Here is a 94435-nt window from a genome sequence, read left to right as displayed (position 1 = left end):
CAAGGCCGCTCCTACAGAGGTTATGCGATCCCTGTAGGAGCGGCCTTGTGCCGCGAAGGGGCGCGCAGCGGCCTCGATCTTTTACACACCGAATCTGTTCGTCACCCTGTTGATAAAATGTTCACGCTTCGCTGTAGGTCGCGCTGCTCCTAGCCTCCAGCGCTTTGATCAATAATTGAGCAGGCTCTACGCTTCACTTATCCCCTCACCCCTGAACGTTTCCCACAATCGCTGTTGGCGGCTCTGTGGATAATCTGTTTGGCCAATGGCGCAGCCCGCATAGTCAATGGGCTCCAGCCGTTTGTTCGATAATTGATCAAATCCTCTTGAACCGGCGCGTACCAGGGCATTAAGGGGGTCTATCCACAGCGCATGTGTCAATGACCCCAACCTTGCCCACAAAGTCTGTTGGCGGCTCTGTGGACAAGATGTTCGGTAGTCGCTGCAGGCCACGAAATCAAAGGGATACAGTGGATTGATCAAATAACGATCAAATCGTCAGGCTCGTCTACCCCAATAGCTTTCCACAAATAGTGTGTGCCAGGCTGTGGATAAAATGTTGGCTTGTGGTTGCAAGCCCCGGAGGGATAGGGCTGGGTGGCGTTGATCAAGAAATGATCAAGCGGCTGTTGCGGCCAATCGCGGGGCAAGCCCGCTCCTACAGAGGCCTGGACAAAAAAAGAGCAGCCCTGGGCTGCTCTTTTTTTGGGAGGGAGCGCCTTACTGCGCTTTCACTTCCTTCAGGTACGGTGCCGGCTCTGCGCCCAGATTGTTGAGCAGGCGCTGGCTGTACCAGTCGATGAAGTTGACCACGCCGAACTCGTAAGTCTTGGAGTATGGGCCAGGCTGGTAGGCGGTGGAGTTGATGCCGCGCTGGTTCTCTTCGGCCAGGCGACGGTCCTGGTCGTTGGTGGCATCCCAGACCTTGCGCATGTTCTCAGGGTCGTAGTCGACACCTTCGACTGCATCCTTGTGCACCAGCCACTTGGTGGTGACCATCGATTCCTGGGCGCTGATCGGCCACACGGTGAAGACGATCATATGGTCGCCCATGCAGTGGTTCCACGCATGCGGCAGGTGCAGGATGCGCATCGAGCCCAGGTCCGGATTCTTGATACGGCCCATCAGCTTCTTGCACGCCTGCTTGCCGTCCATGGTCATGGACACGGTGCCCTTGAGCAGTGGCATGCGCACGATACGGTTACGCAGGCCATGGCTCTTGTGCTCATGCGGGATGCCTTCGGCTTCCCAGGCGGCGGCGGAAGCGGCTACGTGGTCCTTGAACGCCTGGTCGGCACGTGGGTCGTTGGTGTCGTCCCACTCCAGCAGGGTCTTGAGCAACTCAGGGTGCGACCCGTTGCAGTGGTAGCACTCACGGTTGTTTTCCAGCACCAGCTTCCAGTTGGCCTTTTCCATCAAGGTGGTTTGCACCGCCACCTTGGTGTTCTCCATGTCGTACGGTTCCATGTAGTGGTCCAGGGTGGCCAGGAACTCGTCGATGGCAGGCGGGTTCTCCGCCAGGCTGATGAAGATGTAGCCGCCCGCGGTCTTCACGTTGACCGGCTTGAGGCCGTACTTCTTCATGTCGAAATCGTCGCCCATCTCGGTGCCGGCGAACAGCAGGCGGCCATCGATCTCATAGGTCCACTGGTGGTACGGGCAAACCAGTTTGGCGACCTTGCCTTTTTCGCTGGTGCACAGGCGCGAGCCGCGGTGACGGCAGACGTTGTGGAAGGCATGGACCTGGCCTTCGGCGCCGCGGATCACGATGATCGGGTTCTTGCCGATCTGCAGGGTCAGGAAGTTGCCCTTGGTCGGGATCTCGCAGGTCATGCCGGCGATCAACCATTCCTTGTGGAAGATCTCCTGCATGTCGATCTGGAACAGACGCTCGTCGGTGTAGAAAGGCTGGGGCAGCGAGTAGGTGCGCTCGCGGGTCTGCAGCATCTCGGCGGTTGCCTTGCGTGCAGCTTCCAGTGGATCGCCCAGGCTCAGGGTTGCGGTGACGTCCATCGTTTGGTCCTCAGGGCCGAATGCGGCCGGCGAAAGTGGCTAATCGTTGTTGTGGTTTGCCGCAAGGCTGCTTGCTAAAAACAGCGGGTTCTTTTGCCGTGGAGTGTGCGTTCGAAGGCGTCACGAACCATATCCATGGGCGACATGGCCGATTCGAATTCCGACGCGCCAGCCCTTGTAGTGCGGGGCTGGTCGCGATAAGCACGCCGATGTCGCTGATGGGAATGTACTTCGTCGCCGGCTTGCGCATTATCGGAGCCATCAAGGCCGGTAGTCGGCCGCTGGAGATGAACATGTCCGATACCTTCCTCAATCCGGTCACTACCCAGACCTGGGCCAATGGCCGCCACATCGTGCGCTGCGTCAAGGTCATCCAGGAGACCTGGGACGTGCGCACCTTCTGCTTCATGGCCGACCAGCCGATCATGTTCTTCTTCAAGCCTGGGCAGTTCGTCACCCTGGAGCTTGAGATCGATGGCAAGCAGGTGATGCGCTCCTACACCATCTCCAGCTCGCCCTCGGTACCCTACAGCTTCTCCATCACCGTCAAGCGCGTGCCGGGCGGGCAGGTTTCCAACTGGCTGCACGAAAACATGCACGAAGGCTTCGAGCTGGCGGTGCACGGGCCGGTGGGGTTGTTCAACGCCATCGACTTCCCTGCGCCAAAGGTGCTGTACCTCTCCGGTGGTGTCGGGATCACCCCGGTAATGTCCATGGCTCGCTGGTTCTATGACACCAACGGCAACGTCGACATGGTCTTCGTCCACAGCGCCCGCTCGCCGAAGGACATCATCTACCACCGCGAACTGGACCAGATGGCCTCGCGGATCCCCAATTTCAGCCTGCACATCATTTGCGAGAAGCACGGCCTGGGCGAGCCTTGGTCGGGCTACCGCGGCTACCTGAACCAGCGCCTGATGGAACTGATCGCGCCTGACTACATGGAGCGGGTGGTGTTCTGCTGCGGCCCGACCCCCTACATGAACGCGGTCAAGCGCATGCTCGAAGCGGTGGGCTTCGACATGCGCAACTATCATGAGGAGTCGTTCGGCGCGACCCCGCCGGAAGCCAAGGCCGACGCCGTGGAGCACGCCGAGCAGGCTGCCGAGGCCGCCGAGGAACTCGACGCCGCCGACCTCCACCTGGTGGAGTTCGTCGGCAGCGAGAAGAGCATTCGCATCGCCCCAGGCGAGACCGTGCATGCCGCTGCTGCCAAGGTCGGCCTGATGATTCCGAAGGCTTGCGGCATGGGCATCTGCGGTACCTGCAAGGTGCTCAAGCTCGGTGGCGAAGTGGAAATGGAGCACAACGGCGGCATTACCGAGGACGACGAGGCCGAAGGGTACATCCTGTCGTGCTGCAGTGTGCCGAAAGGGGATGTGCGGATCGATTACTGATCCCGGACACCTCAAGGGGCCGCTTAGCGGCCCCTTTGTTTTTGGGCGCGCTTTCAGACAGAAGGTTGACCCAGGTCGGAACAACCCTCCAGCACGCCTGTCAATCTAGGCCAAGTCATTGTTTTTCCATATTTAATGGCGAGGCCGTGCGCTTTTCTTTATCGTGTGCGCCCTTTGCAACAACCCCGAGATAGACGCATGTTGGAAGCTTCCCTGAATCAACTCGAGCAGCTGGTCAACGACCTGATGCAGAAGAACGCTGAACTCACCGAGCAGAACACCGCCCTCGGCCAGGAACTGGCCCAGGCCAAGGAAGAGAACGAGACCCTGCAGTTGTCGCTGATGGAACAGGAAGAGAAGCACGGCGCCACCGCCGCGCGTATCCAGGCCCTGGTTGAGCGCGCAAGCGCCGGTGTCGTCAACGCATGAGACTGCAAGCGCAGCCGATCAATGTCGTGTCGATCCTCGGCAACGACTATTCGATCAAGGCGCCCCAAGGCCAGGAAGAAACCCTGGCGCAGGCCGTGCGGATGCTCAACGCCTCCCTGGCCGAAACCAAGCGTCAATACCCGACCCTGATCGGTGACAAGCTGCTGGTGCTGGCAGCCCTGAACCTGTGTTCCAGGCAGATCGAACTGCAACGCGAGCACCAGCAGACCCTCGAGCGCACCCAGGCGCAAATCGACGCCACGGTCGATGCCATCGTGCGGACCATCGCCGAACAGTAAAGCCCTGGCTCGCCGCTGCCCCGCCCCCATTCAGGGGTGGGGCATTGTCCTGGATCACTGGAATAACTGGATACGTAAGTGTATACACTCTCCCCAAAACAATAATTAACGGGGAGCAGGGCATGCGTATCTGGCGGCGAAGTATCCAATGGCAATTGATCGCGAGCATGGGCGCAGCCCTGCTGGCGAGTATTCTCGTGGTGGTCGCGGTCTACACCGCGGCGGTCAACCGCTTGACCGAACGCTACCTGGTCGACACCGCGTTGCCGGCCAGTATCGAGGCCATCCGCAACGACATCGAGCGCATGCTCGGCCAGCCCCTGGTAGCGGCGGCGGATATCGCCGGCAACACGCTGCTGCGGGACTGGCTGGCAGCCGGCGAAGACCCCGCCCAGGCGCCGCGCTTCATCGAGTACCTCGAAGCTGCCCGCCAGCGCAACCAGGCGTTCACCGCATTGTTCGCGGCTACCGCGACCAACCACTACTACAACGAGAAAGGCCTGGACCGGACCCTCAGCCGCGATAACCCCAAGGATCAGTGGTTCTACGGCTATATCGACAGCGGCGCCGAGCGGCTGATCAACATCGACATCGACGGCTCCACCGGCGAGCTTGCCCTGTTCATCGACTATCGCGTGGAAAAGGACGGCCAACTGGTGGGCATCGCCGGCATGGGCCTGCGCATGACCGAGCTCTCCGAGCTCATCCACAACTTCAGCTTCGGCGAGCGCGGGCGGGTATTGCTGGTGCGCAATGACGGCTTGATCCAGGTTCATCCGCAAGCTGAATTCAGCGGCAAGCGACAGCTGGTCGAGCAGTTCGGCGATGCAGCGAGCCAGGCCGTACTAGGTGGCGGTGAAGGGCTGCGCAGCGTGCGCTTCAACCGCGACGGCGAGGACTACCTGGCGTTGGGGCTGCCCCTGCGTGACCTGAACTGGACCTTGGTGGCTGAGGTGCCGGAAGCAGAAATCTACGCACAGATGCACGAGGCCGTGTGGTTGACCAGCCTGATCGGTGGTGCGGTGGCGCTGGTTTCGTTGTTGCTCGTGGTGCTGTTGGCGCGTGGGTTGGTGCGGCCGATCCGCCAGGTGACCTCGGCGCTGGTGCAGATCGGAAGCGGGGCGGGTGACTTGAGCCACCGCCTGGACGACACGCGCGAAGACGAGCTCGGTGACCTGGCGCGTGGTTTCAATCGCTTCCTCGACAGCCAGCGTGCGTTGATAGGCGAGGTGCTGCGCACCACTGAACGCCTGCACCGTTCGGTGGAGCAGGTGACGCAGGTGGTGGACAACACCGCTGACCGCTCCGGCCGGCAGCAGGAAATGACCGAAATGGTCGCCACTGCCGTGCATGAAATGGGGCTGACCGTACAGGACATCGCCCACAACGCCGGCAATGCTGCCCAGGCATCGCAGTCGGCACGCGACGAGGCGCTGCAGGCGCGCGAGGTGGTGCATCGCTCTATCCACAACATCGAGGGCATGTCTGGCGAGATCGGGCGCGCGGCCCAGGCGGTGGGCCAGTTGGCCGACGAGGTCGCCTCCATCGACGAGGTACTGGCAGTGATCCGCAGCATTTCCGAGCAGACCAACCTGCTGGCGCTCAACGCGGCCATCGAGGCGGCCCGGGCCGGTGAGATGGGGCGCGGTTTCGCCGTGGTGGCCGATGAGGTGCGTACCCTGGCGCGGCGCACCCAAGTATCTACCGACGAGGTGCAGCAGATGATCCAGCGCCTCAAGCAGGGGGCCGGCAGTGCGGTGGCGTCGATGCAGGCCGGGCAGCAGGCGACGGGCAGCGGCGTGGAATCCAGTCAGCGCACTGGTGCTTCGTTGGGGGCGATCACCGACCAGGTGGAGCACATCAGCGACATGAACCATCAGGTGGCGACGGCGACCGAGGAGCAGTCGGCGGTGACCGAGGAGATCAACCGGACGGTACAGGGGATTTCCGACCTGGCCCGGGAGACGGCAGCCGAGGTGCAGGTGTGTCGCGAGCAGTGCCAGGCGTTGCGGGGGTTGGCTGATGACCTGGCGCGGCAGATGGGCGGGTTCAAGCTTTAGATGGGCGCTGGCTTCATCGCAGGACAAGCCCGCTCCCACAGGTTCCGAGCAGACCTCGATGTCGAGATTTGCAGGGCCTTGTGGGAGCGGGCTTGCCCCGCGATGCGCTTGGTCAGGCGCCGACGATGGCGCGGATGTCCGCCGCCAGCTCGCGTACTCGCGCTTCCTGGGTATCCCACGAGCACATGAACCGTGCGCCACCGCTGCCGATGAAGGTATAGAAGCGCCAGCCCTTGGCCCGCAGTGCCTCCAGTGCGGCTTCCGGCATTTGCAGGAACACGCCGTTGGCCTGCACCGGGAACATCAGTTCCACCCCCGGCAGGTCGCTGACCAGCGAGGCCAGCAGCTGTGCGCAGTGGTTGGCATGGCGGCCATAGCGCAGCCAGGCGCCATCTTCGAGCAGCCCGACCCAGGGTGCGGACAGGAAACGCATCTTCGACGCCAGCTGGCCCGCCTGCTTGCAGCGGTAGTCGAAGTCTTCGGCCAGGGCGCGGTTGAAGAACAGGATCGCTTCGCCCACCGCCATGCCGTTCTTGGTGCCGCCGAAACACAGCACGTCCACGCCCGCCTTCCAGGTCAGCTCCGCTGGCGTGCAGCCCAGGGAAGCGCAGGCATTGGAGAAGCGTGCGCCGTCCATGTGCAAGTTCAGGCCCAGCTCCTTGCAGGTGGCGCTGATCGCCTTGAGCTCGTCGGAGGTGTACACCGTGCCCACTTCGGTGGCTTGGGTGATGGTCACCACGCGCGGCTTGGGATAGTGGATGTCCTGGCGCTTGAGCGCCACTTCGCGGATCGATTCGGGCGTCAGCTTGCCGTCCACGCTTCGTGCGGTGAGCAATTTGGAGCCATTGGAGAAGAACTCTGGCGCGCCGCATTCGTCGGTCTCGACGTGGGCGGTCTCGGAACAGATGACGCTGTGGTAGCTCTGGCACAGGGAGGCCAGGGCCAGGGAGTTGGCGGCGGTGCCGTTGAAGGCGAAGAACACCTCGCAATCGGTTTCGAACAGCTCTCGGAAGTATTCGGCGGCGCGCTCGGTCCACTGGTCGTCGCCGTAGGCGCGTTCATGGCCCAGGTTGGCTTTTTCCATTGCGGCCCAGGCTTCGGGGCAGATGCCGGAATAGTTGTCGCTGGCGAATTGTTGGCTGTTGTCTGTCATGGCTCTGTCCTGTGAACGACGCAGAACAGCACTCTAAACCATCCTCTTGGGCGTTGCCTATGCAGCCATGGAGGCTTGCAGGCCTGATGGGTATCAGGCCTGCGGGACGCCTGGCGGGCAGGCGTCCCAATGGGAAATCGTCAGGCCGTCAGAGGCTGGGTAATTTCGATCGTAGGATATGACTGCTATCAGAACGCGCTGGCCGAACGGATCAACGGAATCCTCAAAACAGAGCTGTTGCTGAGCAATCCAGAAAATCTGGAGCAGGCGAGAAAGATGGTTGATGAGGCGGTGCAGATCTACAACACGGGGCGGCCTCACATGGCTCTGAAAAACAAAACGCCCGATGCGGTGCATCGGGCGTTTTGAGGCCTGTCGGCCTACCTGAACAGGTGTAAACCTATTTCAGGACTAGACAGAATTGGTATTCAGGGTGGCAAGGGTTTTCATATCGGAATTTGGCATGTTCAACACTCTTTATTTGATGACTTTAGTGTTCAGATGCGCGTCATTTCCAGAGTCCATTCGAAGACGGCGAGGCCGTCATCGAACAGGGAGGCATCGACACGGCGTGCGGTGACTCGGTAGGGCGTGCCTTCATAGAGGAACCTGTCGTCTCTCGCCGTCCGCATGGCGACTTCCGCTCGGTCCTTGTCAGTCAGGTATACGGGTCTGCCATCCATCTTAAGCGTCACGGAGCTGAGGGAGTTAGAGGGTTTCTCCTTCAGTGAGCGTGGTGCGGTTCGCTCCATCTGGCCGTTGACGATCCATTCGGCATCCGTGCCTTGGATGCTTGCGGTCACGGCAGTTACATCACCGGAGAAATAATCGCTTTCGGTGGCGGCGCTCAGTTGATCGCCAGGCTGCAGGCAGAGCAGGGCGCGTACGGCCGCTTCGTTCGCAGGCATGGATCGTTTGTCGATAGTGATTTTAATAGTCATGTATTCGCTCGTGTTTTCTGATTACGAATGAAAGTTGTCGTATTGGTCGGGCTGGTCACGCAACTTCGTAAAGGCGAATTCATGATGAATATCAGGGTGCCAGGTAACAACTATTAGAAGTAAGGGGGAACTTTCGTGCAGAAGCGGACGGGCATTGGCTTTTCCTTATTGCGTCGCCTTCTATATGCCTGTCGGATAAGCGGCGCGTGAGCGGTGCGGGCGTTCCCACCAGTCGGTTTCGGAACGCTCCATGATCGAATGTCGTAAACGCGCCATTGCAAGGCGTGCGCAGGCATCTGAGTCGACCGTGCCGGCCATACCATCGCCACAAAGGGCCACAGTGCCTCGAAGACAAGAAATGGCCGCTGCCAGGAGACAAACGATGTTCAGCAAGCAAGACCAGATCCAGGGTTACGACGACGCACTGCTGGCGGCGATGAATGCCGAAGAGAAGCGCCAGGAAGATCACATCGAGCTGATCGCCTCGGAGAACTACACCAGCAAGCGCGTCATGCAGGCCCAGGGCAGCGGCCTGACCAACAAGTACGCCGAAGGCTACCCGGGCAAGCGCTACTACGGTGGCTGCGAGCACGTCGACAAGGTCGAGGCCCTGGCCATCGAGCGCGCCAAGCAGCTGTTCGGCGCCGACTATGCCAACGTCCAGCCACACTCCGGCTCTTCGGCCAACAGCGCCGTCTACCTGGCCCTGCTGCAGCCGGGCGACACCATCCTGGGCATGAGCCTGGCTCACGGCGGCCACCTGACCCACGGTGCCAAGGTGTCGTCCTCGGGCAAGCTGTACAACGCTGTTCAGTACGGCATCGACACCAACACCGGCCTGATCGACTACGACGAAGTCGAGCGCCTGGCCGTCGAGCACAAGCCGAAGATGATCGTCGCCGGCTTCTCGGCCTACTCCAAGACCCTGGACTTCCCACGCTTCCGCGCCATCGCCGACAAAGTGGGCGCGCTGCTGTTCGTCGACATGGCCCACGTGGCTGGCCTGGTTGCCGCTGGCCTGTACCCGAACCCGATCCCGTTCGCCGACGTGGTCACCACCACCACCCACAAGACCCTGCGCGGTCCGCGTGGCGGCCTGATCCTGGCCAAGTCCAACGAAGAGATCGAGAAGAAGCTCAACGCTGCCGTGTTCCCGGGCGCCCAGGGCGGTCCGCTGATGCACGTCATCGCTGCCAAGGCCGTGTGCTTCAAGGAGGCGCTGGAGCCTGAGTTCAAGGCCTACCAGAAGCAGGTCATCGACAACGCCCAGGCCATGGCCAAGGTGTTCATCGATCGCGGCTATGATGTCGTGTCGGGCGGTACCGACAACCACCTGTTCCTGGTCAGCCTGATTCGCCAGGGCCTGACCGGCAAAGACGCCGACGCCGCCCTGGGCCGCGCCCATATCACCGTCAACAAGAACGCCGTGCCCAACGACCCGCAGTCGCCGTTCGTCACCTCGGGCCTGCGCATCGGCACCCCGGCCGTCACCACCCGTGGCTTCAAGGAAGCCCAGTGCGTGGCCCTGGCCGGCTGGATCTGCGATGTGCTGGACAACCTGGGTGACGCCGACGTCGAAGCCGACGTTGCCAAGAACGTCGCCGCCCTGTGCGCCGATTTCCCGGTCTACCGCTGAGTGGAGTAACCAACCATGCAACGCTATTCAGGCTTCGGCCTTTTCAAACACTCCCTCAGCCACCACGAGAACTGGCAGCGCATGTGGCGCACGCCGACGCCGAAGAAGGTGTACGACGTGGTCATCGTCGGCGGTGGCGGCCATGGCCTGGCCACGGCCTACTACCTGGCCAAGGAGCACGGCATCACCAACGTCGCGGTGATCGAGAAGGGTTACCTGGGCGGCGGCAACACCGCCCGTAACACCACCATCGTGCGTTCCAACTACCTGTGGGACGAGTCGGCCAAACTGTACGAACACGCCATGAAGCTGTGGGAAGGCCTGTCCCAGGACATCAACTACAACGTGATGTTCTCCCAGCGCGGCGTCTACAACCTGTGCCACACCCTGCAGGACATCCGTGATTCTGAGCGCCGCGTCAACGCCAACCGCCTCAACGGCGTGGACGGCGAACTGCTGAACACCGAGCAGGTGGCTGCCGAGATCCCGTATCTGGATTGCTCGAAGAACACCCGCTACCCGATCCTCGGCGCGACCGTCCAGCGCCGTGGCGGCGTGGCCCGTCACGATGCCGTGGCCTGGGGCTATGCACGTGCTGCCGACGCCCTCGGCGTGGACCTGATCCAGCAGACCGAAGTGATCGGCTTCCGCAAGGAAAACGGCGCAGTGATCGGCGTGGAAACCAACAAGGGCTTCATCGGCGCCAAGCGCGTCGGCGTGGTCACCGCCGGTAACTCCGGCCACATGGCCAAGCTGGCCGGCTTCCGCCTGCCGCTGGAATCGCACCCGCTGCAGGCCCTGGTATCGGAGCCGATCAAGCCGATCATCGACAGCGTGATCATGTCCAACGCCGTGCATGGCTATATCAGCCAGTCCGACAAAGGCGACCTGGTCATCGGCGCCGGTATCGACGGTTGGGTCGGCTACGGCCAGCGTGGTTCTTACCCGATCATCGAGCACACCATGCAGGCGATCGTCGAGATGTTCCCGATCCTCTCGCGCGTTCGCATGAACCGTCAGTGGGGCGGCATCGTCGATACCTGCCCGGACGCATGCCCGATCATCTCCAAGACCCCTGTCAAAAACCTGTTCTTCAACTGCGGCTGGGGTACCGGCGGCTTCAAGGCGACCCCGGGTTCGGGCAACGTCTTCGCCGCGAGCCTCGCCAAAGGCGAGATGCACCCGCTGGCCAAGCCTTTCTCGATCGATCGCTTCTACACCGGCGCGCTGATCGACGAACACGGCGCTGCGGCCGTCGCCCACTAATCGGAGACAATTCGTCATGTTGCATATTTTCTGTCCCCACTGCGGCGAGCTGCGCTCCGAAGAAGAGTTCCACTCCTCCGGCCAGGCTCATATCGCCCGCCCGCTGGACCCTAGCGCCTGCACCGACGAGGAATGGGGTACCTACATGTTCTTCCGCGACAACCTGCGCGGTATCCACCACGAACTGTGGGACCACGTCGCCGGCTGCCGCCAGTATTTCAACGTCACGCGTAACACCGAGACCTACGAGATCCTGGAAACCTACAAGATCGGCGAGAAGCCGCAGGTCACCGCGAACAAGCTGAACCCCGCGCAGTCGGCCGTCAAAGGCCAGGGAGAAAAAGTATGAGCCAGGTCTATCGCCTCGCCAGCGGCGGTCGCATCGACCGCAGCAAGGTCCTGAACTTCACCTTCAACGGCAAAACCTACCAGGGCTATGCCGGTGACAGCCTGGCCGCTGCGCTGTTGGCCAACGGCGTCGATATCGTCGGCCGCAGCTTCAAGTACTCGCGCCCACGCGGCATCATCGCGGCCGGCCCGGAAGAGCCGAACGCCATCCTGCAGCTGGGTTCGAGCGAAGCCACCCAGGTGCCGAACGTGCGTGCCACCCAGCAGGCCTTGTACTCGGGCCTGGTCGCCACCAGCACCAACGGCTGGCCGAACGTCAACAACGACGTCATGGGCATCCTGGGCAAGGTCGGCGGCAGCATGATGCCGCCCGGGTTCTACTACAAGACCTTCATGTATCCCAAGTCGTTCTGGATGACCTACGAGAAGTACATCCGTAAGGCAGCAGGCCTCGGTCGAGCACCGCTGCAGAACGACCCGGACAGCTACGACTACATGAACCAGCACTGCGACGTGCTGATCGTCGGTGCAGGCCCTGCCGGCCTGGCCGCAGCCCTGGCTGCCGGCCGTAGCGGCGCCCGCGTGATCGTCGCCGACGAACAGGAAGAGTTCGGTGGCAGCCTGCTCGATACCCGCGAAACCCTCGACGGCAAACCCGCCGCCGACTGGGTCGCCGCAGTCGTCGCCGAGCTGCAGTCGCTGCCGGAAGTGACCCTGCTGCCTCGCGCCACGGTCAACGGTTACCACGACCACAACTTCCTGACCATCCATGAGCGCCTGACCGACCACCTAGGTGACCGCGCCCCGATCGGTCAGGTTCGTCATCGCGTCCACCGCGTGCGTGCCAAGCGTGTCGTGCTGGCCACCGGTACCCACGAGCGTCCGCTGGTGTACGGCAACAACGACGTGCCGGGCAACATGCTCGCCGGCGCCATTTCGGTGTACGTGCGCCGCTACGGCGTGGCCCCGGGCCGCAAGCTGGTGCTGTCGACCAACAACGACCATGCCTACCGCACCGCGCTGGACTGGCACGACGCCGGCCTGCAAGTGGTGGCCATCGCTGATGCGCGCCACAACCCACGCGGTTCGCTGGTCGAGGAAGCGCGTGCCAAGGGCATCCGCATCCTGACCTCCAGCGCCGTGATCGAGGCCAAGGGTTCCAAGCACGTGACCGGCGCCCGCGTCGCTGCGATCGATGCCGTGGCGCATAAGGTCACCAGCCCAGGCGAATGGCTCGAGTGCGACCTGATCGGCAGCTCCGGTGGCTACAGCCCGGTGGTTCACCTGGCCTCGCACCTGGGCGGTCGTCCGATCTGGCGTGACGACATCCTCGGCTTCGTGCCGGGCGACGCTCCGCAAAAACGCGTCTGCGTCGGTGGCGTGAACGGTGTATATCCGCTGGGTGACGCAATTGCCGACGGTTTCGAAGGCGGCGTCCAGGCAGCGACCGAAGCGGGCTTCAAGGCCGTTACCGGCACCCTGCCGAAAGTCGTTGCACGCAAGGAAGAAGCGACCCTGGCCCTGTTCCAGGTGCCGCACGACAAGGGCACCGCCCGTGCGCCGAAGCAGTTCGTCGACCAGCAGAACGACGTCACCGCAGCGGCCATCGAGCTGGCCACCCGCGAAGGTTTCGAGTCGGTCGAGCACGTCAAGCGCTACACCGCGCTGGGCTTCGGTACCGACCAGGGCAAGCTGGGCAACATCAACGGCCTGGCTATCGCCGCCCGTTCGATGGGTATCACCATCCCGCAGATGGGTACCACCATGTTCCGCCCCAACTACACGCCGGTCACCTTCGGTGCCGTAGCGGGCCGCCACTGTGGTCACCTGTTCGAGCCCGTGCGCTTCACCGCGCTGCACGCCTGGCACCTGAAGAACGGCGCCGAGTTCGAAGATGTCGGCCAATGGAAGCGCCCTTGGTACTTCCCGAAAGCCGGTGAAGACATTCATGCCGCAGTGGAGCGTGAGTGCAAGGCAGTGCGCGACAGCGTCGGCCTGCTCGACGCCTCGACCCTGGGCAAGATCGACATCCAGGGCCCGGATGCCCGCGAATTCCTCAACCGCGTGTACACCAACGCCTGGACCAAGCTCGACGTGGGCAAGGCCCGTTACGGCCTGATGTGCAAGGAAGACGGCATGGTCTTCGACGACGGCGTGACCGCCTGCGTCGGCGACAACCACTTCATCATGACCACCACCACCGGCGGCGCGGCACGCGTACTGCAGTGGCTGGAGCTGTACCACCAGACCGAATGGCCGGACCTGAAGGTGTACTTCACCTCCGTGACCGACCACTGGGCCACCATGACCCTGTCCGGCCCGAACAGCCGCAAGCTGCTGGCCGAGCTGACCGACATCGATCTGGACAAGGAAGCCTTCCCGTTCATGAGCTGGAAGGAAGGTCTGGTCGGCGGTGTGCCGGCACGGGTGTTCCGTATTTCCTTCACCGGTGAGCTGTCGTACGAGATCAACGTCCAGGCCAACTACGCCATGGGCGTGCTGGAACAGATCGTCGAGGCGGGCAAGAAGTACAACCTGACCCCGTACGGCACCGAGACCATGCACGTGCTGCGTGCCGAGAAGGGCTTCATCATCGTCGGCCAGGATACCGACGGCTCGATGAACCCGGACGACCTCAACATGGGCTGGTGTGTCGGTCGTAACAAGCCGTTCTCCTGGATCGGCGCACGCGGCATGACCCGTTCGGATTGCCTGCGTGAAGATCGCAAGCAACTGGTGGGGCTCAAGCCTGTCGACCCGACCAAGTGGCTGCCTGAAGGCGCCCAGCTGGTGTTCGACCCGAACCAGCCGATCCCGATGGACATGGTCGGCCACGTCACCTCGAGCTATGCCTCCAACTCCCTGGGCTATTCGTTCGCCATGGGTGTGGTCAAGGGCGGCCTCAAGCGCATGGGCGAGCGTGTCTACTCGCCACAGGCTGACGGCAGCGTGATCGAGGCCGAGATCGTGTCTTCGGTGTTCTTCGATCCGAAGGGTGAGCGGCAGAACGTCTGACTCCGTCCTGTGGCGAGCCGGCTGGCCCTATCGCCGGCAAGCCGGCTCCCACAGGAACGATGCAGGTCTAAAGGCTGACGCTGTCCCTGTGGGAGCTGGCTTGCCAGCGATGAGGCCAGCAAGGCCACCACAGGCAATAGGTTCCCCAGAGGCTGTGTCGCTCTGACCAACAGAATTCAAGGCAGGTAAGAAATGAGCGTAATCAACGTCTTCCAGCAAAACCCCGGCTCCAACGCCCGGGCCGAGTCGCCGCTGCACCATGCCGACCTGGCCAGCCTGGTCGGCAAGGGCCGCAAGAACGCAGGCGTCACCCTGCGTGAACACAAGTTCCTGGGTCACCTGACCCTCCGTGGCGATGGCCATGACGCAGCGTTCGCCGCTGGCGTGAAGAAGGCCCTGGGGCTGGAGCTGCCGGTCGCCCTGACCGTCGTCGCCAACGCCGAGATGTCGCTGCAGTGGGTCGGCCCCGATGAATGGCTGCTGATCGTTCCAGGCGGCCAGGAGTTCGCCATCGAGCAGAAACTGCGCGCAGCCCTCGAAGGCCAGCACATCCAGGTGGTCAACATCAGCGGCGGGCAGACCCTGCTCGAACTGCGCGGCCCGAACGTACGCGACGTGCTGATGAAATCCACCAGCTATGATGTACACCCGAACAACTTCCCGGTCGGCAAGGCCGTCGGCACCGTGTTCGCCAAGTCGCAACTGGTGATCCGTCGCACCGCCGAGGACACCTGGGAGCTGGTGATCCGTCGCAGCTTCTCCGACTACTGGTGGCTGTGGCTGCAGGACGCGTCGGCTGAATACGGTCTGTCCATCGAAGCATAAGGAGAACACGCATGAGTCGGGCACCGGACACTTGGATTCTCACCGCCGACTGCCCGAGCATGCTCGGCACCGTCGATGTGGTCACGCGTTACCTCTATGAGCAGCGCTGCTACGTGACGGAGCATCACTCCTTCGATGATCGGCTGTCGGGGCGGTTCTTCATCCGCGTCGAGTTCCGCCAGCCGGACGATTTCGACGAAGCCGGCTTCCGTGCCGGCCTCGCCGAGCGCAGCGATGCGTTCGGCATGGCCTTCGAGCTGACCGCACCGAACCATCGCCCCAAAGTGGTGATCATGGTGTCCAAGGCCGACCACTGCCTGAACGACCTGCTGTATCGCCAGCGCATCGGCCAGCTGGCCATGGACGTGGTGGCGGTGGTATCCAACCACCCGGACCTCGAGCCCCTGGCCCAGTGGCACAAGATTCCGTACTACCACTTCCCCCTGGACCCGAAGGATAAACCAGCCCAGGAGCGCAAGGTGCTGCAGGTGATCGAGGAGACCGGCGCCGAGCTGGTGATCCTCGCCCGCTACATGCAGGTGCTGTCGCCCGAGCTGTGCCGTCGCCTGGATGGCTGGGCGATCAATATTCATCACTCCCTGCTACCGGGCTTCAAGGGTGCCAAGCCCTACCACCAGGCCTACAACAAGGGCGTGAAGATGGTCGGCGCCACGGCGCACTACATCAACAACGACCTCGACGAAGGGCCGATCATCACTCAGGGCGTGGAGGTGGTCGACCATAGCCACTACCCTGAAGACCTGATCGCCAAAGGGCGCGATATCGAGTGCCTGACCTTGGCGCGGGCGGTGGGGTATCACATCGAGCGACGGGTGTTCCTCAATGCGAACAGGACCGTGGTGCTCTGAGCGCGCCTAGCTTTTATCGCGGGCATGGGCTTTCAAGGTTTCACGGACGGCTGTAACGAACTTCTGGCGCAGGTCCGCACCCAGGTTCTTTCCTGCGATTGGATCGCCGCCGTGGGATAGCCAGCCTGCTTTGAACTCGTGAAGGTCCATGTTTTCGACTTCTTCGTCGAAGCCGTAGCTTGAATTATGGGCCGCGTAATAAAAGATCTTGTCGATGTCCAGAAAGTAGTATTCCTCTGTATTGCTGAACAATGCTGCTTCGATCTCTGGTTCGAAGCCCTGCTGCCTGGCAGCCTCGACCCAGTAGGGCCAGAAGGCGTCTTCAGGGCGTTCATTAACTGTCATGTTGGTTCTCCGGTTCGATAGACGGTGGGTTACTGCACCTCTATCGAAACACTCGGTCGCCGCGCTATTGCGGTAGATATTGATCGTCCTGGGCATGCGTGCGACCACCACCTGGCCAATTGCCGTTCAGAGGCATTTGCCTGTCGTTTCCAGTCAGTGCATCTGGCCTCATCAGGCCCACAATTCCCGGCATTCCAGTAACACATGTCGCCCACGAAGGGTGGCGCTTCCACCACCGCTGCAATAAAAGTACAAATCGAGCGAGGTAAGAGCATGTCTGGTAATCGTGGAGTGGTGTATCTCGGCGCTGGTAAGGTCGAGGTCCAGAAGATCGACTACCCCAAAATGCAGGACCCACGCGGCAATAAGATCGAGCACGGCGTGATCCTCAAGGTGGTCTCCACCAACATCTGCGGCTCCGACCAGCACATGGTCCGTGGCCGTACTACCGCCCAGGTCGGCTTGGTTCTGGGCCACGAAATCACCGGTGAAATCGTCGAGAAGGGCCGCGACGTCGAGCGCATGCAGATCGGCGACCTGGTGTCGGTACCGTTCAACGTCGCCTGCGGTCGCTGCCGCTCCTGCAAAGAAATGCACACCGGTGTCTGCCTCACCGTCAACCCGGCTCGCGCCGGCGGTGCCTACGGCTACGTCGATATGGGCGACTGGACCGGCGGCCAGGCCGAATACGTCCTGGTGCCATACGCTGATTTCAACCTGCTGAAACTGCCGGAGCGCGACAAGGCCATGGAGAAGATCCGTGACCTGACCTGCCTGTCCGACATCCTGCCGACTGGTTACCACGGTGCCGTGACTGCCGGTGTAGGCCCAGGCAGCACCGTCTATGTTGCCGGTGCTGGCCCGGTCGGCCTGGCAGCGGCTGCCTCGGCTCGCCTGCTGGGCGCCGCCTGCGTCATCGTCGGCGACCTCAACCCGGCCCGCCTGGCCCATGCCAAGGCCCAGGGCTTCGAAGTGGTCGACCTGTCCAAGGACACCCCGCTGCACGAGCAGATCGTCGATATCCTCGGCGAACCGGAAGTGGACTGCGCCATCGATGCCGTCGGCTTCGAAGCCCGCGGCCATGGCCACGAAGGTGCCAAGCACGAGGCACCGGCTACCGTGCTGAACTCGCTGATGCAAGTCACCCGCGTTGCCGGCAACATCGGTATTCCGGGCCTGTACGTGACCGAAGACCCGGGTGCGGTGGATGCCGCTGCCAAGATCGGCGCGCTGAGCATCCGCTTCGGCCTGGGCTGGGCGAAATCGCACAGCTTCCACACCGGCCAGACCCCGACCATGAAGTACAACCGCCAGCTGATGCAGGCGATCATGTGGGACCGTATCAACATCGCCGAGGTGGTTGGCGTGCAGGTGATCAACCTGGACCAGGCGCCGCAAGGCTACGGCGAGTTCGATGCAGGTGTGCCGAAGAAGTTCGTGATCGACCCGCACAAGATGTGGGGTGCGGCGTAACACGCTGATGAAAGAGCCCCTCGAATCGAGGGGCTTTTTTATGATGGACAGGTTTATGGCGGCCTCGATGGTCGGCCGGAACATTCCCCGTTTTGCCCAGTCAAATGCCTCGTTTCCCAGGCCATCCCGGCCGACGAGGTCCTCCCCCGATGAAAGCGCTTACCCTGGCAACCCTGATGACCCTGGCTGCAAGCCCGGTGTTCGCCTACAACCTGAGCGACGCGGCCAATGCCGTGTCGGCGATGCAGAACCAGAATTCGAGCCAGCAGGGCCAGGTGCAGGCCCCGGCCGCCCAGGCCAACTTGCTCAATACCTTGGGCAGCGAGCTGAAGATCACCCCTGAACAGGCCATCGGTGGTGCAGGTGCGATGCTGGGGCTGGCGCGCAACAACCTGAGTGAAACCGACTATGGCCAGCTGACCCAGGCGGTGCCCGGTCTGGACCTGCTCACCGGTGCCAATGCACTGGGTGGTTTGAGTGGCCTGGGCGCGTTGCTCGGGCAGAACAGCCAGGACGCCTCGCCCCTGGGCAATGCCCTGGGTAACGTCGAGAACCGCAGCGACCTGGACAACGCCTTCAAGCTGCTGGGGATGGACACTGGCATGATCGGCCAGTTCGCCCCGCTGATCCTCCAGTACCTGGGGCAGCAGGGCATCGCCGGCTCTCTGTTGCAGAACTTGGGCAGCCTGTGGGCGACCCCGGCTCCAGCGGCCGTGCCTTCGGTCTGACACGCTTGCATGTAGGAGCGGCCCCAACGATACCTGCGATAACGCTGAAACCCTGGGGCCGCTATGCGGCCCTTTCGCGGCGCAAGGCCGCTCCTACAGGGGGCTTTCGGAGAAGTCCACCAGGCGCACGGGCCGGCGGAAGCCGGCAGTGAGCACTGCCAGGTAGGCCAGGCCCACGGCGAACCAGCACAGGCCGATCACCAGGGTCAGCGCCGACAGGCTGGTCCACAGCCACAGAGTCAGGCCCAGGCCCACCAGCGGCACCAGCCCGTAGCACAGCAGGCCCTTGAGGTTGCGGTGAGCGCTCTGGCCCACCAAATGGGTACGCACCACTGCCAGGTTCACCGCCGAGAAAGCCACCAGCGCGCCGAAGCTGATCAGCGAGGCGAGGGTGGCGAGATCGATGACCAAGGCCAGCAACGAGAAAGCCGACACCAGCACGATGGCGAACACCGGGGTCCCGAAGCGTGGCGACAGCTTGCCGAAGGTGCGCTGTGGCAGCACTTTGTCGCGGCCCATGGTGTAGAGAATGCGCGACACCGCTGCCTGGGAGGCCAGGGCCGAGCCCAGGCTGCCGGCGACGAAGGCGGCGGTGAAGAAGTTGGCCAGGAACTGGCCGCCGGCCTTGAGCATCACTTCGTTGGCGGCGGCATCGGCGTTGGCGAACGTGCTGCCCGGCAGTACCAATTGGCTGATGTAGGCCAGCAGCGTGAACAGCAGGCCCGCGCCCAGAGTGGTGAGGATGATCGCCCGTGGCACGTCGCGGCGCGCATCACGGGTTTCTTCCGCCAGGGTGGAGACCGCGTCGAAGCCCAGGAACGATAGGCACAGCACCGCCGCACCGGCCATCAGGTGGCCGAAGCCCGGCTGGCTGCCATCGCCCAGCAGCGGCGAAAGCAGGTCGACCGGCTGACCAGCCAGGGACTGGTAGGACAGCGCCACGAACACCCCGATGAAGACGATCTGCGCGCCGACGATCAGGTTGCTGGCCTTCGCCACCGAATGGATACCGATCACGTTGAGCACGGTCACCAGGGCAATCGAAGCCAGGATGATGACCCAGGCCGGTATGGCAGGGAAGGCGATGTTGAGGAACAGGCCGATGAGCAGGTAGTTGATCATCGGGATGAACAGGTAGTCGAGCAGCAGTGACCAGCCGGCGAGGAAGCCGACGTTCGGGCCGAAGGCCATGTTGGTGTAGGAATACGCCGAGCCCGCGACCGGGAAGCGCTTGACCATGAAGCTATAGGACGTGGCGGTGAACAGCATCGCCAGCAGGGTCACGAGATAGGCGCCGGCCGTACGGCCACCGGTGATCTCGGTGACGATGCCGTAGGTGGTGAAGATGGTCAGCGGGACCATGTACACCAGGCCGAAGAACACCAGGGCGGGAAGCCCCAGGACACGGCGAAGTTGAGGAGCTGCCTCGGCAGCGTTGCAAGGTTGTTTGGCCATCGATCGATCCAGGCATTTTTGTAGTTGTGCGTTGATCGATTTTTATCCACCCAGGTGGGTGATGACAAACAAAGAGTTGCTAATGTCGATTATAAATCTGGATTTTAATCGGTTTGTTCCACCGTGTTTCTAGCCCGATCGCCGGCAAGCCGGCCCCCATAGGTATGGCGGTGCCTCTGAAAACAGCGCAGGACGGGTGGGAGCCGGCTTGCCGGCGATTGGGCAGATTAATTAATGCATCTCGGCGCGCAGTTGCGCGATCCGCTGGTCCTTGTCCAGCCACAACTGGTTCACCCAGGCCTGCACCCTCTGGCGAAAGTCAGGGTCGTTCTCGTAGTCACCCGCAGACAGCGCCGGGTCGAGCTCGCGCACACGGATATCGATGATCACCCGGCTGATGCTGCCATTGAGCAGGTCCCAGAACCCTGGCGCCTTGTCGCCGGGGTAGACGATGGTGACGTCCAGCAGGGCATCGAGCTGCTCGCCGAGCGCTGCGAGCACGAACGCGACACCGCCGGCCTTGGGTTTGAGCAGGTGCTGGTAGGGCGATTGCTGGGCCTGGCGCTTGGCCTCGCTGAAACGGGTGCCTTCCAGGTAGTTGACCACCGTGACCGGCTGGCGCTTGAACAGTTCGCAGGCTGCCTTGGTGATTTCCAGGTCCTTGCCCTTGAGCTCGGGGTGCTTGTCCAGGAAGGCTTTGCTGTAGCGCTTCATGAAAGGGTAGTCCAGCGCCCACCAGGCCAGGCCCAGCAGTGGTACCCAGATCAGCTCCTTCTTCAGGAAGAACTTGAAGAACGGTACGCGGCGGTTGAGGCTTTCGATCAAGGCGGGAATATCGACCCAGCTCTGGTGGTTGCTCACGCAGAGGTAGGAGGTGTCCTGGCGCAGCTTCTCGATGCCGCGGATGTCCCACTGGGTCGGGATGCACAGGGCGAAGATCGCCTTGTCGATCTCCGACCAGGTCTCGGCGATCCACATCACCGCCCAGGAGGCGTAGTCGCGTCCACGGCCCGGCAGCACCAGTTTGAGCAGAGCGAACACCATCAGCGGGCCGATCAGCACGAGGGTGTTGAGCAGCAGCAGGGCGGTGGTGAGGATGCCGGTCAGCAGGCGACGCATAAAAGGACTCTTGTTGTCAGATAAAAGCGGTTGGCAATGATAAGTGGGGCATGGCCCTACGCCAAATGTCCAATGCCCGAACCTGGGGACAAATGTTTCACATTGTGTTGGATAAGCTGTGACAACGAACCTATCGTGCTTGCGCAGTCTAAGTACTGCCCCACCTCAAGGAAGCGTATCCCGTGAAATCGATGCTTGCCCTGTTGTCATTGCTCAGCCTTCCCGTGATGGCTGCCGAACCGACCTTGTATGGCCGTTACGAATACATTGGCGTGCCGGAAATCGGTGAGACGTTCAAAGCCAAGATGGACACCGGCGCCCTGACCGCGTCGCTGTCGGCCAAGGACATCGAACGTTTCACCCGCGATGGCGAGGACTGGGTGCGCTTCCGTCTGGCCACCAAGGATGCCGGCGACAAGGTCTATGAGCACAAGGTGGCGCGCATCAGCAAGATCAAGAATCGCGCCGACGAAGAAGATGAAGGCGAGGAACCGGAGATCACCAAGCGCCCGGTGGTCGACCTGGAGCTGTGCCTGGGTGATGTGAAGCGCACCGTGGAGGTCAACCTGACCGACCGCAGCAGCTTCAACTACCCGCTGTTGATCGGCGCCAAGGCGCTGCGCGAATTCAAGGCTGCGGTGAACCCGGCGAAGAAGTTCACTGCCGGCAAGCCGGACTGCTGATCCAAGGCGGGCCCGCCCTCCTGTAGGAGCGGCCTTGTGCCGCGAAAGGGCCGCTAAGCGGCCCCCGGCTATTTTTTGGGCATCACCGATCCCCTGGGGCTGCTTTATAGCCCTTTCGCGGCACAAGGCCGCTCCTACAAGGGATTGCGTCGTCTGTGAAACTTGCCTATATGTCCAGCTTCGCTATTTGCAAGGCCGGACGCCATGCCCCACATCCTCATCGTCGAAGACGAGTCCGCCATCGCCGACACGCTGGTCTATGCCCTGCAGGCCGATGGCCATAGCACCGAATGGGTGACCCTCGGCAGCGCGGCTGTCGAGCAACAGCGCTTGCGCCCGGCCGATCTGGTGATTCTCGATATCGGCCTGCCGGACATCAGTGGCTTCGAGACCTGCCGCCAACTGCGCCGTTTCACTGAGGTCCCGGTGATGTTCCTCAGCGCGCGTGACGCCGAGATCGACCGGGTGGTGGGGTTGGAGATCGGCGCGGACGATTATGTGGTCAAACCGTTCAGCCCCCGGGAAGTCGCAGCGCGGGTGCGGGCGATCCTCAAGCGCATGGCCCCGCGCGTGGAGGCGTCTCCCCCGGCGGTGGCATTTCAGGTCGACACGCTGGGCATGCAGATCAGCTACCGGGCGCAGCCGCTGGCCCTGACACGCCATGAGTTTCGCCTATTGCACTGCCTGCTGGAGCAACCCCGGCGGGTGTTCAGCCGCGAGCAACTGCTCGATGCGGTGGGCGTTCCCTCCGACGCCGGCTACGAGCGGACCATCGACAGCCATATCAAGAGCCTGCGCGCCAAGCTGCGCCAGGTCGCCGCCGATGCCGAGCCGATCCAGACCCACCGGGGGCTGGGCTACAGCTACAGCCCGGACCACGCCTGATGCGCCTGGGGATCCGCATCTTCCTGGTGTATTTCCTTTTCGTCGGGTTGTCTGGCTACTTCTTGCTCAATACCGTGCGCGAACAGATCCGTCCGGTGGTGCGCCAGTCGTCTGAGGAAACCCTGGTGGATACCGCCAACCTGCTGGCGGAAATACTGCACGACGATGTGAAGGCCGGCACATTGAACCAGGGGCGCCTGCCACAGGTATTGGCGTCCTATGGCGAGCGCAGGCCGGGGGCTGAGATCTGGGGGTTGGCGAAGAACCAGGTCAGCCACCGTATCTACGTTACCGATGCCAAGGGTACCGTGTTGCTCGATTCAAGCGGCCAGGGCCTGGGCCAGGACTATTCGCGCTGGAACGACGTCTACCTGACCCTGCGTGGCCAGTATGGCGCCCGTTCCACCCGCAGCGACCCGGATGACGAAAGCACCTCGGTGATGCACGTCGCCGCGCCGATCCTCGATGACGGCAAGATCATCGGCGTGGTGACGGTGGCCAAGCCCAACAGTTCGTTGCAGCCCTACATCGACCGTGCCGAGCGCCGCCTGTTGAACCTGGGCCTGGGGCTGATAGGCCTGGGCTTGCTGGTAGGCGCTGCGCTTTCCTGGTGGCTGGCCCGCTCGCTACGTCGCTTGACCCGCTACGCCCAGGCGGTCAGCGAGGGCCAGCGCGCGGCGTTGCCGCACTACAAAGGCGGTGAGCTTGGGCAGTTGGCCGCGGCGGTGGAGCGCATGCGTACCCAGCTCGAAGGCAAGGCCTATGTCGAGCGCTATGTGCATACCCTGACCCATGAACTCAAGAGCCCCTTGGCGGCGATCCGCGGGGCGTCCGAGCTGCTGCAAGGCGATATGCCGGATGAACAAAGGGCGCGTTTCGCCGGCAATATCGAGCGTGAGAGCGGGCGCTTGCAACAGATGATCGAGCGCCTGCTCAACCTGGCCCGCGTCGAGCAGATGCAGGCGCTGGACGATGAGCAACAAGTGGCCCTGGCCGCATTGGTCGATGAACTGCTGCAGGCTCACACCGCACGCATCGAGGCCGCCGGTCTGCAAGTGCGTCAGCGGGTGCCGGCGGGCCTGCGGTTGTTGTGCGATCCCTTCTTGATGCGCCAGGCGCTGGCCAACCTGCTGGACAACGCGCTGGACTTCACCCCGCAGGGCGGGGCACTGCTGTTCGAGCTGGAGCGCGAAGGGGAACGGGTGGCCTTGAGCGTCTTTAACCAGGGGGAGGCGATTCCCGATTACGCCATCGGGCGCGTCAGCGAGCGGTTCTATTCGTTGCCAAGGCCGGGCAGCGGGCGCAAGAGCACGGGGTTGGGGCTGAACTTCGTGGCCGAGGTGATGCAACTGCATGGCGGGTCATTGGCCGTGGACAACGTCGAGGGCGGGGTGCGCGTGCGGTTATGGTTACCCGCGCGCAGAATCGGCTGACTTCAAAGGCCAATGCTCCTGTAGGCGCGGCCTTGTGTGCACAAAAGGGCTGCACAGCAGCCCCAACTACACCAATCTCCACCAAGTCTCCACACCACCTCCACACACCCGCTCCACACTGCGCCCATCGCAAACGGAGCGCCCACCCATGACCAGAACCCTGAGTTTCAAGCTCGCCACGATCGCCTTGCTGATGGTATTGCTGTTGATCCCCTTGCTGATGATCAGTGGCCTGATTGCCGAGCGTCAGGCCCTGCGCGACAGCGTGGTCCAGGACATTGCCGCAAGCTCGAGCTTCGGCCAACAGATCAGCGGCCCCCTGCTGGTGGTGCCGTATCGCAAGTACGAGCGTCGCTGGGTCGAAAAGGGCGGCCAACGTATGCAGGAAACCGGCACGGTCAGCGGCCAGCTGTATTTTCTGCCGGATACCTTCGACGCGGCTATCGAAGCCGACACCGAACTGCGTGCCCGAGGCATCTACCAGGCCCGCCTGTTCCACGCCCGAGGTCGGCTCGCGGGACGCTTCGAGCTTCCCGAACGCTGGGGCATCGAGAAGGACTTCGACGACTACCGTTTCGACACGCCATACCTGGTGGTGGGCATCAGCGATATCCGCGGCATCGAAAATGCCCCTGAGCTGAACCTGGACGACCAGCGCTTGCCGTTCGAGCCCGGTACTGGCCTGGACTGGCTGGGTGGCGGGGTGCACGTGCGGTTGCCGATGCTCGCCGCAGGCAAGGCGGGTGAATTCGGCTATGCCTTCGACCTTGCCTTGCAGGGCACCGGCCAGCTGCATGTGGTGCCGATGGGCCGCAGCAGCAGTGTGGACATCCGCGCCAACTGGCCGCACCCCAGCTTCATCGGCAACTACCTGCCCAGCCGCCGGGAGATCGATGGGCAAGGCTTCAAGGCCCACTGGCAGACCAGCTTCTTCGCCACCAATCTCGAAGACAGCGTGCGCCAATGTGCCAGCCAAGGACAGTGCGCAGGTTTTGGCGAGCGTGCCTTTGGCGTGAGCTTCGTCGACCCGGTGGACCAGTATCTCAAGGGCGAACGGGCGATCAAGTACGCGCTGTTGTTCATCGCCCTGACCTTCGCCGGCTTCTTCCTGTTCGAGGTGCGCAGGCACCTTGATGTGCACCCTGTCCAATACGCCCTGGTCGGTGTTGCGTTGGCCTTTTTCTACCTGTTGCTGTTGTCATTGTCCGAGCACCTGGGCTTTGGCTTGGCCTATGGTCTGTCGGCTGCGGCCTGTGTGCTGCTGATTGGCTTCTACCTGAGCCATGTGCTGGGCAGCCTATGGCGGGGCGTGGGGTTCGCGGCGGGGTTGGCGGTGCTGTACGGGATGCTCTATGGCCTGCTCAGCGCCGAGGATTACGCGCTGCTGATGGGCTCGCTGCTGTGCTTCGGCCTGCTAGGTGTGTTCATGGTGCTGACGCGCCGACTGGACTGGGCACGGGTGGGAAGGGAGGCATGAGGGAGGATCGGGAAATCGGACGTTGGCTGGCCCGCCAGCTTGGCACGCTGTTCCCGTTGGCGGTATGTGTAGGAGCGGCCTTGTGCCGCGAAAGGGCTGCAAAGCAGCCCCAGGGTTTCGGTGTCGCCATTGATCTTGCTGGGGCTGCGATACCGCCCTTTCGCGGCACGAGGCCGCTCCTACAGGCAGGGGTCAGGCTACCGGGTGCGTAGCGGCCATCGACGGGCGCTTGGCCACGTCGGCGTACCAGGCCGCCAGCCCGGGCTGCTGTTCCCGCCAGCCGAACTGCGGTTGGCGCAGGTCCAGGTAGCCCAGGGCACAGGCCACGCCAATAGCGGCGATGTCGAAGGTCGATGCCAGCTCCGCCAGGTGCTCTTGCTCCAGGTTGGCCAGGCTGCGGCGGATCTTCTCGCCTTGGGCCTGGACCCAGCCGTCCCAGCGTTTGTCTTCGGGGCGCAGGAAGGTCTCGTAACGGGTCGAGACTGCCGCATCCATGATCGCATCGGCCTGGGAGGCCAAGGTCAGGCGACGCCAGCGTGCCGAGCCTTCGCGAGGGATCAGCGGGTTGCCGACGTGCTGCAGGTCGAGGTACTCGCAGATCACCCGGCTATCGTGCAGCACGGTGCCATCTTCCAGGCGCAGGGCCGGGATCTTGCCGATCGGGTTGCCCTGGTTGAGCTGCTCGTCGCCGCTCACCGGGCTCACATTGACCGCCTGCAGGGCAACGCGGTCGAGCTGACCGGTCTCGTGCAGCACGATCATCACCTTGCTCACGAACGGCGAGAGGGGCGAGTGGAACAGGGTCATTGTCGCCATCGGCCGTTCCTCAATTACCTTGCAGGCTGGGCGGCAGGCATACGCCGGTACCGGCGATGCCGCAATAGCCGTCGGGGTTCTTGGCCAGGTACTGCTGGTGGTAGGCCTCGGCGAAATACACGGTCGGGGCCTGGTCGATCTCGGTGGTGATCTCACCGAAGCCGGCCTTGCTCAGCTCTGCCTGGAAGGCATCACGGCTGGCCTTGGCCTGCTCCAGCTGCTCGGGGCTGGTGCAGTAGATCGCCGAGCGGTACTGGGTGCCGATGTCGTTGCCCTGGCGCATGCCCTGGGTCGGGTTGTGCAACTCCCAGAACATCGCCAGCAGTTCGCGGTAGCTGACCTTGTCTTTGTCGAACACCACGAGCACCACTTCGGTGTGCCCGGTCAGGCCCGAACAGACTTCTTCATAGGTAGGGTTGGGGGTGAAGCCGCCTGCATAGCCGACCACCGTGCTGACCACACCTTCACGCTGCCAGAAGCGGCGCTCTGCGCCCCAGAAGCAGCCCAGGCCGAAGATCGCGAAGTCCACGTTCTGGAAGAACGGCCCCAGCAGTGGGGTGTCCTTGAATACGTAGTGGAATTCGGGCAGGGCCATTGGCGTTTCGCGGCCAGGCAAGGCCTGCTCCGCAGTGGGCATGACGTTTTTGTTCACCAGGATTTCCGAACGCAGGACCATGGCCGTTCCTCTGTGGATTTGAAGAGAGAGTGATGGCCCTATCGCGGGACAAGCCCGCCCCCACAGGAATTGTGCATGACCCTGTGGGAGCGGGCTTGTCCCGCGATAGGGCCCGAATGAGTTCTATAGTGCCCGAGACTTGCGCGTCTGTCAGGCCACCGGGCCACGCGGATAGCGCCGCAGCCTGGCGACCAGTTCGCGCCCGGGAATCGGCCGGTCGAACAGGTAGCCCTGGCCGACATCGCAGCGGTGCCGGCGCAGGAAGGCCAGCTGTTCGGCGGTCTCGATGCCCTCGGCGACCACCTTGAGCTTGAGGTTGTGGGCCATGGCCACCACCGCCGAGGTGATCTCCATGTCGTCCTGGTTGTCGGGGATCTCGTTGATGAAGCTGCGGTCGATCTTGATGATGTCGATCGGAAACTTCTTCAGGTAGCTCAGCGACGAATAGCCGGTGCCGAAATCATCCATCGCCAGCATAAGGCCCAGGGCCTTGAGCTCGTCGAGCTGGCGGTGGGTGTCTTCGGTGGCTTCCAGCAACAGGCCCTCGGTCAGTTCCAGTTCCAGCAGATGTGGGGGCAGCGCTTCTTCGCGTAGGATGGTGCCGATCGAGCTCACCAGGTCGGGGTCGGAGAACTGCTTGGGCGAGAGGTTGATCGCCACGTGCAGGCTGCCCACGCCGGCGCTGCGCAGCTGCTGGCTCATGCGGCAGGCTTGGCGTACCACCCATTTGCCGATGGGGATGATCAGGCCGGTTTCCTCGGCCACGCTGATGAACTGGTCCGGGCGGATCATGCCGCGTTCGGGGTGGTTCCAGCGCAACAGCGCCTCCAGACCCAGCAGGCGCCCACTGCGCAGGCACAGCTTGGGCTGGTAGAAGACCTCCAGCTCGTTCTGGGCCAGCGCCCGGCGCAGGTTGTTTTCGACGAACAGCTTGTAGCTGGCCTCGGCGTTCAGCACCTCAGTGAACACCTGCACCTGGTGCTTGCCGTTGGCCTTGGCCTTGTGCAGGGCCAGGCCCGCGTTCTTCATCAGGCTCTGCGGGTCGCTGCCGTGCAACGGTGCACAGGCCAGGCCGACGGAGGCGGTGACGTTGATCAGCTGGTTGTCGACGAACATGGGTTTGTCGAGGGTACGCAGCAGTTGCAGGGCGACCTGCTGGCCGGCTTCCAGGGTAGTGTCGTCGAGCAGCACGGCGAACTCGTTGCTGGCGAAGCGCGCCAGGACGTCGCCACCGCCCAGGCTGTTACGCAGGCGACGGGCCAGGCTGACCAGCAGCTTGTCGCCGGTCTGGTGGCCGAGGCTGTCGTTGATCCGCTTGAAGTTGTCGATGTCCACCAGCAGCAGGCAGATGGGAATCGCGCCTTCACGGGCGAAACGCTCGTCGAGGCTGCGGATGAACGATGGGCGATTGCCCAGGTTGGTCAGGTTGTCGGTGTAGGCCAGGCGCTCGATACGCTGCTGGGCCAGCTTGCTCTCGGTGATGTCTTCGTAGATGCCGATGTAGTGGGTCAGCTCGCGGTTGTCGCCGAACACCTTGGAAATCGACAGTTGCCCCCAATAGGGCTCCAGGCTCTTGCGTCGGCTCCTGAATTCGCCCTGCCAGCTGTTGCCCATGGCCAGGCTGGAGGGCGAGTCGAACAGCAGCTCGCTGAGGTTTTCCAGTGCCGGCAGCTCACCGAGGTGGCGGCCCTGCACTTCATCGGTGCTGTATTGGGTGATGGCGGTGAAGCTTGGGTTGACGTATTCCACCACGCCGTCGCGGTTGACCAGCAGAAAGGCGCTGGCGCTCTGTTCCACGGCCCGTTGGAACAGATTCAGGGCGCTGGTGGCGGTGCGTCGGTTGTGGTTGGTGATGACCTGGGCGACCTGGTCGGCCAGCTCGCCGGCAAAGGCGATCTCGTCGGACTGCCAGGCGCGAGCCGTGCCAGTCTGCTCCAGGCAGAGCACGCCGACCACCTGCCCGTCGACACGGATGCTGGCATCGAGCATGGCGTTGCTGGCGGTGGGATACAGGCTCTCGGCCATTTCCCGGGTACGTGGGTCCTGGCTGGCGTTGTGGGCGTCGATCGCACGGCTGGCGTGCAGGGCGTCGAGGTAGTCGGGGAAGCGGCTGGCGTCGATGGCGTCCGGCAGGTGGTGGCGCTGGTCATGGCTGCGCCAGGCACTGATCGGTTCGAGCCGCTGATCGTCGAGGTACCAGAGGCTGGCGCAGTCGACCTTGTAGATCTCGCAGGCGCTGCGGGTGATCAGTTCGGCGGCCTCCTGCAGTGAATTGTCGGCGCTGTAGCGCTGGCGGGCCAGGCGCAGGATCAGGTCCTGCTGGGCGCGCACGCGCTCTAGGTGCTCGAGCTGCTCCTGCTGGGCACGCTGGTTCAATTGCAGGGCCAACTGCAGGCGGCTGTTGCGTGACTCGAGGTCGTCGGCGACCGGCGCGGGGTGGTCGTCCTGCTGATCGTCCAGCACTGTGAGGTAGCCGCGCAGCAACTGGCGATTGTGCTGGCGGTAGCCTTCACCGACCTCCAGTACACGCAGGGCCGACCCGCTGGTGTGCAGGGTGTAGCGGACCCGGTAGTGGTTGCGCCGGGCCAATTGCAGTTGGATCTCGTCGTGCAGCGTGTAACGCGCTTCCGGCTCCATGAGGCTGGCGTAGGGCGTGCCGATCAAAGCGCAGAGCTCGGCGGCGGGGAGGCCGAACTGGCGTTCGCAGGCAGGATCCAGGTACAGCATCGCCCAGCTGGCTTCGTTGAGCCTTTCGAAACGCAGCATGCCGAGCCGCGAAGGCACGGGAAGCTGCGTGACGACCTCGGCCGCCGAACGGCTGGCGGCATCGGGTTGGCTTTTCATCGAAGACTCGCTTGAACTGGAGGCGCGGCTTGGGCGCGGCGTATCGGGCAAGGTTGCATGATGTCCCGAGGGCTGGCAAGCGGCCTGGGGGAACGCTGTAGAGAGATTGTCGGCCGGAGGATGGAAGTCTGAAGGCCACGAGTCTGTGGAAGCGGGTGGCATCGTTTGTTCGGGGCAAAAAAAGCCCCGCCAAACGACGGGGTTGAGGTACGAGCGTGGCAGCTCGAAACAGGCCTGCCCCACCCTTGCGAGGTGAGGCAGGGAGGCTGCATTACAGCAGCATGGTGCGGATATCCGCCAGCACGTCGCCCAGGCGCTTGGTGAAGCGCGCGGCAGCGGCGCCGTTGATCACACGGTGATCGTAGGACAGCGACAGCGGCAACATCAGCTTGGGCTGGAAGGCCTTGCCATCCCAGACAGGCTGCATGGTTGCCTTGGATACGCCGAGGATCGCCACCTCAGGTGCATTGACGATCGGCGTGAAGCCGGTGCCGCCAATGTGGCCGAGGCTGGAGATGGTGAAGCAGGCGCCCTGCATCTCGTCGGACGACAGCTTCTTGGTGCGGGCCTTCTCGGCCAGCGCCGCGGCTTCGGCTGCCAGTTGCAGCAGGCTCTTCTGGTCGACGTTCTTGATCACGGGGACCAGCAGGCCGTCCGGCGTGTCCACGGCGAAGCCGATGTGCACGTACTTCTTGCGGATGATCGCCTTGCCACTGGGGGCCAGCGAGCTGTTGAAGTCCGGCAGTTCCTTGAGCAGGAAGGCACAGGCCTTGAGCAGCAGCGGCAGCACGGTCAGCTTGACGCCAGCCTTCTCGGCCACGGCCTTCTGCGCAACGCGGAAGGCTTCCAGCTCGGTGATGTCGGCGGAGTCGAACTGGGTGACGTGCGGCACGTTCAGCCAGCTGCGGTGCAGGTTGGCGGCACCGACCTGCATCAGACGGGTCAGCGCGACTTCTTCCACTTCACCGAACTTGCTGAAGTCCACGGCCGGGATCGGCGGGATGCCGGCACCACCGGTCGCGCCGGCGGCAGGAGCGTCCTTGGCCTTCTGCATCATGGCCTTGACGAAGACCTGCACGTCTTCCTTCAGGATGCGGCCGTGCGGGCCGGTCGCGGCGACCGCGCCCAGGTCGACACCGAATTCACGGGCCAGCAAGCGCACGGCAGGGCCGGCGTGGACCTTGGCGTTGCTGCCGGCGGCCGGTGCGGTGGCGACCGGAGCTGGTGCTGCAGCCGGAGCCGGCGCTGCGGCAGGCGCTGCGGCTGGTGCCGCCTCGGCCTTGGCAGATGCCGGTGCGGCAGCGGCTGGAGCGGCGGCCGGGGCCGCGCCCGCGACTTCCAGCTTGAGGATCAGGTCACCGGTGCCGACTTCGTCGTCCAGCTTGGCGATCACTTCCTTCACCACGCCAGCGGCAGGCGACGGGATCTCCATGGAGGCCTTGTCGGACTCCAGGGTGATCAGCGACTGGTCGGCTTCGACGGTATCGCCGGCCTTGACCAGGACTTCGATGATCTTGGCCTTGCCCGACGAGCCGATGTCCGGCACGTGGATGTCCTGCACGCTGGCGGCAGCTGGAGCTGCGGCCGGGGCAGGGGCTGCAGCGGCAGCCGGTTTTTCTTCGGCGGCAGGTGCCGCTGCAGGGGCAGCCGCGGCCGGAGCCTCGGGCGCCGCAGCGGCGCCCTCGACTTCCAGGACCATCAGTTCGTCGCCTTCTTTCAGGCGATCGCCCAGCTTGACCTTCAGTTCCTTGATCACGCCGGCTTTCGGGGCCGGGATCTCCATGGAGGCCTTGTCGGACTCCAGGGTCAGCAGGCTCTGGTCGGCCTCGATACGATCACCGACCTTGACGAACAGCTCGATGATTTCACCTTCACCGCTGCCGATGTCAGGTACGCGAATGAGTTCGCTCACTTAAAAATACTCCTCAGCAGTCCAGTGGGTTGCGCTTGTCCGGATCGATGCCGAACTTGACGATGGCGTCCGCCACCACCTTCGGTTCGATCTCGCCACGGTCAGCCAAGGCTTCCAGGGCAGCCAGCACGACGAAGTGACGGTCGACTTCGAAGAAGTGACGCAGCTTCTTGCGGCTGTCGCTGCGACCGAAGCCATCGGTACCCAGGACCTTGTACTCCTTGCTCGGGACCCACTGGCGGATCTGTTCGGCGAAGAGCTTCATGTAGTCGGTGGACGCCACGACCGGGCCCTTGCGACCGGCCAGGCACTGCTCGACGTAGGTCTGCTGCGGCTTCTGGCCAGGCTTGAGGCGGTTGGCGCGTTCCACGGCCAGGCCGTCGCGACGCAGTTCGTTGAAGCTGGTGACGCTCCACACGTCGGCACCGACGTTGTATTCCTCGCGCAGGATCTTCGCCGCTTCGCGGACTTCGCGCAGGATGGTGCCCGAACCGAGCAGCTGCACGTGGTGCGCGGCTTCGCGGGTGTCTTCTTCGAGCAGGTACATGCCCTTGATGATGCCTTCCTCGGCGCCGGCCGGGATGGCTGGCTGGGTGTAGGCTTCGTTCATCACGGTGATGTAGTAGAAGACGTCCTGTTGCTCTTCGGTCATCTTCTTCATGCCGTCCTGGATGATCACCGCCAGCTCGTAGCCGTAGGTCGGATCATAGGTGCGGCAGTTCGGGATGGTGGCAGCCATCAGGTGGCTGTGACCGTCTTCGTGCTGCAGGCCTTCACCGTTGAGGGTGGTACGGCCGGCGGTACCGCCGATCAGGAAGCCACGGGTGCGGCTGTCGCCAGCGGCCCACGCCAGGTCACCGATACGCTGGAAGCCGAACATCGAGTAGAAGATGTAGAACGGCAGCATCGGCTGGTTGTGGTTGCTGTACGAGGTACCGGCGGCGATGAACGACGACATGGCGCCGGCTTCGTTGATGCCTTCCTCGAGGATCTGGCCCTTCTTGTCCTCGCGGTAGAACATCACCTGGTCCTTGTCGACCGGCTCGTAGAGCTGGCCCACGGACGAGTAGATGCCCAGCTGGCGGAACATGCCTTCCATACCGAAGGTACGAGCTTCGTCCGGGATGATCGGGACGATGCGCTGGCCGATTTCCTTGTCCTTGACCAACTGCGCCAGGATACGCACGAAGGCCATGGTGGTGGAGATCTCACGATCGCCCGAGCCGTCCAGGATCGCCTTCAGGGTTTCCAGCGGCGGGGTCGGGACGCTGAAGCTCTTGGCACGGCGCTGCGGTACGAAGCCACCCAGGGCTGCGCGACGCTCGGCCAGGTACTTGGCTTCGGCGCTGCCTTCTTCCGGACGGAAGAACGGCAGGTTTTCCAGGTCGGCATCCTTGACCGGGATGTCGAAGCGGTCACGGAAGTGACGCAGGCTGTCGACGTCGACCTTCTTGGTGTTGTGCGCGGTGTTCTTGGCTTCGCCGGCACCGGTACCGTAACCCTTGATGGTCTTGGCCAGGATGACGGTCGGCTGACCTTGATGGTTGACCGCCTGGTGGTAGGCCGCATAGACCTTGTACGGGTCGTGGCCGCCACGGTTGAGCTTCCAGATCTCGTCGTCGGACAGGTCTTCGACCATGGCCTTGAGTTCCGGGGTGTTGAAGAAGTGCTCACGGACGTACGCACCGTCCTTGGCCTTGTAGTTCTGGTATTCGCCGTCGATGACTTCGTCCATGCGACGCTGCAGGGCACCGTTGGTGTCCTTGGCGAACAGTGGGTCCCAGAAGCGGCCCCAGACGACCTTGTTGACGTTCCAGCCGCCGCCACGGAACACGCCTTCGAGTTCCTGGATGATCTTGCCGTTGCCGCGAACCGGGCCGTCGAGGCGCTGCAGGTTGCAGTTGATGACGAAGATCAGGTTGTCCAGCTTCTCGCGGCCGGCCAGGGCGATCGCGCCCAGGGATTCCGGCTCGTCGCACTCGCCGTCGCCCATGAAGCACCAGACCTTCTGCTTGCCGGCCGGGATGAAACCACGGGCTTCCAGGTACTTCATGAAGCGCGCCTGGTAGATCGCCTGGATCGGGCCCAGACCCATGGAAACGGTCGGGAACTGCCAGAAGTCAGGCATCAGCCATGGGTGCGGGTAGGAAGACAGGCCCTTGCCGTCCACTTCCTGGCGGAAGTTGTTCATCTGGTCTTCGCTGATGCGGCCTTCGAGGAAGGCGCGGGCGTAGATGCCTGGGGAGGCGTGGCCCTGGAAGAAGATCAGGTCGCCGCCATGCTCCTCGGTCGGAGCCTGGAAGAAGTAGTTGAAGCCGATGTCGTACAGGGTGGCGCTGGAGGCGAAGCTCGAAATGTGGCCGCCCAGGTCCGAGTCCCGCAGGTTGGTACGCATGACCATGGCCAGGGCGTTCCAACGTACCATCGAGCGGATGCGGCGTTCCATGAACAGGTCGCCAGGCATGCGTGCTTCGTGGGTAACGGGGATGGTGTTGCGGTATGGCGTGGTGATTGCGTACGGCAGCTGGGAGCCACTACGGGTGGCCAGCTCGCCCATACGGGTCATCAGGTAGTGAGCGCGGTCTTCGCCTTCTTTGTCGAGGACCGACTCCAAGGCATCCAGCCATTCCTGGGTTTCGACGGGATCGAGGTCTTGCATGGCTTGCTCCAGGGCGGAAAGGCCACCAGAATCGGGGGCCTGAGTTTGCGACTGGCCTTTTGGGCAGACGTCGTGAATTCTTGGATTAGCCGGACAGTCATCCGGCGCCGTGTAGTTTTACTACAAATGATTCGGCATTTCATGCTTTTGAAGAGCTGGGGTAGTAGTAAAACTACAGAAAAGCGGCATTTTGTCGCACTCTGGCTTGTGGGGAAAAACGTTCCCGTAGGTTGGGACTGGGCTCTGATCGGGTGAATCTTGATGTTTTTTACCAATGATTCGTTTATTTCAGCTATTTCCAACTTTTGTATGACAGTCCAACCGTGGTCCGGCACCCCCTTGGCCGCACCTACCCCTCTCTTTCACGCCGATCAAGGATAGACCATGCGCCTGCCTTTGCCGCTCGATCTGCCCGCTGCCCTGCAACCGCTGGTCGCACGTAATCAACAGTCCCTGCGCGAGGCGATCGTCGGTCTCGACGGGTTGGACCTGGACCGTTGGAGCCCGGCCCAGCGGCACGCGTTCGATCAGGTTGCCGCCGCCAGCGATTTCGTCCTGGAAGTGGCCCTGCGTGAGCCGGCCATGGTCTTCGACCTGCAGGCCAGTGGCGAACTGGATCGGCCCTTCGCCCCTGGCGAGCTGTGCGCGCGCATCGCTGCCGCCGCCCAGGCCGCCCAGAGCGAGGACGAGCTGGCGCGCAACCTGCGCCGTGAGCGCAATCGCCAGCAGGTGCGCATCATCTGGCGCGACATTACCCGCCAGGCGGTGCTGGGCGAGACCTGCCGCGACCTTTCCGACCTGGCCGACGCTTCCATCGACCAGGCCTATCAATGGTTGTACCCACGCCATTGCCAGCAGTTCGGTACACCCATCGGCAACCGCAGCGGCCAGCCGCAGCACATGGTGGTGCTGGGCATGGGCAAGCTGGGGGCGGTGGAGTTGAACCTGTCCTCGGACATCGACCTGATTTTTGCTTTCCCCGAAGGCGGCGAGACCGAGGGCGTCAAGCGCTCGCTGGACAACCAGGAGTTCTTCACCCGCCTGGGCCAGCGCCTGATCAAGGCACTGGACCCGGTGACCGTCGATGGCTTCGTGTTCCGCGTCGACATGCGCCTGCGCCCCTACGGCTCGGCCGGTGCCCTGGTGCTGTCGTTCAATGCGCTGGAGCAGTACTACCAGGACCAGGGCCGCGACTGGGAACGCTACGCCATGATCAAGGCCCGCGTCGTGGCTGGCGACCAGGTTGCCGGCGCCCAGTTGCAGGACATGCTGCGCCCGTTCGTCTATCGCCGTTACCTGGACTTCTCGGCGATCGAGGCGCTGCGCACCATGAAGCAGCTGATCCAGCAGGAAGTGCGACGCAAGGGCATGGCCGAGAACATCAAGCTTGGTGCCGGCGGTATCCGCGAGGTGGAGTTCATCGCCCAGGCGTTCCAGCTGATCCATGGCGGGCGCGACCTGAGCCTGCAGCAACGGCCGCTGCTCAAGGTGCTGGCCACCCTGGAAGGCCAGGGCTACCTGCCGCCTGCAGTGGTCGCCGAGCTGCGCGAGGGGTATGAGTTCCTGCGCTACACCGAGCATGCCATCCAGGCCATCGCCGACCGCCAGACGCAGATGCTGCCCGAGGACGACAAGGACCGCGCGCGCGTGGCCTATATCCTCGGCTTTGCCGACTGGCCGGCCTTCCACGCGCAGCTCATGCACTGGCGTGAGCGCATCGACTGGCATTTCCGCCAGGTGATCGCCGACCCGGATGATGAGGACGGCGAGGGCGAGCTGGTGGTCGGTGGCGAGTGGTCGCCGTTGTGGGAACAGGCCCAGGACGAGGAGGCGGCTTGCCGTCAGCTGGAAGAAGCCGGGTTCCGCCAGAGCGCCGAGGCTCTGCGCCGGCTGGCTGCCCTGCGGGCAAGCCCACAGCTGCGCTCGATGCAGCGCATCGGTCGCGAGCGCCTGGATGCCTTCATTCCGCGCCTGCTGGCCCAGGCCGTGGAACACGACGACCCGGACCTGGTGCTGGAGCGGGTGCTGCCGTTGGTCGAGGCCGTGGCGCGGCGCTCGGCCTACCTGGTGTTGCTCACCGAGAACCCGGGCGCTTTGCGCCGCCTGCTCACCCTGTGTGCGGCCAGCCCATGGATCGCCGAGCAGATCGCCCGCTTCCCGCTGCTGCTCGATGAGCTGCTCAACGAAGGCCGCCTCTTCAGCCCGCCATTGGCGCCGGAACTGGCGTCCGAGTTGCGCGAGCGCCTTACACGCATCCCCGAGGATGACCTGGAACAGCAGATGGAGGCCCTGCGCCACTTCAAGCTGGCCCACAGCCTGCGGGTGGCCGCGTCGGAAATCACCGGCAACCTGCCGCTGATGAAGGTCAGCGACTACCTGACCTGGCTGGCCGAGGCGATTCTCGACCAGGTGCTGGCCCTGGCCTGGCGCCAGACCGTGGCGCGCCATGGCCAGCCCCGGCGCAGCGACGGCAGCCTGTGCGATCCGGGCTTCATCATCGTCGGCTATGGCAAGGTCGGTGGCATCGAGCTGGGCCATGGTTCGGACCTTGACCTGGTATTCATCCATGATGGTGACCCCCAGGCCGAGACCGATGGCGCCAAGCCCATCGATGGCGCGCAGTTCTTCACCCGCCTGGGCCAGCGCATCATCCACATGCTGACCACCCAGACCAACTCCGGCCAGCTCTACGACGTCGACATGCGCCTGCGCCCTTCGGGGGCTGCGGGCCTGCTGGTGAGCTCACTGGGCGCCTTCGAGCGCTACCAGCAGAACGAAGCCTGGACCTGGGAGCACCAGGCCCTGGTGCGGGCGCGGGTGCTGGTGGGCTGCAAGCAGGTGGGGGCGGCCTTCGAGCAGGTGCGGGCGCAGGTGCTCGGCCAGCCGCGTGACCTGGCCAAGCTGCGGGCGGAGGTGAGCGAGATGCGCGCCAAGATGCGCGACAATCTCGGTACCAAGAGCACCGCCGCAGGCACTGCCGCCAATGCCTTCGAGGCCGGCGTGCCGTTCGATATCAAGCAGGATGCCGGCGGTATCGTGGATATCGAATTTATGGTGCAATACGCCGCTTTGGCCTGGTCCCACGACCATCCGGCCATGCTGCGCTGGACCGACAATATCCGCATCCTGGAAGAGCTCGAGCAGGCCGGCCTGATGCCTGCCCGCGATGCTGTGCTGCTGCGTGAGGTGTACAAGGCGTTCCGCTCGGCCTCCCACCGCCAAGCCCTGCAGAAGCAGGCGGGGGTGATCGATGCGGCGCAGTTTGCCGACGAACGCCGCGAAGTGCGCCGGATCTGGGGGGAGCTGGGGTTGACGTGAGGTTGCCGAGGCCGTCCTGCGGCCCTTTCGCGGCACAAGGCAGCCCCAAAAATCCATGCCTCACTACCGGTGGTACACTGTCCGCCACATAGCCTGAATATAAAGAGGGGAGGCCAGGCCAGCGCCGGGCCTCCCCGAACGTTTCTGGACCAAGCATGAGAATACTGATCATTGGCCCCAGCTGGGTCGGCGACATGGTGATGGCGCAGACCTTGTTCCAGTGCCTGAAGCAGCAGCACCCCGAATGCATGATCGATGTGCTGGCTCCCGAGTGGAGCCGGCCGATCCTCGAACGCATGCCCGAGGTGCGCCAAGCCTTGAGCTTCCCGCTCGGCCATGGCGCGCTGGAGCTGGCCACGCGCCGGCGTATCGGCAAATCGCTGGCGGGCCAGTATGACCAGGCGATCCTCCTGCCCAACTCGTTGAAATCCGCGTTGGTGCCGTTCTTCGCCGGCATACCCAAGCGCACCGGTTGGCGCGGCGAGATGCGTTTCGGCCTGCTCAACGACGTACGCAAGCTGGACAAGGCCCGTTACCCGCTGATGATCGAGCGCTTCATGGCGCTGGCCTACGCGCCCGGCGCCGAGTTGCCGCAGCCCTACCCGCGACCGAGCCTGCAGATCGAAGCGCAGAGCCGCGACGCTGCCCTGGCCAAGTTCGGCTTGGCACTGGATCGCCCGGTGCTGGCGCTGTGCCCGGGGGCCGAATTCGGCGAGGCCAAGCGCTGGCCGGCCGAGCACTACGCCGAAGTGGCCGACGCGATGATCCGCCAGGGCTGGCAGGTATGGCTGTTCGGCTCGAAGAACGACCACCCGGTGGGTGAGTCGATCCGTGACCGGCTGATCCCAGGGTTCCGTGAAGAATCCTATAACCTGGCGGGGGAAACTTCGCTGGCCGAGGCCATCGACCTGCTGTCGTGCGCCGATGCGGTGGTGTCCAACGACTCGGGCCTGATGCACGTGGCAGCCGCGTTGAACCGCCCGCTGGTGGCCGTCTACGGTTCTACGTCGCCGGGCTTCACGCCGCCGCTGGCCGAGCATGTGGAAATCGTGCGCCTGGGCATCGAGTGCAGCCCCTGTTTCGACCGGACCTGCCGCTTTGGCCACTACAACTGCCTGCGCCTGCTCGAGCCGGCGCAGGTGATCGCCGCGCTCACGCGCCTGGGCGGGCCGAACCTGATCGATGTCATGGCCGAGGTCGACTAAGTGCGGGTCCTGATCATCAAGACGTCCTCCCTGGGAGACGTGATCCACACCTTGCCGGCTATCACCGATGCTGCCCACGCCATTCCCGGCATCCGCTTCGACTGGGTGGTGGAAGAAGGCTTCGCGGAGATCCCCAGCTGGCATCCTGCCGTCGACCAAGTCATCCCGGTGGCTATTCGCCGCTGGCGCAAGAACCTCTGGCAGACGCTCAAGAGCGGCGAGTGGAAGGCGTTCAAGCAGCGCCTGCGCGAGCGCAAGTACGACCTGGTGATCGACGCCCAGGGCCTGGTCAAGTCGGCCTGGCTGACCCGCTACGTCAAGGCGCCGGTAGCCGGGCTGGACCGTTATTCGGCGCGCGAAGGCTGGGCCAGCCGCTTCTATGACCGGCGCCTGTCGGTCGCGGTCGGCCAGCATGCAGTGGAGCGGGTGCGCCAGTTGTTCGCCCTGGCCCTGGCCTACGACCTGCCCGAAGGCCTTGGCCGCTACGGCCTGGACCTCGACCGCCTGCAACTGCCACCTGCCGCGCCCTACGTGGTATTCCTGCATGGCACCACCTGGGCCACCAAGCACTGGCCCGAGGCCTACTGGCGCGAGCTGGCCGAGCGTTTGGGCCGGCGTAACCTGCAGGTGCGCCTGCCTTGGGGCAACCCTGCGGAGAAGGCACGCGCCGAGCGCATCGCCCAGGGCTTGAAGAACTGCGAAGTACTGCCCAAGTTGAACCTGGCGGGGGTCGCACGCGTGCTGGCGGCAGCCAAGGCCTGCGTGGCGGTGGATACCGGCCTTGGCCACCTGGCGGCGGCGCTGGATGTGCCGACCATTTCGCTGTTCGGCCCGACCAACCCGGGCCTTACCGGCGCCTACGGGCGCAGCCAGGTCCACCAGGCCAGCGATTGGCCGTGCGCGCCTTGCCTGCAGAAGAAGTGCACCTATAAACCGAGCGCCGAAGACCTGCGCCGGTTCGATCTCAAACGCGAGTGGCCGTTGTGCTTCACTCGCCTGAATCCCGAGCATGTGGCGAGCCGCTTGAGCGCGTTGCTGCTGGCTGAGGATGTTCGTTGATGCAACTGGCTTTCGTGCTCTACAAATATTTCCCCTTCGGCGGGCTGCAGCGCGACTTCATGCGCATCGCCCTGGAGTGCCAGAAGCGGGGGCACCAGATCCGTGTCTACACGTTGATCTGGGAAGGTGACATTCCACCGGGTTTCGAGGTGCTGGTGGCGCCGGTCAAGGCGCTGTTCAACCATCGGCGCAACGAGAAGCTCAGCGCCTGGATGGCCGCCGACCTTGCCAAGCGCCCGGTCGACCGCCTGATCGGCTTCAACAAGATGCCCGGCCTGGATGTGTACTACGCCGCCGACGGCTGCTTCGAAGACAAGGCCCAGACCCTGCGTGGCGGCCTGTACCGTCGCTGGGGCCGCTACCGCCACTTCGCCGAATACGAGCGGGCGGTGTTCGCCAAGGATGCCCACACCGAGGTGCTGATGATCTCCGAAGTGCAGCAGCCGCTGTTCATCAAGCACTACGGCACGCCGGTGGAGCGTTTCCACCTTTTGCCACCGGGTATTTCCCAGGACCGCCGCCGCCCTGCCGACGCCGATGCGATCCGCGCCGATTTTCGTAAGGAATTCGGCCTGGGCGATGATGACCTGCTGTTGGTGCAGATCGGCTCGGGCTTCAAGACCAAGGGCGTCGACCGCAGCCTCAAGGCCCTGGCCGCGCTACCTTCGGCCCTGCGCAAGCGTACCCGGCTGATGGTGATCGGCCAGGACGACCCCAAGGTATTCCAGTTGCAGAGCGCCACGCTCGGCCTGGGCGAGCAGGTGCAGTTCCTCAAGGGGCGCAGCGACATCCCGCGCTTCCTGCTTGGGGCTGACCTGTTGATCCACCCGGCCTACAACGAGAACACCGGCACCGTGCTGCTCGAGGCGCTGGTCGCCGGCCTGCCGGTGCTGGTGTCCCAGGTGTGCGGCTACGCCCACTACATCGCCGAGGCCGACAGCGGCCTGGTGCTGGACGAGCCGTTCGAGCAGGACCAGCTCAACCGCTACCTGCAGCGCATGCTCGAAGATGCCCAGGCTCGCGCCGACTGGTCGCGCAACGGGCTGGCCTTCGCCGACACCGCCGACTTGTACAGCATGCCGCAGCATGCTGCCGACGTGATCCTCGGGCAGGAGGCCGCATGAAGCTGATACTGGCCGAACCCTTCAAGCGCTTGTGGGCCGGACGCGATCCCTTCGAGGCCGTGGAAGGCTTGCAGGGCGAAGTGTTCCGTGAACTCGAAGGCCGGCGCACCTTGCGCACCGAGGTGGACGGTGAGGGCTACTTCGTCAAGATCCACCGTGGCATCGGCTGGGGCGAGATCTTCAAGAACCTGTTCAGCGCCAAGCTGCCGGTGCTCGGTGCCGGCCAGGAGTGGCGGGCGATCCAGCGCCTGCATGAAGTCGGCGTGCCGACCATGACCGCGGTGGCCTATGGCGAGCGCGGCAGCAACCCGGCCACGCAGCATTCGTTCATCGTCACCGAAGAGCTTGCGCCGACCATCAGCCTGGAAGACTTCAGCCTCGACTGGGTCAGGCAGCCGCCGCAACCACGCCTGAAGTGGGCGCTGATCGCCGAGGTGGCGAAGATGACCGGTGGCATGCACCGTGCCGGGGTCAACCACCGCGACTGCTATATCTGCCATTTCCTGTTGCACACCGACCGACCGGTGACGCCCGAGGGCCTGAAACTGTCGGTGATCGATCTGCACCGTGCCCAGACCCGTGCCAGCATCACCCGCCGCTGGCGTGACAAAGACTTGGCCGCCCTGTATTTCTCGGCCCTGGACATCGGCCTGACCCGCCGCGACAAGCTGCGCTTTTTGCGTGGCTACTTCCAGCGCCCGTTGCGCCAGGTGCTGGCCGACGAGGCCGCGCTGCTCGCCTGGCTCGAACGCAAGGCGCAGAAACTCTACGATCGCAAGCAACGCTATGGGGATGCGCTCTGATGGCGGGTTGGACACTGGCACCAGGCTACGAAGGCCTGGCGGCGGATTTCGGCAGTCTGGATGCGGTGTTCGCCCTTCAGGGCGAACGCCTGACCCGCGACCCGCTCAGCGAAGTGGTGCGCATCGAGCGCGACGGGATCAACTACTACGTCAAGCGCTACACCGGCGCTGGCAAGGCCTTGCGCCGCTATGTTGGCCGCCCGCGAATCAAGGCCGAGTGGCAGAACCTCAAGCAGTTCGCCAAATGGGATATTCCCACCGCCGAAGTGGTGGCCTACGGCCTCGAGCGCAACGGCCTGGCCTTCGGCCGCGGTGCCATGATCACCCGCGAGCTGCCGCGCACCGAGGACCTCTCGGCCCTGGCCGAGCGTAACGACCCACGGCTGGCCGACCGCGCCTGGGTCGACCATGTCAGCCGCCAGTTGGCGCGCCACACCCGGGTGATGCACGCGCACCGTTTCGCCCACAATGACCTGAAGTGGCGCAACCTGCTGGTGGACGACAACGCCACGGTGTTCTTCATCGACTGTCCCACCGGCGACTTCTGGCGCGGCTGCCGCGCCTGCATGCTGCGCCACCGCCTGATCAAGGACCTGGCATGCCTGGACAAGGTCGCCAAATACCACCTGTCATCGACCCAACGCCTGCGTTTCTACCTGCAATACCGTGAGCAGAAACGGCTCACGGCCAAGGACAAGCAGTGCATTCGCCAGGTGGTGAGCTTTTTCGAGGGAAGGGAATGACCGACTACCTGGCCAGCGCCGACCAGGCGCTGCTGCAACGTCATGGCTTGAACGACTTCGAGGCGCTGTGGGCGCTGCAACTGGACGCCGTGGACGAACCCAACACCGGCCGTGGCGGCTGGAGCAGCGTCTTTCGTCTTGAGCTCGAGGGTAAAGGGTTCTATCTCAAGCGCCAGAGCGACTACCTCACCCGCACCCTGCACCGCCCGTTCGGCGAGCCGACCTTCGCCCGAGAGTTTCGTAACATCAGCCGTTACCAGAAGCTGAAGATCCCCGCCTTGCAGGCGGTGTTCTATGGTGAACGCAAGGGTAACGGCCAGCATCGGGCCATCCTCATGACCCGTGCCCTGGACGATTGGCGTGACCTGGACAGCCTGCTTGCCCAGTGGCCGCAGTTCGATGCCGCCAGCCGCTTGGGCATTCTGCAGGCGTGCGGCCAGCTGGCCCGTACCCTGCACGCTGCAGGCCAGGTGCATGGCTGTTTCTATCCCAAGCACATCTTCCTGCGTGAACGTCGCGAAGGCTGGCAGGCTCAACTGATCGACCTGGAAAAGACCCGCCCGCTGCTGTTCGGCATGCGCGACCGGCTCAAGGACCTCGAGCCCTTGCTGCGCCGCGCGGGTGCCTGGAGCGAAGCGGATGTGCGCAGCCTGCTGGCGGCCTATCTTGAACAGCCGGCAGACAGTACGCTGGTCGATACCTGGCTGCAGCGCCTGGTGCGCCGCCGCCGTGAAAAGGAGGCGCGCTGATGCAACTGTCCGAATTGAAGAACGCCGGGCGCAGCCCATCGCTGCCCCTGACCGTGACGTTGGCCGACGCCGCCGGCAGTGCCGACCTGCAGCTGCTCAGCCTGCTGCGCGTGCTGCCGGGCCAGCGCTATGTCGGCGCCGGCATCTGGCGTGGCACCCCGGTACTGGCCAAGCTGCTGGTGGGCAGCAATGCCGCCCGCCATTTCCAGCGTGAGCTGGAGGGTGTGAAGCTGCTGTCCGGTCAGGGTCTCACGACCCCGCAACTGCTGGCAGACGGCCTCAAGGAAGGTGAGGGCGGCTGGTTGCTGTTCGAATTCCTCGAGGGCGCACAGAGCCTTGCCGACGCCTGGGCCAATGTCGAAAACCTGCCGGTGCTGGCCGACGAGCAACAGCTGGTATTGGGCGAAGCCCTTGCGACCGTGGCGCAGATGCATGCCAAGGGTCTGTGGCAGGAAGACCTGCACCTGGACAACCTGCTGCGCCATGGCGGCAAGCTGTACCTGATCGACGGCGCGGGCATCAAGGCCGAAGCCCCAGGCCAGCAACTGTCGCGCCAGAAGGTGCTGGAGAACCTGGGCGTACTGTTCGCCCAGTTGCCCAAGCGCCTGGAGCCGTTCATCGAAGAGCTGCTGGTGCACTACCTGCTGGCCAACGCCGAACATGCCTTGCCGCTGGAGGCGCTGCAGAAGCAGATCGACAAGGTGCGCAACTGGCGTCTGAAGGACTACCTGGAAAAGGCCGGGCGCGAGTGCACGCTGTTCAGCGTCGAGCGCAGCCTGTCCGGATTGCGGGCGGTTCGCCGGTCTGAGCGTGAGGCGCTGTTGCCGGTACTGGAGCAGGCCGATGCGTTGATCGACGAAGGCCACCTGTACAAAACCGGTGGTGCGGCCAGCGTGGCGCGTATCGAGGTGGGTGGTCGCACCCTGGTGCTCAAGCGCTACAACATCAAGAACACCGCCCACTGGTTCAAGCGCTTCTGGCGTCCGAGCCGCGCCTGGCACTCGTGGATCGAAGGCCATCGCCTGGAGTTCCTCGACATCGCCACGCCACGGCCATTGGCGGTGCTGGAGCAGCGGGTGATGGGCCTGCGCAGCCGCGCCTACCTGGTGACCGAGTATGTCGACGGGCCGGACCTGATCGAGTGCTTCGGGCCCTACGTGGAAAGCGGCGATGCGCCACAGGAGCAGGTGCAGGCCTTGGTGCACCTGATGCAGCAGCTGATTCACGAGCGCATCAGCCATGGCGACTTCAAGGGTCACAACCTGTTCTGGAAGGATGGCCAGTGGTCGCTGATCGACCTGGATGCCATGTGCCAGCACGCCACCCAGCTGAGCTTCGCCCCGGCGTACACCCGGGACCGGGCGCGGATGCTGCGCAACTGGCCCAGTGACAGTGCGCTGCATCGACGGTTGGATGAGCTGTTGCCGCGGTTGGGCGAGTAATCAGAGGCTGCTTTGCAGCCTTTTCGCGGCACAAGGCCGCTCCACAGGGCTTGTAGGAACGGCCTTGTGCCGCGAAAGGGCCGCCAAGCGGCCCCCTAGGGCCTCACTTCCAACACAGCCCCCGAAGCCCCAGCACTGCCGGTATCCCCAGCCCCACCCACGCCAGCACATCCCACCCGCCGTCCCCCAACAGCGCGGCGAACAACCCTCCGGCACCGAGCACGGCAATCGCCATGGGCCAGGCAAAGATCTGCCGCGTCGGCTGCGACCTGTGGCTCATGCCGTCACCTCCCGTGCCTTGCGCTGCTTACCCCACCACAGGTAAACCCCACTGCCGAGCACGATGATGGTCAGCACATCGAGCACTGCCCAGAGGATCTGCATCGGCCGGCCGCCGTAGTCACCAAAGTGCAGCGGTTGCGACAGGAGCATGGTGTCCATGTACCAGGGCCTTTCACCGACGGCCGTGACCGCCAGCGTGCGGGCATCGATCAGTACCGGTGTCAGCAGATGCGACGTCAGGTGCGTGGCGCCTTTCATGAACACTGCATAGTGGTGCTCGCTGGAAAAGCGCGTGCCCGGGAAGGCGATGAAGTCTGGCTGCATGCCCGGTGCGGCCTGGGTGGCGATGTCCAGCAGGCGGCTGGCCGGCGCGCGCTCGGTGAGCGGCGGGGCATCGTGGTAGGGGGCGACCATCGCCGCCAGGCTGTCGTTGCGCCAGGCGGCGATGACCAGGTCGGAGAGGGCGCTGATCACACCGGTGACGCCGACCACCAACGCCCAGGTGAGGGTGACGACGCCGATCAGGTTGTGCAGGTCGAGCCAGCGCAGCCGGCGTGAGCGGTCGTTGCGCACCGTGGCGAACGTCAGGCGGCGCATGAACGGCGCGTAGAGCACGGTACCAGAGACGATCGCCAGCACGAACAGCACCCCCATGAACGCCAGCACCAGCTTGCCCGGCAGGCCGGCGAACATGTCCACGTGCAGGCGCAGCATGGTCATCATGAAGCCGCCGTTGGCTGCAGGCATAGCAACGGCTTCGCCCGTGCGGGCGTCGAGCATGAAGGTGTGCGACGAATTCGGCTCGGTACCGGCCGTGGCTGCCGTGATGGCGATCACGCCGTTGCGGTCATCCTCGTCGTAACCGAAATACTGCACCACTTCGCCGGGGCGATGGGCCTGGGCCTTGAGCACCAGTTGCTGCAGGTCCAGGTGTGGGGTATGGGCGGGCATTTCGCGCAGCTCGGGGGCGTCGCCCAGCAGGTGCTCCAATTCGTGGTGGAAGATCAGCGGCAGGCCGGTCAGGGCCAGCAACAGCAGGAACAGGGTGCAGACCAGGCTGCTCCAGGTATGGATCGCCGACCAGCGGCGGATGGTTTGGCTTTTCATCGTGGTACCGGTTTTGCCTGTTGGAGGCTGGGGCCGCAAAACGGCCCGGTTCACTCAGAACTTGTAATTGACACTGGCGACCACGCTGCGCTCGTCGCCGTAGTAGCACCAGTAACCGTCACAGTTGGCCAGATAGTCCTTGTTGAACAGGTTCTTCGCCTCCACGGCTACCGTAAGGCCTTTCATGCTGTTGTCCAGGCGGCCCAGGTCGTAGTGCACCGAAGCGTCGTATACCGTGTACGAACCCACATGGGCCAATTCGGTATTGGCGGTGTTGCCGTAGGTATCGCCCACATAGCGCACGCCACCGCCAATGCCGAAGCCGTCCAGTGGCCCGCTGTGCCAGGTGTAATCGGCCCACAGGGTTGCCTGGTTGCGCGGGATCAGCGCCATGCGGTTGCCTCTGTCGTCACCCTTCAGGATCTCGGTGTCGGTATAGGTGTACGAGGCAATGGCCTTCAGGCTCTCGGTCACCTGAGTGGAGGCCTCCAGTTCCAAGCCGCGAACCTGCAGTTCACCTACCTGGCGGGTGATGCTGCCTTCTGTAACGCTCACGTTCTGCTGCTTCAAGTCATACACGGCTGCAGTGAGCAGCGTATCCGTTCCGACTGGCTGGTATTTCACACCCACTTCGTACTGACGGCCTTCGGTTGGCTTGAATGACTCCGTGGAGTTGACGTTGGCACCACTGGCCGGCTGGAACGACTCGGTGTACGAGAAGTACGGCGTGATGCCGTTGTCGAAAACGTAACTCAGGCCGACGTTGCCGCTGAAGGCTTTGTCGCGCTGGGTATTGGTTGCGTCGGCGCTGTTGTGGAACACAGTGCCGGTGTGAATCCAGTCTTCACGACCACCCAAGGTCAGGCGCCAGTTGTCGAGTGACATCTGGTCCTGGACATAGGCACCGGTCTGATGGGTTTTCTGCTGGAAGTCCTGCATGGCGAAGTAGGTGACATTCGACAGGTCGGCGCCATATACCGGGCGGTTGACGTTGATCGGAGGCACGCCCATGCCATACAGCCATTGATAGTTGGTATTCGAACGCTGATGGTCCAGGCCCAGCAGCACGATGTGGCTGATATCGCCGGTCTGGAAGTCGGCCTGGAAGTTGTTGTCGACGGCGAACTGACTGATGTCTTCGTTGACGATACCCGACTCACGATTGACGTTGCCATCGGCATCGATGTTGTTGATGGTGGCGACCTGCACGGCCTGGAACGACAGATCGCTCTTGGTGTAACGCAGGTTCTGGCGGAACTGCCAAGTGTCGTTCAGACGGTGTTCGAAGGCATAGCCCAACGCGTAGTAAGTACGATCGTAGAAATCCCAGTCCGGTTCGCCAAGGTTCTTGTGGTGGGAAATCTTGCCGGTCGGGCCGTCCAGTTTGGTGCCTTGTAGCGGCAGGAACTGGCCGGTTATACCGGTATCGTCCCGGGTGTACTGGGAGATGAACGTCAGCTTGGTATCGTCGTCGATGTTCCAGGTCAGGCTGGGTGCTATGTTGTAGCGCTTGTCTGGGATGTGGTCAATGGGTGAATTGCTGTCACGCACCACACCACTCACACGGTAGAAAAACTTGCCCTCGTCGTCGATCTTGCCGGTGCTGTCGAAGTTGATCTGCTTGTGTTCATTGCTACCCACCTGGGCTTCGATCTGGTGCTTACTCTCAAGCTGTGGACGACGGCTGACCATGTCGAGCATGCCGCCCGGTGGTGTCTGCCCATACACCGACGATGCTGGGCCGCGCAGTACGGTAATGCGTTCGAGGTTCCATGGCTCGACCTTGGGATTGGCGAACGAGCCCTTGGGCAGCGGCAGCCCATCAAGGAACTGGGTCGGATCGAAACCGCGCACACGCAGCCAGTCGGCGCGCGAGTCCGAACCGTAACCGCTGCTTTGCACGCCTGCGGTGTAGCGCAGGGCGTCATTAAGGTTGAGTACCTGGCGATCATCCAGTTGCTGGCGGGTGATGACGGTCATCGAGCGTGGGGTCTCGACGATTGGTGTGTCGGTCTTGGTACCCGCGGCAGTGCGCGTGGCCACGTAGCCGCTGGAGACACCCCAGGCACTTTCATAGTCGGAAGTCGCATTGATCGCAGTCTCTGGCAACGCCAGTGTCCCTTCCGGCGTAGCCACCAGGCTGTAGCTGCCCATGCTGCTTTGCTGCAACTGCAGGCCGGTGCCGCGCAGGGCGGCTTGCAGGGCGCCGAGGGCGTCGTACTGGCCGTTGACCGGGGCGGAGCTGCGACCATCCACCAAGGCCGGGTCCAGCGCCAGGGCGATGCCGGCTTGGCTGGCGATCCGGGTCAAGGTGCTGGCCAACGGGGCGCTGGGCAGGTCATAGGCGCGCAGGGTCGACTGCTCGGCGGCCTGCAGGGCGGGGCTGGCCAGCGGGACAGCGAGGGCGATGGCCAGGGCCATCAGGCTTGGGCGCAGGAAAGAATCAACGGCACGGGGCATGCAGCGGCTCCTCGACGGATAAGTGCTAGTTGCTTCCTTGCCGAGCGAGAATGGAAAAGTGACAGAGGCTTTCGAAAAAAATGATGGCGGCCCCTAGGGGCTGTTACTTGGCGCTGATGGTTACCCACCAGGGCGTATGCCGCTCGATCTTCACCGGCAGCACTGGCATGAGCGACGCCAGGGCCAGGTCGGTGTCGGTCAGCGGGAAGCTGCCGGTCACGCGCAGGTCGGCCACTTCGTCGGCAACGCCCAGGTGGCCGTTGCGGTAACGGCCCAGCGTTGCGACCAAGTCGGCCAGGCGCACGTTGTCGACCACCAGCATGCCGCGGGTCCACGCATCGGCACCCATGGCTACCGGGTCGACCCGGCCAAGACCATCGACGGTCATCAGTACTTGCTGGCCTTCGCGCAGAACCTGCTCGTCGCTGCTGTTGGATGGCCTGGCGGCTACCGCCGACTGCAGCACTTCCAGGCGCGTACCCTGGCTCTCGCGCTTGACCAGGAAGCGCGTACCCAGGGGACGCAGGCGTCCATCGTCGGTGCGCACCAGCAACGGCCGGGTGTCTTCATGGCCGGTTTCCACGGAGATCTCGCCCTGGTGCAGGACGATCAAACGTTGCCAGCCTGCATAGTCGATATCCACCGCGGTATTGGTGTTCAGGCTCAGCAGGGTGCCGTCTTCCAGGCGCAGTGTACGCAGCTCTCCGGTGCCGGTGCGCTGGTCAGCCAGCCAATAGCCCGGCGACAGCGATGGCGAGGCGATGCCGAGCAGCAGCGCACCCAGCAACAGCACCCCGGCCAAGCCGCCGCCGAACCCGCCCAGGCGCCTGCGCAGGTCTGCCCGCGATTGCAGCAGTGCCTGGCGGGCGGGGCCGGCGGCAGCGCTCACGCGTTGGTCGAGCATGCCCAGCTGGTGCCAGGCACGGGCGTGTTCCTCACTGGCGGCATGCCAGCGCAGGAAATCACTGCGTTCGTCTGGGGTGCAGCGGCCTTCGTCCAGGCTCAGCTTCCAGGCGATGGCGGCATCCAGGACCCTGGCCGACACCGGCGCGTTGTTCACAGCGGCGCCCCATAAAGGGCCACATAGCACTGGCGCATGCCTTGGGCGATGTACTGGCGCACGCGTGACACCGACACCCCCAGGCGTTCGGCGATCTCGGCATGGCCCATGCCGTCCAGGCGGTTATGCAGGAAGGCCGCGCGAGCCTTGCTCGACAGTTTGCCGAGCAGGCGGTCGATGGCCTTGAGGTCTTCGAGGATCAGGTGCTGCAGCTCAGGGGAGGGGTGTTCTGCCTCCGGCAGGCGCGCCAGCTCCGCCAGGTAGGCCTGCTCAAGGGCGGCGCGGCGGAAGTGGTCGAACAGCAGGCCCTTGGCCACGGCAACGAGAAAAGCGCGGGGTTCGCGGGGAGTGACCAGCTGCTCGCGACCGAGCAGGCGCACGAAGGTGTCCTGGCTCAGGTCTTCGGCGCGCTGGCGGCAGGCCGTGCTGCGTTGCAGCCAGGCCAGCAGCCAGGCGCGGTGGTCGCGGTACAGGGTACCGACCAGCTCGGCATGTGGGCTCTGCGCAGACGACAAGAAGCGTCTCCCGGGAATGAATGCGTTAACTAACGATAATTATTCGCGATTGTGACAGAGCCGGGGCACAGGGTGCAATTGACGCTTATCGGATAGATGCCTGGTGATTAGCCCGCTCCTACAGGCTGTACTGGTGCGCCTTGCGCCGACGCCACTGCTGCAGGCGCAGGTTCAACTGCAGGGGGCTGTCCAGCTGCTGGCGACGGGCCTGGCTGAACAGGATCAGGGCCAGTTCGGCGGTGACCTGGGCATCGGCACTGGCGTGGTGACGCTCTTCTACCTGCAGGCCGAAGCGGGCAATCCAGTCGTCCAGGCTGGCCTCGCGCAGCACGGTGTCGGGGTTGAGCATGGGGGCCAGCTCGGCCATGTCGAAGAACGGGTGCTGCAGGCGGTAGCCGAGGCTATCTTTGAGCGCCCGGGCCAGCATGCGCTGGTCGAACGGCGCATGGAAGGCCAGCACCGGGCTGTCCCCGATGAACTCCAGCAGATCGAGCAGCGCGTGGGCCGGGTCGCAGCCGGCGGCCAGGGCGCTTGGGCCCAGGCCGTGGATCAGCACGCTGGCGTTGGTCTTCTGGGCCGGCCGGTGCAAGGTGCGTTCGAATTGCTGGCCCAGGTCGATGGCACCGTCCTCGATGGCCACCGCACCGATCGACAATACCTGGTCGCGGTTGACGTTAAGGCCGCTGGTCTCCAGATCCAGCACCACCCAGCGTTGCTCGCGCAGGGACGAAACGCCCAAGGTCGGCGCCTTGGGCAAGCGCGCGAGGCGCTGGCGCAGGGTGTTGTCGAGCTCCGGCAGGGCCGGGCGCAGCCAGGCGAGCAGGTTCATAGCTGGTACCGCAGGGCCAGGCTGCTTTGCAGGCGCTGGGCCTGGCGCAGGGACTCGCGCAGGATGCGCCGGTCCAGGTGGTTGAGGCTGTCTGGATCCAGCCGGTTGGAGTAGGGCAGGTTGTCGCGGCTCTGGCGCTGGTGCTGCTGCATGCGGGTCTGCTGGATGAAATGATAGGCCTCTTCGTACGCGGCGCCGTCCAATGGGTCGATGATGCCGCGGGCCACCAGGTGGCGCAGGCGCTCGAGGGTGTTGCAGGCCTTGATGCCATGAGCCAGTGCCAACAGCCGGGCGCCGTCGACGAAGGGTGTCAGGCCCTGAACCTTGAGGTCGAGGGTAGCGGCCTTGTCATTGCCCTGGCGGGTCAGCACGAATTCGCGCAGGCGCCCTACTGGCGGGCGCTGACGCAAGGCGTTGTCGGCCATCATGCGCTGGAAGATGCGGTTGTCGGCCACTTGTTCGAGCAGGGTGCGGCGCAGCTGTTCGCAACCGCTCTCATCGCCCCAGACCACGCGCAGGTCGAAGTAGATGCTCGAGCCGAGCAGGTTCTCCGGGCTCGCTTCGCGAATGAAGCCGCTGAAGCGTCGCGCCCATTCGCTGCGAGACAGGCACAGTTCTGGGTTGCCGGCCATCACGTTGCCCTTGCAGAGGGTGAAGCCGCACTGAGCCAGGCACTGGTTGATGTACTGCGCCAGTGGCAGCAGGCGGACGCGGATCGCTTCGGCCTCGGCAGCATCGGTGGCCTCGAAGAGAATCCCGTTGTCCTGGTCGGTGTGCAGGGTCTGCTCGCGCCGGCCTTCGCTGCCGAAGCACAACCAACTGAACGGCACGCCCGGGTCGCCGCGTTCGGCCAGGGCCAGCTCGATCACCCGGCACACGGTGTGGTCGTTGAGCAGGGTAATGATCTGGGTGATCTGGGTGGAGGAGGCGCCATGGGCGAGCATGCGCTCGACCAATTGGCCGATCTCGCCGCGCAGCGACACCAGGTTCTCCAGGCGCGGGGCGTGGCGGATGGTGCGGGCCAGGTGCACCAGGTCGACCCGCTGCAGGGAGAACAGGTCACGTTCAGAGACCACGCCGCACAGGCGCTGGTTGTCCACCAGGCAGACATGGGCGATATGCCGCTCGGTCATGGCCATGGCCGCGTCGAAGGCGCTGGCCTGGGGGCTGAGGTAGAACGGCTGCGCGGTCATGTAGCGCTCGATCGGCGCGGTCAGTTCGGCGCTGGCATCGGCCACGACGTGGCGCAGGTCGCGCAGGGTGAAGATACCGATGGGAAAGCGCTGCGGGTCGACGATCACGATGCTGCCGACCTGCTGCTCATGCATCAGCCCCACGGCTTCGCGCAGGGGCATCTGTGGCGCGCAGACCACCGGGTGGCGCATGGCCAGTTCACCCAGCGGGGTATTGAGCGAATACTGCGTTCCCAGTGTTTCCACTGCACGCTGGCGTACCTGCTGGTTGACCTGGTCGAGCAGGCTGCTGACACCGCGCAGGGCGAAGTCGCGGAAGGGCTCCGAGAGGGAGAACACGCGGATGAACGCGCCCTTGTTCAGTTGCAGGCAGAACGTGTCTTCGCCTGCCAGGTGCTCGGTGCGGGTGGCCCGTTCCCCGAGCAGCGCGGCGAGCGGAAAGCATTCGCCGCTGGCGATCTCGAACGTGGTCTCCACGCCCGGTTTGGTCACGTGCTGGCGCTCGCCGACCACCCGGCCCTGCTTGACGATATAGAAATGCTCCACCGGGCCGTCGGCCGGCTTGATGATACTTTCGCCGCTGGCGTAGAAACGCAGCTGGCACTGCTCCACCAGGTAGGCCAGGTGGCTGTGCTCCATCTGGTTGAACGGCGGAAAGCGCTGCAGGAACTGCAGGGTGCCTTGAATGTTTTGCAGAACCGCCGTTCTGCCGGCCTGGCTGTAGGCGTCCTTCTTGCTCATGGAACTGACCGCTTGGGGGGACCGTTGCAGGCCCTGTTGTTCTAAGGCTCCATGGTCGGCCGGTGGCCTTGCGGTGCCCATTGGACGTAAGTCTATAAGCTGCGGCGCGCGCTGCCCGGAGGCGCTTGGGTGTCAAATAGACGACGAAAGGCAGCTTGCATAGCGGTGTTTTGCGGTCTCAACTTTCAGCAACGGGATTTTTTTGACGAGATGACCATGGCTGAGCATGACGAGATCCTGAGTGACGCCGAGCGCGAAGCCTTGGCCAGGGTGAGCGCGCCTTCTGCTCCGCCGCAGGTGGTGCTGGTGGTGGATGACGATGCTGCGACCCGCGAGGCCCTTTGCCTCTATCTGAAGGCGAAGGGTTTTGAGTGCCTGTCTGCCGACGGCGCACAGGCAGCGTTGGAGCAGCTCAGGGGTAACCGGGATATTGGCCTGATGATCACCGATTTGCGTATGGCGCCAGAGGATGGCCTGGGGTTGATCCGGCTGGTGCGCGAATCGGAGCGGGCGGAATTGTCGATCATCGTGGTGTCGGGCGACACCGACGTGAAGGAGGCGGTGGATGTGATGCACCTGGGGGTGGTGGACTTCCTGCTCAAGCCGGTGGACCTGGGGAAGTTGGTGGCGCTGGTGAGGAAGGAGTTGCGGTTCGACCCGTAAAAGCAATCACGGGACAAGGCCGTGATGAGGGCCGCAAGGCGGCCCCGGGTAACGCCAGTCAGTTAAGCCTTATCGGCTGCATTTGGGGCTGCTTCGCAGCCCATCGCCGGCAAGCCGGCGATGGGGTCTTAACTGACAGGCATTCGCCCCTGGGGTATCACAGCCCGTTACGTGCCTTGAACTCGCGACGACGGCGGTGCAGCACTGGCTCGGTGTAGCCGTTCGGCTGCTTGGCGCCTTCGATCACCAGTTCGATGGCGGCCTGGAACGCGATGTTGTCATCGAAGTTCGGGGCCATCGGGCGGTACTGGGCGTCGCCGGCGTTCTGCTTGTCCACCACCGCGGCCATGCGCTTGAGGCTTTCAAGCACCTGCTCTTGGGTGACGATGCCGTGGCGCAGCCAGTTGGCCAGCAACTGGGCCGAGATGCGCAGGGTGGCGCGGTCTTCCATCAGGCCGACGTCGTTGATGTCCGGCACCTTGGAACAACCCACACCCTGGTCGATCCAGCGGACTACATAGCCGAGGATGCCCTGGGCGTTGTTGTCCAGCTCGTTGCGGATCTCGTCAGCCGACCAGTTGGTGTCGGCCGCCAGCGGGATGGTCAGAATGTCGTCCACCGAGGCCGGTGCGCGCTTGGCCAGCTCGCGCTGGCGCTCCTGCACGTTGACCTTGTGGTAGTGCAGGGCGTGCAGGGTGGCGGCGGTCGGCGATGGTACCCAAGCGGTGTTGGCGCCGGCCAGCGGGTGGGCGATCTTCTGCTCGAGCATCGCGGCCATCAGGTCAGGCATGGCCCACATGCCCTTGCCGATCTGGGCGCGGCCTTGCAGGCCGGTGGCCAGGCCGATATCGACGTTGTTGTTCTCGTAGGCGCCGATCCACTTCTCGTTCTTCATGGCGCCCTTACGCACCACGGCGCCGGCTTCCATGGAGGTGTGGATTTCGTCACCGGTACGGTCGAGGAAGCCGGTGTTGATGAACACCACGCGCTCGGCGGCAGCCTTGATGCAGGACTTGAGGTTGACCGTGGTACGGCGCTCCTCGTCCATGATGCCGACCTTGACGGTATTGCGCGCCATGCCCAGCAGGTCTTCGACGCGGCTGAAGATCTCGGCGGCGAATGCCACTTCCTCAGGGCCGTGCATCTTCGGCTTGACGATGTACACGCTGCCGGTGCGGGTGTTCTTGCGGGTGGTGTTGCCCTTGAGGTTATGCAGGGCGATCAGGTTGGTGAACAAGCCGTCCTGGATACCTTCCGGGATCTCGTTGCCCTGGCCGTCGAGGATCGCCGGGTTGGTCATCAAGTGGCCGACGTTGCGCACGAACAGCAGCGAACGGCCGTGCAGGGTGACGGTGCCGCCAGCGGGCGCGGTGTATTCGCGGTCAGGGTTCATGGTGCGGGTGAAGGTCTTGCCACCCTTGGTCACGTTCTCGGACAGGTCGCCTTTCATCAGGCCCAGCCAGTTGCGGTAGACCACGACCTTGTCGTCGGCATCGACGGCGGCGACGGAGTCTTCGCAGTCCATGATGGTGGTCAGCGCCGATTCCATCAGGATGTCCTTCACGCCGGCGGCGTCGGTGCTCCCGACCGGGGTGTTGGCGTCGACCTGGATCTCGAAGTGCAGGCCGTTGTGCTTGAGCAGGACTGCGGTCGGCGCGGCGGCGTCGCCACGGTAGCCGATCAGCTGGGCATCGTCGCGCAAGCCGCTGTTGCTGCCACCTTTGAGGGCGACGACCAGCTTACCGCCTTCGATGCGGTAGCCGGTGGAATCGACATGGGAGCCGGCAGCCAGGGGCGCGGCTTCGTCGAGGAAGGCGCGGCCGAAGGCGATGACCTTGTCGCCACGGACCTTGTTGTAGCCCTGGCCTTTCTCGGCGCCGCCTTCGTCGCTGATGGCATCGGTGCCGTACAGCGCGTCATACAGCGAGCCCCAGCGGGCGTTGGCGGCGTTCAGGGCGAAGCGGGCGTTCATCACCGGCACCACCAGCTGCGGGCCGGCCATGTGGGCGATTTCTTCGTCCACGTTCTGGGTGGTGGCCTGGAAATCGTCGGCTTGTGGCAGCAGGTAGCCGATTTCCTGGAGGAAGCTCTTGTAGGCTACGGCGTCATGGGCCTGGCCTTTGCGCGCCTGGTGCCAGGCGTCGATCTTGGCTTGCAGTTCGTCGCGCTTGGCGAGCAGGGCTTTGTTCTTTGGAGCGAGGTCGTTGATGATCTTTTCCGCACCCGCCCAGAACTGCTCGGCGACGATGCCGGTCCCTGGAATGGCTTCGTCGTTGACGAAGTCGTACAGGACCTTGGCGACCTGAAGGCCACCGACTTGAACGTATCCAGTCATTGCTTGCCTCACTCTGCTCAGCTATTTCGCTCTTCTGTATTAAGCCTGTAGCGCTTCTCTAAACACGGCACCAGTACTTGCCCTCGTGTGTGAGCGCGGCTGGGTGCGGCTCGCCAGACGGGCCGGCGGGCGGGTTGCGTATTTTCACAGGCGCCTTGGCAGACATCCAAACGACGTTTTGTAGTCCGCGCCGCGGCATACTACATGAAGCAGTAGGCGGGGTGGAATCAGACTAAAAGCGTCGTTGTGCGACCAACAGATCGCATAGGGTCACGCTGGGAGACGTTATGTTCGCAAAAAACAGGTGGATTGTTCCAGATAAATCTTGAAACAGTACACGATTCGTTGTGCGGACCGCCCTGCGGCAGGTTGCCGCGCCTTGCCTATACTGTTGCGATGCCCCCGTATTTCGCCGTGCGCAGCGGCGCCGGCCACCTGACTAGCAGAGCTGAGGAGCGGCCCCGTGGACCATCTCGTACTGACAGTGATCGCCCCCGACAAGGCCGGGCAGGTCGAACGCATCGCTCAATGCATTGCCGAGCATAACGGTAACTGGCTGGAGAGTCGCATGTCGCGGATGGCCGGGCAATTCGCCGGGATCCTGCGGGTCGCGGTGCCGGCCGAATCCTACGATGACCTGGTCGAGGCCCTGCACAAGCTGTCCAGCCATGACATCCGCGTGCTGATCGCCGAGAGCGGCATCGAGCCGTCCTGCACCTGGAAGCCGATCGCCATGGAGCTGGTGGGCAACGACCGGCCGGGTATCGTGCGGGACATCACCCGCTTGCTGGCCGAGCAAGGCGTGAACCTGGAGCGCTTCACCACCGAGGTAAGGCCGGCGCCTATGAGTAGCGAGCCGCTGTTCCATGCCGATGCGTTGCTGGCGCTGCCCCTGACCCTGTCACTGGATGATCTGCAGCACAGGCTGGAGAGCCTGGCCGACGACCTGATGGTGGAGCTCAAGCTGCGGCCCGAAGACTGAGCGCCGAGTATGTTCGCGGGTAAACCCGCGAAAGAGGTTATCCCAAGATCATGGGGGCGGTGCTGTGGATAACCTGGGGGCGCTCCTCCCCAGCCTAAGAAATTCGCAGGCTCCAGAGCTTTGAGCAAAAAACGTCCAGATATCAGGGGCTTGTGCACAAAGCACGGGGACGAGGGTGTGGATAACCTTTGGAGATGTCTCTGCAGGCCCCGTAATACGAGGCTTCCAGAGACTTGATCGTTTTTTGATCAGCTTCGCTTGCGCAAACTCAACCAGGCATCGACGCTATAGATGGCCAGGCCCGCCCAGATGAACATGAACGCCATCAGGGTGCTGGAGGACAGCTGCTCACCGAACAGCAACACCGCCTGCAGCAACACCAGGGTCGGCGCCAGGTACTGCAGGAAGCCCAGCGTGGTGTAGGGCAGGTGGCGTGCGGCGGCGTTGAAGCACACCAGCGGCACCAGGGTGACCGGCCCTGCGGCCATCAGCCAGAGCGCTTCGCTGCTGGTGTAGAACTCGGCCTGGGCGCTGGTCGCCGTTGGATGCAACAACAGCCAGCCGAGGGCCAGGGGTACCAGCATCCAGGTTTCCACCACCAGCCCTGGCAGGGCTGCCACCGGCGCCTGCTTGCGGATCAGGCCATAGAAGCCGAACGACAGCGCCAGCACCAGCGAAACCCAGGGCAGGCTACCGACCTGCCAGACCTGCTGGGCCACACCCACCGCCGCCAGCCCCACCGCCAGCCACTGCAGGCGGCGCAGGCGCTCGCCGAGCAGCAGCATGCCCAGCAGCACGTTGACCAGCGGGTTGATGTAGTAGCCCAGGCTCGCCTCGAGCATGCGCCCGTTGTTCACCGACCAGACATAGGTCAGCCAGTTGCCAGCGATCAGTGCCCCGCTCAGGGCCAGGATGGCCAGGCGGCGCGGGTTGTCGCGCAGTTCGCGCCACCAGCCCGGGTGCTTCCAGACCAGCAGCAGGAGCGAGCCGAACAGTGCCGACCAGAGTACGCGGTGGACGATGATCTCGACCGCCGGAACGCTCTGGATGGCTTTGAAGTACAAGGGGAACAGGCCCCAGATGATATAGGCGCTCAGGCCCAGGATATACCCGCGACGCGGGTTTGCGGCGTGCATGCAGATTCCTTGCTTAGGTAACTAAATACAGCACGCCTATTGTAGACAGAGCGCCCAGCGCTTCTAAAACAATTTCAGCGGTTCTTCATCCAATGCGGCGATCTGTTCGCGCAGGGCGAGGATCTGGTCGCCCCAGTAACGTGGCTGGCCGAACCAGGGGAAGCTGGGCGGGAACGCCGGGTCGTCCCAGCGTCGGGCCAGCCAGGCACTGTAGTGCAACTGGCGCAGGGCGCGCAGGGGTTCGATCAGCGCCAGCTGGCGTGGGTCGAAGTCATGGAACTCGTTGTAGCCGTCGATCAGTTCGGCCAATTGGCCCATGCGTTCTTCGCGGCTGCCGGCGAGCATCATCCACAGGTCCTGGACCGCCGGGCCCATGCGGCAGTCGTCCAGGTCGACGATATGGAACGTCTCGTCACGGTACATCAGGTTGCCGGGGTGGCAATCGCCGTGCAGGCGGATCACCTGGTGCGGGGTGCGTGCATAGATGGCTTCGACCCGCTGGAGCACGTCGCGGGCGACGGACTCGAAGGCCGGCAGCAGCTCGCGGGGAACGAAATCGCCGGCGAGCAGGGTTTCCAGCGAGGCGTGGCCGAAGTTATCCACTGCCAGTGCTTCACGGTGCTCGAACGGCCGCGCCGCGCCGACCGCGTGCAGGCGGCCGAGCAGTTGGCCAAGGCGGTAGAGCTGGTCCAGGTTGCCGGGTTCCGGCGCGTGGCCGCCCCGCCGTGGGAACAGGGTGAAGCGAAAGCCCTGGTGTTCGAACAGGCTGCGGCCGTCGTGCTGCAGCGGGGCGACGACCGGTACCTCGCACTCGGCAAGTTCGGCGCTGAAGCGGTGTTCCTCGAGGATGGCATCGTCGCTCCAGCGGCCGGGGCGGTAGAATTTGGCGATCAGCGGTTGCGCCCCTTCGATGCCCACCTGGTAGACGCGGTTCTCGTAGCTGTTGAGCGCCAGCACCCGGGCGTCGCTGAGAAAGCCCAGGCTTTCCACGGCATCCAGGACCAGGTCGGGGGTGAGGGTATCGAAGGGGTGGGACATGGAAGCTCCAGGCACGAGGGTGCGATGGACGCCATGGTAACGCAGGTTTGGAATGGGCTGGGGAGCCTTCGCGCAGGCCTCTTCGCGGGTGCGCGGCAAATGGTCGGGCTACAGCGGCACGCCCAGCAGCACGTAAGACGGGTGGAACTGCGCCCGCACCCGGCTGCCTGGGATGACCTTGGTCTGCTCCAGCCAGCGCGTCTCGGCGAACGCACAGAGCGTCTGCCCATTGCCCAGGACCAATCGCACCTCGCTGGGCCCGTTGTCATCGGCCAGCATGTCCTCGACCGTGGCCTGCAGGCAGTTGCTGCCCTCGGCGGCCGAGTCAGCCTCGCCGAGCACCTGCACCCAGCCTGCCTTCAGCAAGGCCACCACAGGCGTGCCCAGCGCCAGCTCCAGACGCTCGGTGCTGTCGCGGGTGATCAACGCTTCGATTTCCAGGCTACCGCCCAGGTCCAGGCTGACACGGTCATGCCGCCCTTCACGGCGCAGCCCGCTGACCTGTCCATGCAGCTGGTTACGCGCACTGGTACGCAGCATCAAGCGGCCGAGCAGGTCGAGGTCGCTGCTTTCTTCCGCCGCCTCGAAGACCTGTGCTTGCAGCGCCTGCAACCGTTGGTACAGACGCAGGACCCGTTCGCCCTCGGCGGACAACCGCGCCCCGCCGCCGCCCCGCCCTCCGGTGCTGCGCTCCACCAAGGGGCGGCTGGCCAGGTTGTTGAGCTCGTCGATGGCATCCCAGGCGGCCTTGTAGCTGATGCCGGCAGCCTTCGCGGCGCGTGTGATCGAGCCCTGTTCGGCGACGTGCTGCAGCAAGGCGATGCGCTGCGGGCGACGGGCGATGTGCTGGGTGAGCAGGGCGGGTAGGGACATGGTGGCGTATCGGTCGTGGTGAGGATGCAGTGACGGTGCCGCTCGCCTGCAGGCAAGTCAAGGTTATGCAACAAGCACGGTAGGCCAGCCCCCAAGGCTGCGCGACACTCAACCGTGCCCCGGCTTGGGCGTACGCGCCAGGCAATACACATCGACCCGCCGCGCCCCGGCCTTGCGCAGCAATATCGCGATGGCCTGGGCGGTTGCACCGGTGGTCAGCACGTCATCGACAATGGCCAGGTGCAGCCCATCGAGCCGCGCCCCGGGCGCCAGGCCGAAGGCCATTCGCAGGTTACGCTTTCGTGCCCTGGCACCGAGGGTTTGCTGGGCCGGTGTATCGCGGGTGCGCTGCAGCAGCGTTTCATTGCACGGGACCGCCAACTGCCTGGACAGCCATCGGGCAAGCATCGCCGCCTGGTTGAAGCCCCGCTGGCGCAGTCGACGCCGTGTCAGGGGCACGGGCAACAACTGGTCAGGTTTTGCCATGCCCTCCCCGTAGCGATGCAGCAGGGCCTGCCCCAGCAGCAAGGCCATCAGCCGGCCCAGCGGCCACTGGCTGCGGTGCTTGAAGCGGCTGACCAATGCATCGACCGGAAAGCCGAAGTGCCACGGTGCCACGACTTGCTCGAAGGCTGGCGACACGCGACTGCACTGGGCGCAGGTCAAGCCGCTCATCGGCAAGGGCAGGGCGCAACGGGTGCAGTGCTCGTCCAGCCAGGGCAGGGCCTGTTCGCAGTGCATGCACAATGGGTAAGGCTGTGCGCTGGTTTCATCGCAGAGCAAACAGGTGTGATCAATATTTGAGCACTTGTAAACCATGCGTTTTATGGGTGGTTGACAGTCCATGGTCCTTCCCTGAGTATGCGGCGTATCCGTGATGCGCTGGCGGGCTTTCCTGTCCCGGCGCCAGTCAAAGCCTAAACAAGGAAACGCCGATGAGCGCCAGCACAACTGCAACAACACGTCACGACTGGACCCTCGCCGAGGTCAAGGCTCTGTTCCAACAGCCGTTCAACGACCTGCTGTTCCAGGCGCAGACGGTGCACCGCGCGCATTTCGACCCTAACCGCGTGCAGGTTTCCACCTTGCTGTCGATCAAGACTGGCGCCTGCCCGGAAGATTGCAAATATTGTCCGCAGTCCGGCCACTACAACACCGGGCTGGAAAAGCAGAAGCTGATGGAAGTGCAGAAGGTCCTGGAAGAAGCCGCCCGCGCCAAGGCCATCGGCTCTACCCGCTTCTGCATGGGCGCTGCCTGGAAACACCCGTCGGCCAAGGACATGCCCTACGTACTGGAGATGGTCAAAGGGGTCAAGGCCATGGGCCTGGAAACCTGCATGACCCTCGGCAAGCTCGACCAGGAGCAGACCAAGGCCCTGGCAGAGGCCGGTTTGGACTACTACAACCACAACCTTGATACCTCGCCGGAGTTCTACGGCAGCATCATCACCACCCGCACCTACGGCGAACGCCTGCAGACCCTGGCCTACGTGCGCGACGCCGGGATGAAGATCTGCTCCGGCGGCATCCTCGGCATGGGCGAGTCGCTCGATGACCGCGCAGGCCTGTTGATCCAGTTGGCCAACCTGCCGGAGCATCCGGAGTCGGTGCCGATCAACATGCTGGTCAAGGTCGCCGGTACGCCGTTGGCCGACGAGGAGGATGTCGACCCGTTCGATTTCATCCGCATGCTGGCGGTGGCACGCATCCTGATGCCCAAGTCCCATGTGCGCCTCTCCGCCGGCCGCGAGCAGATGAACGAACAGATGCAGGCCCTGGCCTTCATGGCCGGTGCCAACTCGATCTTCTACGGCGAGAAACTGCTGACCACGGCCAACCCTCAGGCCGACAAGGACATGCAGCTGTTCGCCCGCCTTGGTATCCAGCCAGAAGCCCGTGAAGAGCACGCCGACGAAGTGCACCAGGCGGCCATCGAACAGGCGTTGGTCGAGCAGCGCAGCAGCGAGCTGTTCTACGACGCAGCTTCGGCCTGACCATGGCCTTCGACCTGGCGGCCCGCCTGGCCGAACGGCGCGCTGCGGACCTGTATCGGCGGCGGCCGCTACTGGAAACCCCCCAGGGGCCAGAGGTGGTGGTCGACGGCCAGGCGCTGCTGGCCTTCTGCAGCAACGACTACCTGGGGCTGGCCAACCACCCCGAGGTGGTCGCGGCCTGGCGCGCTGGCGCCGAACGCTGGGGCGTCGGTGGCGGCGCCTCCCATTTGGTGATCGGCCACAGCACCCCGCACCATGAGGTGGAAGAAGCCCTCGCCGAATTGACCGGGCGCCCGCGTGCGCTGCTGTTCTCCACGGGCTACATGGCCAACCTCGGCGCCATCACAGCGTTGGTCGGGCAGGGCGATACCGTGCTGCAGGACCGTCTCAACCATGCCTCGCTGCTCGATGGTGGCCTGCTCAGCGGTGCGCGCTTCAGTCGCTACCTGCACAACGACGCGGCCAGCCTGGCCAGCCGCCTGGCCAAGGCCACCGGCAATACCCTGGTGGTTACCGATGGCGTGTTCAGCATGGATGGCGACCTGGCCGACCTGCCGGCGTTGGCACGAGCCGCGCGCGCGCGCGATGCCTGGCTGATGGTCGATGATGCCCATGGCCTGGGCACGCTCGGTGCCAATGGCGGCGGTATCGTCGAGCACTTCGGCCTGGGCGTGGAAGACGTACCGGTATTGATCGGCACCCTTGGCAAGGCCTGCGGCACCGCAGGTGCCTTCGTGGCCGGCAGCGAAGAACTGATCGAGGCGTTGGTGCAGTTCGCCCGGCCCTACATCTATACCACCAGCCAGCCGCCGGCGCTGGCCTGCGCCACGCTCAAGAGCCTGGAGCTGCTGCGCCGCGAGCGCTGGCGTCGCGAGCACCTCGAGGCGCTGATCCGCCAGTTCCGCCGGGGCGCTGAACAGATTGGCCTGGACCTGATGGACAGCCCGACCGCGATTCAGCCGATCCTGATCGGTGACAGCGCGCGCGCCCTGCAGTTGTCACGCATGCTGCGCGAGCGGGGCCTGCTGGTCACCGCCATCCGCCCGCCGACCGTACCTGCCGGCAGCGCCCGTTTGCGCGTGACCCTCAGCGCAGCGCACAGCGAGGCCCAGGTCCAGCTATTGTTGAATGCATTGGCCGAGTGTTACCCCTTGCTGGAGTCCGCCGATGCGTAACCGATTGATCCTTCTGCCGGGCTGGGGCCTGGGCACTGCTTCGCTGGAACCGTTGGCCGCGAGCCTGCGCGCGCAGGACCCGCGCTTGCAGGTCGAACTGCGGCCATTGCCGGAGCTCGCCGATGGCGATGTCCAGGCCTGGGTCGAGCGCCTCGACCGCACGCTGCCCACCGACAGCTGGTTGGGTGGCTGGTCGTTCGGCGGCATGCTCGCCAGCGCGCTGGCGCACAAACGCGGCGACCATTGCTGCGGCCTGCTGACACTGGCCAGCAACCCCAGTTTCGTCCAGCGTCCGGATTGGGCCCATGGCATGGCGGTGGACACCTTCGGCACCTTCCTCGATGGTTGTCGCAGCCACCCCCAGGTGACCCTCAAGCGTTTTCGCACCCTGTGCAGCGAAGGCGCGCAGATGCCGCGCACCTTGTTGCGGCAATTGGGCATAGGCGTGCCCGACACCGACCCGTTGTACCTGGCCACAGGCCTCGAAGTCCTGGCCAAGCTCGATACCCGCAATGCCCTGGAGCAATACGGCGGGCCTCAGCTGCATTTGTTCGCCGGCAGCGACGCGCTGGTACCGGCAGAAGCGGCCAAGGCCCTTAGCGAACTGTTGCCGGACGTGGAAGTCGGCCTGGTCGAAGACAGTTCCCACGCCTTCCTGCTGGAATACCCACAGGAACTGGCGGCGGGCATCAAGAGTTTCCTGCATGAGAGTGGCGATGACTGACCTTTCCCGCCCGACCCTGCCCGGCACGTTGCCGGACAAGCGCCAGGTCGCGGCCTCGTTCTCCCGCGCAGCGGCCAGCTATGACAGCGTGGCGGCCTTGCAGCGTGCGGTAGGTATGTCCCTGCTCGAGCAGTTGCCGGCAGGCCTGCAACCTGCGTGCTGGCTTGACCTGGGTAGCGGCACAGGGCATTTCAGCCGAGCATTGGCCAAGCGTTTCCAGGGGAGCGCCGGCGTGGCGGTGGACATCGCCGAAGGCATGTTGCGCCACGCCCGTGAGCAGGGTGGCGCCCAGCATCATGTGGCCGGCGATGCTGAACGGTTGCCGCTGCGCGATGAAAGTGTCGACCTGGTGTTCTCCAGCCTCGCGGTGCAGTGGTGCAGCCAGTTCGCCAGCGTGCTGGGCGAGGCCTGGCGTGTGCTACGGCCAGGCGGTGTGCTGGCATTCAGCAGCCTGTGTGTTGGCACGCTCGACGAGCTGCGCGCCAGTTGGCAGGCCGTGGACGGGCTGGTGCATGTCAACCGCTTCCGGCGCTTCGAAGACTACCAGCGACTGTGCGGCGAGAGCGGCTTGCAGGTGCTTGGCCTGCAGCGGCGCCCCCATGTGCTGTATTACCCCGATGTACGCAGCCTGACCCATGAGCTCAAGGCCCTGGGCGCGCACAACCTCAACCCGGGGCGGCCATCCGGGCTGACCGGACGGGCGCGCATGCAAGGTTTGTTGCAGGCCTATGAAAGCTTCCGCCAGCCGCAGGGCCTGCCAGCCACCTATCAGGTGGTGTATGGGGTGTTGCGCAAACCGCTCGCAGGCGAGGTGTGACATGGGCCAGGCCTATTTCATTGCCGGTACCGACACCGACGTCGGCAAAACCACCATCGCCGCCGGGTTGCTGCATGCAGCACTGTCCCAGGGGCTGAGCACCTTGGGTGCCAAGCCAGTCGCCTCGGGGTGTACGGTGACGGCCAAAGGGCTGCGCAATGCCGATGCCCTGGCGCTGATCGACCAGAGCTCTGTGAAGCTGCCTTACGAGCAGGTCAACCCTTTCGCCTTCGAGCCGGCCATCGCTCCCCATGTGGCGGCCCGCGAGGCAGGCGTAAGCCTGGAGGTTTCGACGTTGCTGGCCGCCATGCGCCATGTACTGGACCAAGGCGCCGACTTCACCTTGGTCGAGGGGGCCGGGGGCTGGCGGGTGCCGTTGTCTGGTCATGCCAACCTGTCGGACCTGGCCATTGCCTTGAAGCTGCCGGTGATCCTGGTGGTGGGCGTGCGCCTGGGCTGCATCAACCATGCCCTGCTCAGTGCCGAGGCGATCGCCCGGGATGGCCTGCAGCTGGCCGGGTGGGTGGCCAATATCGTCGACCCGCGGACCTCACGGCTGGAGGAAAATCTCGCCAGCCTGGCCGAGCGCCTGCCGGCGCCCTGCCTGGGCAGGGTACCGCGGCTCAAGCAAGCGACGGCCGAGGCGGTGGCGGAGCACTTGCAACTGGATTTGCTGGACTAGCGCCACACGTTCACGCACCTCTGTAGGAGCGGACTTTGTCCTGCGGTCGGACATATAGCTCCATGGCCACACGCTATTGCATGGCATAAGGCTATTAGGGATTTAAACGGGCCTTTTCCGCCAATGGCTGCTTTAATGAGGCCTGCTCTTCATCCGATTCTTTGGAGCCCTGACATGGAAATCACCGGTAGCACTGCCTATTACGCAGGCCTTGGCGCCCTCCAGGCCGGGCAGCACCGTGTCGACCAGGCTGCCAGTCAAATCGCCAACGGCGCCGTCGAGCGTGCCGCCACCAGCCAGTCCAGCGACTATCAGGCCGAGCGCCTGCGCGCCGTCGACCGCAGCCAGCAGATGGATCTGGCCACCAGCAGCGTCGAGTCGGCCCTGGGCAAGCATCACGTCGAGCTTGGCGCCAAGATCGCCAAGGCTTCGGACGAAATGCTCGGGCGATTCATCGATACCTACGCCTGATTAACGGGGCGCGTTTCCCTGTAGGTCCGCCGCACCGTCGCACCTGCAGGGACCCGCGCGGTCATTGGGGGCGCGGGATGGTGGCATTTATGCCATGTTTCGCGGCACAAATGGCACCATAGTCCGTCCTTGACATTGGCCTGTGCTAAACGTAAGTTTCAAACAACTGTTTGACGCAAAGCCGCCAAGAGCTGGTCGGTGCCCGCGGTCTTTCCACCGGACTCATCACAGAGGTTCATCGCTATGCCTGATTACAAAGCCCCCTTGCGTGATATTCGCTTCGTTCGCGACGAACTGCTCGGCTACGAGGCGCACTATCAGAGCCTGCCGGGTTGCCAGGACGCCACGCCCGACATGGTCGATGCGATCCTCGATGAAGGCGCGAAGTTCTGTGAACAGGTACTGGCCCCGCTGAACCGCGTCGGCGACCAGGAAGGCTGCACCTGGAGCGAGTCGGGCGTTAAGACCCCGACCGGCTTCAAGGAAGCCTACAAGCAATTCGTCGACGGTGGCTGGCCGAGCCTGGCCCATGACGTCGAGCACGGCGGCCAGGGCCTGCCGGAGTCGCTGGGCCTGGCCCTGAGCGAAATGGTCGGCGAGTCGAACTGGTCGTGGGGCATGTACCCAGGCCTGTCCCATGGCGCGATGAACACCATCTCCGCCCACGGCACGCCCGAGCAGCAGCACACCTACCTGACCAAGCTGGTATCCGGCGAATGGACCGGCACCATGTGCCTGACCGAACCGCATTGCGGTACCGACCTGGGCATGCTGCGCACCAAGGCCGAGCCCCAGGCCGATGGCAGCTACAAGGTGTCTGGCACCAAGATCTTCATTTCTGCGGGCGAACACGACATGGCCGAGAACATCGTCCATATCGTCCTGGCCCGCCTGCCCGACGCCCCGGCGGGCACCAAGGGCATCTCGCTGTTCATCGTGCCGAAGTTCCTGCCCAACGCCGAAGGCGGTGTAGGTGAGCGCAACGGCGTGAGCTGCGGTTCCATCGAACACAAGATGGGCATCCACGGCAACGCCACCTGCGTGATGAACTTCGACGGTGCCACCGGCTATCTGATCGGCCCGGCCAACAAGGGCCTGAACTGCATGTTCACCTTCATGAACACCGCTCGCCTGGGTACCGCGCTGCAAGGCCTGGCTCACGCCGAAGTGGCTTTCCAGGGTGGCCTGAAGTACGCCCGTGAACGCCTGCAGATGCGCTCCCTGACTGGCCCGAAGGCGCCAGACAAGGCCGCCGACCCGATCATCGTCCACCCGGACGTGCGCCGCATGCTGCTCACGATGAAAGCCTTCGCAGAGGGTAACCGCGCGATGGTGTACTTCACCGCCAAGCAGGTGGACATCGTCAAGTACAGCCAGGATGAAGAAGCGCGCAAGAAGGCCGACGCCCTGCTGGCCTTCCTCACCCCGATCGCCAAGGCGTTCATGACCGAAGTCGGTTTCGAAGCGGCCAACCACGGCGTGCAGATCTATGGCGGCCACGGCTTCATCGCCGAGTGGGGCATGGAGCAGAACGTGCGCGACAGCCGCATTTCCATGCTGTACGAAGGCACCACTGGTATCCAGGCCCTGGACCTGCTTGGCCGCAAGGTGCTGATGACCCAAGGCGAGGCGCTCAAGGGCTTCACCAAGATCGTCCACAAGTTCTGCCAGGCCCAGGAAGGCAACGAAGCCGTCCAGGAGTTCGTCACGCCGTTGGCGGCGCTGAACAAGGAATGGGGCGAGCTGACCATGAAGATCGGCATGGCGGCGATGAAGGACCGTGAGGAAGTCGGTGCTGCTTCGGTGGATTACCTGATGTACTCCGGCTACGCCTGCCTGGCCTACTTCTGGGCCGATATTGCCCGCCTGGCTGCGGAAAAACTGGCCGCCGGTACCGATGAAGTCGCGTTCTACACCGCCAAGCTGCAGACCGCGCGCTTCTACTTCCAGCGCATCCTGCCGCGCACCCGTGCCCATGTGGCCGCGATCTTGTCCGGTGCCGACAACCTGATGGCGATGAAGGAAGAAGACTTCGGTCTGTCCTGCTAAACCGCCCGGCTGTACCAGAAACCGTCTGCCCTGACCGGCAGGCGGTTTTTTTTTGGCTGCGTTTGATGGAGTGGGGCTTAGGGGGGCGAAGATCGCGCGCCACCCACGCGGGCGTTTGCCCGACGCGCATATTCATCTATTCATGTGCGCTGCCGATGAACTAAAGGCACAATGCCATTATTGATCTGCCGGGTCGGAGATTGCCTTTTGTTTCGTCTATCCGCTGTACGCGCGAGCCACTTCCTGCCCTCGCTGTTCCTGTTGCTGGGAGGGTTGGCGGCGGCCTATGTGAAGGACCTCAATGTGTTCTTCACTTCCTTGTTCAACGTACTGCCCACCCTCGTGCTGCTGCTGGGTGGAGCCTATTGCGCGGTGTATCGAAGGCAGCGCGAGCTGTTCCTGATGGTCACGGTGTATATCGCCTATTTCCTGCTCGATACCCAGACCGATTTCTACCGCGACAACGGTAAGGTGCGTGAGGACGCGGCAGTGGTGTTCCACATGGTCTGTCTGCTGTTACCGGCGTTGTTCGGGCTGTACGGGGCCTGGCAGGAGCGCACTCACCTGGCCCAGGACCTGCTGGCGCGTTTCGCGGTGCTGTTCGCGGTGGGCAGCGTGGCGTTGGCCCTGGAGCAGCGCTACCCGGACGCCTTGCTGGGGTGGTTGGCGGAGATTCGCTGGCCTTCGCTGCATGGACAATGGATGAGCCTTGTCCAACTGGCATATCCCGTGTTCCTGGGCATGTTCATCCTCCTCGTGGTGCAGTACCTGCGCCAGCCAAGGCCGTTGCATGCGGCGCAGGTCATCGGCCTGCTGGGCATCTTCTGGATGCTGCCCAAGACCTTCATCCTGCCGTTTACCCTCAACATCATGTGCAGCCAGGTGATGCTGATGATCGCCGCAGCGGTGTCCCACGAGGCCTACCAGATGGCGTTTCGCGACGAACTGACCGGCCTGCCGGGCCGTCGGGCACTGAACGAGCGCTTGCAGCGGTTGGGGCGCAACTATGTGATCGCCATGACCGACGTGGACCACTTCAAGAAATTCAACGACACCCATGGGCATGATGTCGGTGATCAGGTGCTTCGCCTGGTCGCCAGCCGATTGGGCCGGGTGACCGGAGGAGGGCGTGCCTACCGCTACGGCGGCGAGGAGTTCGCCCTGGTATTTGCCGGCAAGACTGCCGAGGAATGTACGCCGCACCTGGAGGCCGTGCGCGAGATGATCGCCAACTATGCGATCCAGCTGCGCGACCGGAACAACCGCCCACAGGACGACTCGGCAGGGAGGCAGCGCCGCGCTGGGGCGCCGGGCAATGCGGTATCGGTGACCATCAGTATCGGCGTCGCCGAGCGCCAGGCTGCCCATCGCACGCCGGACGACGTGCTCAAGTCCGCCGACCAGGCGCTCTACAGCGCCAAGGGCGCGGGTCGCAACTGTGTCATGGTGTTTGGCGAGCATTCCAGGCGTGGTGCAGTACGCATGGCGTGACTATGTATGATTATTTGGTCGCGTGATGACCCTATGTCTCGCAAACGTTGTTCGGGTACACTCGTTTCACCTAGTGCCGCGGTCCTGCCGGATCGCCCCGACCCTTATAGCGAGAGGTTGTCATGGCTGACTATAAAGCGCCCCTGCGCGATATGCGTTTCGTTCTGAATGAAGTCTTCGAGGTGGCCAAGCTCTGGCAGCAATTGCCTGCCCTGGCCGAGGCTGTCGATGAAGAGACCGCCATGGCCGTGCTGGAGGAAGCGGGCAAGGTCACCAGCAAGACCATCGCCCCGCTGAGCCGCAGTGGCGATGAAGAGGGGTGCCATTGGGAGAACGGCGCCGTACGCACGCCGGCAGGCTTCATCGAGGCCTACAACACCTATGCCGAAGGTGGCTGGGTGGGCGTCGGGGGCGACCCGCTGTTCGGCGGCATGGGCATGCCCAAGGCGATTTCCGCTCAGGTCGAGGAGATGGTCAACGCTTCTAGCCTGGCCTTCGGCCTGTACCCGATGCTGACCGCCGGGGCGTGCCTGTCGATCAACGCCCATGCCAGCGAAGCGCTGAAGGAAAAATACCTGCCCAACATGTATGCAGGTGTGTGGGCAGGCTCCATGTGCCTGACCGAGCCCCATGCCGGCACCGACCTGGGTATCATCCGCACCAAGGCCGAGCCCCAGGCAGACGGCAGCTACAAGGTCAGCGGTACCAAGATCTTCATCACCGGCGGCGAGCACGACCTGACCGAGAACATCATCCACCTGGTGCTGGCCAAGTTGCCGGACGCACCGGCCGGCCCGAAGGGGATCTCGCTGTTCCTGGTGCCGAAGTTCCTGGTCAACGACGATGGCAGCCTGGGCGCACGTAACCCGGCCAATTGCGGGTCGATCGAACACAAGATGGGCATCCAGGCCTCGGCGACTTGCGTCATGAACTTCGACGGCGCCACCGGCTACTTGGTGGGCGAGGCGAACAAGGGCCTGGCGGCGATGTTCACCATGATGAACTACGAACGCCTGGGTGTCGGTATCCAGGGCCTGGCGTCGGCCGAGCGCTCCTACCAGAACGCTGTCGAATACGCCCGCGAGCGCTTGCAGAGTCGTGCGCCAACCGGGCCCCAGGCCAAGGACAAAGCGGCCGACCCGATCATCGTTCACCCCGATGTCCGCCGTATGTTGCTGACCATGAAGGCGTTGATCGAAGGTGGCCGCGCGTTCTCCACCTACGTTGCCATGCAGCTGGACAGCGCCAAATACAGCGAAGACGCCACGACCCGTAAGCGCAGCGAGGACTTGGTGGCATTGCTGACGCCAGTGGCCAAGGCCTTCCTCACTGATCTGGGCCTCGAGTGTGCGGTGCACGGTCAGCAGGTATTCGGCGGCCATGGCTACATCCGCGAGTGGGGTCAGGAGCAGTTGGTGCGTGATGTGCGTATCACTCAGATCTACGAAGGCACCAATGGCATCCAGGCCCTGGACTTGATGGGGCGCAAGGTGGTGGGCAATGGCGGTGAGTTCTACCGCCTGTTCTCCGACGAGATCCGCCTGTTCATCGCCAGCGCCGGCTCCGAGCTGGGCGAGTTCACCACCCCGCTCGCCACATCGCTCGAGCAACTCGACGGGCTCACCGAATGGGTGTTGGCGCGGGCCAAGGGCAACCCCAACGAAATCGGGGCGGCATCGGTGGAATACCTGCATGCCTTCGGTTACGTCGCCTACGCGTACATGTGGGCGCTGATGGCTCGCGCTGCGCTGGCAGGTAAGGGCGACGAGGCCTTCTATGCCGCCAAGCTGGGTACCGCACGCTTCTATTTCGCTCGTCTGTTGCCGCGTGTGGGCTCGCTGGTGGCCTCGGTCAAGGCGGGCAGCGAAACGCTCTACCTGCTCGACGCCGCGCAGTTCTGACCTGGTTGGTGTAAGCCCGCTCCTACAGAGCCCTGGCGGTGAAGTAGGAGCGGGCTTTTTTGTGGATGGCTTTTAACAAGAAGTTACATTCATGTGTGATTTTGTAAGCTATCTCCTACACGACGTGACGGTGTTTTTCCTCTTTCCTAAGATTGGATCCACGGTTAATCTTTCTCACAAGGACGTAGCGCAGGAAGCGCAAAGGACAGAACAGGGACACGTAGGATTCCTGCCAGGACGGTGGGGCGATAGGGATGTCGAAGGGAAACAGTCTGGGAAACCCCGCTTAGGCGGGGTTTTCTTTGTGTGCGTTTTTTCAGCCAAGCACGTCCAGGGGCGACATGCCGGGCTGACGTATGTCGGCCTCCTCTTCCAGCAATGTGCGCAGCAACTCCACCGAGGCCTGCTGGCGTTGGGCATCGCGAAATACCAAGCCTACCTTCAGTGGTACCCGCGGTTCGCTCAAGGGCTTCCACAGCAATGTCTGGTCGTCTTCTCCTACATCCTTGGCCCGCCCAGGCAAGATGGTCGCCAACGCGGTGTGCGCCAGGCTGTCGAGAATCCCTGCCATGTTGTTCATCTCTGCCTCCACCTGCGGCCTGCGCCCCAGGTTGGCCAACTGGGTCTGCCAGATCTGGCGCATCTGGAACTCCTCGCCGAGCATCAGCATGGGCAATTCCGCAGCCTGGCGTACCGAGACCTTCTTGAAATCCTTCAGGGGGTGGGTATTGGGGATGACCAACTGGAGTTCGTCTTCATACAGCAACAGGCCATGCAAGCCAGGTTGGCGGGGTGGCAGGTAGCTGATACCGATGTCCAGGCTGCCGTTGAGTAGGCGCCGCTCGATTTCCATCCCCGAGAGTTCATAGATCTGCACCACCAGGTGCGGCTGAGCTTTGCGCACACGTTCGAGCAATTGCGGCACCAGGCTGGGCCGCAGGGTGCGCATGACGCCGATGGCCAGGGTACGCAGGGCTTGGCCCTTGAAGTTGCGCATGGCCTCGTGGGCGCGCTGCAGGCCATCGAGCAACGGCAAGGCATGGTTGTACAGGGTGTGGGCGGCCAGGGTGGGCAACAGGCGCTTGTTGCTGCGCTCGAACAGGTTCAGGTCGAGGCTGTGCTCGAGGTGGCGGATCTGCTGGGAGAGTGCGGGTTGAGACAGCGACAGGCGTTCGGCGGCCCGGCCCACATGGCCTTCTTCATACACCGCGACGAAATAACGCAACTGACGAAAATCCATAAGTTCCACTTATCGAAAAAGCTGGAAAAACCAAATGGCCGCGAACCCGCGACAAGCCTAGTCTATCGCTGTATTCCGGCGGTTCACAGCAACCTTTGCAGCTATTGTTACCCGTTCGGAAAAAGACTTTTGATAGGCCAGGCAAAATAAATCTTCCTCATAAGCCTTGGCTGCCTTCTACCGTGCATGGCTGGAGCCCCGATGAACCTGTTCAACCTGCGCCGATCGACCCCTGTGGTCGCCGAGCCCAAGCGCGCGCTCGTGAGCGAGCCGCTGGCAGCGCCCCTGTCTCGCGAGCGGCTGATGCCAAGCGCAGAGCGGGCACCGCAGGTGTTCGTACGTGGGCAGGGCTCCTGGTTGTGGGATGACCAGGGGCACGCCTATCTGGATTTCACCCAGGGTTGCGCGGTCAACAGCCTGGGCCACAGCCCCAGCGTGCTGGTCAAGGCCCTGGCCAACCAAGCGCAGGCGCTGGTCAACCCCGGGGCGGGTTTTCATAGTCGCGGCCTGCTGACGCTCGTCGACCAGCTGTGCCAGAGCACGGGCAGCGACCAGGCCTACTTGCTCAACAGTGGTGCCGAGGCCTGCGAGGGCGCAATCAAGCTGGCGCGCAAGTGGGGCCAACTGCATCGCAATGGCGCCTATCACATCATCACCGCCAGCCAGGCGTGCCACGGGCGTAGCCTGGGCGCCCTGTCGGCCTCCGACCCGCTGCCATGCAATCGCTGCGAGCCCGGCCTGCCGGGCTTTAGCAAGGTCCCATTCAATGACCTGGCGGCCCTGCATGCAGCCGTGGACTCGCGCACCGTGGCGATCATGCTCGAGCCGATTCAGGGCGAGGCCGGTGTGATCCCTGCCACGGTCGAGTACCTCAAGGGTGTCGAGCAGCTGTGCCGCGAGCTGGGGATCCTGTTGATCCTCGACGAGGTCCAGACTGGCATCGGTCGTTGTGGTGCCTTGCTCGCCGAACAGACGTACGGCGTACGCGCCGACATCATCACCCTGGGTAAAGGCTTGGGGGGCGGCGTGCCGCTGGCGGCCCTGCTGGCCCGTGGCACAGCGTGTTGCGCCGAGCCTGGCGAGCTGGAGGGCAGCCATCATGGCAACGCCTTGATGAGCGCCGCAGGCCTGGCAGTACTCAAGACCGTGCTGGAGCCTGGTTTCTTCGAGCACGTGCAGGATAGTGGCCGCCACCTGCGAGAAGGGCTCAGCCGGCTGGCCGGTCGGTACGGCCAGGGCGAGGTGCGTGGCCAAGGGCTGCTCTGGGCCTTGCAGCTGCGCGACGAACTGGCCAGGGAACTGGTCGAGGCCGCGCTGCATGAGGGTTTGCTGCTCAACGCGCCGCAGGTGGACGTGGTGCGATTCTCTCCGGCACTGACCGTGAGCAAGGGCAATATCGACGAGATGCTCCTGCGCCTGGCCCGGGCCTTCGCCCGCCTGCATGTCCAGCAACACAGCCGCCGCGAGGTATCGGCCTGAATGGCCGCCGCGACGTAACGAATTTCAACGAACCGTCTCGCGTTCCTGCGCATCGCCCTTGGCCTGCAGTTTTTGGCCCGGGGCGTTTTTTTTGCCCGGTGGATGGGCACAACGCAGTCCGCCGCTGTCCATGGAGGAACCTTGGAGGAATGCAGCTAGTCTCTTGTTAAACCTAACAAGGAGAGCATTGCATGGACTTCATTCGCATCATCATCGCCATCATTCTTCCGCCACTGGGCGTGTTCCTTCAGGTGGGCTTCGGCGGTGCGTTCTGGCTGAACATCCTGCTGACGTTGCTCGGTTACATTCCAGGCATCGTGCATGCGGTCTATATCATCGCCAAGCGGTGATATCGCTGGGGCCGCCATGCGGCCCCAGGACGCTACCTGCCTAATACCCGGCAATAGAACTTCCATTCTTCTTCCAGTGCATGGGCCAGGTGCCTTGCCTGGCGAAACCCATGCCGCTCACCGGCATAGAAATGCCCCTCGGCCTCGACGCCGTTGGCCTTGAGCGCGTCGAGCATGGCGCGGGTCTGCTCTGGCACCACCACGGCATCCAGCTCGCCCTGGAAGAAGATCACCGGCGCCTTGATCCGCCCGGCATGCAGCAAGGGTGTGCGTTGCCGGTAGCGCTCGATGTCACGTTCAGGGTCGCCGATCAGCCAGTCCAAGTAGTCGCCTTCGAACTTGTGCGTGGCGCGCCCCAGGGCGACCGGGTCGCTGACGCCGTAGAGGCTGGCGCCAGCGCGGAACACGTCATGAAAGGCCAGGGCGCACAAGGTGGTATAGCCGCCGGCACTGCCACCGCGGATGAACGCCTTGTGCGGGTCGACCAGGCCCAGCCCGGCCAGGTGATCGACCGCGGCGCAGGCGTCCTGCACGTCGAGTTCGCCCCAGCGCAGGTGCAAGGCGTGGCGGTAGGCACGGCCATAGCCGCTGCTGCCGCGGTAGTTGAGGTCGGCTACGGCGAAGCCACGCTGGGTCCAGTACTGGATGCGTGGGTCGAAGACGGGGTAGCAGGCCGAGGTCGGGCCGCCGTGGATGAACACCACCAGCGGAGATGGCCCTTCCTGGCCTCTGGCCGGGTAGTAGAAACCATGGGCCTCGCCCTCGCCGCTGGGGTAGCGAATCGGGCGCGGGCGGCTGACCCGGGCGGCGGGGAGCGGCAGGCCACCGCCAGCCAATACCCGGGCATGCCCGGTCTGCCGGTCGAAGGCGATGACCGCCGGTGGATTCAGTGGCGAGGCGGCGATGGCATAGACGTGCCGCTCATCCAGGGCCAGGCTGCGAAAACGCGTGTAGTCGCTGCCCAAGCGCTGGGCCGGCTGGCCCCCGCTGCGCAACCCCAGCAGTCCGAAACCGTCCTCGAACCAACTGGCAAGGTACGCGTCTGGCCCGAGCGCCAGCCAGGTGCTTGCGCCCAGCTGCCAAGGCGCGGCGGCATGATCCGCAGCGATAGCCGGCAAGGGCTGCCAGGCACCGTCGACCTCACCCCAGGGTTGCCAATAGCCGTTGCGGTCGGACAGGCAGTACAGCCGGCCCTGGGTATCGAAGCGCGGCTGCTGCAAAGACGCCTGCTGGCCAGCATCGCCTGCGACACAACGGGCTGGGCCCCAGCCACCTTGGCGGTCGCGCTCCCGGCACATCAGACGGGTAGCGGTCCAAGGCTGCTCGGGGCGATCCCATTCGACCCAGGCCAGGCGCCGGCCATCGTCACTGAGCGTAGGCGAGGCATAGAAATCCGCGCCTTCGGCCAATACCTTCCGGGCCTCGGCGCTGATCGCGACCAGCCGGTGCTGCACCTGGCTGGCATGGGCCTCCTCCACCGCGAATACCCAACCCTCATGCCACAGCACATCGCCATAGCGGCATTGCGTAGCTTGGGTCAGCGGACGTGGCGCCGAGCCGTCGAGGGCTTGGGTATACAGCTGCTGGTCGCTTTCATTGACGAACACCACCCCGTCGCCGCCAAGGCAGAAGCTGCCACCGCCATATTCATAGACCCGGCTGCGCGCACTGAAACCGTCGGGCGTCAGGCAATGGGCCTGTTCGTTACGCCAGTGCCAGAGGCGGCAGGCACCATCGGCGGGGCGGAACTCGTTCCAGAACAGGCCGGCGGCGCCGACCTTGAGTTCGGCGAAGTCGGTGCCGGCAGCCACGGCCTGGGCAGCACTGAAATCAGCCTCGGGCAATGACATGGGAGTTGCGCTCATTGCGGAAGGTCATCTCTTCGATGGTCTGCTGGGCGGTCTCGGCTTCTTCACGGGCCTTGAGGATGAGGCCGTGGTCGGCCGACTTGGCGCACACCGGGTCGGCATTGCTGGCATCGCCGGTGAGCATGAATGCCTGGCAGCGGCAGCCGCCGAAGTCCTTTTCCTTTTCGTCGCACGAGCGGCATGGCTCGGGCATCCAGTCGTAGCCGCGGAAGCGGTTGAAGCCGAAGGAGTCGTACCAGATATGCCGCAGGTCATGCTCCCGTACATTGGGAAACTGCACCGGCAACTGGCGTGCGCCATGGCAGGGCAGGGCGGTACCGTCGGGGGTGATGGTGAGGAACAGGCTGCCCCAGCCGTTCATGCAGGCCTTGGGGCGCTCCTCGTAGTAATCCGGTGTGACGAAGATCAGCTTACAGGGGTTGCCGGCCGCCTTGAGCTTCTCGCGGTATTCGTTGGTGATGCGCTCGGCCCGTTCCAACTGTGCGCGGGTAGGCAGCAACCCCAGGCGATTGAGGTGCGCCCAGCCATAGAACTGGCAGGTGGCAAGCTCGACGAAATCGGCTTCCAGGGCGATGCACAGCTCGATGATGCGGTCGATCCTGTCGATGTTGTGCCGATGGGTGACGAAGTTCAGCACCATCGGGTAGCCGTGGGCCTTTACCGCCCGGGCCATCTCAAGCTTCTGGGCGAAGGCTTTCTTCGAGCCGGCCAGCAGGTTGTTCACCTGCTCGTCGCTGGCCTGGAAGCTGATCTGGATATGGTCCAGGCCAGCCTGCTTGAATGCGGCAATCTTCTGCTCGGTCAGGCCGATGCCCGAGGTGATCAGGTTGGTGTAGTAGCCAAGGCGCCGCGCCTCGCCGATCAGCTCGACCAGGTCCTGGCGCACCAGCGGCTCACCGCCCGAAAAGCCCAGCTGGGCCGCGCCCAGCTCGCGGGCCTGGGCCATCACGCTGAACCACTGCTCGGTGGAAAGCTCCTGGCCCTGGGCGGCGAAGTCCAGCGGGTTGGAACAATATGGGCACTGCAGCGGGCAGCGATAGGTCAGCTCGGCCAGCAACCACAGCGGCAAGCCAACCTCGGGCTTGGCCGGCACGTCAGGCGAGGACGATCCAGTGTTCGGCACGGGCCACCTCCATGAACTGCTCGATATCGTCAGCCACTTCCGGGATACCGGGGAACTGGCGCTCCAGTTCGGCGATGATCGCTGCCACGTCACGCTGCCCATCGATCAACGCACCGATCAGGCCCGCGCTTTCATTGAGCTTGATCATGCCCTCGGGGTAGAGCAGTACATGGCCCTTCTGCGCCGGCTCATACTGGAAACGATAGCCCGGGCGCCAGTTCGGCACCTGTCGACGGTCGAAACTCATAGGGCGATCCCCTTGTGCCAGGCCCGCTCGTTGGTAACGGTGTGGTAGGGCGGGCGGTTCAATTCATAGGCCATGCTCATGGCATCGAGCATGGTCCACAGGATATCCAGCTTGAACTGCAGGATCTCCAGCATACGCTCCTGGCCCTGGCGGGTGGTGTAGTGCTGCAAGGTGATCGCCAGGCCGTGTTCGACATCACGCCGGGCCTGGCCCAGGCGGGTGCGGAAGTATTCATAGCCGGCCGGGTCGATCCAGGGGTAGTGCTGGGGCCAGCTGTCCAGGCGCGACTGGTGGATCTGTGGGGCGAACAGCTCGGTCAGCGAGCTGCTGGCGGCTTCCTGCCAGCTGGCGCGGCGGGCGAAGTTGACGTAGGCGTCCACGGCAAAGCGTACGCCTGGCAGTACCAGTTCCTGGGAGCGCAACTGCTCCGGATCCAGGCCCACGGCCTGGCCCAGGCGTAGCCAGGCCTCGATGCCGCCATCTTCGCCCGGGGCGCCGTCGTGGTCGAGCAGGCGCTGAATCCACTCGCGACGCACTTCGCGGTCCGGGCAGTTGGCCAGGATCGCCGCATCCTTCATCGGGATGTTGACCTGGTAGTAGAAGCGATTGGCCACCCAACCCTGGATCTGCTCGCGGGTGGCGCGGCCTTCGTACATCGCTACGTGGTACGGGTGGTGGATATGGTAATAGGCGCCCTTGGCGCGCAGGGCCTGCTCGAACTCGGCAGGGGACATCGGCAGTGCGTCGCTCATTCGGCGGACTCCTGTTATGGCGAGGTCTTTGTAGGAGCGGGCTTGCCCCGCGATCAAGGGCGAAGCCCTTGCCATGTTCCGGCGTTCTGCCGGGGCGGCCCTGTCGCGGCACAAGGCCGCTCCTACAAGGGGCGAGCAGCCCCCTTACAACTCGATACTCATACCGTCGTAGGCAACTTCGACGCCCCGGCGTTGCACTTCGGCCCGTTCGGGGGACGCTTCGTCGAGGATCGGGTTGGTGTTGTTGATGTGGATGAGCACCTTGCGCTGGCGAGGGAAGCCCTCCAGCACCTCGAGCATACCGCCTGGGCCATTCTGCGCCAGGTGGCCCATCTCACGGCCGGTACGGGTGCCTACGCCCCGACGCTGCATTTCGTCATCCTCCCACAGCGTGCCATCGACCAGCAGGCAGTCGGCGTCTTGCATCATCTGCAGCAGCTTGTCGTCGACCTGGCCAAGGCCTGGGGCGTAGAACAGCTTGCCGCCGGTACGCAGGTCCTCCACCAGCAGGCCAAGGTTGTCACCGGGGTGCGGGTCGAAGCGGTGCGGTGAATAGGGTGGTGCGGCGCTGCGCAGGGGGAAGGGGGTGAACCTGAGGTTCGGGCAGGCTGGGATGACGAAGCTGCCTTGCAGCTCGATGCGGTTCCACACCAGGCCACCGTTCCAGTGGCTGAGCATATTGAACAGCGGGAAACCGGTGGTCAGGTCTTGGTGGACCATGTCGGTGCACCAGACCTGGTGCGGGCAGCCTTCACGCAGGCTGAGCAGGCCGGTGGTGTGATCGATCTGGCTGTCGAGCAGGACGATCGCGTCGATGCCGGTATCGCGCAGGGCACGGGCTGGCTGCATGGGCGCGAAGCCCTGCAACTGCGCGCGGATGTCCGGCGAGGCGTTGCACAGGACCCAGTGCTCACCGTCATCGGAGAGGGCAATGGACGACTGGGTACGCGCTGTGGCGCGCAGGGTGCCGTCGCGGTAGCCCTTGCAGTTGACGCAGTTGCAGTTCCACTGGGGAAAACCGCCGCCAGCGGCGGAACCGAGGATCTGGATGTACATGGCCCCTCTCTGTGCAAAGCCGTATGCAGAAAACGAAAACGCCCCGGCGGACCGAGGCGTCGAAGCGCTGCGGTAATCAGCGGTTGGCGAAGTACATGGTCACTTCGAAGCCGATACGCAGGTCAGTGTATGCAGGTTTGGTCCACATGGGCGTTCTCCTTCCGGATGGGGTTGGGGTGGTCAGCTACTTGTTTGGCGCCGCCTGAAGAAGGAGGTTCCATTGGCTGAGATTGCGCTATCTTACAAGAAAAATTTGTACCGAAAGGTTAATTATTCGAAAAGTGCCATTGCAGTCTCCGTAACAATCCTGCGGATTTCACTGCCCATGCCCATCAGGTGCCGGACCATTGGCCAAGCACAGCCAGCCTTGATCGGCTGCCAGCAGCGCTTGCCTGAGATCATCGAGTTGTTCTTGCGTTGTATTCAGGATAGACCGCTGCATGAGGTCGAGGTCGTCAGTTTGTGTCGCCAGGTATGTCTGCCACGCCCAGTCGGCGACCTCGGCATTGGCCATGGCGCTTTCCTCGAATTGCGCGGCCAGCGCCTGGCGGGCTTCGGAGGCCAACGGCAGGTCTTCTGCCAGCAGCTTTAGTATATGGCCAAGGATCTGCCCGAGACTGGTGTTGGGCGACTGCACGCCGAAGAGCAGGCCACCGACCCCTTCGACCTGACGAAAGGCGCTGAACACGGCGTAGCCCAATTGCAGCTCGACGCGCAGGCGCTGGTAGAAAGGCCCCTGCAGCAAATGGGCGAGCAGGCGGCCTGCAGCTTGCAATGATGCAGGCAGCGGGCAGAACAGCAACAGGGCCTGTTCATTGCTCTGGGTCTCTACCTGCTGCCACTCGCGGCCCTTGAAGGGTTCGGGTGATGCAAGGCCGGTCGGCAGGCCTGGCAGTGTTTTCAAGGTCGCTCCCAGGGCCGATTGTGCGGCCTTGTCGAAGCCCACCAGTAACCCGTGCCAGCGAGCGGCCTGCCATAGCTCGCCCGGCCATTGCTGCGCTGCTGCAGGGGCGGGCTGGGTCATGCCCCGGACGGCATCGGGCAAGGCCTTGAGCAGCATGCGCAGCGGGATCAGCTTGGGCTCCGGCGCGCAGGGCCGTGCACGGGGAGCCGTCGCGGCGGCCCTTAGCAGTGGCAGGGCTTCCTTCATCGTATGCACGACGGCTTCCGGTAGACCTGCGCAAGTCAGCTGCCAGCAATCGCCAATGGCGATGAATTCCAATTTCACCGAAGCACGCTCGGCGCGCTCGACCAAGGGCTGCAGTGCATGCACGAACACCGGCTGCAAACGTGAGCGTGCATCCGACGAGACCTGCCAGCGCAGGTAGAGCGCGGCGAAACGGCGTGATGGGGGCAGGCTGGTGCTGATGGCCAGCCCCTTGGGCAATGGCGCTCTGTCATGCGGGTTGAAGCCGGGCTGGAGCAATGGCTCGGCTGGAGGGAGTTGCCATCGACCATGTTCGCTGCCGGGCAGGGTCAGCAACAGTGCGCTGAATGCCCGAAGACCTTGCTCATCCAGCCCCTGGAAAGGCAGCCTCATGCTGTCCCGGCGAGCCAGTTCCAGGGCGCTGGCCGCTTGTTCGCGGTTGTATTGCAGGCGGGCGAACAGCTCGTTCAAACCCTGTGGATGCGCTTTGCGCAGGAAGCCCAGCCAGCCGTGCAACGATGCTTGGACCTGCTCGGGTGGGGCGTTTTCGCTTGACTGCAGGTGCAGCGCCCAGAGCAATTGACCTGCGTGTGAGTACAGAAGCTCGGCCTTCGAACCCTGCAGCCAGCCTTGTTCGCGCGCGTAGCCCAACCAGCTGCCGGGGCGATTGTCACTGAGGCAAGCGCGCAAGAGCTCGAAGGCCTGTTCTGCCTGCGGTGGCAACTGCTCGTGGGCGAACACCAGGTCCAGTGTGCCATCTCGTACGACCGGAGGGGCCATCGGCTCGCAGAGAAGGGGGGGCACAGGTATTCGTGCAGCACGCTTGCCGCTCGGGAACAGCGAGGCGAAGCGCAAGCCCAGCGCCTGCAGAGCATCCAGTGGCTGAGGGCCGCACAGGCTCAGGGTGATGTGGCCACCTTGGTAGTACGTCTGGTGGAACTGTCCGAGCCCCTGCTGGAACGCTGGGTCGTGAATGGGCAGGGTATGCCGGTTGCCCGCCTGGAAACCGCTCAACGGATGGCGGGCGGATACGCGCTGGAGCAAGGCGAATTGCCGCTGGGCCTCGGGGCTGCGCGACCAGGCGATGAACTCCGCGTGGATCACTTCCCGCTCACGATGCTGGCGTTCGATACCCAGGTCGGGCTCGGCGAGCATCTGGCAGAGACGCTCCAGCCCGCCTGCCAGGGCGGTGGGCGGGACTTCGAAGAAGAAGTCGGTGGTGCGCTCGCGGGTGCTGGCGTTGACCTGGCCGCCCAAACCCTGGACGTAGCGCATCAGGCCGTCTTCCAAGGGAAAGCGGGCGTTGCCGAGGAAGAACAGGTGCTCCAGGAAATGCGCCAGGCCAGGCCACCTGGCTGGGGCGTCATGGCTGCCGGCGTGTACCCGCAGCGCCGCCGCAGCGTGTTTGAGCCGCGGGGCATGGCGCAGGGTGAGCTGCAAGCCGTTGTTGAGGGTGAGGTGGCGGGTGGCGTCGGGCATGGGGTAATGCTAACGCATTTGTCACCCAATCGCGGGGCAAGCCCGCACCCACAGGGATTGCGCACCATTCTTGTAGGAGCGGGCTTGCCCCGCGATTGGGCCGCGCAGCGGCCTCGACCGATCTCAGCCTTTGCGTAGATGCAGCTCCTGCCGCAAATCCGTCAGGTAGGGAAACGCCTCCCGCCCGCGCACTACCCGTTCTCGATCCAGCTCCGCCAGCAGCACGCGCTCCTCTCGCTCAGCGATTGCCAACACGTCCCCATCCGGCCCAACGATACTGCTCTGCCCGCAATACCGGATCTCGCCTTCCGTCCCACAGTAGTTGGCGTATACCAGGTAGCACTGGTTCTCCTGGGCTCGCGCGCGCACGGTAACCTGGCAGATGAAGTCGTAAGGCTCCATATTCGCGGTCGGCACCAGGATCAGTTCGGCGCCGGCCAAGGCCAGGCGACGCGCATTCTCCGGGAACTCGATGTCGTAGCAGATCAGCAAACCGAGCTTCCAGCCGCCCAGCTCGACCACCGGGAAGTGATCGGGGCCGGGGCTGAACATGGCGCGGTCCAGCTCACCGAACAGGTGGGTCTTGCGGTAGTTGCACAGGCTGCGCCCCTGGGCATCGATCAATTGCACGCTGTTGTAGATCGCGCCGTCCTCGGCCTGTTCGGGGTAGCCGTAGACGATGGCGATGCGGTTGGCCTGGGCGATTTCCACCACTGCCATGGCCGACGCACCATCATCGGCCTCGGCCAGACGTTGCACCGCTTGCAGCCCGATGTTGTAGCCGCTCAGGAACATCTCTGGGCATACCAGCAACTGGGCGCCGCGGGCGGCCGCCAGCTGCGCCTGCTGGTGCAGGCGCTCAAGGTTGCCGGCCACGTCCAGTGGCCGGGGCGCGCCCTGGTAGAGAGCGATGCGCATGGTGCCTCCTTGTCTTCAGTCGGGCAGGGCGATCGGCCCGATCTCGTGGAAGACGTCGCCTGGGCCTGGGTTCTCCGGGTGGGTCTTGCCACCGAAGTGGTTCATGATACCCCACACGGCGTTGAGCGACGTTTGTACCGCCCCTTCCACCCAGGCCGGTGTCCACGACACATCATCGCCGGCGATGAAGATACCGCGCTGCTCGGCCGGCATGTCCTGCTGCATGAAGTGCGCGTACATGCGCTGGTTATAGCGGTAGTGCCCCGGCAGCGCGCCCTTGAAGGCGCCGAGGAAGTACGGGTCGGCTTCCCAGGAAATGGTGATCGGGTCACCGATGATGTGGCCGGCGATATCGGTCTTCGGGTAGATCTTCTTCAGGGCATCGAGGGCCAGCTGCACGCGTTTCTCGGTCGGGTGCGGCAGCATCTTCAGGGCGTCGCTCATCCACGCGTAGGACAGGCAGATGACCCCGGGCTTGTCGTCGCCGTTGTCGAACAGGTAGGTACCACGGGTCAGGCGGTCGGTGAGCGTCATGCTCATCAGGTCACGACCGGTCTCCGGGTCCTTGTCCTTCCAGAACGGCCGGTCGACCATGACGAAGGTCTTGGACGATTGCATGTAGCGGGTGCGGTCCAGGGCCATCCACATCTTTTGCGAGAACAGCGACTCCTCGCAGTCGATCTGGGTGGTCAGCAGCCAGGTCTGGCAGGTGGCGAGCACGGCCGCGTAGTGGCGGGTGTCACCCCAGTTGTCGGTGACCGCCAGGCTGCCATCGCTGGCGCGGTGGATGCGCTTGACCCCGGCGCGCGGCGCACCACCGTGCAATGAGCTGAGGCTGGTGCCGGCCGGCCAATGGGCGCAGCGCTCCGGCACGTGGCGCCAGATACCCTGCGGCACCTGCTCCACGCCGCCGACCACCAGATGCTGGTGGTCGTCGCAGTTGGTCATCACCACGCGGAAGATTTCCAGCATCGAGTTGGGGAAGTCCGAATCCCAGCCGCCGGTGCCGAAACCGACCTGGCCGAACACTTCGCGGTGCTGGAAGCTGAGCTTGGCGAACGAGCGCGATGTGGCGACGAAGTCATAGAAGGTGCGGTCGTCCCACAGCGGTACCAGGGTATTCCACAGCTCCTTGAGGCGCGGCACGTCGCGGTCGCGGATGGCCTGCTGGATCTCGCTGAACTGGGCGCCGCTTTCCAAGGCATCGGCCCAGGCATCGGCCACTTCCTGGAACAGCGCCGGCAGGTCGGAGATCTTCTCGGCGTAGTAGGTCTGGCCTTCCAGGTCGATCACGGTGCTGCCCGAGGCTGGGGTCAGCGGGTTGGGGAATGGCTTGGTCTCAAGGCCCAGCTTGTCGACATAGTGATAGAAGGCCGTGGACGAGACCGGGAAACGCATGCCGCCCAGCTCGGCGACGATGCCGTCGGTGCCATTGAAAGCCTGCGAACGCAGGCGCCCACCCAGCTTGGACGCCTCGTACACCACGGGCTTGAGGCCCAGCTTCATCAACTCGTAGGCCGCCACCAGGCCCGCGATACCGCCACCGACAATGGCGACCTCCTCACCGTGGCGCTCTGCCGGGATGCTGCCCAGGCCGGCGGGGTGCTCCAGCCAATCGTCGAACGCGAAGGGGAAGTCCGGGCCGAAGATGGTGATGGGTTTCTTGCCGTCGGCGGGGTGGCGGTTTTTCTTGTTCATATGATGACCTTGCCAGGGGCTGCGCAGGGGGCGGAGCCTGAGTATAGGAAATTGCCTGGAGGCCATTTTAGGGAGTGGGGTGTTCGTAATTAAGGTGCAGAGTGGCGTCGTTATGTGCGGATGATCGTCTAAACGATCGTTCTTTTGCGCATAATGACGACAGGCATGAGCCCGCGCATCAACTCAGCCCGGTTGCCCCCGGTCGACCTTGCTGCTGAGGATGATGGAGGTGGTGGTCTTCTCCACCCCTTCCAGGCTGCCGATCTGGTCGAGCAGTTGGTCCAGCTGTTCGGGCGAGTCGCTGCTGAGCCAGGCGACGTAGTCGAATTCGCCGCTGACCGCGCACAGTTGCTGGACCTGCCCCATGGCGGTGAGCCGGCGCACGATGTCCTTGCCCGAGCGGGGTTGTGCCTTGATGCCCACATAGGCTTGCAGGCCACCGCCGATCAGGCGCTGGCCCAGGCGCACGCCATAGCCGGTGATGACCTTGCTCTTTTCCAGGCGCTCGAGGCGCGAGTTCACCGTCGTGCGGGCGATGCCCAGCTGGCGGGCGAGGGTGGCGACGCTTTCGCGCGCGTTGATCTGCAGAAGGGCGATCAACTGGCGGTCGATTTCGTCGAGGGCGATGGGACGGATGTCGGACATGATGGGTCTCTTTTGTCAGCGGCGTAGCCTAGTATTGGACGGCTAGCGTGCGCAAGAAGGCCTCTGACTCCTATCGTAATGAAAATACAGCGGTTGGCTTGCGGCGCACGTGGATGCCCTCCATCATCGACCCTCAGCTCTGCAAGCAGGCCCAACAGTGACATTCGAAGAATTGCTCGAATGTTGGCGCACGGAAGTCTCCAACAAGAAAAAGCCAGGCCGGTGTACCAGTCTGTTCTTCAACGTGCTTCGCCGTGCGCGCAAGGACAATAAGTTGCGCTACCTATTCTGGTTCCGCTTCGCCCAATACTGCCATGGCAAGGGAGGCGCATGTGCGGCCTATGCGCGTCGGCTCAATGAACGTTTGAACTTGAAGTATGCCGTCGACATTGGCCTGGAGGCTTCGATTGGGCCTGGGGTACGTATCGCTCACCTGCCGGGCGTGGTGATCAGTGGCCACGCTCGAATCGGACGCAACCTGTTCATTCGCCAGAACTGCACCATCGGCATCAAGACATTGGGGCTGAAGCGTTATCGCTTGGAGCTCGGCGACAATGTCAGCATCGGTGCGAACAGTTGCGTGATTTCGGATGATGTTCACATAGGCGACAACGTGACCATCGGTGCCATGTCATTGGTCAACAAGCCTATTCCCGACAACTGCGTTTTCTACAACCAGCGCACTGCCGTTGTCATCGAGAGATGACCTCAAAAATGGCGACGTCCCTGTAGGAGCGGGCTTGTCCCGCGACGGGGCGCGTAGCGGCCCCAACTGCTCAAACAGACAGCATTATCCCAAAGGCTCTAGTTGACCATGCCCCTGAATGCCTCGAGCGTGATCTTTGGCACCACACTCTCCGGAATCCGAGAACGGGCAGACAGATTGTAGATTCTGAAGCGCTCGCCAACGACCTGCCGTGCCGTCAGTTCGAATGACGGCAAGATTCGCTCTTCAAAATGCTGGTCCAGACCACAAGGCGATCTGTGCGAGTCGTCCTTTTCGTAGAAACGCCCTGCCGACTGATCCAGGTCGACACCTACGAGGAATACCCGGCTAAAACCCACGTGATAGGCAATCTGTAGCGCTACGTAAGCCACGGTACGCGCGTCGAAGAAACCATGGGAGAGGTCCTTGCTGAAACCCAGCGAGCGAGCACGTCTATCCAGGCTGTTTCGATTGCGTACCAGCGCCTGGTCTCGATGGACATAGCGCTGAAAGAAAGACAGGTCAGGGGCTTTGTGCAGGAAAAAAACCTCACCGGCCGGTGGGGCCGACAGTGTTTCGTACTGATCCTGCCACATCGCCACCCGCTGACTCTTTGCCATGGCTTGTGCAAACAACTGGGGCTGCTGGCGTGAAAAGTCCCGATCCGTGCATACATAGAAAAACGGGTTAGTCCCTGCCGTATCCAGCATTGCGATAGAGCCGTTCATGGCGATGATCGGCACATTGGGGAATTCATCGATGGGAAAGTGCTTGGCCGAGACGCCCGAGGCCAAAAGGATGACTGGGCCGCTAGCAATATTCCGACACTTTTCGAATTCCTCGGCTCGTTCGGGCAAGGAGGAAGCAGTACGCATGGGGTCGCGTTTATCTCTAGGTTAGGTAGAAGCAACAAATGCTATAGAGTTTGAAATGTACTGTTCGTTCCGCCTGCGCTATACCCGTGGCTCATGTGCAATCGGGGCGACGAAGCGCATGCGCTGAACGTCGTGGCGTAATGATGTTATTTCGGCGACAATGTCGCGGATCCAATTTTCAGGGGTGCCAGCGCTAGCTGCCATCGAGTTTTTGAAAAATCAGTTCGCAATGGTTTGGCATGTCGAAAACAAAGGATTTGAGTCAACTGGACGTTGATGGCGTATTTTGCATCAGTCTTCGCGAGCGCGAAGACCGGCGCGCGTTGCTAACGAAAGAGTTCCACGGCAGTGGCCTCGCGATTGAGTTCCTCATCGTCGAGCGCGACCAGCAAAGCCCGGAACGTGGATGCTTCGATTCCCATATGAAATGCGCGCGGTTGGCGCTGGAACGAGGCTATCGGCGTGTGCTGGTGCTGGAGGACGATGCGACGCTGGTGCCGTTCGGCGTTCAGCAAGTCAGCCAGATCAATACGTTCCTGAACAAGAAATCGCCTGAGTTGTTCTACCTGGGCGCCAACCTTGGCCGGGTATGGCTCACCTGGTACAGAGGGGTGGCAAGGGTGCGCACCAAAGGGACGCATGCCTATATCTTGTCGAGCGAGGGGTGCCGACATCTGTTGAGTCATGCCCCTTATTCCGGCACCGCAATCGATAAAGTGTTTTCGAAAAAATTCAGGGCCTACATGGCGTTCCCAATGCTGAGCCAGCAGCAGCCTGAGGAAATCGCGCCAAGCGACGTGTTGGCCGCCCGGTCCCTGGATGGTACGTTCCCGGATGCCGAGTTCTGGGCGAACAACTGGCGAAAGCAGTACACCCAGGTGTTCCAGAATTTCGGGAAAACCCTGTTGCGCCGCGATATCTAGCTCGTGTGCTCAGCTGCGTGCCGGTGATGAGCGCATGCAAGCGCTTCGGCTTGCCAGCTGAAGTGTGGCTACTCGGGTTGTTGCCAAATCCAGAGCGCGTCGTTCATGAGAGGCCTTCATCGATGAGCCGATTAGCGAACCTATTCGGCTCACTGTCTATTTTCCAAGCCAGGCCGTTTGGCTTTGAGTTGGTAGGGTTCTGTCAGAGTGGAACCTGATTGCGGACCGGTGTGGACACAGTGTGGACGCTTGTCCCGCTTGTGAAAGGTCTATATCCGCGAAAATGTGAGGCTGCAGAAACGGCAAAGCCGCACAGTGCGCGGCTTTAAAGATGGTGGGCCCACACGGACTCGAACCGTGGACCAAAGGATTATGAGTTGCTTGGCTAACCGACATGCCTAGCGAAACCACTCAAAGCTGAGCGTAGGTTAGCACAGCTGGAGGCCACGTAGTATGTGGTTTTGAGCGTAATCTAGAGAAGCTTGCCCAAGCTGGGCAGTGTACCTTGGCTGTACTGTCTCTGGCGGATGCTCGGTATACCGGAAACAGCCACTCCGGAAGATTGATTCTCTGGAAGCGCCACTGAAGAGCGACTCAGCTTTGCTCGTAAGGCAGGAGAATGCGAAACATCTTGTTCAGTCGGGTCTACCCGTACCTGTCTGCGGTAAGAGCACTCATGATCGTCAGTGGGCCTACCAGGCTGGCGGAACACCTGGTGAGATCCGTCTATGGCATCTCTGGGCTTTTGACATACCTTAAGTACTGACTTAGGTTTCTTCTTCAGGCCCTGAATGGCCGTCTGCTATTTCAGAAATATTGTCGGAAAAGGAAGAGCCCCGGCAGGCCGAGGCGTGAAGTTTGAATAAAAATTTAGCGATTAGCGAAGTACATGGTGACTTCAAAGCCAATGCGCAGGTCAGTGAAGGCAGGTTTTGTCCACATAACATGGCTCCTTTTGAAAAGTGGGACATCGTCTCACCCTATCAGTTGGGATGCATATAGATAGGGTAGAATTATATTACAAGAAGACCATTCTTCTAACCTTATCGTTTTTGGAGAAGGTCTTTTGCAAATGGCGTAACAACTGTGGCTCATTGGAAAGCTAGAGGTTGGCGTGCTGCGGGCATCGGTTTCATAGGGCAAGACTGATTGTTGCTGATTTGAAAAAAATCTTTTTCAATAGTGTGAATTTATTGGGGCGGCTGTTTTGGATTATTCTTGTAATGGCGTTAAGCCATGGGTTATGGGTTTTAATGTAGGGCTTATACCGAGTTTATAGATTTTTCGTGTCAGCTGACTTACCTGATTTGTTCTGCGGCTAGTAGCGCTTAATCTGTATCGCTGACGCTTTACACGAAATCTATTGTTGGCGAAAACCTTCCCGAAGCTTCTGTTCGTACCACCTGCCAAAACCAGAGGCCACCCTTTCCTTGGCTTGTTTGCTCGCACCCCTGAGGGAGCAGCTATGTACTCACCAATTGAGCTTACACACTATGACGGATGATAATTGCAGCAACGCTGGGAGGCGCTCGTTAAGCGGTGCCGGGCGGATTCTTTTCTCGCTACTTGTAATGTGTGTAGCGCTGGCATTGATTTATGGCGGTGCCAAGCTTCTGGCCTTGGGCGGTTCAAGTTATTACTTGCTGGCAGGGCTGGCTTACGTAGTGCTGGCTGTGCTTGCATTCTTGCGTAAGAAGCTCAGTATCGTGCTTTCCATTCTGATTTTCCTTGCTACTTGCGCATGGGCTTTTTACGAAGTTGGTCAGTTCAGTTACTGGCAACTGCTGCCTCGCCTGGTTGTTCCAGCAATCATCCTGACCCTGAGCCTGTGGGTCGGAGCTGCGTTACCCGATACTGCGTCGGGCACACGTCGAGCCGCCAATCGCGCCGGGTTTGCTGTGTTCCTGGCCTTGATCGCCACGTTCATCGCCGCCTTCTTCCCCCACGGCGGGATCTCCAACCCGATTGCAGCTGGTAGCCCGGCAATCCCGGATGCAACCGCTGAGGCCCCGGACAACTGGGAGTTCTTCGGGCGCAACGCTTCGGGAACGCGCTTTGCCCCCTACACAGAAATTACCCCGGAAAACGTTAAGGATCTGCAAGTTGCCTGGACCTACCGGACCGGTCGTAGAACTACCGGCCCAGGTGCCGGCGTCGACGAGAACACGCCGTTGCAGATTGGCAACGTGCTCTACTCGTGCACTCCGGAAAACCTGATCACCGCGCTGGATGGCGACAGCGGCAAACCGCTCTGGAAGTTCGATCCGCACGCCAAGAGCGCCGAGCACGTGACCTGTCGAGGTGTGGGCTATTACGACATCGACCGCGACGACAGCCTGAGCGCCGAGGCCAAGGCCTCGCATGCCAGCGAACAGCAATGTCGCCAGCGCATTCTGGTGTCGTCGGTGGATGCCCGCTTGTTTGCCCTGGACGCACACACTGGCAACCTGTGCCCTAACTTTGGCGAGCAAGGTTTCGTTGACCTCAAGAAAGGCATGGGACCAACGGAAAACAGCAAGCGCTACCACCCGACATCGCTGCCGGTCGTCATGGGCCACCTCACGGTGGTGGGTGGTTGGGTACGTGACATCGTGGCCGGCGAGCCTTCCGGTGCCGTACGTGCGTTCGATGTGCTGACCGGTGCGCTGGTATGGGCGTGGGATGTCGGCGCGCCCGAGGGCACCGACACAGCGGCGGCTGACCATCAGTTCGCGCTGGAAACACCTAACGTATGGACCGTTCCTACCTACGATAAGGAATTGAACCTGGTCTACCTGCCAACCGGTAACGGCCCGCCTGACTATTGGGGTGGCGACCGGAATCAGGTGAAGGAGAAGTTCGGCACAGCGATTGTCGCGGTCGACGCGTCGACGGGTAAGGCGAAGTGGGTTTACCAGACTGTCCATCATGATGTCTGGGACTACGACCTGCCGTCGCAACCCGTGCTCTACGAAATGAACAATGCGCAAGGGGTGAAGACCCCGGTGCTGATTCAGACCACCAAGACCGGCAATATCTTCGTACTGGACCGCCGTACTGGTCAGCCCGTCACAGAAGTCCAGGAACGCCCTGTTCCCACCTCACCGGCTGCAGAAGGCGAACACCTTTCGCCAACCCAACCGTTCTCGACCGGCATGCCGGTGATTGGTGCGGACCCACTGACCGAGCAATCGATGTGGGGGGTATCCACCTTCGACCAACTCTACTGCCGCATCATGTTCAAGGACTCGGTATACGTCGGCCCGTTCACACCGCCCACCGAGAAGCCGTACATTGAATGGCCCGGGCTGCTGGGTGGCATGAACTGGGGTGGTATTTCCATCGATGAAAACACCGGCATGATGTTCGTCAACGACATGCGCATGCCGTTGCGCATGTCGCTGGTAACCCAGGAAAACACCCGTAAGTACAAAGTCTCGACCGATGAAGTGCCTGGTTTCATGGGCACCATTCGCCCGCAGGTTGCAGGTATCTATGGCGGCGTGAAGATCGACATTCTCCAGTCGCCGCTGGGCGTGCCATGCAATACCCCACCGTTTGGCAGCATGAGCGCGATCGACCTGAATACCCAGAAGCTGGTATGGCAGGTGCCACTGGGCACGGTTCAGGATACTGGCCCCCTGGGGATCAAGACGCATATGCAGATCCCGCTGGGTATGCCGACGCTGGGTGGCCCGACCTCGACGGCATCCGGCCTGGTGTTCTTCGCTGGCACTCAGGACTACTACCTGCGTGCACTCGACTCGAAAACCGGTAAGGAAGTCTGGAAGGCCCGCTTGCCAGTGGGCGCCGTGGCGGCCCCGCTGATTTACAAGTCGCCCACCACCGGCAAACAGTATGTGGTGATCTCCGCGGGCGGCATGAGCCACTCGCCAGATGTGGGCGACTACATCATCGCGTACGCGCTGCCTGACAGCAGCAAGCCGTAACGCTTCGTTGATGCCCTATGAAAAATCCCCGTTCGCGGGGATTTTTCTTTCCAGTCGGCCCTCTCGCAAGCCTGGGCTGTGCAACGATTTTCACGCAAGGGAGCCTGCCCACCATGTCATTACCCCTCCGCATCGTGCTGGCCTGCAGCCTGTGCAGCGGCTTGTCCCTGTGTTTCCTGCCCCTGCCTTGCGCACTGGCAGGCACTGCCAGCCTGATGACGCAACCTACGCTCACTGGCAACTGGGGCGGACAGCGCCAGAAGCTGGAGGAGCAAGGTATAAAGCTGACGGGTGACTACACCTCGGAAACCCTTTCCAGCCTGAATGGCGGCATCAAGCGCGGCACCCGCTATGCACAACAGATACGTCTGGGCGCGCAGTTTGACTTGAGCAAACTGCTCGACATTCCAAATGCCGGTCGTGTGCAAGTGCTGGTCAATGATCGTCGCGGCCACAGTGCCACCGAGGACCTGATTGGCAACCGCATGTCCGCGCAAGAAATCTATGGGGGCGAGTACACCCGGCTGACGGAGTTGAGTTACCAGCGCAATCTGTTCTCCCCCGACTTGTCCGCCAAGGTTGGCTACATGGTCATGGGCACCGAGTTCGGTGGCATGCCGATCCTGGCCAACTTTGTCAGCGCCGGCTTTTGTGCACACCCGCTGACCATGTCCAGCGGCAGTGGCTGGGGTAACTACCCGACAGCCCACTGGGGTGGCGAGTTGCGGTATGACGTCAACCCGTCGCTGACGCTGCAAACGGCGTTGTTCCAAGTCAACCCGGAGTACAACGCGCGCGTATCCAAAGCCTTCGCCATGCCCGCCAATGGCACGACGGGCGCCATCATGCCACTGGAGGCGATCATCAATAACGGCGCCTTCCTCAACGGCCAGTACAAAGTGGGCTGGTACTACGATACATCCGATTACCCCAAGATTGGCGGCACCGGTAAAAGCAGCAGTCGTACAGGCGCTTACTTGCTGGTCGACCAGGCGATCTGGCGCGATGAGCAAGACCCAGCGAGTGCCCTACGGTTGTTCGGGCAAGCTGCCACCAGTAACGCTGCGACCTCACCCATGCGTCGCTGGTACTCCGTGGGCCTGGTTAGGCAAAAGCCGTTTGACAGCCGCCCGCAAGACTCCATTTCCTTTGGCTATGGCCGCGCCGTGATTAACCCGCGCACCCGCGATGTGCAGGAAGCCGGTGCAGAGCAATATTCCATGATCAGTGGTCTGGATAGCGGCGAGCAAGTGCTGGAGCTGAACTACGGTGCGCAAGTGACCCCTTGGCTACTGCTGCGCCCCGACGTGCAGTACTACATCGAGCCTGGTGCATTCTTTGGTAAACAAAGAGGAAACGCGCTGGCGGTTGGGTTGCAAATAAAAATGACGCTTTAGTGCTTTGCTTTGGCTTGCTCGCTGGCGGACACATCGGACTGTACCGCACTGCATAGGTCTCAATTCTTTGCGCAGTGTGCAATGCCCTGGTGCTCTACGCGGCCCGCGCTGGGCCTGCCCCGGGGCTAGCCTGCACCAGGGCTGGGCTTTGCACTATTTCGCGAGGCAAAGCGCGTCGGCGGGAGGGGAATAAGTGATTTTTCCGCGCAATTTTTTTCGCGAACAAAATTTTGGATATGCTGCAGCCATGGATGACTAGGCTTTGTACGAAAAGTATTGCCGCATGCAACGTAGGCTGCAGGCCAAGGTGACCATGGCTGCAAAGCTCTTGGCCAGCTTGTCATAGCGAGTGCCGATCCTGCGATTTTCTTTCAGCCAGCCAAACATCCGCTCAATGATGTTCCGTTGCCGGTATTTGGGCCGGTCAAACAGTCGGGGCAAGCCAGGTCGAGGTTTGCGCGGCATAGCGCGCAATGGGATTACCGGCTGCATTCGGTAACGGTCGCAGTACTGGCGCAGGTGCTCGGCATCGTATCCCTTGTCAGCCAGCAACCACCGGCTACGTTTACGCGGTCGTCCTGGCTTGCCAGCAATTTTTACAGCATCCAGCAGCGGCTGAGCGTGCAGCAGCGGCTGAGCGTGGGAGACATCACTGGCTTGTCCTGGTGAAAGCCTGAAATGCAATGGCACGCCATTGGCATCGCACACCATGTGAATCTTGGTGGTCAGACCGCCTCGACTGCGCCCGAAGGCATGGTCTAACGGTTCTTCAGGCCCCCCTAATGAGATGGTCACCCCGCCCCCTGCGAAAGCTACGATTTCGCAGGGGGCTTTTACCGCGGAGATCGTCATCATGAGCACAGTGACACTGATCGGCATCGATATC

General features: G+C 63.3%; 78 protein-coding genes and 2 pseudogenes. 43 read left to right on the top strand and 37 right to left on the bottom strand.

Annotation, left to right across the window (positions count from 1 at the left end; translation table 11 throughout):
* Positions 1-720: 720 nt before the first annotated feature.
* Positions 721-2013: a glycine-betaine demethylase subunit GbcA gene (gene gbcA / locus ACNFCI_RS17025; protein ID WP_084856355.1), complete on the bottom strand. Its 1293-nt coding sequence runs from the start codon at positions 2011-2013 to the stop codon at positions 721-723.
* 293 nt (positions 2014-2306) lie between these two features.
* On the opposite strand from gbcA, the gene gbcB reads away from it, so the two are divergent.
* From gbcB to ACNFCI_RS17000, 5 genes and pseudogenes are all read left to right on the top strand, one after another.
* Complete coding sequence (gene gbcB / locus ACNFCI_RS17020) at positions 2307-3410, top strand: glycine-betaine demethylase subunit GbcB (protein WP_368829036.1); 1104 nt, start codon at positions 2307-2309, stop codon at positions 3408-3410.
* A 198-nt stretch (positions 3411-3608) separates the two neighbouring features.
* Positions 3609-3839 (top strand): hypothetical protein, encoded by a 231-nt coding sequence (locus tag ACNFCI_RS17015; RefSeq protein WP_084856350.1) that lies wholly within the window; start codon positions 3609-3611, stop codon positions 3837-3839.
* Positions 3836-4138: a cell division protein ZapA gene (locus tag ACNFCI_RS17010; protein WP_084856348.1), complete on the top strand. Its 303-nt coding sequence runs from the start codon at positions 3836-3838 to the stop codon at positions 4136-4138. Before ACNFCI_RS17015 ends, ACNFCI_RS17010 begins: the two co-directional genes overlap by 4 nt.
* A gap of 122 nt (positions 4139-4260) precedes the next feature.
* Positions 4261-5334, top strand: a pseudogene (locus ACNFCI_RS17005) (cache domain-containing protein); the annotation flags it as partial.
* Between the two features lie 126 nt (positions 5335-5460).
* Positions 5461-6198, top strand: a complete 738-nt coding sequence (locus ACNFCI_RS17000) for a methyl-accepting chemotaxis protein (protein WP_416768080.1) — start codon at positions 5461-5463, stop codon at positions 6196-6198.
* 112 nt (positions 6199-6310) lie between these two features.
* On the opposite strand, the gene ACNFCI_RS16995 is transcribed toward ACNFCI_RS17000, so the two are convergent.
* Positions 6311-7351, bottom strand: coding sequence for a threonine aldolase family protein (locus tag ACNFCI_RS16995; RefSeq protein ID WP_084856344.1), 1041 nt, complete (start codon positions 7349-7351; stop codon positions 6311-6313).
* Positions 7352-7525: 174 nt separating this feature from the next.
* On the opposite strand from ACNFCI_RS16995, the pseudogene ACNFCI_RS16990 reads away from it, so the two are divergent.
* A pseudogene (locus ACNFCI_RS16990) lies at positions 7526-7720 on the top strand (integrase core domain-containing protein); the annotation flags it as partial.
* A 128-nt stretch (positions 7721-7848) separates the two neighbouring features.
* Here ACNFCI_RS16990 and ACNFCI_RS16985 read toward each other — a convergent pair.
* Positions 7849-8292, bottom strand: coding sequence for a hypothetical protein (locus tag ACNFCI_RS16985; RefSeq protein ID WP_368829035.1), 444 nt, complete (start codon positions 8290-8292; stop codon positions 7849-7851).
* Between the two features lie 382 nt (positions 8293-8674).
* Here ACNFCI_RS16985 and ACNFCI_RS16980 point away from each other — a divergent pair, with 382 nt between their 5' ends.
* The 6 genes from ACNFCI_RS16980 to purU all read left to right on the top strand — a co-directional run bounded on the left by ACNFCI_RS16980 (position 8675) and on the right by purU (position 16251).
* Positions 8675-9928 (top strand): serine hydroxymethyltransferase, encoded by a 1254-nt coding sequence (locus ACNFCI_RS16980; protein ID WP_224457662.1) that lies wholly within the window; start codon positions 8675-8677, stop codon positions 9926-9928.
* A gap of 15 nt (positions 9929-9943) precedes the next feature.
* A complete protein-coding gene (locus ACNFCI_RS16975) occupies positions 9944-11194 on the top strand; it encodes a sarcosine oxidase subunit beta family protein (RefSeq protein WP_043211104.1) in 1251 nt (416 codons plus the stop codon).
* Between the two features lie 16 nt (positions 11195-11210).
* Positions 11211-11543, top strand: coding sequence for a sarcosine oxidase subunit delta (locus tag ACNFCI_RS16970; RefSeq protein WP_043211106.1), 333 nt, complete (start codon positions 11211-11213; stop codon positions 11541-11543).
* Positions 11540-14557, top strand: a complete 3018-nt coding sequence (locus ACNFCI_RS16965; RefSeq protein WP_084856334.1) for a sarcosine oxidase subunit alpha — start codon at positions 11540-11542, stop codon at positions 14555-14557. The genes ACNFCI_RS16970 and ACNFCI_RS16965 overlap by 4 nt, the downstream gene beginning before the upstream one ends.
* Positions 14558-14749: 192 nt before the next feature.
* On the top strand, positions 14750-15382 hold the full coding sequence (locus ACNFCI_RS16960; protein WP_084856332.1) for a sarcosine oxidase subunit gamma: 633 nt from the start codon (positions 14750-14752) through the stop codon (positions 15380-15382).
* Positions 15383-15393: 11 nt separating this feature from the next.
* Entirely contained in the window at positions 15394-16251 is an 858-nt protein-coding gene (purU, locus tag ACNFCI_RS16955; RefSeq protein ID WP_324815563.1) for a formyltetrahydrofolate deformylase, read from the top strand.
* A 6-nt stretch (positions 16252-16257) separates the two neighbouring features.
* Here the strand turns inward: purU and ACNFCI_RS16950 are convergent, their stop codons facing one another.
* Positions 16258-16596: a hypothetical protein gene (locus ACNFCI_RS16950; RefSeq protein ID WP_084856329.1), complete on the bottom strand. Its 339-nt coding sequence runs from the start codon at positions 16594-16596 to the stop codon at positions 16258-16260.
* Between the two features lie 273 nt (positions 16597-16869).
* Here ACNFCI_RS16950 and fdhA point away from each other — a divergent pair, with 273 nt between their 5' ends.
* Positions 16870-18069: a formaldehyde dehydrogenase, glutathione-independent gene (fdhA, locus tag ACNFCI_RS16945; RefSeq protein ID WP_084856327.1), complete on the top strand. Its 1200-nt coding sequence runs from the start codon at positions 16870-16872 to the stop codon at positions 18067-18069.
* A gap of 149 nt (positions 18070-18218) precedes the next feature.
* Positions 18219-18797, top strand: a complete 579-nt coding sequence (locus tag ACNFCI_RS16940) for a DUF2780 domain-containing protein (protein ID WP_084856324.1) — start codon at positions 18219-18221, stop codon at positions 18795-18797.
* A 93-nt stretch (positions 18798-18890) separates the two neighbouring features.
* Here ACNFCI_RS16940 and ACNFCI_RS16935 read toward each other — a convergent pair whose 3' ends face one another.
* Together ACNFCI_RS16935 and ACNFCI_RS16930 are read right to left on the bottom strand one after the other, a co-directional pair.
* Complete coding sequence (locus ACNFCI_RS16935) at positions 18891-20252, bottom strand: APC family permease (RefSeq protein ID WP_084856322.1); 1362 nt, start codon at positions 20250-20252, stop codon at positions 18891-18893.
* A gap of 231 nt (positions 20253-20483) precedes the next feature.
* Positions 20484-21371 (bottom strand): acyltransferase, encoded by an 888-nt coding sequence (locus tag ACNFCI_RS16930; RefSeq protein ID WP_084856320.1) that lies wholly within the window; start codon positions 21369-21371, stop codon positions 20484-20486.
* A gap of 182 nt (positions 21372-21553) precedes the next feature.
* On the opposite strand from ACNFCI_RS16930, the gene ACNFCI_RS16925 reads away from it, so the two are divergent.
* From ACNFCI_RS16925 to creD, 4 genes are all read left to right on the top strand, one after another.
* Positions 21554-22054: an ATP-dependent zinc protease gene (locus tag ACNFCI_RS16925; RefSeq protein WP_084856318.1), complete on the top strand. Its 501-nt coding sequence runs from the start codon at positions 21554-21556 to the stop codon at positions 22052-22054.
* Between the two features lie 204 nt (positions 22055-22258).
* On the top strand, positions 22259-22939 hold the full coding sequence (gene creB, locus ACNFCI_RS16920) for a two-component system response regulator CreB (protein WP_084856316.1): 681 nt from the start codon (positions 22259-22261) through the stop codon (positions 22937-22939).
* A complete protein-coding gene (gene creC / locus ACNFCI_RS16915) occupies positions 22939-24372 on the top strand; it encodes a two-component system sensor histidine kinase CreC (protein ID WP_368829034.1) in 1434 nt (477 codons plus the stop codon). Before creB ends, creC begins: the two co-directional genes overlap by 1 nt.
* A gap of 148 nt (positions 24373-24520) precedes the next feature.
* Positions 24521-25849, top strand: a complete 1329-nt coding sequence (creD, locus tag ACNFCI_RS16910; protein ID WP_368829033.1) for a cell envelope integrity protein CreD — start codon at positions 24521-24523, stop codon at positions 25847-25849.
* A 192-nt stretch (positions 25850-26041) separates the two neighbouring features.
* Here creD and ACNFCI_RS16905 read toward each other — a convergent pair whose 3' ends face one another.
* The 5 genes from ACNFCI_RS16905 to aceE all read right to left on the bottom strand — a co-directional run bounded on the left by ACNFCI_RS16905 (position 26042) and on the right by aceE (position 34756).
* Complete coding sequence (locus tag ACNFCI_RS16905; RefSeq protein ID WP_368829032.1) at positions 26042-26665, bottom strand: glutathione S-transferase; 624 nt, start codon at positions 26663-26665, stop codon at positions 26042-26044.
* 10 nt (positions 26666-26675) lie between these two features.
* The gene (gene msrA, locus ACNFCI_RS16900) at positions 26676-27341 is read right to left on the bottom strand and encodes a peptide-methionine (S)-S-oxide reductase MsrA (RefSeq protein WP_084856306.1); all 666 of its coding nucleotides are present in this window, start codon (positions 27339-27341) and stop codon (positions 26676-26678) included.
* Between the two features lie 150 nt (positions 27342-27491).
* Positions 27492-30185, bottom strand: a complete 2694-nt coding sequence (locus tag ACNFCI_RS16895) for a putative bifunctional diguanylate cyclase/phosphodiesterase (RefSeq protein WP_084856304.1) — start codon at positions 30183-30185, stop codon at positions 27492-27494.
* Between the two features lie 271 nt (positions 30186-30456).
* Positions 30457-32097 carry a dihydrolipoyllysine-residue acetyltransferase gene (aceF, locus tag ACNFCI_RS16890; RefSeq protein ID WP_368829627.1) on the bottom strand — a complete coding sequence of 547 codons (1641 nt, stop codon included), beginning with the start codon at positions 32095-32097 and terminating at the stop codon, positions 30457-30459.
* Positions 32098-32110: 13 nt separating this feature from the next.
* Positions 32111-34756 carry a pyruvate dehydrogenase (acetyl-transferring), homodimeric type gene (aceE, locus tag ACNFCI_RS16885; protein WP_084856300.1) on the bottom strand — a complete coding sequence of 882 codons (2646 nt, stop codon included), beginning with the start codon at positions 34754-34756 and terminating at the stop codon, positions 32111-32113.
* 384 nt (positions 34757-35140) lie between these two features.
* Between aceE and glnE the strand changes: the two genes are divergently transcribed.
* The 8 genes from glnE (at position 35141) to ACNFCI_RS16845 (ending at position 45199) form a co-directional block, all read left to right on the top strand.
* Positions 35141-38074: a bifunctional [glutamate--ammonia ligase]-adenylyl-L-tyrosine phosphorylase/[glutamate--ammonia-ligase] adenylyltransferase gene (gene glnE / locus ACNFCI_RS16880; RefSeq protein WP_368829626.1), complete on the top strand. Its 2934-nt coding sequence runs from the start codon at positions 35141-35143 to the stop codon at positions 38072-38074.
* 155 nt (positions 38075-38229) lie between these two features.
* Positions 38230-39279 (top strand): lipopolysaccharide heptosyltransferase II, encoded by a 1050-nt coding sequence (waaF, locus tag ACNFCI_RS16875; protein ID WP_084856296.1) that lies wholly within the window; start codon positions 38230-38232, stop codon positions 39277-39279.
* Complete coding sequence (waaC, locus tag ACNFCI_RS16870) at positions 39280-40338, top strand: lipopolysaccharide heptosyltransferase I (RefSeq protein ID WP_196154458.1); 1059 nt, start codon at positions 39280-39282, stop codon at positions 40336-40338.
* Positions 40338-41462, top strand: coding sequence for a glycosyltransferase family 4 protein (locus tag ACNFCI_RS16865; protein ID WP_084856292.1), 1125 nt, complete (start codon positions 40338-40340; stop codon positions 41460-41462). The genes waaC and ACNFCI_RS16865 overlap by 1 nt, the downstream gene beginning before the upstream one ends.
* Complete coding sequence (rfaP, locus tag ACNFCI_RS16860; protein ID WP_084856290.1) at positions 41459-42265, top strand: lipopolysaccharide core heptose(I) kinase RfaP; 807 nt, start codon at positions 41459-41461, stop codon at positions 42263-42265. The genes ACNFCI_RS16865 and rfaP overlap by 4 nt, the downstream gene beginning before the upstream one ends.
* Complete coding sequence (locus ACNFCI_RS16855; RefSeq protein WP_416768079.1) at positions 42265-43008, top strand: lipopolysaccharide kinase InaA family protein; 744 nt, start codon at positions 42265-42267, stop codon at positions 43006-43008. Before rfaP ends, ACNFCI_RS16855 begins: the two co-directional genes overlap by 1 nt.
* Entirely contained in the window at positions 43005-43757 is a 753-nt protein-coding gene (locus ACNFCI_RS16850) for a lipopolysaccharide kinase InaA family protein (protein WP_084856286.1), read from the top strand. Before ACNFCI_RS16855 ends, ACNFCI_RS16850 begins: the two co-directional genes overlap by 4 nt.
* On the top strand, positions 43757-45199 hold the full coding sequence (locus ACNFCI_RS16845) for a lipopolysaccharide kinase InaA family protein (RefSeq protein ID WP_084856284.1): 1443 nt from the start codon (positions 43757-43759) through the stop codon (positions 45197-45199). Before ACNFCI_RS16850 ends, ACNFCI_RS16845 begins: the two co-directional genes overlap by 1 nt.
* Positions 45200-45302: 103 nt before the next feature.
* Here the strand turns inward: ACNFCI_RS16845 and ACNFCI_RS16840 are convergent, their stop codons facing one another.
* The 7 genes from ACNFCI_RS16840 to ACNFCI_RS16810 all read right to left on the bottom strand — a co-directional run bounded on the left by ACNFCI_RS16840 (position 45303) and on the right by ACNFCI_RS16810 (position 53386).
* On the bottom strand, positions 45303-45479 hold the full coding sequence (locus tag ACNFCI_RS16840) for a hypothetical protein (protein WP_172403005.1): 177 nt from the start codon (positions 45477-45479) through the stop codon (positions 45303-45305).
* Complete coding sequence (locus ACNFCI_RS16835) at positions 45476-46588, bottom strand: PepSY-associated TM helix domain-containing protein (protein WP_084856282.1); 1113 nt, start codon at positions 46586-46588, stop codon at positions 45476-45478. The genes ACNFCI_RS16840 and ACNFCI_RS16835 overlap by 4 nt, the downstream gene beginning before the upstream one ends.
* A gap of 54 nt (positions 46589-46642) precedes the next feature.
* On the bottom strand, positions 46643-49048 hold the full coding sequence (locus tag ACNFCI_RS16830; RefSeq protein ID WP_416768078.1) for a TonB-dependent siderophore receptor: 2406 nt from the start codon (positions 49046-49048) through the stop codon (positions 46643-46645).
* Positions 49049-49151: 103 nt separating this feature from the next.
* A complete protein-coding gene (locus tag ACNFCI_RS16825) occupies positions 49152-50108 on the bottom strand; it encodes a FecR family protein (RefSeq protein ID WP_324812466.1) in 957 nt (318 codons plus the stop codon).
* A complete protein-coding gene (locus ACNFCI_RS16820) occupies positions 50105-50623 on the bottom strand; it encodes an RNA polymerase sigma factor (RefSeq protein WP_084856276.1) in 519 nt (172 codons plus the stop codon). The genes ACNFCI_RS16825 and ACNFCI_RS16820 overlap by 4 nt, the downstream gene beginning before the upstream one ends.
* A gap of 118 nt (positions 50624-50741) precedes the next feature.
* Positions 50742-51452: a PolC-type DNA polymerase III gene (locus ACNFCI_RS16815; protein WP_084856274.1), complete on the bottom strand. Its 711-nt coding sequence runs from the start codon at positions 51450-51452 to the stop codon at positions 50742-50744.
* Positions 51449-53386, bottom strand: coding sequence for a putative nucleotidyltransferase substrate binding domain-containing protein (locus tag ACNFCI_RS16810; protein ID WP_416768077.1), 1938 nt, complete (start codon positions 53384-53386; stop codon positions 51449-51451). The genes ACNFCI_RS16815 and ACNFCI_RS16810 overlap by 4 nt, the downstream gene beginning before the upstream one ends.
* A 210-nt stretch (positions 53387-53596) precedes the next feature.
* Here ACNFCI_RS16810 and ACNFCI_RS16805 point away from each other — a divergent pair, with 210 nt between their 5' ends.
* Positions 53597-54049, top strand: coding sequence for a response regulator (locus ACNFCI_RS16805; RefSeq protein WP_368829620.1), 453 nt, complete (start codon positions 53597-53599; stop codon positions 54047-54049).
* A 157-nt stretch (positions 54050-54206) separates the two neighbouring features.
* On the opposite strand, the gene ACNFCI_RS16800 is transcribed toward ACNFCI_RS16805, so the two are convergent.
* On the bottom strand, positions 54207-56384 hold the full coding sequence (locus tag ACNFCI_RS16800) for a malate synthase G (RefSeq protein ID WP_084856267.1): 2178 nt from the start codon (positions 56382-56384) through the stop codon (positions 54207-54209).
* A gap of 463 nt (positions 56385-56847) precedes the next feature.
* Between ACNFCI_RS16800 and ACNFCI_RS16795 the strand changes: the two genes are divergently transcribed.
* Positions 56848-57366 carry a glycine cleavage system protein R gene (locus tag ACNFCI_RS16795; protein WP_084856265.1) on the top strand — a complete coding sequence of 173 codons (519 nt, stop codon included), beginning with the start codon at positions 56848-56850 and terminating at the stop codon, positions 57364-57366.
* A gap of 248 nt (positions 57367-57614) precedes the next feature.
* Here the strand turns inward: ACNFCI_RS16795 and rarD are convergent, their stop codons facing one another.
* From rarD to ACNFCI_RS16775, 4 genes are all read right to left on the bottom strand, one after another.
* A complete protein-coding gene (rarD, locus tag ACNFCI_RS16790; protein ID WP_084856263.1) occupies positions 57615-58502 on the bottom strand; it encodes an EamA family transporter RarD in 888 nt (295 codons plus the stop codon).
* A gap of 63 nt (positions 58503-58565) precedes the next feature.
* Complete coding sequence (locus ACNFCI_RS16785; RefSeq protein WP_084856262.1) at positions 58566-59540, bottom strand: serine/threonine protein kinase; 975 nt, start codon at positions 59538-59540, stop codon at positions 58566-58568.
* 108 nt (positions 59541-59648) lie between these two features.
* Positions 59649-60413 (bottom strand): TOBE domain-containing protein, encoded by a 765-nt coding sequence (locus tag ACNFCI_RS16780; protein WP_084856259.1) that lies wholly within the window; start codon positions 60411-60413, stop codon positions 59649-59651.
* Positions 60414-60521: 108 nt separating this feature from the next.
* On the bottom strand, positions 60522-61259 hold the full coding sequence (locus ACNFCI_RS16775) for a double zinc ribbon domain-containing protein (protein WP_416768076.1): 738 nt from the start codon (positions 61257-61259) through the stop codon (positions 60522-60524).
* Between the two features lie 89 nt (positions 61260-61348).
* Here ACNFCI_RS16775 and bioB point away from each other — a divergent pair, with 89 nt between their 5' ends.
* The 9 genes from bioB to ACNFCI_RS16730 all read left to right on the top strand — a co-directional run bounded on the left by bioB (position 61349) and on the right by ACNFCI_RS16730 (position 71717).
* Entirely contained in the window at positions 61349-62407 is a 1059-nt protein-coding gene (gene bioB, locus ACNFCI_RS16770; RefSeq protein ID WP_224457690.1) for a biotin synthase BioB, read from the top strand.
* Between the two features lie 2 nt (positions 62408-62409).
* The gene (gene bioF / locus ACNFCI_RS16765; protein ID WP_416768075.1) at positions 62410-63582 is read left to right on the top strand and encodes an 8-amino-7-oxononanoate synthase; all 1173 of its coding nucleotides are present in this window, start codon (positions 62410-62412) and stop codon (positions 63580-63582) included.
* A complete protein-coding gene (locus tag ACNFCI_RS16760; RefSeq protein ID WP_084856252.1) occupies positions 63575-64306 on the top strand; it encodes an alpha/beta fold hydrolase in 732 nt (243 codons plus the stop codon). The genes bioF and ACNFCI_RS16760 overlap by 8 nt, the downstream gene beginning before the upstream one ends.
* The gene (gene bioC, locus ACNFCI_RS16755) at positions 64299-65123 is read left to right on the top strand and encodes a malonyl-ACP O-methyltransferase BioC (protein ID WP_368829616.1); all 825 of its coding nucleotides are present in this window, start codon (positions 64299-64301) and stop codon (positions 65121-65123) included. The genes ACNFCI_RS16760 and bioC overlap by 8 nt, the downstream gene beginning before the upstream one ends.
* Position 65124: 1 nt before the next feature.
* Entirely contained in the window at positions 65125-65805 is a 681-nt protein-coding gene (bioD, locus tag ACNFCI_RS16750; RefSeq protein ID WP_324812426.1) for a dethiobiotin synthase, read from the top strand.
* Between the two features lie 174 nt (positions 65806-65979).
* Positions 65980-66276 (top strand): pyrroloquinoline quinone biosynthesis protein PqqE, encoded by a 297-nt coding sequence (locus ACNFCI_RS16745; protein ID WP_084856247.1) that lies wholly within the window; start codon positions 65980-65982, stop codon positions 66274-66276.
* 243 nt (positions 66277-66519) lie between these two features.
* Complete coding sequence (locus tag ACNFCI_RS16740; RefSeq protein ID WP_416768074.1) at positions 66520-68325, top strand: phenylacyl-CoA dehydrogenase; 1806 nt, start codon at positions 66520-66522, stop codon at positions 68323-68325.
* Between the two features lie 207 nt (positions 68326-68532).
* The gene (locus tag ACNFCI_RS16735) at positions 68533-69816 is read left to right on the top strand and encodes a GGDEF domain-containing protein (RefSeq protein WP_084856243.1); all 1284 of its coding nucleotides are present in this window, start codon (positions 68533-68535) and stop codon (positions 69814-69816) included.
* Between the two features lie 122 nt (positions 69817-69938).
* Positions 69939-71717: an acyl-CoA dehydrogenase C-terminal domain-containing protein gene (locus ACNFCI_RS16730; RefSeq protein ID WP_416768073.1), complete on the top strand. Its 1779-nt coding sequence runs from the start codon at positions 69939-69941 to the stop codon at positions 71715-71717.
* 316 nt (positions 71718-72033) lie between these two features.
* Here the strand turns inward: ACNFCI_RS16730 and ACNFCI_RS16725 are convergent, their stop codons facing one another.
* Positions 72034-72957 carry a LysR family transcriptional regulator gene (locus ACNFCI_RS16725; RefSeq protein WP_416768072.1) on the bottom strand — a complete coding sequence of 308 codons (924 nt, stop codon included), beginning with the start codon at positions 72955-72957 and terminating at the stop codon, positions 72034-72036.
* Positions 72958-73158: 201 nt separating this feature from the next.
* Here ACNFCI_RS16725 and ACNFCI_RS16720 point away from each other — a divergent pair, with 201 nt between their 5' ends.
* Entirely contained in the window at positions 73159-74436 is a 1278-nt protein-coding gene (locus tag ACNFCI_RS16720; protein WP_368829615.1) for an aspartate aminotransferase family protein, read from the top strand.
* Positions 74437-74627: 191 nt separating this feature from the next.
* Complete coding sequence (locus ACNFCI_RS16715) at positions 74628-74786, top strand: YqaE/Pmp3 family membrane protein (RefSeq protein WP_009681539.1); 159 nt, start codon at positions 74628-74630, stop codon at positions 74784-74786.
* Positions 74787-74818: 32 nt separating this feature from the next.
* Here the strand turns inward: ACNFCI_RS16715 and ACNFCI_RS16710 are convergent, their stop codons facing one another.
* From ACNFCI_RS16710 to ACNFCI_RS16665, 10 genes are all read right to left on the bottom strand, one after another.
* Positions 74819-76651 (bottom strand): prolyl oligopeptidase family serine peptidase, encoded by a 1833-nt coding sequence (locus ACNFCI_RS16710; RefSeq protein ID WP_416768071.1) that lies wholly within the window; start codon positions 76649-76651, stop codon positions 74819-74821.
* Positions 76617-77777 (bottom strand): pyrroloquinoline quinone biosynthesis protein PqqE, encoded by a 1161-nt coding sequence (pqqE, locus tag ACNFCI_RS16705; RefSeq protein WP_416768070.1) that lies wholly within the window; start codon positions 77775-77777, stop codon positions 76617-76619. The genes ACNFCI_RS16710 and pqqE overlap by 35 nt, the downstream gene beginning before the upstream one ends.
* A complete protein-coding gene (gene pqqD, locus ACNFCI_RS16700; protein ID WP_084856229.1) occupies positions 77749-78024 on the bottom strand; it encodes a pyrroloquinoline quinone biosynthesis peptide chaperone PqqD in 276 nt (91 codons plus the stop codon). Before pqqD ends, pqqE begins: the two co-directional genes overlap by 29 nt.
* Complete coding sequence (pqqC, locus tag ACNFCI_RS16695; RefSeq protein WP_084856227.1) at positions 78021-78776, bottom strand: pyrroloquinoline-quinone synthase PqqC; 756 nt, start codon at positions 78774-78776, stop codon at positions 78021-78023. The genes pqqD and pqqC overlap by 4 nt, the downstream gene beginning before the upstream one ends.
* 144 nt (positions 78777-78920) lie before the next feature.
* Positions 78921-79832 (bottom strand): pyrroloquinoline quinone biosynthesis protein PqqB, encoded by a 912-nt coding sequence (gene pqqB, locus ACNFCI_RS16690; protein ID WP_084856225.1) that lies wholly within the window; start codon positions 79830-79832, stop codon positions 78921-78923.
* A 76-nt stretch (positions 79833-79908) separates the two neighbouring features.
* The gene (pqqA, locus tag ACNFCI_RS16685; protein ID WP_003243383.1) at positions 79909-79980 is read right to left on the bottom strand and encodes a pyrroloquinoline quinone precursor peptide PqqA; all 72 of its coding nucleotides are present in this window, start codon (positions 79978-79980) and stop codon (positions 79909-79911) included.
* Between the two features lie 168 nt (positions 79981-80148).
* Positions 80149-82458 (bottom strand): pyrroloquinoline quinone biosynthesis protein PqqF, encoded by a 2310-nt coding sequence (gene pqqF / locus ACNFCI_RS16680; RefSeq protein ID WP_416768069.1) that lies wholly within the window; start codon positions 82456-82458, stop codon positions 80149-80151.
* A 123-nt stretch (positions 82459-82581) separates the two neighbouring features.
* The gene (locus ACNFCI_RS16675) at positions 82582-83376 is read right to left on the bottom strand and encodes a carbon-nitrogen hydrolase family protein (protein ID WP_416768068.1); all 795 of its coding nucleotides are present in this window, start codon (positions 83374-83376) and stop codon (positions 82582-82584) included.
* A gap of 15 nt (positions 83377-83391) precedes the next feature.
* Positions 83392-85074, bottom strand: coding sequence for a flavin monoamine oxidase family protein (locus ACNFCI_RS16670; protein ID WP_084856219.1), 1683 nt, complete (start codon positions 85072-85074; stop codon positions 83392-83394).
* Between the two features lie 183 nt (positions 85075-85257).
* Complete coding sequence (locus ACNFCI_RS16665; RefSeq protein WP_084856216.1) at positions 85258-85719, bottom strand: Lrp/AsnC family transcriptional regulator; 462 nt, start codon at positions 85717-85719, stop codon at positions 85258-85260.
* 157 nt (positions 85720-85876) lie between these two features.
* Between ACNFCI_RS16665 and ACNFCI_RS16660 the strand changes: the two genes are divergently transcribed.
* On the top strand, positions 85877-86425 hold the full coding sequence (locus tag ACNFCI_RS16660) for a serine acetyltransferase (RefSeq protein ID WP_084856214.1): 549 nt from the start codon (positions 85877-85879) through the stop codon (positions 86423-86425).
* A gap of 98 nt (positions 86426-86523) precedes the next feature.
* Here ACNFCI_RS16660 and ACNFCI_RS16655 read toward each other — a convergent pair whose 3' ends face one another.
* On the bottom strand, positions 86524-87300 hold the full coding sequence (locus tag ACNFCI_RS16655) for a lipopolysaccharide biosynthesis protein (protein WP_368829611.1): 777 nt from the start codon (positions 87298-87300) through the stop codon (positions 86524-86526).
* 239 nt (positions 87301-87539) lie between these two features.
* Between ACNFCI_RS16655 and ACNFCI_RS16650 the strand changes: the two genes are divergently transcribed.
* Complete coding sequence (locus tag ACNFCI_RS16650) at positions 87540-88223, top strand: hypothetical protein (protein ID WP_416768067.1); 684 nt, start codon at positions 87540-87542, stop codon at positions 88221-88223.
* 870 nt (positions 88224-89093) lie between these two features.
* On the opposite strand, the gene pqqA (ACNFCI_RS16645) is transcribed toward ACNFCI_RS16650, so the two are convergent.
* On the bottom strand, positions 89094-89165 hold the full coding sequence (pqqA, locus tag ACNFCI_RS16645; protein ID WP_003253598.1) for a pyrroloquinoline quinone precursor peptide PqqA: 72 nt from the start codon (positions 89163-89165) through the stop codon (positions 89094-89096).
* Positions 89166-89716: 551 nt separating this feature from the next.
* Here pqqA (ACNFCI_RS16645) and ACNFCI_RS16640 point away from each other — a divergent pair.
* Positions 89717-92152, top strand: coding sequence for a membrane-bound PQQ-dependent dehydrogenase, glucose/quinate/shikimate family (locus tag ACNFCI_RS16640; RefSeq protein WP_416768066.1), 2436 nt, complete (start codon positions 89717-89719; stop codon positions 92150-92152).
* A gap of 113 nt (positions 92153-92265) precedes the next feature.
* Positions 92266-93549 carry a carbohydrate porin gene (locus ACNFCI_RS16635; RefSeq protein WP_023382696.1) on the top strand — a complete coding sequence of 428 codons (1284 nt, stop codon included), beginning with the start codon at positions 92266-92268 and terminating at the stop codon, positions 93547-93549.
* A 255-nt stretch (positions 93550-93804) separates the two neighbouring features.
* On the opposite strand, the gene ACNFCI_RS16630 is transcribed toward ACNFCI_RS16635, so the two are convergent.
* Positions 93805-94435: IS5 family transposase (locus ACNFCI_RS16630; protein WP_416768065.1), on the bottom strand; the 631-nt coding region annotated here is incomplete at its 5' end.

Origin of the sequence: Pseudomonas sp. NY15356, from assembly GCF_048068175.1 — a bacterium.
Classification (GTDB): Bacteria; Pseudomonadota; Gammaproteobacteria; order Pseudomonadales; family Pseudomonadaceae; genus Aquipseudomonas; species Aquipseudomonas putida_K.
Note: the sequence above shows the minus strand (reverse complement) of the source record. Positions and strands in the feature narration are given on the sequence as shown.

Excerpts from the sequence above, each read along its gene's own strand:
- gbcA (WP_084856355.1), bottom strand. The coding sequence starts at position 2,013 with ATGGACGTCACCGCAACCCTGAGCCTGGGCGATCCACTGGAAGCTGCA.
- gbcB (WP_368829036.1), top strand. The coding sequence starts at position 2,307 with ATGTCCGATACCTTCCTCAATCCGGTCACTACCCAGACCTGGGCCAAT.
- ACNFCI_RS17015 (WP_084856350.1), top strand. The coding sequence starts at position 3,609 with ATGTTGGAAGCTTCCCTGAATCAACTCGAGCAGCTGGTCAACGACCTG.
- ACNFCI_RS17010 (WP_084856348.1), top strand. The coding sequence starts at position 3,836 with ATGAGACTGCAAGCGCAGCCGATCAATGTCGTGTCGATCCTCGGCAAC.
- ACNFCI_RS17000 (WP_416768080.1), top strand. The coding sequence starts at position 5,461 with ATGACCGAAATGGTCGCCACTGCCGTGCATGAAATGGGGCTGACCGTA.
- ACNFCI_RS16995 (WP_084856344.1), bottom strand. The coding sequence starts at position 7,351 with ATGACAGACAACAGCCAACAATTCGCCAGCGACAACTATTCCGGCATC.
- ACNFCI_RS16985 (WP_368829035.1), bottom strand. The coding sequence starts at position 8,292 with ATGACTATTAAAATCACTATCGACAAACGATCCATGCCTGCGAACGAA.
- ACNFCI_RS16980 (WP_224457662.1), top strand. The coding sequence starts at position 8,675 with ATGTTCAGCAAGCAAGACCAGATCCAGGGTTACGACGACGCACTGCTG.
- ACNFCI_RS16975 (WP_043211104.1), top strand. The coding sequence starts at position 9,944 with ATGCAACGCTATTCAGGCTTCGGCCTTTTCAAACACTCCCTCAGCCAC.
- ACNFCI_RS16970 (WP_043211106.1), top strand. The coding sequence starts at position 11,211 with ATGTTGCATATTTTCTGTCCCCACTGCGGCGAGCTGCGCTCCGAAGAA.
- ACNFCI_RS16965 (WP_084856334.1), top strand. The coding sequence starts at position 11,540 with ATGAGCCAGGTCTATCGCCTCGCCAGCGGCGGTCGCATCGACCGCAGC.
- ACNFCI_RS16960 (WP_084856332.1), top strand. The coding sequence starts at position 14,750 with ATGAGCGTAATCAACGTCTTCCAGCAAAACCCCGGCTCCAACGCCCGG.
- purU (WP_324815563.1), top strand. The coding sequence starts at position 15,394 with ATGAGTCGGGCACCGGACACTTGGATTCTCACCGCCGACTGCCCGAGC.
- ACNFCI_RS16950 (WP_084856329.1), bottom strand. The coding sequence starts at position 16,596 with ATGACAGTTAATGAACGCCCTGAAGACGCCTTCTGGCCCTACTGGGTC.
- fdhA (WP_084856327.1), top strand. The coding sequence starts at position 16,870 with ATGTCTGGTAATCGTGGAGTGGTGTATCTCGGCGCTGGTAAGGTCGAG.
- ACNFCI_RS16940 (WP_084856324.1), top strand. The coding sequence starts at position 18,219 with ATGAAAGCGCTTACCCTGGCAACCCTGATGACCCTGGCTGCAAGCCCG.
- ACNFCI_RS16935 (WP_084856322.1), bottom strand. The coding sequence starts at position 20,252 with ATGGCCAAACAACCTTGCAACGCTGCCGAGGCAGCTCCTCAACTTCGC.
- ACNFCI_RS16930 (WP_084856320.1), bottom strand. The coding sequence starts at position 21,371 with ATGCGTCGCCTGCTGACCGGCATCCTCACCACCGCCCTGCTGCTGCTC.
- creB (WP_084856316.1), top strand. The coding sequence starts at position 22,259 with ATGCCCCACATCCTCATCGTCGAAGACGAGTCCGCCATCGCCGACACG.
- creC (WP_368829034.1), top strand. The coding sequence starts at position 22,939 with ATGCGCCTGGGGATCCGCATCTTCCTGGTGTATTTCCTTTTCGTCGGG.
- creD (WP_368829033.1), top strand. The coding sequence starts at position 24,521 with ATGACCAGAACCCTGAGTTTCAAGCTCGCCACGATCGCCTTGCTGATG.
- ACNFCI_RS16905 (WP_368829032.1), bottom strand. The coding sequence starts at position 26,665 with ATGGCGACAATGACCCTGTTCCACTCGCCCCTCTCGCCGTTCGTGAGC.
- msrA (WP_084856306.1), bottom strand. The coding sequence starts at position 27,341 with ATGGTCCTGCGTTCGGAAATCCTGGTGAACAAAAACGTCATGCCCACT.
- ACNFCI_RS16895 (WP_084856304.1), bottom strand. The coding sequence starts at position 30,185 with ATGAAAAGCCAACCCGATGCCGCCAGCCGTTCGGCGGCCGAGGTCGTC.
- aceE (WP_084856300.1), bottom strand. The coding sequence starts at position 34,756 with ATGCAAGACCTCGATCCCGTCGAAACCCAGGAATGGCTGGATGCCTTG.
- glnE (WP_368829626.1), top strand. The coding sequence starts at position 35,141 with ATGCGCCTGCCTTTGCCGCTCGATCTGCCCGCTGCCCTGCAACCGCTG.
- waaF (WP_084856296.1), top strand. The coding sequence starts at position 38,230 with ATGAGAATACTGATCATTGGCCCCAGCTGGGTCGGCGACATGGTGATG.
- ACNFCI_RS16865 (WP_084856292.1), top strand. The coding sequence starts at position 40,338 with ATGCAACTGGCTTTCGTGCTCTACAAATATTTCCCCTTCGGCGGGCTG.
- rfaP (WP_084856290.1), top strand. The coding sequence starts at position 41,459 with ATGAAGCTGATACTGGCCGAACCCTTCAAGCGCTTGTGGGCCGGACGC.
- ACNFCI_RS16855 (WP_416768079.1), top strand. The coding sequence starts at position 42,265 with ATGGCGGGTTGGACACTGGCACCAGGCTACGAAGGCCTGGCGGCGGAT.
- ACNFCI_RS16850 (WP_084856286.1), top strand. The coding sequence starts at position 43,005 with ATGACCGACTACCTGGCCAGCGCCGACCAGGCGCTGCTGCAACGTCAT.
- ACNFCI_RS16845 (WP_084856284.1), top strand. The coding sequence starts at position 43,757 with ATGCAACTGTCCGAATTGAAGAACGCCGGGCGCAGCCCATCGCTGCCC.
- ACNFCI_RS16840 (WP_172403005.1), bottom strand. The coding sequence starts at position 45,479 with ATGAGCCACAGGTCGCAGCCGACGCGGCAGATCTTTGCCTGGCCCATG.
- ACNFCI_RS16835 (WP_084856282.1), bottom strand. The coding sequence starts at position 46,588 with ATGAAAAGCCAAACCATCCGCCGCTGGTCGGCGATCCATACCTGGAGC.
- ACNFCI_RS16830 (WP_416768078.1), bottom strand. The coding sequence starts at position 49,048 with ATGCCCCGTGCCGTTGATTCTTTCCTGCGCCCAAGCCTGATGGCCCTG.
- ACNFCI_RS16815 (WP_084856274.1), bottom strand. The coding sequence starts at position 51,452 with ATGAACCTGCTCGCCTGGCTGCGCCCGGCCCTGCCGGAGCTCGACAAC.
- ACNFCI_RS16810 (WP_416768077.1), bottom strand. The coding sequence starts at position 53,386 with ATGAGCAAGAAGGACGCCTACAGCCAGGCCGGCAGAACGGCGGTTCTG.
- ACNFCI_RS16805 (WP_368829620.1), top strand. The coding sequence starts at position 53,597 with ATGACCATGGCTGAGCATGACGAGATCCTGAGTGACGCCGAGCGCGAA.
- ACNFCI_RS16800 (WP_084856267.1), bottom strand. The coding sequence starts at position 56,384 with ATGACTGGATACGTTCAAGTCGGTGGCCTTCAGGTCGCCAAGGTCCTG.
- rarD (WP_084856263.1), bottom strand. The coding sequence starts at position 58,502 with ATGCACGCCGCAAACCCGCGTCGCGGGTATATCCTGGGCCTGAGCGCC.
- ACNFCI_RS16785 (WP_084856262.1), bottom strand. The coding sequence starts at position 59,540 with ATGTCCCACCCCTTCGATACCCTCACCCCCGACCTGGTCCTGGATGCC.
- ACNFCI_RS16780 (WP_084856259.1), bottom strand. The coding sequence starts at position 60,413 with ATGTCCCTACCCGCCCTGCTCACCCAGCACATCGCCCGTCGCCCGCAG.
- ACNFCI_RS16775 (WP_416768076.1), bottom strand. The coding sequence starts at position 61,259 with ATGGACTGTCAACCACCCATAAAACGCATGGTTTACAAGTGCTCAAAT.
- bioB (WP_224457690.1), top strand. The coding sequence starts at position 61,349 with ATGAGCGCCAGCACAACTGCAACAACACGTCACGACTGGACCCTCGCC.
- bioF (WP_416768075.1), top strand. The coding sequence starts at position 62,410 with ATGGCCTTCGACCTGGCGGCCCGCCTGGCCGAACGGCGCGCTGCGGAC.
- ACNFCI_RS16760 (WP_084856252.1), top strand. The coding sequence starts at position 63,575 with ATGCGTAACCGATTGATCCTTCTGCCGGGCTGGGGCCTGGGCACTGCT.
- bioC (WP_368829616.1), top strand. The coding sequence starts at position 64,299 with ATGACTGACCTTTCCCGCCCGACCCTGCCCGGCACGTTGCCGGACAAG.
- bioD (WP_324812426.1), top strand. The coding sequence starts at position 65,125 with ATGGGCCAGGCCTATTTCATTGCCGGTACCGACACCGACGTCGGCAAA.
- ACNFCI_RS16745 (WP_084856247.1), top strand. The coding sequence starts at position 65,980 with ATGGAAATCACCGGTAGCACTGCCTATTACGCAGGCCTTGGCGCCCTC.
- ACNFCI_RS16740 (WP_416768074.1), top strand. The coding sequence starts at position 66,520 with ATGCCTGATTACAAAGCCCCCTTGCGTGATATTCGCTTCGTTCGCGAC.
- ACNFCI_RS16730 (WP_416768073.1), top strand. The coding sequence starts at position 69,939 with ATGGCTGACTATAAAGCGCCCCTGCGCGATATGCGTTTCGTTCTGAAT.
- ACNFCI_RS16725 (WP_416768072.1), bottom strand. The coding sequence starts at position 72,957 with ATGGATTTTCGTCAGTTGCGTTATTTCGTCGCGGTGTATGAAGAAGGC.
- ACNFCI_RS16720 (WP_368829615.1), top strand. The coding sequence starts at position 73,159 with ATGAACCTGTTCAACCTGCGCCGATCGACCCCTGTGGTCGCCGAGCCC.
- ACNFCI_RS16715 (WP_009681539.1), top strand. The coding sequence starts at position 74,628 with ATGGACTTCATTCGCATCATCATCGCCATCATTCTTCCGCCACTGGGC.
- ACNFCI_RS16710 (WP_416768071.1), bottom strand. The coding sequence starts at position 76,651 with ATGAGCGCAACTCCCATGTCATTGCCCGAGGCTGATTTCAGTGCTGCC.
- pqqD (WP_084856229.1), bottom strand. The coding sequence starts at position 78,024 with ATGAGTTTCGACCGTCGACAGGTGCCGAACTGGCGCCCGGGCTATCGT.
- pqqC (WP_084856227.1), bottom strand. The coding sequence starts at position 78,776 with ATGAGCGACGCACTGCCGATGTCCCCTGCCGAGTTCGAGCAGGCCCTG.
- pqqB (WP_084856225.1), bottom strand. The coding sequence starts at position 79,832 with ATGTACATCCAGATCCTCGGTTCCGCCGCTGGCGGCGGTTTTCCCCAG.
- pqqF (WP_416768069.1), bottom strand. The coding sequence starts at position 82,458 with ATGCCCGACGCCACCCGCCACCTCACCCTCAACAACGGCTTGCAGCTC.
- ACNFCI_RS16675 (WP_416768068.1), bottom strand. The coding sequence starts at position 83,376 with ATGCGCATCGCTCTCTACCAGGGCGCGCCCCGGCCACTGGACGTGGCC.
- ACNFCI_RS16670 (WP_084856219.1), bottom strand. The coding sequence starts at position 85,074 with ATGAACAAGAAAAACCGCCACCCCGCCGACGGCAAGAAACCCATCACC.
- ACNFCI_RS16665 (WP_084856216.1), bottom strand. The coding sequence starts at position 85,719 with ATGTCCGACATCCGTCCCATCGCCCTCGACGAAATCGACCGCCAGTTG.
- ACNFCI_RS16655 (WP_368829611.1), bottom strand. The coding sequence starts at position 87,300 with ATGCGTACTGCTTCCTCCTTGCCCGAACGAGCCGAGGAATTCGAAAAG.
- ACNFCI_RS16650 (WP_416768067.1), top strand. The coding sequence starts at position 87,540 with ATGTCGAAAACAAAGGATTTGAGTCAACTGGACGTTGATGGCGTATTT.
- ACNFCI_RS16640 (WP_416768066.1), top strand. The coding sequence starts at position 89,717 with ATGACGGATGATAATTGCAGCAACGCTGGGAGGCGCTCGTTAAGCGGT.
- ACNFCI_RS16635 (WP_023382696.1), top strand. The coding sequence starts at position 92,266 with ATGTCATTACCCCTCCGCATCGTGCTGGCCTGCAGCCTGTGCAGCGGC.